The organism is Brucella daejeonensis, from assembly GCF_014199265.1.
In the GTDB taxonomy this organism is placed as follows: domain Bacteria; phylum Pseudomonadota; class Alphaproteobacteria; order Rhizobiales; family Rhizobiaceae; genus Brucella; species Brucella daejeonensis.
The window spans coordinates 227,775-342,331 of record NZ_JACIJG010000003.1 but is presented as its reverse complement, the minus strand read 5'-3'; the positions used below and the strand labels follow the sequence as shown (position 1 = coordinate 342,331).

Genomic DNA, 114,557 nt, shown 5'->3' with positions numbered 1-114,557 from the left:
GGCGCCACCGCACTCGGCCACCTCTTCCTGCAATGGAAGGAGACGCTCTCCTGGGTCGCTGCGGCGGTGCTGATCGTCTTCGGGCTACATTTCCTCGGTGTGTTCCGCATTGGTTTTCTCTACCGAGAAGCACGGATGCAATCGACGGCTAACCCGACGACACTCGCGGGCGCCTATCTCATGGGACTCGCTTTCGGGTTCGGCTGGACGCCCTGCGTCGGGCCGGCGCTGGCGGCAATCCTGATGGTCGCGAGCGGCATGGGAGACCTCTGGCGTGGAGGCCTGCTGCTCCTCGCCTACGGAATAGGGATGACGTTGCCATTCGTCGTCGCCGCCCTGTTTGCGCGTCCTTTTCTGGCTTTCGTTGGCCGGCACCGCGCGCTCATGGGGCATGTCGAAAAGCTGATGGGCCTGATGCTGATCATCTTCGGCATCCTGATCGCGACCAATTCTGTCAACCTGATCGCAGATGCGCTGATCCAGAACTTCGACTGGTCGGCGACGCTGAAGTGATCGAGAGGAGATACACACATGCACCCGGTACGACTGCTTTTCGCCTGCGCATTGCTTATCGTCGGCAGCCTCATCTTGGCGCCAGCATTCGCCGTGGAACTCGGCGACGACGGACTGCATAAACCGACCTGGTTGCGTGAGACATTCAAGGATTTGCGCGAAGACCTCGCCGAGGCCAATCGCGAGGGCAAGCGGCTCCTCCTGATCGTCGAACAGCGCGGATGCATCTATTGCACAAAGATGCATGAGGAGGTGTTTCCTGACCCGAAGATCGATCAACTCATCCGCGACAACTACTTCGTCGTACAGCTCAACCTCTTCGGTAACGTCGAGGTGACGGACTTCGACGGAACGGTCCTGCCGGAGAAGGAAATGGCCGTGCGCTGGGGCGTCATGTTCACCCCCACGCTCATCTTCCTGCCGGAGGAAGTAAAGCCGAATCAGACCGCGGCCGAAGCCGCAGTCGCCAAGATGCCGGGGGCTTTTGGAAAGGGAACCACGAGCGCGCTGCTCACATGGATTCGGGATCACTGCTACGCTTCCGGAGAGCACTTTCAGAAATTCCTTGCGCGACAAGTGAACCCATGACGTATAAAACATAATTAAAATCAATATATTATAAGGTTATTCAAAAATATCTATATATAGCTATTGTTATGGATCGCCGGTCGAACTAACTTGTGCGAGGAGAGAAGAGGGAGGAGAGGATGAAATGGCAGTTCTGCCTGGCATCAGCGGTTCTGGTATCCGCTGCCACGCCGGCCCTTAGCGAGACCGCGCCGTCAGGGGCCGTTTTTCACGAAGGCGCAATCGAGATGTCGCTGTCCGGGAAGCAGGGGGATCCGGCCGCAGGCCTGAAGGTTATGACCACGAATGCCCTCGGCAATTGCGTGGCCTGCCACCAGATCAGCCAGCTGCCGGAAGTGTCGTTCCAGGGCAACATCGCGCCACCGCTCGACGGTGTCGCCGATCGTTACTCGGAAGCGCAGCTGCGAGGGATCGTGGCCAATGCGAAGATGACCTTCGAGGGCAGTTTCATGCCGGCCTTCTACAAGACCGACGGCTATGTCCGGCCCGGCAATGGCTACACCGGCAAGGCGCCCAAAGGCCCCCTGCCACCAATCCTGAGTGCCCAACAGATTGAAGACGTGGTGGCGTATCTGCTGACGCTCAAAGAGTGAAGCAGATATACGTTCGAGAGGAGTGTGACATGAACTTTACCAGACGAAACGTTCTTTTGGCCGGCATCGGCGGGATCACGGCGCTGGCCCTGCCGCTGCCGGTCACGGCGGCGACCATCGAGGCCCTGACAAACGAGTTCACCGGTGGCGCAACTGCCGGCAGCGACGGCGTGACCCTGACCGCTCCGGAGATTGCCGAAAACGGCAATACCGTTCCCGTGTCGGTCGATGCACCTGGTGCGGTGGCGATTCTGCTGCTCGCCGAAGGCAACCCGGAACCCGCCGTTGCGACGTTCAAGTTCGGCCCGGCGGCCGGTAGCCAGTCGGTCGCAACCCGCATCCGCCTCGCCAAGACGCAGAACGTCATCGCCTATGCCAAGATGGCGGACGGCTCGATCAAGAAGGCGCAATCGACCGTGAAGGTCACCATCGGCGGCTGCGGCGGCTGATCGAATTAGGAGGAAAGGCAACATGGCATCGGATGCAAAACCGCGTGTGAAAGTGCCGAAATCGGCCAAGGCTGGCGAAATCGTGACCATCAAGGCGCTTATCAGCCACAAGATGGAATCCGGCCAGCGCAAGGACGCCGACGGCAAGATCATTCCACGTTCCATCATCAATCGCTTCACCTGCGACTTCAACGGCAACAATATCGTCGATGTCGCCATCGATCCGGCCGTTTCGACCAACCCGTACTTCGAGTTTGCCGCCAAGGTCGATGCCGCAGGTGAATTCAAGTTCACCTGGTACGACGACGACGGTTCCGTTTACGAAGAAAAGAAGTCGGTCGGGGTTGCCTGAGCTGCATGTTGATCTAGGGAGGAGAAAGACATGCCAAGTTTCAGCAAAGCGACACTTGCCGCCGTCCTGGGCCTTTGCCTTGCCGGTCCGGCCGGTGCGGACCCGGTCGAAGACACACTGGAGATCCAGACGGACGACGGGCCGGTCACTCTGGTGACCAGCGCACCGGCGCCCGCCCATCTCGAGGGCGCTTTCGATACGATCTGGTCGGGTTGGCATTTCCGCGAGGACGACACCCGAGCGATGGAAAAGGACGACTTCGACAATCCGGGCATGGTCTTCGCCGACCGCGGCCGGGACCTGTGGAACCAGTCGATGGGTGTGAAAGGCGAGTCCTGCGCCAGCTGTCACAACGGACCGGAAAGCATGAAGGGCCTGCGCGCCGTTCTGCCGCGCGTCGATGACAAGTCCGGCAAGTTGATGATCATGGAAGACTACATCAACCAGTGCGTAACCGAGCGCATGGGCATTGAGAAATGGGGCGTCACCTCGGGCAAGATGAAGGACATGCTGGCGCTCATCTCGTTGCAGTCGCGCGGTGTTATCCAGAACGTGGCGATTGACGGTCCGGCTGCCTCCTATTGGCAGAAGGGCAAGGAGATGTACTACACACGCTATGGTCAGCTCGAAATGTCGTGCGCGAGCTGTCATGAGGCCAATTACGGGAAGTATATCCGGGCCGACCACCTGAGCCAGGGACAGACGTCCGGCTTTCCCGTCTATCGCCTCAAGGATGCGGGCATCGTAACCTCGCAGCAGCGCTTCGTCGGTTGCGTCCGGGATACCCGGGCCGAGACCTTCAAGGCAGGCTCCGACGAGTTCAAGACGCTTGAGCTCTATGTCGCCTCGCGTGGCAACGGCCTCTCCATCGAGGGCATTGGCGTCAGACCCTGACGGCACGGACCGCCGCGCCATTGGGCGGCGGTCCCACACAAACATTCGTATTCAACACGGCAAGGCTCCGGCACGTTGGTTTCCGGACGGATTTTTGCTGCACATGTTTCCGAGGAACGGGCATGATCAACCGGCGTGAATTTCTACAGGCATCAGTGGCGGTCTCCGCCATATTCGGCCTCTCAGGTTTTGGAAACTGGTCGAGCCTCGCCGCTCAGCAGGCCATGACCCAGGACGACCTGCTCGCCTTTCAGGACTACGGCAATGTCACGCTGATCCATATCACCGACATTCACGCGCAAACGAAGCCGATCTGGTTCCGCGAACCCGAAATCAACATCGGAGTCGGCGAAGCGAAAGGCCGCCCGCCGCATCTCACCGGCAGGGATTTCATCGAGGCCTTCAAGATCAAGCCCGCGTCTGCCGAAGCCTACGCGTTGACCTGCGAGGATTTCGAGGCGCTCGGCAAGACCTACGGCAAGATGGGCGGCATGGACCGGGTGGCAACGGTCGTCAAGGCGATCCGCGCCGCCCGCCCGGAAGCCATCCTGCTCGACGGTGGCGACACCTGGCACGGTTCAATGACCTCCCTGCTGACCAAGGGCCAGGACATGGTGAACATCATGAACGCGCTGAAGGTCGACGCCATGACCAGCCACTGGGAATGGACCTACGGCACCGAACGGTTGAAGGAGATCGTCGACGCCCTGCCGTTCTCCTTCCTCGGCGCCAATATCTACGATTCCGAATGGAACGAGCCAGCCTTCGAGCCCTACACTTTCTTCGAGCGCGGCGGCGCCAAGATTGCCGTGATCGGCCAGGCATTCCCCTATATGCCGATCGCAAATCCGGGCTGGATGTTCCCGGAATACTCCTTCGGCATCCGCGAAGAGCGGATGCAGCAAATGGTCGATGAAGTCAGATCCAAGGGCGCAGATCTCGTCGTCTGCCTCTCGCACAACGGCTTTGACGTCGATCGCAAGATGGTGAGCCGCGTCAAAGGGATCGACGTGATCCTCACTGGCCACACGCATGACGCGGTTCCCGAACCGATAGTCATCGGCGAGACGATCCTGATCGCCTCGGGCTCGAACGGCAAATTCGTCAGTCGCGTCGACCTCGACGTGCGCGACGGACGCATGATGGGCTATCGCCACAAGCTCATTCCGGTCTTTTCCGATGTGATTGCACCCGATCCGGAGATGGCGGCACTGGTCGACGACGAGCGTGCCCCGCACAAGGAAAAGCTTGAGGAGAAGATTGGGACCACCGAGAGCCTTCTCTACCGCCGCGGCAATTTCAACGGAACCTGGGACAACCTGATCTGCGATGCCATCCGGTCCGAGCGGGATGCGGAGATCGCAATGTCTCCAGGCGTGCGCTGGGGCACGACACTGATGCCCGGCGACGCAATCACCCGAGAGGATATCCACAACGTCACCTCGATGACCTACGGCGCCTGCTACCGGACCGAGATGACCGGCGAGACGCTGAAGACCATCCTCGAAGACGTCGCCGACAACCTGTTCAACACCGACCCCTATTATCAACAGGGGGGCGACATGGTCCGCGTCGGCGGCATCGGCTTCACAATCGACATCGGCCAGCCGATCGGCCGCCGCATCTCCGACATGGTGCTCGTTGACAGCGGAAAGGCCATCGACGCCGGCAAGAGCTACACCGTCGCCGGCTGGGCATCCGTCAACCAGGGCACCGAGGGGCCGCAGATCTGGGACGTGATCGAGAGCCATGTCCGAAAGCTCGGGACGGTGAAGGTCACCCCCAGCTCATCCGTTAAAATTGCTGGAATCTAGTAGAATAAGGAGCGTTTGCCATGTCGGACCACCCCGCAAACGGCACATCTAGACGCAGCTTCCTGCGTAATACGGCCCTGACCGCCGCAGGGCTGGTCACAGGGGCCGGGGTCGCCCGTGCAGCCGAACCAGACCCGTTGATCACCGAAGTCCAGCCCTGGGCTTCAGCCTTTGGCGACCCTGTCGATGCGACACCTTACGGAATGCCGATCCAGTTCGAGAGCCATGTCGTACGCCGTAACGTCTCGTGGCTGACGGAGAGCCCCGTCTCCTCGATCAATTTCACGCCGATCCATGCCCTAGAGGGCACGATCACGCCGCAGGGCTGCGCCTTCGAGCGCCACCATTCCGGGGCGATTGAAATGTCGAAGACCGAATACCGTCTGATGATAGACGGTCTGGTCGACACGCCACTCGTCTTCACCTTCGAGGACCTGACCCGCTTTCCGCGCGCAACCGCAACGGCCTTTCTCGAATGTGCCGCCAATGGCGGGATGGAATGGGGCGGCGCCCAGCTTGAGGGCTGCCAGTTCACCCAGGGCATGATCCATAACATGGAATATGTCGGCGTGCCGCTACGCCTTCTTCTGGAAGAGGCGGGCGTCAAGCCCGAAGGAAAGTGGATCTACGCCGAAGGGCATGACGCCTCGTCGAATGGGCGTTCGATGCCGCTCGACAAGGCCATGGACGACGTGCTGGTCGCCTTCATCGCGAACGGTGAGGCGTTGCGCAAGGAGCACGGATATCCGGTTCGTCTCGTCGTTCCCGGCTGGGAAGGCAATATGTGGATCAAGTGGCTCCGGCGCATCGGCGTCTACGATCAGGCTGTGGAAAGCCGCGAGGAAACCTCGAAATACACCGACCTGATGCCCGATGGACGCGCCCGCAAGTGGACCTGGGTCATGGATGCGAAGTCCGTCATCACCTCGCCCTCGCCCCAGGCGCCGGTCAGGCACGGCAAGGGTCCGCTCGTCCTCACGGGACTTGCCTGGTCGGGTAACGGCAAGATCACCCGCGTCGATGTTTCACTCGACGGAGGCCGTAACTGGCAGGAGGCGCGGCTCACCGGTGATGTCAGGTCGAAGGCGCTCACCCGCTTCCATCTGGACATCGACTGGGACGGCTCGGAGATGTTCCTGCAGTCCCGCGCAACCGATGAGACCGGTTATGTCCAGCCCACGAAGGACGAGCTGCGCGCTATCCGCGGACTCAACAACGTCTACCACAACAATTCCATCCAGACCTGGTGGCTGAGAGCAAATGGAGAGGTCGAGAATGTCGAAATTGCATAGGCTTGTACTCTCCGCCCTGTTCACCCTCTCCCTCGGCGCAACCCCGACCCTCGCGGAAAAACTCGGCCTTGGCCATCGCGCGCTGCCGGAAGAAATCAACGCCTGGGACGTCACGGTGCTCCCGGACGGCAAGGGACTTCGTCCGGGCTCCGGAGATGTCACCACCGGTGAAGCTGTCTTCGGAGAGAAATGCGCGGCCTGCCACGGCGAATTTGCCGAGGGACTTGACTCCTGGCCGGTTCTGGCCGGCGGACAGGGTTCATTGAAGGATCGGCGCCCGGTCAAGACAATCGGCAGCTACTGGCCGCATCTCTCGACCGTCTGGGACTACGTGCACCGCTCCATGCCCTTCGGAAGTGCGCAGACCGTTTCGGTCGATGAAACTTACGCGATCACCGCCTTCCTCCTCTATTCGAACGGGCTGGTCGATGAGGATTTCGTGCTTTCGAAGGAGAATTTCAGCGAGGTTCAGTTGCCGAACAGTCAGGGTTTCTACGCGGACGATCGCTCTGAAGCGGAATACCCGCTCTTCAGAAAAGAACCCTGCATGAAGGACTGCCGGGGACCGGTCAAGGTCACCAAACGAGCCGTGGAACTGAAAGTGACGCCGACAGACCCGGACGGGAAGCCGGCCGGCACTCTGCCCGGCATCGCCGGTCCGCTGCCGGTGCAGCAGAAATCGGAAGTTGCCGCGCCGACGGTGGAGACCGACACGGCCGCCGCGCCGTCCGAGGTCAAGGCACCGGTCGAGACTGCATCCGCCGAGGACATGGATCACGATGACGGTGCGAAACACGAGCTCGTCAAGGCGGGAAAGACAGTCTTCAAGAAGTGCCAAGCCTGCCACAAGATCGGCGACGGCGCCAAGAATTCCGTCGGGCCGCATCTGAACGGCGTTATCGGGCGCGTCCCCGGCACCGTCGAGGGCTACAAGTATTCCAAGGCGTTTTCCAAGCTGCAGGCCACGGGAGAGGCCTGGGATGACGCGCGCCTCGCCGCTTTCCTCGAAAAGCCGAAAGCTTTCGCAGCCGGGACGAAGATGGCCTTTGCAGGCCTAAAGAAGGAAGACGAGCGTGCGGCATTGATCGCCTATCTGAAGAGCGCCGGCAAATGACCTATCTCCGGAGCATCCTCCCTCCCGATGCATCGCATCGCCGCGGTGTGGGAATGCCGCGGCGAAGACCTGCGACGATCTGAACCGGAACAGCCATGAGCCTTGCCCGCCGCCGCTTCATGATTTCGGTTGCCTGCGCAGGTGCCGCACTCGCGGCGCCGTCCGTTAACGGTCGGGCACGGGCAAAGGTCGTCGTTGTCGGTGGCGGCGCTGGTGGTGCCAGCGTCGCTCGCAAGATCGCGATCGACTCGTCTGGTCAGGTCGATGTCACACTCGTCGAACCGAACGCGCGACACACGACCTGCTACTTCTCGAACCTTTATCTTGGCGGCTTGCGCAGTTTCGAGAGCCTCCAGCATGGCTATGACGGACTGATGCGTGCCGGTGTCGGCGTCATCCCGGATTTCGCTGCTGCCATCGACCGAAGGAAGCGCCGTGTCGTGCTCGCAGGCGGCGAACACCTCCCCTATGATCGCCTGGTGGTGGCGCCAGGCATCGATTTCGTCGAGGACTCCGTTGAAGGCTGGACTCTTGAGGCGTCCGACCGGATGCCGCATGCCTACCGGGCCGGTCCGCAGACGCTTCTTCTGGCAAAGATGATCGCGTCCATGCCGCAGGGAGGCGTGTTCGCCATGGTCGCGCCATCCGAACCCTACCGCTGCCCGCCCGGCCCCTATGAGCGGGTCAGCATGATCGCGCATTACCTGAAGGGGAATAACCCCACGGCCAAGATCATCATCATCGATCCGAAGGAAACGTTCACGCTGCAGAAGCTCTTCGAGGACGCGTGGCTCAAATATTACGACGGCATGATCGAATGGATCGGTCCCGATTTCGGCAGCCGTAACCTTTTAGTTTCACCTGACGCGATGGAGATCTCCGTCGATGGCGAGGCAATCAAGGTCGATTGCTGCAATGTCATCCCTGACCAGAAGGCCGGCAGGATTGCCGCTCTCGCCGGACTGACGGACGATAGCGGTTGGGCGCCCGTCGATCCGTTCTCGATGCGCTCGCGCCTGGATAATAGCGTCTTCGTGCTCGGCGACAGCGCCCAGCAGGGCGACATGCCGAAATCGGCGACTTCCGCCCACTCGCAGGCGCAGGTCGTCGCAGCCTCGGTGGTCGGGGACCTGACCGACCGGGCAACACCGGAACCGGTCTATTTCAACGCCTGCTGGTCGGCGCTGGCGCCAGGTGACTCGGTGAAGGACGGCGGGACCTACAAGCCCGCCGCCGGAAAGATTGCCAGCATCCGGAAATATGTCTCGCAGGCCGATGAAGATCCGGCCACGCGAGCGGCGACCTACCAGGAGAGCATCGACTGGTATCATACCCTCACGGCCCAGATCTTCGGCTGATCCGAACCAATCGGGAGAAAGATTCGACATGCAAACCCGCCGCCGCTTCATTGCCTCGACCGCCGCCTTTGCGGCTAGCGCCGTGTTATTGCCGCGACAGGTTTTCGCCGCGACGACGCTGACCCTCGGCGACGTCCGGATCGACACGCTTTCCGACGGGAATCTCGTGCTGCCCGCCGATTTCATAACCGCCGGTATGCCACAGCCGGAAACGAACACGATCCTCTCCTCTTACGGCGTTGCCGGTAGCCAGATGACGCCGCCCTGCAACGTCACGCTTCTGCGCGATGGCACCAACACCGTTCTCTTTGATCTCGGCGCCGGTCCCGATTTTCAGCCGAGTGCGGGCAAGCTGTCCGCCGCCATGGACGCGCTCGGTGTGAGGGCTGACGATGTAACGCATGTGGTCTTTACCCATGGCCATCCCGACCATCTCTGGGGTCTGCTCGATGAATTCGACGAGCCGGTCTTCGCCAATGCCGAGCACATGATCGGCGCAACCGAGTTCGACTACTGGATGGACCCGGGCACCGTCGACACGATCGGCGATGCGCGCAAGACCTTCGCGGCTGGCGCCGCCCGTCGGCTCGGCGTCATCGCCGAAAGCGCGCGGCGCATAAATGACGGGGAAGAGGTTCTTCCCGGTGTTGCGGCACGGCTCACTCCCGGTCATACGCCGGGACATCTTTCCTTTGAAATTCGCTCCGGCTCGACAAGCGTCATGGTGGTCGGCGACGCGATCGGTAACCACCATGTGGCGTTTGAGAAGCCGGACTGGGCGACAGGTTCCGACCAGGAGCCGGAGCTTGCCGCTCGTACTCGCGTAAAGCTGATGGACGAGATCGCTACGTCTGCCATTCCCGTGATCGGCTACCATCTGCCGGACAACGGCATCGGCCATATCGAGAGGAAAGGCAATGCCTACCGCTTTGTACGGATACTTTAGGGTCTAAACAACCCGGCCTCAAGGCATCGAGGTTGCCTGACGGGGCCGGTCGATCAGCCAGTCGGTCACTATGGCACCGACCCACATGCAGAACAGCGCGAGCCAGGCGGTCGCGGCGAAGATCGACGTACCGCTGACACCGGCGCCGATCGCGCAACCGCCAGCGAGCATTGCCCCGAACCCCATCAGCATCGCACCGCTCAGCGACCGGCGCATCTGGCTCTCCCCATCGAAACCCTGGAACTTCAACTCACGCGAGATTGCTGCGGCGAGGAAAGCTCCTCCGAACGCGCCCGGCACCAGCCCGATATCGAAATCGAGTACCGGATCGCTGGTGAGGAAGAACATCAGGGTCGACGCGGAGGGACCGGAAAAGGTGATGGACGTCACATTCACCGGATCGAACGCCGCGGTCGAAAGCGACCAGGTCAGAACCCAGCCGACGGCCACGGAAAATCCCACACCGGAGGCGAAGAAGAGGATTTTCCAGCCGATCTTTTCCCTGACGGAGAGATAGAGCGCCAGCGCCGCGGTCACGAAGCCCAGTAACGGACCGGACCAGGCCGGCAAGTGAAGAAGCCCCAGCAGGTTGACGTTCTGGCCCGCCGGTGTCGTCCAGAGTCCCGCCAGCCACTGGCGTAGTGGAGCCAGCCAGCCACGAAGCGACATTTGCGCGCTGACAGCGAAAACCAGCCCGGCCACAACCGAGCGCAGATTACCGGTGGCCGCGAGCACGAGAAGGCGTCCGGAACAGCTCCGCGCCATCACCATGCCTGCCCCGAACATCAACCCACCGACGATGGCACCCGACCAGGAGCCGGTGATCGCCATCATCCGCGCATCGGTCGGACGGAAAAGGCCGGATTGCCCGGCCAGCCAGACCCAGATCAATGCAGTTGAGAAGGTGAGTAACCAAACGGCAAGCCTGCCGCTGAGGCGACCACGCGAGAACTCGACTGTCGCGGCCCTGAGACAGAAGGCGGACTTTTGCGCCGAGAAGCCGAAGATTCCACCCGTCACGAGACCGAAGAGCGCAGCCAGCCGCGGCTCGTCGAACTGGTCTAGCAGCGATGTCAAATCCATTCAGCCCCCTCGAACGTCCCTACCGCTGCAAATAACTGCGCGAGATTATACCTTCTATTCTCTCCGGGCATATCACCCCTATCGATCTGCGGCAGTGAGACGCAGACCGTTGTAAAGACTGCGTTTCATGATCTCTTGGCGACGGCAGAAACGGCGTCTGCGAAGGTTGTGTTGCAAAAATCTGCTTGGCATGGAGCCCGGCTTATCTTTGGACGCAACTATGCTGCGAGTTCCGCGAATTGCTGTTTGAGCGAGGGCGCTTTGGCTGTTGCAAAAATACCCTGCTGCTTGCGCATCATGTGAATGAGTTCGATGCCGGTAAACGTGATCCCGGCGGTGATCCTGTTCGATGATGTTATTCATGTATTTGCTGGAGCGGATGGTGATGGGCCTCGCGGCCTGGAGATCGCGGTTTCTGCAGAAATAGAACTCGACCGTATCGCCATGGCTGTCGATGGCGCGAATTCCTGCCACCTCTTGACAGCAACCGCGATATCGATAAATTCCAACTGGACTAGTGGAAAGACCAGTGGGTCAGTGGGAACAGTGTTGACCGTCGCACATAATCTTCTGCTCGATAAAAATACGGGCCTGGGGCGAAATCTGGAGCGGCGCACCATCAAGGATGTGATCGCCGACAAGATCGCAGCTCTTATTGCTTCCGGGGTGCTGGCGGTTGGTGATGAACTGCCGGGCGAGCGGGAACTATCCGCAGCTCTTTCGGTCAGCCGTCAGACAGTGCGCAGCGCCATACAGACGCTTGCCGCGCGTGGCGTGCTGGAAGTCTCGCATGGATCGCGTACACGCGTTGCCAAAGCTGATCTTTCCGGCATGGCGGTTGGCATAACATCGCGGCTCAATGTCGATCTTTACGATGTTCATGCGGTGCATACGGCGAGACTTCTGGTCGAGCAGCAGATTGTCGGTGATGCCGCCGAGCGTATCTCGGACGAAGCGCTGGACATATTGCGTCGTTCGCTCAAGGCGCAGGTCGATTGCCTGAACGATCCGGTCCGCTTTCTGATTTGCGACCGCGAGTTTCACGTCACCATCTATCGCGAATGCGGAAATCCGCTGCTCGCCGACATCGTCACCGATCTTTACACCTATATGCTGGAGCACCGCCGGCGCGCCGTTGCGCAGCCGGGCGCGATTGATGGCAGTTTTTCCGACCATCAGGCGATCTTGCAGGCGCTGGAAAAGCGCGACCGGAACGCAGCAATGGCGGCCTTCGCCGCGCATGAAGAGCGAATTTACGTTTCAACGAAGGACTTGCTTGCCAAGGTGCGTGACAAGCGCGGCTGAGGGAGTTGGATTCTGACAGCAACCGTGAACGGGAAGGGCAGAATTGCATGCATGTTTCGATTATCGGCGCGGCAGGGATGGTTGGCCGCAAGCTGTCCGAAGCAATCGCTCGTGACGGCGGCATTGACGGAAAGCCCGTCGGGCAACTGACGCTGGTGGATGTGATTGCTCCGACCCCACCAGAAGGCTTTACCGGCAAGGTCCATGCAAGTGCCGGGGATATTTCCGACCCCGCCGTCACACGTGCGCTGATTGCCGAGCGTCCGGACCTTATCTTTCATCTGGCGGCCATCGTTTCGGGCGAAGCGGAACTCGATTTCGACAAAGGCTATGCGATCAATCTCGACGGCACGCGCTATCTGCTGGAAGCGATCCGCAAGGAGAGCGAAAAAGCGCCATACAAGCCACGCGTTGTCTTCACATCATCCATTGCCGTATTCGGCGCGCCGTTCCCGGAAAAGATCGACGACGAGTTTTTCCTGACGCCCCGCACCAGCTATGGCGCGCAGAAAGCAATCGGCGAACTGCTGCTCGCGGATTATGCCCGCAAGGGTTTTCTGGATGGCATCGGCATTCGCCTGCCGACGGTCTGCATTCGTCCCGGCAAGCCAAACAAGGCGGCATCGGGTTTCTTCTCCAATATTCTCCGCGAACCTCTGGTCGGACAGGAAGCGATCCTGCCGGTCGATGAATCGGTGCGTCATTGGCATGTGAGCCCGCGCCGCGCGGTTGGCTTCCTGCTTCATGCTGCAACCATCGATCTGGCTACAGTCGGTCATCGCTGCATTCTCAATATGCCGGGCCTGTCGGCAACGGTCGGCGAGCAGATCGAAGCCCTGCGCCGCGTCGCTGGCGACAAAGCGGTGTCGCTCATCCGTCGTCAGTCCGATCCGTTGATCGAAGGCATCGTGTCCGGCTGGGCGCAGGATTTCGATGCGAGCCGCGCCATCGCGCTCGGATTTGTCGGCGACAAGTCCTTCGACGAGATTATCCGTATCCATATCGAGGACGAACTCGAGAAAGCCTGAACGGCATCGATATCGACGCGCGGTCACGCAGAAAAATAATGGGAGGTTTCGCATGGCGTCGGGCAATACGGCAACCGTGATCGGTCTTGGCTCGATGGGGTGGGGCGCTGCCCTGTCCCTGTTGCGCGCGGGTTTTCACGTCAAGGGCGTGGATATACGCGATGAAGTGCTGAAGCGGTTTACGGCGGAAGGCGGCGAAGCTTTTTCCTCGCCTGCCGATGCGGGCAAAAGCGATGTCGTCTTTGTCTTCGTGGTCAATTCCGATCAGGCCAGGGAAGTTCTTTTTGGTCCGAAAGGTGCGGTGCAGACTGCGGTGCCCGGCACGGTGTTTCTCCTGTGCGTAACGATGGCGCCGAGTGTCACGGTCGAGATCGCCGCCAAACTTGAGGCGGCGGGCATGGCGGTCATCGACGCGCCGGTTTCCGGCGGTTATCAAAAGGCGCTGAGCGGCGAAATGACGGTTATGGGATCGGGCGCGGATGCGGCTTTCGCCAAAGCCGCCCCCGCTCTTGATGCCGTTGCGGCCAAGGTGTTCCGGCTTGGCGAAGAACCGGGCCTTGGCTCGAAGGTCAAGATGATCAATCAGCTGCTGGCCGGCGTTCACATCGCCGCTGCCGCTGAAGCGCTGACGCTCGCCGCCAAGGTTGGTCTCGATTTGCAGACGGTGTTCGATGTCATCCGCGTTTCCGCAGGCTCGTCATGGATGTTTGAAAATCGCGGGCCTCATATCGTTGATGGTGATTATACGCCACGTTCTGCGGTCAATATTTTCGTCAAGGATATGGGTATCGTAACGGGCGAAGCGTCCGATGCCGGCGGCGCCACGCCACTCAGCGAAGCCGCGCTGGCCCTGTTCAGCCAGGCATCCGAGGCCGGTTTTGGCTTCGAAGATGATGCTGCCGTTGCCAAGATACTGGCCGCCCGCAGCGGTATTGTCCTGCCGGGCATGCCGGACGGAGAGAAATAACGATGGCTATCGTACTGGGCGCCATTGCCGATGACTTCACCGGAGCCACAGACCTTGCCGGATTATTGGCCCGCAGCGGTTACCCGGTTTCCTTGCGCTTTGGATTGCCGGACGAAACTGAAGCCTCGGATATCGAGGCGGCGGCGCCTTTCGAGATTATCGCGCTGAAATGCCGAACAGTTCCCGTTGACGAGGCCGTCACTCAGGTACGTGCAGCCTTCGCATGGCTGAAAGCAGCCGGTGCACAGCGGTTTTACTGGAAATATTGCTCGACTTTCGACAGCACCGCCGAAGGTAATATCGGGCCGGTCGCCGAAGCCTTAATGGCCGATATCGGCACATCGCAGACGATCTACTGCCCGGCTTTTCCCGAAAACGGCCGCAGCATTTTCATGGGGCATCTTTTCGTCGGTGAACAGCCGCTGGACGAAAGCCCGATGAAGGATCATCCGCTGACGCCGATGCGGGATTCCAGTCTGGTACGGTTGCTGCAACCGCAGGTCAAAGGCACTGTCGGGCTTGCCAATCGCCTCGTCGTGGCACGCGGCGTCGATGCCTTGAAGGCGCGGCTTGCGGAACTTGGCAGGCAAGGCGTGACGCATGTCGTTGTCGATGCGGTTGCGGATGAAGATCTGGGAACCATTGCCGAGGCAACGCTTGATCTGCCTTTGCTCACTGGCGGCAGCGCGCTTGCCATGCCCCTGCCGGGTCTTCTCGCCCGGACAGAACAATTGCAGCAAGGCGGGCAAGCGACGCAGACGCCTGTTGTCGGGGAAGGCCGGATCGTGCTCTCCGGCAGTTGTTCGGCCATGACGCTCAAACAGGTTGCGCATTATGCGGATAGAGCCGCGAGCTACCGTCTCGATCCGCTGGAACTGGCGGAGCATGGCGCAGGCGAGGCCGTCGCGTGGCTCCGGCAACGACCATTGGATGAGCCGAAGCTGATCTATGCCAGCGCTGAACCGGCATCGGTCCGTGCAGCTCAGGAAAAGCTCGGTGTGGAGCGCGCGGGCCGTATTGTGGAAGAGGCTCTGGCGGCCTTGGCGCGTGAGGCTTTCGGTCTTGGCATTCGTCGTTTCGTGGTGGCGGGCGGTGAAACATCCGGCGCAGTCGCACAGGCGCTCGGCATTTCTCGCGTGATGGTAGGGCAGGAGATCGCGCCCGGCGTTCCGTGGACTTTTGCCACCGTGGAAGGCGATACGGTCGCCCTTGCGCTCAAATCGGGCAATTTCGGCACCGAAACCTTCTTTGAAACGGCGCTGCGCAAGCTGGAGGTCGCATGAGCGAAGAAGCCAGACTCCGCGAAAGCATATGCCTTATGGCGAAATCCATGTTCGACCGGGGGCTGACGGGCGGCTCGTCGGGCAATATCTCGGCGAGGCTGTCGGATGGACGTCTGCTCGTGACCCCGACCGGCAGCTCTTTCGGGAATCTCGATCCGGCAAGGCTGTCGCTTTTCGATCGCGAGGGCAATTTTATCGGTGGCGACAAGCCGACCAAGGAAATGCCGTTGCATGCCGCTTTTTACGAAACGCGGGCAACCAGAACGGGCGCGGTCGTGCATCTGCATTCCTGCCATTCGGTCGCGTTGTCCATGCTGCCCGATGTGGACCCGGACAACATGCTGCCGCCGCTGACGGCCTATTCGATCATGAAACTCGGCAAAGTGAAGCTGCTGCCATATTTCATCCCCGGCGATCCCGCCATGGGCGATGCGATCCGCAGTCTGGCCGGCAAGCGAAGCGCCGTAATGCTGGCAAATCATGGGCCTGTCGTTGCCGCCAGGGATTTGGAAGCGGCGGTCTATGCGGTTGAAGAGCTTGAGGAAACGGCGAAGCTCGCCCTGCTCACAAGGGGCTTGAAACCGAACATGCTGACGGAGGCGCAAATTCGCCAGATCGTCGATAAATTTGATGTGGAGTGGGATTGATATGGCCAGTTTTTCAGCCAATCTCGGCTTTCTCTGGCAGGAGCTGTCGCTGCCCGATGCCATTCGCGCGGCAAAAGCCACCGGGTTCGATGCCGTGGAATGTCACTGGCCCTATAATTTCGATGCGGGCTTAGTTGCGGCCGCGCTGCGCGAAACCGGGCTGACGATGCTCGGCCTCAACACAAGCCGCGGCAATGTCGAAGCCGGTGATAACGGTTTGGCGGCAATTCCGGGACGGGAAGAAGAGGCGCAAGCGGCAATTCGACGGGCGGTTGATTATGCCGTCGCAATCGGGGCGCTGAATATCCATGTCATGGCAGGAAAGGCGGAAGGTGAGGCGGCGCATCGCACATTCGTCGCGAATCTCGCCTATGCCTGCGAACTGGCTGCTGCACATGGCCTGACGATCCTGATCGAGCCGCTCAACCATCGCGATGCACCGGGATATTTTCTGAAGTCATCGGGACAAGCTGTTGGGATCATTCAGGACGTGGCGGCAAGCAACCTGAAACTGATGTTCGATTGCTACCACATTCAGATCATGGAAGGCGATATCAGCAAAAGGCTGGAAGCGTTGCTGCTGCATATTGGACATATCCAGATTGCCGCCGTACCGGACCGGGCAGAACCCGATCATGGCGAGCTGGATTATCGACATATTGTCCGGCTGCTCGATGCGCTCGGCTATGAAAAGCCGCTCGGTGCCGAATATCGCCCGAAAACCACAACCGATGCCGGGCTGTCGTGGCTCTCCGGGTTGAAGGTTTTGTGATGATGGCAGCGGATCACGCAATCTCTTTCGTTAGAGCGTGTTTCGATCTGATTGAATCAGATCGGCGCTCTAACCTTTTGTTTTTACGCGCGTCTTATCCGAAAACCGTTTCACACTTTTCGGGACGCGCTCTAATGTTTCGCTATTGCGGCAAAACGAGATTGACTCACGGCCTTCGACCGGCCAACAATGGACCAGTGGTCCGTTCACCTTACCAGTTAAGGGAGGAGACGGTCCCGGCAGGGAATTAATGGCATAAGCAATGAGCGCGCCTGACTATCGGCTGCGCAGCATCGACTTAGTATTGAAATTCGATAATGCATGCAGGCCGAAGCATATCCGCCCTCCGGGTTATGAGGATCGACAGGATCTTGCTTCAACAGAAAATTCAGATTGAACTCGCTCTGAGGCCGGGGCCGCAATACGGAGGAATGCTGCGATGAGTGAGGCAACAGGTGCGAAGAGTGAGGCCATTGCGCTTGTCACCGGGGGCGGTACAGGTGTGGGGCGCGCTATCGCCAGGGCGCTGGGAGCACAAGGTTATCATGTCGTCATTTCCGGTCGTCGCATCGATGTGCTGGAAAAGGCGGCGTCCGATCTTGCGTCGCAAACCGGGGGAAGTTTTCACCCGATCGCAGCCGATGTGAGCGATCCGGTCGCCGTACGCAAACTGTTCGATGCGATTGTTGAAAAGTTCGGGCGGCTCGATCTTCTGGTTAACAATGCGGGCGTTCTCGTTCCCGGCGTGCCGCTTGAGGATGTCACATTCGAAGACTGGAGCGCTATTGTCGGCGCTAATCTGACCGGGGCATTTCTATGCACCCAGCAGGCTTTCCGGGTCATGAAAGCGCAAAACCCACGCGGCGGCCGCATCATCAATAACGGTTCCATTTCCGCGACCACACCGCGCCCCAATTCAGCGCCTTATACCGCGACGAAGCACGCCATTACCGGCCTGACCAAATCGACCGCGCTGGATGGGCGCAATTTCGATATTGCCTGCGGCCAGATCGATATCGGCAATGCCGCCAGCGATATGACGCAGAAGATATCAACCGGTGTCATTCAGGCCAACGGGACCATGGCGGCGGAGCCGACCATTGACCCGGCGCATGTCGCCAATGCGGTTGCCTATATGGCAAGCCTGCCGCTGGACGCCAATGTGCTGACCATGACCGTCATGGCAACGAAGATGCCTTATGTGGGTCGCGGATAACGATAAACGAACGACAATGAAAAGGCGCCGGAAGAGGAATCCGGCGCAGCAAATACCGAATAAGGAGAATATTGCGGGTACGCATCCCGGAAAGTGTAAAACGGATATCGGACAAGATGCGTGCCAAAAGCTAGATGCGAATGACGGAAGTGAGGAGCCGCCATTCACATCTTAAAAAACAGAATGCAGTCTGGGAGGAGATGCATGGCCAGTGTTCAATTCGCCGAAGTGAAAAAGTCTTTCGGCAATTTCCCCGTCATCAAAGGCGTCAATATCGATATTGAAGACGGCGAGTTCGTCATTCTCGTCGGCCCTTCGGGCTGCGGGAAATCGACCTTGCTGCGCATGCTGGCCGGACTGGAGAATATCTCCGGCGGCGAAGTCCGGATCGGCGGACGGCCGGTCAACAACCTGCCACCCAAGGAACGCGATATTGCCATGGTGTTCCAGAACTACGCGCTCTACCCGCATATGACGGTCGCCAAGAACATGGCCTTTTCGCTGATGCTGAATTCGGCACCGAAGGCGGAAATCGACAAGCGCGTGAATTATGCCGCGGGCATTCTGGGTCTGACCAATCTGCTCGACCGTTATCCGCGTCAGCTTTCAGGCGGTCAGCGCCAGCGCGTGGCCATGGGGCGCGCCATCGTTCGCGACCCGCAGGTTTTCCTGTTCGATGAGCCTTTGTCGAACCTCGACGCAAAACTGCGTGTTGCGATGCGCGCCGAGATCAAGGAACTGCATCACCGGTTGAAAACGACGACTGTCTACGTGACGCACGACCAGATCGAGGCCATGACCATGGCCGACAAGATCGTTGTCATGCATGACGGCATTGTGGAACAGGTCGGTTCGCCGCTGGATCTCTATGACAATCCCAACAATCTGTTTGTGGCGGGGTTTATCGGTTCTCCGGCCATGAATATGATCAAGGGCAAGCTCGATCCGCAAGATCCACAGGTGTTCGTGGCTTCCGACGGCACTAGGCTGCCGTTGTCGCGCAGCTATCCGCAGGCGGTGGGACGAGACCTCGTTTACGGTCTGCGCCCGGAATATATCCGGCTTGACGGCGCCGGTCTGGCCGCGCCGGTGGTCGTCATAGAACCGACAGGCTACGAAACGCAGATGGTGGTGAATTTCGGCGGTACGGAAGTCACCTGTGTTTTCCGCGAGCGCGTCGATGTGCGCCCCGGTGAGGTGATCAATATTTCGATTGATCCGGGCAATGTTCACCTCTTCGACGAAGAGAGTGGCGCACGTCTTATTGCATGAATTTACACAAGAGCATTTCCAGCAAAAGTGCATAGCGGTTTTGCGTCGGATAATGCGATAAAACAAAGACTTAGAGCGTTTCCGACGACTCCGTTTTAACCGGAACCGCTCTAGACACGCTGAAGGATGGGAGAACCCGAAGCATGTCTTTTCTGGGAAGTCGCATTCACCAGATAACCGCCTTCGCCTGCAGGGACAGCGAATGCGGCATAGCAAAGTCCCAATTTTAGAGGAGGAGCATTATGACTATCAGAAGAAGAACATTCCTTACAGGAACAGCTAGTCTCGTTGGCGCGACCGGTCTGTCGGGCCTCGGCATTCGTCCGTCTTTTGCAGCCGAACCGGAATATAAGCCGGAAGCTGGCGCCAGTCTGCGCGTGTTGCGCTGGACGCCTTTCGTGAAGGGCGATGAGGATAGCTGGCTCGCCAACACCAAGAAGTTCACCGAAGCCACCGGCGTCGAAGTCCGTATCGACAAGGAAAGCTGGGAAGATATTCGTCCAAAGGCTGCGGTTGCCGCCAATGTGGGCTCCGGCCCCGATATCGTGATGTGCTGGTTCGACGATGCCCACCAATATCCGGACAAGCTGGTCGATCTGACCGAGCTTGGCACCTATCTCGATGGAAAATATGGCGGCTTCTATGACGGCCTCAAGGGTTATGCGACCCGTGAGGGCAAATTCATCGCCATGCCGTTGACCGCCATCGGCAATGCGGTTGTCTATCGCGACAGCCATATGAAAGCGGCCGGTTTCAGCGAATTCCCGCAGGACACGAAAGGCTTCCTTGAGCTGTGCAAGGCCATGAAGGCCAAGGGAACGCCTGCCGGTTTCCCGCACGGCAAGGCTGTGGGCGACGGCAACAACTATGCGCATTGGCTGCTCTGGAGCCATGGCGCGCAGATGGTGGATGAAAGCGGCAAGGTGACGATCAACTCGCCGGAAACGATTGCCGCCATCAACTATGCCAAGGAGCTTTACAAGACCTTCATTCCGGGCACTGAAAGCTGGCTCGACATCAACAACAACCGTGCCTTCCTTGCCGGTCAGGTGTCGCTGACGGCCAATGGTGTTTCCATCTATTACGCGGCGAAGAACGATCCGAAGCTTGCCGAATTTGCCGCCGACATGCGCAGCACGAACTTCCCCATCGGTCCGGTTGGCAAAAGCGTCGAACTGCACCAGACCAGCTCGCTTTTGCTGTTCAAGCACACGAAATATCCGGAAGCAGCCAAGGCTTACATCAAGTTCATGATGGAAGCCGACCAGATGAACGCCTGGCTCGAAGGCTCCAGCGCCTATTGCTGCCAGCCACTCAAGGCGTTTGCGAATAATCCGGTCTGGACGGCAAATCCGATCCATGCGCCTTATGCCCGTGCGTCGGAAACCCTGCGTCCGAACGGCTATGCCGGTCCGCTCGGCTATGCTTCGGCAGCCGTCATGGCCGACTATGTTCTGGTCGACATGTTTGCCGCCGCGGTTACAGGCGCGTCCACGCCGGAAGAGGCTGTCGCAAGCGCTGAAAAACGCGCCAACCGATATTATCGCGTCTAGTCGCTAGTGGTCTTTTCGAATTTGACGTTTGAAACGGCATCTCATTCAGTCGGGATTCAAACGTCAAATTCAATCCACTAGGGCAGAGGCGCGAGGTCTGCCCTCGCGCTTCGTTTCTTTCTTGGTTCTGGAGATGTGTATCCATGACGATGACCAATTCTACCGGCACCGGATTATCCGGGGACCCCGGTGCGATAAAACGGCCTTTCATGTCTCGCCTGGCGAACAATCACAACATGCTGGGCTTTCTGTTCATGCTGCCCGCAGCGGTCTTTCTGATCTGCTTTCTGACCTATCCGCTCGGTCTCGGGGTCTGGCTGGGCTTTACCGACACCAAGATTGGTCGCGATGGCATTTTCATCGGCTTGGAAAATTATGAGTTCCTCTGGGATGACAGCGTCTTCTGGCTGTCGGTGTTCAATACGCTTCTCTACACGACCGTCGCTTCGGTGCTGAAGTTCGCTCTCGGCCTCTGGCTTGCGTTGCTGCTGAACGAGAACCTGCCGTGCAAATCGTTCTTCCGCGCCATCGTGCTCCTGCCGTGGGTCGTGCCGACCGTGCTTTCAGCGCTGGCATTCTGGTGGATTTATGATTCCCAGTTCTCGATCATTTCGTGGTCGCTGATCAAAATGGGCCTCATCGATCAACCCATCAACTTCCTCGGCGACCCCACCAATGCGCGGCTTTCCGTTATTGCGGCCAATGTCTGGCGCGGCATTCCCTTCGTGGCGATCTCGCTTCTCGCCGGTTTGCAGACCATTCCGGCCTCGCTTCAGGAAGCGGCCTCGCTTGACGGCGCTTCGAGCTGGCAGCGTTTCTGGCATGTGACATTGCCGATGCTGACACCGATCATTGCCGTTGTGATGACGTTCTCCGTGCTGTTCACCTTCACGGATTTCCAGCTGATCTACGTCCTGACCAAGGGCGGCCCGGTCAACGCAACCCATCTGATGGCGACCCTGTCTTTCCAGCGCGCCATTCCCGGCGGCCAATTGGGTGAGGGTGCTGCGATTGCGGTCGCGATGATCCCGTTCCTGCTTGCCGCCATCATGTTTTCTTTCTTCGGCTTGCAACGTCGCAAATGGCAGCAGGGCGGCAGCGACTGACAATGGAGATGACCATGAATTCCAAGGCACCTTCGAATGAAGCCGCTTTGAAGGACGATACGCAGGGCATGTCCTATCTCAATCGCCTGCCGCGGCGGGTAGTGACGATCTACATACCCATAGCGCTGTTCGTCTTCGTGCTGCTGTTTCCATTTTACTGGATGGCGATCACCTCCGTAAAACCGAACTCGCAGCTCACGGATTATGAGAATTTCAGTCCCTTCTGGGTTGTGGGGCCGACCCTGGCTCACATCAAATACCTGCTGTTCGAGACCTCTTATCCAGGCTGGCTGTGGAACACGATGCTGGTGGCGACGGCTTCCACATTCCTGTCGCTGATTGCTTCGGTTCTGGGGGCTTATGCGATTGAACGCATCCGGTTTACCGGCTCTCGCTCTGTTGGCCTGTTCATCTTTCTGGCCTATCTGGTGCCGCCTTCGATCCTGTTCATTCCGCTCGCGTTCATCGTTTTCAAGCTCGGCATCTATGATTCACGTCTGGCGCTGATCTTCACCTATCCCACCTTCCTCATTCCTTTCTGCACATGGCTGCTGATGGGATATTTCCGCTCCATTCCTTTCGAGCTGGAGGAAAGTGCGCTGGTAGATGGCGCCAATCGCTGGCAAATCCTGCTCAAGATCATCCTGCCGCTGGCCGTGCCGGGACTGATCTCGGCGGGTATTTTCGCCTTTACGCTTTCCTGGAACGAATTCATCTATGCGCTGACATTCATTCAGTCTTCGGAAAACAAGACCGTTCCGGTGGGCGTGCTGACCGAACTGGTGCGCGGCGATATTTTCGAGTGGGGCGCGCTGATGGCAGGGGCTTTGTTCGGCTCGCTGCCGGTGGTGATCCTGTATTCGTTCTTCGTTGACTACTACGTGTCGTCGATGACTGGCGCGGTGAAGGAATAGTGCCGGGGAAGAGCATAGCTGGCGCAAATATATGAAGTGAGCCTGTCAGGAAAGGAAGAGCAATGCCCACCAAGGCACAGTCAAAAGAGCACATCGGCTTCATCGGAATTGGTTTCATGGGCCACGGCATGGCCAAGAATATCGTCGAGAAGGGTTATCGCCTGACCTTCCTCGGGCGCAAGAAGCGCGAGCCAGCGGAGGATCTCAAGAAGCGCGGCGGCGTGGAAATGGCTACTGCTCAGGACGTCGCCGCCCAATCTTCGATCATCTTTCTGTGCGTGACGGATTCCCGGCAAGTGGAGGCCATCATCCGGGGACCCAATGGACTGAAAGCCGGTCTCAAGCCGGGATCGATTGTCGTTGACTGCTCGACCTCGGACCCGAACTCCACCGTGATGCTGGCGGCCGAGCTGGCCGAAATGGGCGTTGATTATGCCGATGCGCCGCTTGGCCGGACACCAAAGGAAGCCTGGGAAGGCACGCTGGATACGATGATCGGCGCCAGCGAAGCGACCTTTGCCCGGCTCAAGCCGGTGGTTGAGACATGGGCCGGACGCATCGTGCATATCGGCGAGACGGGCGATGGCCACCGGATGAAGTTGCTCAACAACTTTCTCTCCCTCGGCTATGCCGCTCTCTATGCTGAAGCTCTGGCACTGGCACAAAAGGTCGGCATCACGCCGCAGCGTTTCGACAGCGTTATCCGCGACGGCCGCATGGATTGCGGCTTCTACCAGACTTTCATGCGCTGGACGCTGGACGGCGACCGCGATGCGCACAAATTCACGATCGCCAATGCCGCCAAGGATATGCGTTACCTGGAATCGATGGCCGACTCTGTCGGGCTCGTCAATCCGGTTGGCAATGCGGCCAAGAACGCCTTTGCTGCGGCAATGGCCCAGGGCGGCGCAGAAGCATTCGTACCCATGCTGCCGATATTCATCGGCAAACAGAATGGCGTTGATCTGACCCCTTCCTCCCAGGGAGAGACCAACTGAAAAACCGGGTCGGCTTGCCGACCCTACCTCAAACAAAATTCGCGATACAACCGCTCTCAGTCCGACAAAACCAGCTCGGTGAGACGCGCGCCCAGTCTTCGGGCAGGGTCGGCCAAATCCAGGACTACGTTCATATGATTGCAGTCCGGCAATGACAACAATTCCGAGGCATGATCCTCAGCACAAAGCCGCACGTTGAAAGCTGCTGCCTGTTGATGAAAAGGTGACGTTTCCTGCTCCCCGAATGCAAGTATCCTTCGGGGACATGAAAGCTGTTGCGACAACAAGGGAGACCAGTCTGCCGCTTCTGATGATGTAACTTTGGCTTCGTTTCGTAGGAAGCTGTTCGGTATGTCTGAAAGATCATAGATACCACTCACCAGAAGGAGACCCTTTATGGCAGGCAGGGTTGGCGTCACCGTCTCTGCAGGGCCTCTTGCCGCCAGAAAAGAGGCGAGATGTGCGCCTGCCGAATGGCCGCTGACCGTCAATTTGTGCGGATCGGCGCCGAAATCGCCGGCATGATGCTGAAGCCAGAGGACTGAACGGCGCACCTGATCGACCAGCACATCGAGCCGCATGTCCGGCATCAGATCGTATTCGACGATTGCGGCAACTCCTCCGGCTTCCAGGACAGGAGTGGCCACGAAGCGGTAGTGTTCCTTCTCCCCGGAACGCCAATAGCCGCCGTGCACGAAGACGTGCAACGGCGCACCTGCCTGCAGGCCTTTCGGTAAAATGATGTCGAGAACCTCGCGGGCGCGTGAGCCATAGCGCATGTCCGCCAGTATGTCGGCTTTAGCTGAAAACGCCTGGCTACGGTTCACGAATTCGGCGGCTATGGCGTCGAAATCGGGCACGAAGTCGCGAATTCGGTAAAGGTCTGTCGATGTCATTTTCTCTTCCCCCAAGATCAGTAATCGACCGCGTAATATTTTGCTTCCATGAATTCAAGAATACCCGTTACGCCGCCTTCGCGGCCCAGACCGCTCTGCTTGACGCCGCCAAATGGTGCTGCCGGATCCGACATGAGTCCGCGATTGATGCCGAGCATACCAGTCTCCAGTCTCCTGCCGACCTGCAGGGCGTGTTTCAGGTCGCCGCTATAAATGTAGGCGGCGAGACCGTATTCCGTGTCATTCGCAAGACGGATAGCCTCATCATCACTTTCGAACTTATAGATGGGTGCAACCGGTCCGAAGATTTCCTCCCGGGCGATCGCTGCATCGCCTGGCATGTTCTCGAGAACGGTCGGAGGATAGAAATAGCCGTTTTCCGAGAGTGGTTTGCCGCCGGTCGTCGCTCGCGCACCCGCGGCGAGTGCATCGCAGACGAGCCGGTCTATCTTGCGGACAGCGTTCTGCGTGATCATCGGTCCACATTGCGTTTCGGGATCGTAACCGGGGCCGATCTTCAGCGCCGCCATCCGCGCGGTCAATCCCGTGACAAAGGCGTCGTGTATGCCAGACTGAACATAGAAACGGTTGGCGGCAGTACAGGCTTCCCCGGCATTGCGCATCTTGGCGACCATCGCCCCGTCGAGCGCCGCCTCAAGATCTGCGTCGTCGAAAACGATGAAGGGTGCATTTCCGCCGAGTTCCATCGAACAACTGACGATTGACTTGGCGGCTTCGCCCAAAAGGGTGCGACCAACGCCGGTGGAGCCGGTGAAGGAAAGTTTGCGTACGCGCGGATCGGCAAGCATGGCGTTCGTCACGTCACCCGGATTGGTCGTGGTCAGCACGTTGACAACGCCGGCTGGAACGCCTGCTTCCTCCCCGAGACGCGCCATGGCATAGGCGGTGAGTGGCGTCTCGGAAGCCGGTTTCAGGATCACCGTGCAGCCGGCAGCAAGAGCAGGTCCGATTTTGCGCGTTGCCATGGCGGCTGGGAAATTCCACGGCGTGATAAGAACCGCGATGCCGATCGGCTCGTGATCGACGAGAATGTTGTGGGAGCCCGATGGCGTGTGGCGATATTCGCCCGGAATGCGCGTGGCTTCTTCGGCGTACCAGCGGAAGAATTCGGCCGCATAGGCGACTTCTCCGCGTGCGTCGGGCAGGGCCTTGCCGTTTTCCAGTGCGATGAGCGTTGCAAGCTCCTCGGCGTGCTGTGTCATCAGTTGGAACCAGCGTTGCAGAATTTCCGCGCGCTGGCGAGCGGGAGTGGCGCGCCACCCGGCGGCGGCAGCATCGGCGGCATCGACGGCGCGGCAGGCGTCGCCGATAGAAGCATCGGCCACCTCCGCGAGTTGGTTACCGGTCGAGGGATCGATAACCGGTATGCCGGCGCCCTTGTGCCATGCCCCACCTATATAGAGGCCCTTGGAGTGGAGTGCGGGATCGGCGTAACCGGTAACTTTGGCATGAAACGTCATGTCTTCGTCCTTTTCAGATGAGGCTGGCGCGGTCGCCATCATGGGCCGCTGCTACGAGTTTACGCATCTCCTGAGCGTTCAGTGGGCGGGGATTGTTCTGGATAAGACGCGTAATGCCGGAGCTCTGCTCGGCTACCCAGTCAATTCGGTCTGAAGTCAGACCAAGATCGCACAATGTCGCGGGAATACCAATCCGCGCGAAAAGCGTGGCGAGGGCAGGGATGACATCTTGCGGACCAGCCAAACCGGCAGCGGCGGCAATCTGCGCCAGTTCCTGCCCGATAACCGGCTGGTTCCATGCCATCACATAGGGCATGAGACAGGCAACGCCGAGGCCATGCGCCGTATGAGTAAGCGCGCCGATGGGGTACTGGATAGCGTGGGCCGCAGCCGTACCGGCCACGCCGAAGGCCAGACCGGCAAGAGTTGCTCCGAGCATCACCTTTTCGCGGGCCGCCCGATCAGCACCGTCAGTGCAAGCTGCCTCAAGTCCCTGCCAGAGAAGACCTATGGCATTCAACGCGAAATGATCGGAAAGTGCATTCTTGCCGACAAAGACCCGTTGCTGTGCGATTCCGGGCAGAGGATCGCGCCGGATCGCGGTGAATGCCTCAATGGCGTGGGTCAGCGCATCCGCGCCAGCAATCGCTGTTAGTCCGGGGGGGCAGGAGAAAGTAAGCTCGGGATCGCAGATCGATACGTTCGGAATGAGATAAGGGCTGGAAATGCCAACCTTCAAGCTGCGTTCGGCGTCCGACAGCACGGCGACGGGTGTTACCTCCGAACCCGTGCCGGCTGTGGTGGGGATCGCGATCAGCGGCAGAACCGGTCCCGGTACGATATGCTCGCCGTAATAATCCTGCGGCCGGCCGCCATGCGCGAGAAGAAGCGCTAAGCATTTTGCCATGTCAAGGCAGGATCCACCGCCGATACCGATGATCAGGTCCGGCTGAAAATCCCGCGCATTTTCTGCGCTCGAAACAACCGACTCGACCGGAACGTCTGGCAGGGTCGAGCTATCCACCGTGACGACGATGTCAGATGCTTCCAACTGGCTGACCATGGCGCGCAGATCGGTATCTGCGGCGAGGCGCGCGTCGGTGACGATCAGCGCTCGTCGACCGAGCGGGGTTGCAACGCCCGCGAGCGCATGGCGCTGACCAGCCCCGAAGAGCAGTTCGCGCGGCGCCCGCAATGTGGCGAATAGGTTCATTTCTTGTCTCCTCCAGTCTTCAGAGGCCCTTAAGGGCGATAAGCTGTTCGAAAAGCGGTTGTGGCAGTGCGATTCCCTCCTTCACTGCTGCCGCGCGACGGGTGCGGGCACCATCGCCCGGTATGCTGACCGGCCGTGCGGCGGCGAGTGGGCGAGATAGCCGCAAGCTATCGAGATAAGCCGTCAACGCAGTGATGGTGCCTATGCCCGCTGCGGGGTCGACGAGAATGAGAAGGTCGCCCTTATTGGCCGGGTAACAATCGTCGAGTGTGCCATGCACGTCGGGTGAAAGCGCAGACCCGGCAAGGGTCGCGACTAGGAGCTCGATAGCCAGACCAAGCCCGTATCCCTTGGCATCGCCGAATGGCGCGATGGCTCCCGATTGCGCGGCCACCGGATTCTGCGTCGGATGGCCATTCGCATCCACCGCCCAGCCAGGCGGTATCGGCGCGCCGCGCAACGCGTAATTCCTGATCTTGCCCATGGAGACGACGCTTGTCGCAAGGTCCAGAACAAAGGGTTGGTCGCCAGCAGGAATGCCGATTGCGACCGGATTCGTGCCGAGCATGGCCTTGGTGCCGCCAAAAGGATGGACCAACGCCTCGCTCGTAGACATGGCGATCGCAACGAGCCCGTCGTGTGCGGCGGCCTGCACATAATAGGCGAGCATACCAATATGGTTGGCGTTGCGGACTGCCGCGATGGCGGCGCCCGTTTCCGGCAGGTTCTGTTTGAGCAGACGCATGGCGTTCATCAGCACGACCGGGCCGAGGCCGCGCTCGCCATTCACACTCAGAAACGCTTGGCGCAACCACGTCGCGGTTCCCTGGGCGTGCCCATCCGCGAGCCCTTTCTCCAGTCGCGAGAGCAAAAGGGGCAGCCGCTGTAGCCCATGTGAAGGCTGCCCGCGCAACTCAGCTTCCACCAGGAGATCGGCCTGAAGAACGGCAGCGTCCGGCGAAACATCCCGGCTTTCAAGGAGTGTCGTCGCCAGGCTGCGGAGTTGATCTGCCGCGATTTTCATTTTATATCCTATATAAGATCATATACGATATTGTATTTGACATATGGTATCGTATATGCAACAAACGGTTGCATGTCAATAAGCAGTCGGAGCATTTAAGTGGCATTCTCAGCGGAGCGAGAAGGTAGGGCAGCGGGCATTCGCCCGATCAGCGTCGTCGAAGGCGTCTATGATAACATCTATCACCGGCTAATGTCGCTGGACATCGCGCCTGGCGCACGTATTCCCATCGACATGCTGGCGCGCGATCTCGGTGTATCGCAAACGCCGATCCGTGAGGCGCTTAGCCGGCTTGAGCGCGAAGGTCTCGTTCGAAAGGAACATCTCGTTGGTTATAGCGCGGCGCCCCAGTGGACGCGCAAGCAGTTCGAGGACCTTTATGCCTTTCGCCTACTCCTGGAGCCGGAGGCTGCCCGATCTGCCGCAATCAACATGACGCCGGAGGCGCTGTCGGAGTTGGAGGCCTCCGCCGCCGACATGGGGCATGGCGAAGCACCGGTCGACCGCAACACCCGCTATTCCCGCTTTGCCCGCGCCGATGCACAGTTCCACGACGCCATTCTCAAGATAGCCGGTAATGAGATTATCCGCAGCACGCTGTCGAACCAGCATGTTCATCTGCATATCTTCCGGCTGATGTTTCATACGCGGGTCACGCAGGAAGCCCTGGAGGAGCATGAGAGCCTGCTTGCGGCGTTCCGCTCCGACGATCCGCAGGCAGCGTATGATGCCATGCGCGTTCACGTCGAGCGCTCGCGCGACCGTCTTTTGTCGGCTTTCGAATGAACGCGCTCGTTTCCGCCCAGATGACCGTGCCCTCGGCAAGCCCCGCCGCCGCTCTGTCTGCTGAAGGGCTTGGCAAGATCTATGGCCAGATTACCGTGCTGGCGGACGTTACACTCGACATTCGCCCTGGCGAGGTCCACGCGATCATCGGCGAGAACGGTGCCGGTAAGTCGACGCTTATGAAGCTCCTGTCCGGTTATGTGACTCCGAGCGCCGGTAGCCTCTCAATGGATGGAAAGCCGGTTTCCTTCCGCAATGCGGTGGAGGCGGAAAATGCTGGAATCGTGCTCGTCCATCAGGAAATCCTGTTGGCCGGCGACCTCACGGTCGCGGAAAACCTTTTTCTGGGCCGGGAAATTGGTCGCGGTTTGATGGTCAACGACCGGAGGATGAACGAGCGCGCCGCCGAATTGCTCGCAAAAGTGGGCTCGACGGCTCGCCCGCGTGACCATGTATGCGACCTGCCACTTGCGCAGCGCCAGCTCGTGCAGATCGCACGCGCGTTGCTCAACGAACGGAAGGTCGTCATCCTAGATGAGCCAACGGCAGTACTCGCGAACGACGAAGTGGCGGCATTACTCGATATCGTGCGTAGTCTGCGCTACCACAATGTTGCGGTGCTCTATATCTCGCACCGTCTCGATGAGGTTCAAGCGCTTGCCGATCGTATCACCGTGTTGCGCGACGGTCGGGTTATCGACACCTTGCCGGCGGCAGGCCTTGGGCAGCGCGAAATGGCAGAGCTGATGGTCGGTCGCGAACTGGACATGCTCTATCCGCATAAACGACCTGAGGCTACCGCTCCGCCTATCCTCACGGTCACGGACCTCACCGTCGACCACGACGCGGAAGCTGTCTCTTTTAATGTCCGCCCAGGCGAAGTTCTCGGTATCGGCGGCATGATCGGTGCCGGACGCACCGAGTTGGTCGAGGGGTTGATGGGCCTTCGCCCCTCCGAGGCAGCAAGTGTGCTGCTCAACGGCAAGGAAATCGCCAGCCGGTCGGTCCGCACACTGATGGATGCCGGACTCGTCTATTTAACCGAGGACCGAAAGAGCAAGGGTCTGATGCTGGAGGAGAAGCTCGGCCCCAATCTCACGCTCCAGGCGCTCGATGCCGTCAATCCGGGTTTTGTGCTCGACAAACGGGCAGAGTTTGACTGGCTTGAAAAAGCAGTGACGGATTATGACATCCGCGTGCGCTCGCTGCGTCTCGAGGCTGGCAAGCTTTCTGGCGGAAACCAGCAGAAACTTCTGCTTGCCAAGGTCATGCTGGCGGATCCGTTGGTGATCATCATCGATGAGCCGACGCGCGGCATCGACATTGGCAACAAGAGCCAGATCTACGATTTCATCGACATGATGGTGCGTGCCGGCAAGGCGTGCATCGTCATTTCGTCGGAGATGCCGGAACTGGTGGGGCTCGCCGATCGCGTCCTCGTGATGCGAGCCGGCAAGATTGTCGCCGAACTTCGCGGCGTAGAAATCAATGAGGAAAATATCGTCTACGCTGCCACGGTAGGCGGACGCGAAAACGTCGGGGAGGACGAACATGACAGCGACCGCAACAATCATACCCGTTGACGAAGGAAGCCGTATCCGCTGGGCAGACCTTGCGCCTTTCATCGCTCTTGCGGTGATCGTGCTGCTGGGAGCTCTGGTGAATTCCAATTTCGTTTCGTCGGCCAACCTGATTAACGTGATCACGCGGAGCGCCTTCATCGCGATTATCGCGGTCGGTGCCACTTTTGTTATCGCGTCCGGTGGCCTCGACCTTTCGGTCGGTTCCATGATGGCCTTTGTCACCGGCATCATGATCATGGCGATGAACTATCTCGCTCCAGCGTTCGGTATGTGGGCCATTCCCATGGGGGCAGGCATCGCCCTTGTCGTCGGTGCGCTGTGCGGCCTGTTTAACGGACTCATTGTGACGATCGGGAAAATAGAACCGTTCATCGTCACGCTCGGCACCATGGGTATCTTCCGTGCCTTTATTACTTTCATGACGGATGGTGGATCCCTGCCAATTGACCGGAGCCTGCGTGAAGCCTATCGCCCGGTCTATTTCGGTAGCTTGTTCGGTATTCCCTATCCGGTTCTGATTACCGTTGCCGTCGTGCTCGTCGGGGCATTCCTGCTCTACAAGACGAAATTCGGTCGACGCCTGACATCGGTCGGGTCGAGCGTAGAAGTCGCCCGCTTTTCCGGCGTGAATGTCGCTGGTGTACGCACTGGCGCTTACGTCATTCAGGGTATCTGCGTTGCTGTCGCAGCCATTTGCTACGTGCCGCGCCTTGGTGCAGCGACGCCCACGACCGGCCAGCTCTGGGAGCTGCAGGTTATTACCGCTGTCGTGATTGGCGGCACCCTTTTGCGCGGTGGGCGAGGGCGCATCGGCGGCACCGTGGCCGGGGCGCTCATTCTTGAAGTGATCGCCAACGTCATGGTTCTGTCGGACATGGTCTCGGAATACCTCGTTGCCGCCGTTCAAGGTGCCATCATCATCATTGCAATGCTCGCGCACCGCTTTACCGCCCATCGCTGAAAACAGCACAGACTTCAAAGGAGGAGAACATGAAGTCCGCTATACAGAAAGTCGGCTTGTTATGGACGATCACCGCATTGGGACTGGCCCTGCCATTTTGCAGCGCACAGGCCGAGGACAAGAAGGTGACGATCGCCGTCTCGATCCCTGCTGCGACACATGGATGGACGGGAGGGGTCGTCTACCATGCCGAACAGGCCGAAAAGGAAATCGAGGCCGCATTCCCCAACATTGATGTGGTTCTGTCCACCGCATCCTCAGCAACCGCGCAGGTTTCCGCGCTGGAGGACCTCTCGGCGAGCCGGAAACTCGACGCACTGGTTATTCTGCCTTTCACGTCTGAAGAACTGACGGCGCCGGTAGAGCAGATCAAGGAGAAGGGCACGTTCATTTCCGTCGTTGACCGTGGTCTTACGGACCCGGATGTCCAGGATCTCTATGTCGCCGGCGACAATATTGCGGTGGGAGCCAACACCGCGCATTGGCTCGTGGACAAGCTTGGCGGTGAGGGTGAGATCGTCGTTCTCCGGGGTATTCCCACCGTCATCGATGATGAACGCATCAAGGGCTTCTCGGATGTCATCGCCGAGTCCAACATTAAGATCCTCGACATCCAGTATGCCAATTGGAACCAGGATGAAGCCTTCAAGCTTATGCAAGACTACCTTGCGAAGTACCCGAAGATTGATGCTGTCTGGGCCAACGATGACGACATGCTGCTCGGTGTTCTGGAAGCAGTCGACAATGCGGGACGCAAAGACATCAAATATGCGCTGGGCGGCAATGGTATGAAGCAGGTTATCGAGATGGTGAAGGAGAAGAATGAACGCACACCGATCTCGACGCCCTATCCTCCGTCGATGATCAAGTCGGCAATTTACATGACGGCCGCGCAGTTCAACGGGCAGGCTCCCGTACGCGGCTCGTTCCTGCTTGGCGCGCCGCTGATCACGCCTGACAATGCCGACCAATTCTACTTCCCTGCCTCCCCATTCTAATTCGCAACGGTGCCCGGTTGGTCCAGGGCGCATTGACAACAGGAGATATGACATGAGTGGTAAGAAGATTCTCATGCTGACCGGCGAATTCACGGAGGAGTACGAGATTTTCGTGTTTCAGCAGGGGATGGAAGCGGTGGGCCATACGGTCCACGTCATCTGCCCGGACAAGAAGGCTGGAGACCGTATCAAGACGTCGTTGCACGATTTTGAAGGGGATCAAACCTATACGGAAAAACCCGGCCACTATGCCGACATCAATAAGACGTTTTCCGAAGTCCGCGTCGAGGACTACGACGCCGTTTATGCGGCTGGCGGACGCGGGCCGGAATACATCCGCACGGACAAGCGCATCCAGGATATGGTCCGCCATTTCCATGAAGCCGGCAAGCCAATCTTCACGATCTGCCATGGGGTTCAAATTCTAATGGCGGTGCCCGGTGTGCTGAAGGGTCGGAAGGTTGCCGGCCTTGGCGCTTGCGAGCCGGAGGTGGTGGCCGTTGGGGGAACATTCATCGATGTCAAACCAACAGAGGCATATGTCGATGGCAATATGGTATCAGCCAAGGGTTGGACTGGTCTTGCAGCGTTCATGCGTGAATGTCTCAATATACTTGGAACGAAGATTACACACAGCTAGGTGACCGTTTCATAAGAACGCAACCGGATGCGAATTGACGCGAGGTGGATGGAAGCGAGGAAATTGTCGTCGCGCTTGTCGTATCGGGTTGCTTCAGCCTGGAAGTATTTGAGTTTGTGATAGTGTCCCAGATCGCGGTGTGGCTGGCGGCTTTGGTCCGCTTAGTGTCTGTTCCAAAAGTCGCCATGCCGGCCTGCAAATGGCAATTTCCTGCGTTCCGGTGCTCATGTACCCAAAAGTACACTCCGCTCCGATACTCGAAAGTCATCATTTTCGCCACGGCCTGTCGTTTTTTGATTCAGACACTTAACTGTGGACGCCCTTATGTCGCCAGCCTGGCAAGGACATGGAATAACGAGCCGTTATCATTGGCAAATGGGTTTTTTCGGATCATATGGGTCACCTCAATGCCGGCAAGGGTGGCCGACACCGCATGAAACGCCTTGAAGCCCATCATTGGTTTTGTAGTCCGTTTTGATAAAGCGATGATCCTGCCCGTTCCGGTGAATTTCAGGATTGTGCTCATGCCTGTAAGCCAGCCAGATTGGCTCCGCTCTTGTCGATGACGACCTCCTGCGGAGCGCTGTTGGCTGCGTGGCCTTATTGAAAGACCAGTACGCGGCGGCTGGATTCCGGCGTTCGGACGGCATCAAATCAAGTGTTCGGCCATCGCGTTCGACCGCCCTGTACAAATACGTCCAATTGCCTCGAACCTTGAGATAGGTTTCGTCGACTGTGCACGTCAAAATCTCGTTACATCACCGTGCCGCCCAGTTGGCGCCGCGCTGGAATATCGTCTTCATTTCCGGCACCGCGAACTCCCTGGCCTGATGGCCGAGTGCCGAATAGAATACCCGGCCTTTGCCGTATTTACGCTTCCAGACGACCGGCATGACGACACCATCGATCCACCAGGCGTGATCGCCTGTAAAGCGCGTCGTCGCGAGCACCTCGTTGGAGGGGTCCACATGCATGTAATATTGCTCCGACGTGTAAGGAAAATCAGAAATGCCTTCCATCAGCGGATCGTCTGGGCGGGTGATGTTGACGGTGTAATCAATGACATTGCCGGGATGAGCGACCCATTGCCCGCCGATCATAAACTGATACTCGACACATTCGCGGAAACTGTCGCCCGCACCGCCGTGAAAACCAGCAATGCCCACGCCATTTTCTACGGCAGCGGTGAGGTTTTTGATCTCTTCTTTCTCGATCTTCGACATGGTAACGATGGGAACCACAAGGCTGAGGTCGTGGACCGAAGGGTCGGCAAAGGCTTCGGTGCTATGCTCGACATAGACCTTGAAACCGTCTTCTTCCAGCATGTCCTTTATAATGGTAGCGCATTCCTGCGGTTCGTGGCCGCTCCAGCCGCCCCAGACGATGAGTGCTTCACGCATTTATTTCCTCCTCAGGACTATTTGCCCAACTGGTTGTCGACCAGCGATGTTGCGAGGGGAGCCGGACGCTCGACCTCGGTCGTGATGGAAATGGTGGTGCCGGTATCAGAGGACCTTTGGAACGCCTCCATTACCTCCAATACATGCAACGCGAGATTACCATTGGCCCGATGCGGACGGTTTTCGCGAATGGCGTGGGCCATGTCTGCAACGCCGATGGATCGGTAATTGCCATCCGCATAGGGGGAAGAGAAAGGCTGCGGTTCAAACTGACCGCCCTTTTTCAGAAGCTCGACTTCCCCGCCGAAATGGTTGGGATCGGGAACGATCAACGTGCCTTCCGTGCCGTAAATTTCGAGCGGGACATGTTTGTGCCCCGCCACATCGAAACTCATGCCAACCTGCACTACGCCGCCGTTTCGAAACGCCAGAACCCCGAAGACATGGGTTGCGACATATACCGGTATTTTCTCGCCATTTTTCGGCTCGCTGGTAATCAGGCGCTCCTGACGCGGCGTGATTGCAAAACCAGCGACCTTTGCTACAGGCCCGAGCATATTGACGAGGTTGGTAATGTAATAGGGGCCCATGTCGAGCATCGGTCCGCCGCCGACCTCGTAATAAAAGGCGGGGTTGGGATGCCATCGCTCATGGCCCGGACACATGAAGGTCGCCGTGCCGCCGACTGGCTGGCCGAGGACGCCTTCATCAATCAGTCGCCGCGCGGTCTGGTGTCCGCCGCCCAGGAAGGTGTCGGGGGCTGACCCGATGCGCAGGCCCTTTGCCTCTGCCGCATCCGAAAGTCGCTTGCCCTCGGCGAAATTTATGCCGAGCGGCTTTTCGGAATAAGTGTGCTTTCCCGCCTCAAGCGCGCGCAGGCCGACTTCCACATGCGCCTTGGGAATCGTCAGATTAACGATGATTTCCACTGACGGATCGGAGAGAAGCGCGTCGACGGTTTTCGCCTCAAGGCCGAATTCATCCGCCCGTGCCTTCGCCGCCTCCTCGTTCATATCCGCCAATCCGCGAATATCGAGAATGGGAAACGATGCCATGGCCTTGAGATAGGCGCTGGAAATATTGCCGCAACCGATGATGCCTATACCGACCCTGTTCATGTGTTTCCTCCCGTAAATCAGAAATGTCGAAGCCCGTCTTCGCCCGTGCGGCTAGTGGTCTGATTCCGACATTTGCATCCCTCTGATACAGGCGTCGAGCAAATGTCGGAATCGAAAAGACCACTAGTAAGTTTATGTATCTAGTGGATTTTTCGAATTTGACGTTTGAAACAGCATCTCATTCAGTCGGGATCCAAACGTCAAATTCAATCCACTAGAGCGCCGGCCCTGTGGTGTTCCATGGCGATTCGTAAAGCTCGTAAAGCGCGACGGCCGCCGCTCCTTGTGCCCATAGTTCATCGCTCGCAATGTCAAAAACCAGTTCCGGGACGCCGGCCAGCGAAGGCGGCACGGCAACGTTATAACTGTCACGAATGCTGGCAATGAAAGGTTCGCCAAGTTCGAGGCTGGAGCCGGTGATGATGACCCGCGGCGGCGCAAACAGCGTGACTATATTGGCAAGCGCCAAGCCGAGCGCAGCGCCGGCGCGCAGGGCTGCTGCTATCAAATCGTTGTCCCCCGCCGCAATCAAAGCATGGGCATGCTGCATGCCGCGACCAAGCTGGACCGCTTCGGCAAAGCGCCCATCCGCCGGACGCGCACCCAGGATGGCGTTTTCGCCAGCCTGGCTTGCCAGTCGTACCGTACCCTCATTGGCGAGGCTGATGACGAGATCGCCGAGATTGTGACTGAGCCCTCCCGCGCCGCGGAAGAGCTGATTTTGGTGCAGTACGCCGAGGCCGAGCGTCTGTTCCAGTGAGATCAGAACCATGTCTTCCAGATCGCGTGCATGGCCGAACCAGTGATGGGCAAGCGTGATGGCGTGGGCATCGCTTTCGATTATAGTCGGTGAATTCAGCCGCGCCGTCATTTCCGTAGCGAAATTGACGTTGACCTCCTGAAGAATCGGGCTGCTCCGAATCCTGCCGATGCGATGTTCGATGACACCGGGCAGGCCGAGGCAGACCATGTCCACGTCTTCCAGCGACAGTCCGGCATCGACGACGCAGCGGCGCACCCCGTCCTCCACCAGATCGGCAATGACGCCGATCGGCTGGCGGTCGACACGGATCGGCAGGGAAAGCACTGAGAGCACATTGCCGCAAAAATCGGTGACGACGAATACCATGCGGTTCGCGGCGATCTTTGCGCCCACGACGCGCGCGGCGTCAGGGTTCAGTTGCAGCATCACACGCGGCCTGCCGCGCGCGCCTTCGGTGCGGATATCGCCAATATGGCGGGTCAGGATCAACCCGTCATCCAGCAGTGACGCCGTGATGGCCGAAACGGTAGTCGTGGAAAGCTGGGTTCGTTCGCTGATCTCGATCCGGGATATTGGTCCGTGCCGGCGAATGTTGTCGAGCACGCTGAGCCTGTTGATCGCGCGCATCAATTCGGGGTCTGCGGTTTTCATGGTGTCCTGCTGCGATCAATGCCTTTCGGTCCGATTTATATCGGGATGCGGATTAAATAACGGTGCCGGATAGGGGTATGTCAAGCGCCTGACGCAAAAAATCGGCAATCTGCCTTGACAACGGGCGGTGGCTGCTATGAATTAATCCGCATCGGGGAATAAATGAGGATATCCCCAGGGAGGATCACCATCATGACGATTTGGCACGCAGGCGCAAGCCTGAGCGGCAGGGTGGCAAGCTTTGCCGCAGCGACAAGTATTGCTCTCATGCTCGGCGGGGCAGGCGCATCGGCCGCAACGGTCGTAAAATGGATGCATGTGGAATTGGACCCTAAAGCCGTCGCTGTCTGGGAGGAGATCGCCAAGGATTACGAGAGCAAACATCCCGGCGTGGACGTGCAGCTACAGTTCCTGGAAAACGAAGCCTTCAAGGCGAAATTGCCGACCCTGCTGCAATCCAATGACGTGCCGGATTTCTTTTATAGCTGGGGCGGCGGCGTTCTTGAGGAGCAGTCCAGGACCGGAGCGTTGAAGGACCTGACCGAGATATTTGACGCGGATGGCGGCAAGCTTCGGAAGGCTTATAATGCCGCAGCAATCGACGGCCTGTCCTTTGAGGGTGAGGTGTGGGCTGTGCCTTATAAGGTCAGTCTCGTTAGCTTCTTTTATAACAAGGAGCTTTTTTCCAGGGCTGGCGTGAAGGCGGAAGACATCAAGACCTGGGATGATCTTGGCGGCGCGGTCAAGAAGATCAAGGAAGCGGGCATCGTACCGATCGCCGGTGGGGGCGGTGAAAAATGGCCGATCCATTTCTACTGGAGCTATCTCGTCATGCGCAATGGCGGGCAGGCCGTGTTCGATGCCGCCCGCAAGGGTGAGGGTGAGGGTTTTATGGATCCGGCTATCATCAAGGCGGGTGAGCAACTGGCTGAGTTCGGCAAACTCGACCCCTTCCAGCCCGGTTATCTCGGCTCCACATGGCCTCAAGCGCTCGGCGTCTTCGGAGACGGCAAGGCGGCGATGATCCTCGGTTTCGACAATACTGAAGCCAACCAGCGCAAGAATGCCGGCGATGGCAAGGGGCTTGCTGCAGACAATATTGGCCGTTTCGCTTTTCCCGTCGTTGAGGGAGGCGCGGGAAAAGCCACCGATACGCTGGGCGGCCTGAACGGCTGGGCGGTCACGAAAAACGCTTCCAGGGAAGCGATCGATTTTGCCATCTTCCTAACCAGCAAGGAAAGCGAGGAAAAGATGGCGGCTGCGGGCATGATCCTACCGGTCGCCGCGGGTGCCGATGGTGCGGTCAAGAACCCGCTTTTGGCGGATTCCGCTAAGCAACTTGCCAACTCCACCTGGCATCAGAACTTCTTCGACCAGACGCTGGGCGCTGCCGTCGGCCGTGTCGTCAACGACGTCTCCGTCGAGATTGTCTCAGGCCAGATGAGCGCGGAAGAGGGCGCCAAACAGATTCAAGAAGCTTTCGAACTGCGCTGACTTTGGATTGCGATGCGGCGTCGCGTTTCAGTGCGACGTCGCAAGAATATCAGTACAAAGGAAAGCGGATAGAGATGACGGATTTTTCCATGACTTCTGCATCCATGCCCGCGCGTGCCGCCGCGAAGGTGAAGCGCAAGCAAAGTTCGGTCGCGCATGACCGTATTTTAACCCTTCTGGTCTTCCTGCCGCCGGCGCTGCTGCTCTTTACCCTGTTCGTCATCCTGCCCATGGGTGAGGCTGCATGGTACAGTTTTTACCGCTGGAACGGTTATGGCACGCCGACGGATTTTGTAGGCTTGAGAAATTTCCAGGTTCTGTTCGGCAATGCCGCCTTTTCACAGGCCCTGATCAATAACGGTCTCATCATACTGATCTCGGTGCTGATCCAGATCCCGCTGGCAATCTGGCTTGCCATGATGCTGGCGCACCGCATTCCAGGAGTCGTCGCCTTCCGGCTGGTCTTCTTTTTGCCCTATGTGCTCGCGGATGTCGCAGCCGGTCTGATCTGGCGCTTCGTCTATGACGGGGATTACGGTTTATTCGCCGCCATTTCCAACTTCCTCGGTTTTGCCAATCCTTATGTGCTCGCCGACAGGGATGTCGCGATCTATGCCGTGCTCGGCGTTATCGTCTGGAAATATTTTGGTTTCCATATGATGCTGTTCATCGCCGGGCTTCAGTCCGTCGACAAGAACGTGCTGGAAGCGGCCGAAATCGACGGTGCCACTGGCTGGCAAAAATTTCGTCACGTCACCTTGCCGATGCTCGGTTCAACGGTGCGTCTGTCCGTCTTCTTCGCGGTCATCGGTTCGCTGCAACTCTTCGACATGATCATGCCGCTTACCGGTGGTGGTCCGTCCAATTCCACACAGACCATGGTCACCTTCCTCTATACCTACGGCGTCATGCGCATGCAGGTCGGGCTTGGCAGTGCGGTCGGCGTCGTTCTCTTTATCATCTGCGTAACGCTTGCCTTCGGTTACAAAAGGATTTTCATGCGCCATGACTGAACTGTCCAATTCCGTCCGCATGCCGCTGCAAACCAAGCTGTACCTTTATATTTCCCTAAGCCTTATCGCGGCCATCGTGCTCATCCCGTTGCTCACCACCGCACTTGGCGGTTTCAAGACGCTGGGAGACCTGCGCGTCAATCCGTTTGGCATTCCAGCCGAATGGCAATGGGCCAATTATGGTGACATCCTCTTCGGCCAACGTTACTGGCTGCAGATCTTCAATTCGCTTGTCATCGCTCTCCTGACGGTGTTCCTGACGCTGATCGTTTCGGCAATGGCTGCTTTCACCTTCGCGCATGTGAAATTCTTCGGTTCGTCCTTCCTGCTCAATTATTTCCTGCTTGGCCTTATGTTCCCGGCGGCCACCGCCATCCTGCCGCTGTTTATTCGCATTCGCGATCTAGGTTTGCTCGACACCTATTGGGGTGTGGTGCTTCCGCAGGTGGCTTTTGGGCTAGGCATGAGCATTCTTCTGTTCCGCAACTATTTCCGCAATCTGCCAGAAGAACTGTTTCAGGCGGCCTTTGTGGATGGTTGCGGTTATCTGCGCTTCTTCTGGCACATCTCCATGCCGCTCTCACGGCCTATCATTGCCACTGTCGGCATCGTTTCCTTCGTTGGAAGCTGGAACAGCTATATCCTGCCGCTCATCATGCTGAATTCGGAATCGAAATATCCCTGGCCGCTTGGCATCATGGTTTATCGCGGTGAATTCGGCACGGAATGGCAGCTCGTTCTCGCCTTCATCACGCTGACGATCCTACCGACCGTCATCGTCTTCTTCTTGGCACAGAAACACATTATCGCGGGCTTGACGGCCGGTGCCGTCAAATCGTGAGGTGAAAGGAGCAGATTATGGCCTCCGTAGAACTTAGAGATATCCGCAAGTCTTATACTGCGCTCAATGTCATTCACGGCATTTCGCTCGATATAAGGGATGGCGAATTCATCGCATTGGTTGGGCCTTCGGGCTGCGGCAAGTCAACGCTGCTGCGCATGATCGCCGGGCTGGAGGAAATCACCGGTGGTGATATTCTCATCGGCGACCAAGTGGTCAACAGCATGACCCCGCGCGAACGCAACATCGCCATGGTGTTCCAGTCCTATGCGCTTTATCCGCATATGACGGTGGCCGAGAATATGGGCTTCAACCTGAAGCTCGCTGGCCAGCCGAAAAAAGTCATCGAAGAGCGTGTAGCGGAAGCCGCCCGCATGCTCGATCTCGGCAAGCTTCTGGATCGCAAGCCTTCGCAGCTTTCCGGTGGCCAGCGCCAGCGCGTCGCCATGGGCCGCGCCGTTGTGCGCAACCCGGCTGTTTTTCTATTCGACGAGCCACTGTCCAATCTGGACGCCAAGTTGCGTGTGCAGATGCGCGGCGAGATCAAGGCACTGCACCAGAAGGTTGGCACGACGTCCATCTATGTCACCCACGACCAGATTGAGGCAATGACGCTGGCCGACAGGGTGGTCGTGCTCAATCAGGGCCGCATCGAACAGCAGGGTACGCCGCTCGAGCTTTATAAGACCCCGGCCAATCTCTTCGTTGCCACTTTCATCGGCTCACCCGCCATGAATCTCATCGAAGGCGTGGTCGATGGCGAGGGTGATCAGCCCGCCGCCCGGCTGAAGGACGGAACCACGATCCGTATCCGGGCCGACAGAAAGGTCAAACGCGGCCAACAGGTAACCATCGGTCTGCGGCCGGAACATATCGGCTCCACTACCGGTGGCGACATCTCGCTTTCTGGCAGGACGCTGCTTGTGGAACCAACAGGCGCGCATACGCATGTGGTTTTTGAACTGGCCGGCGATCCGGTAACCGCGGTGGTAGATGGAGAACAGCCGGTGAAGGTCGATAAGCCTTTTGCCGCCAGCGTCCATCATGAGCGGGTGCACGTCTTCGACAGGGCCAGCGGACTAGCATTGTAAGGCAGCGTGTGCTCCCATCAATAGAATGGCCGATCAAGGAGCCCGCGCAAATGGCGATCTCCATGGCGGGATATATGGTCGTCATATCGACCTGGTCAGATCGATAGCGGCGCGTTGTGAACCTTGCCCAGCTGTCGATCCATTCGTTCAGGCCCACGGAGTGGCTTCAGGTCGTGGCAACTGTTTGACATTTCGATGATAATGGCTACTATATCAAAAATTTTGATGTTAATACGATTGTATTTCGAGGTTGGGAGGCTGGATGCCTGGCAATTTTCTGTTGGTCGATCCGACGAAGGATGGAGCAGTCCTTCGCGGGTTGGCATCACAGGCGCGGATCGACATTTTGAGCCTCTTGATCCGCAACGGCCCAACCAACGTCAACGTGATCTCTGAAACGCTGGACCTGCCGCAGTCTTCGGTGTCTTCCAATATCAAGATTCTCGAAGAAACCGGCCTCATTCTGACTGAAACCCGCAAGGCCCGCAAAGGCATGCAGAAGATTTGCCGCGCCGCCTATGACGAGGTCATCATCACCTTCAAGAACGAGATCGGGACGGACCGCGACGACTATATCGAGGTCGCCATGCCGCTTGGGCTTTATTCCCATTGCGAGGCTACGGCACCGTGCGGAATCTGTTCGACGGAAGGCGTGATCGGGCTTCTCGACGTGCCGTCGTCATTCCTTGAGCCGGACCGCATGAAGACCGCTCTCCTGTGGTTTACAAGCGGATTTGTCGAGTATCAGTTTCCTAATAATATCAATCTAGTAGGGAAAAATTGCGAGGCGCTCGAAGTTTCGTTCGAGGTTAGTTCGGAAGTGCCGGGAACCAGCCCCGACTGGCCGTCTGACATTTCCGTCTCGATCAACGGTGTCGAACTTGGTGACTGGACCTCGCCCGGAGATTTCGGTGACAAGCGTGGCCTGTTTACGCCGAGTTGGTGGAAGCTCGCGGGCTCCCAATACGGCATGCTCAAAACCTGGCGCGTCAACGGCAAGGGTACCTATGTCGATGGCGTGAAAATCTCCAGCGTCACCCTTGCCGACCTGCAGCTCGAGGCCCACCGCTCCATTCGGCTGCGTATCGAGGTCAAACCCGACGCCCGTCATCCCGGCGGTATCAACATCTTCGGTCGGGGCTTCGGCAACTATGATCAGGACATCGTGCTCCGCCTGCATAACGAAGCCTGATATCGCCCCTGCTTCCTCCTTGCCTGATGGCGACCCGCTTGACGCGCGGATCGAAATTTGAGATGTATATCGAAAATACAGATCAATATCAAAAATCAAAATCTAATGGGAGGAAGGATGCGGGTCTCGGCCACGGTCCATCGCGATTTCAGAATCGCCACCATCGACGATCGGATCTATTCCGCGTTTATCGAGCATCTCGGACGCGCCATCTATTCGGGCATCTACGAACCCGGGCATCCGGAAGCTGACGATCTCGGTTTCCGCAAGGACGTGCTCGGGCTGGTCCGTGACCTCAAGGTTCCGGTCATTCGCTATCCGGGCGGCAATTTTGTCTCCGCCTATGACTGGAAGGACGGGATCGGACCCCGCGAAGACCGGCCCATGCGCCTCGACCTCGCCTGGCGCACCAAGGAAAGCAATCAGATCGGTGTGAACGAGTTTGCCCAGTGGTGCGAGCGTGCCGGCATTCAGTTGATGCTCGCCGCCAATCTTGGCACCGGCACCTTGCAGGATGCGCGGGAATACATCGAATATGTCAACCATCCCGGCGGCACCGCCTGGTCGGATCTACGCCGCTCCCACGGCTACGAGAAGCCGCATGGCGTGAAGATGTGGTGCCTCGGCAACGAGATGGACGGCCCTTGGCAAATCGGCCACCGGACGGCCCATGATTACGGCCGGATTGCCGATGAGACGGCCAAGGCCCTCAAGGGCTTCGATCCCACAATCGAGACGATTGCCTGCGGCTCGTCCAACGACGAGATGGCAACATACCCCGACTGGGAGCGGATCGTGCTCGAGGAGTGCTACGAGAACGTCAACTACGTCTCCCTGCACAAGTATTTCGGAAACCGCAGCCACGACACGCTCAATTTCCTGGCCAAGGTCGACGTGATGGGCCGCTACATCAAGACGGTTGGCGGCATCATCGATTACGTCAAGGCGAAGAAGAAGGCCAGGAACGACGTCTATATCTGCTTCGACGAATGGAATGTCTGGTACCACAAGCGCTACCAGGAAAAGGATGCGCTCAAAACCTGGGACTGGCCGGAAGCGCCATCGCTGCTTGAGGAAGACTACAATTTCGAGGACGCGCTTCTGGTTGCCGCCCTCATCAACGAGTTCATCCGTAATGCCGATCGCGTCAAGATCGCCTGTATCGCACAACTCATTAACGTGATCGCGCCCATCCGCGCCGAGCGCGGCGGACCCGCATGGCGGCAGTCGATCTACTGGCCGTATCAACTTGCGAGCCTTTACGGCCGAGGCGAAGCGCTACAGGTTGCTCTCGATTCCCCCACCTATGATACCCGCGTAGCCGACGATGTGACTTATATCGACATGTCGGTCACCCGTGAGGTGGAGACAGGGATCGTCACTGCCTTCATCGTCAACCGGCACCTCACCGATACCGCCGCGTTTTCGATGGATCTGTGCGGGTTCGACCCGACCCGGATCGTCATGCATCAGGTCATGGAAGGTCACGACCTCAGGGCGACAAACTCGGCCGCCGAGCCGAACCGCATTGCACCCGTTCAGGGAGAGGGCGCGGTCATCGAGGACGGAAAGCTCAAGGCACGCCTCGGTCCGCTCTCCTACCACGTCATCCGCGTGGAGGTGTGCTGACCGCAGGAGGATGGCGGTCGCACACTTTGAACCAAAACTGACGATTCACTAAGGGAGGAAACAATGAATGTTAGACAAATCTGGAAACTCGGTGCTGCAATGGCAGTCTTTGCAGGAACTGTGTCGCTGCCGGCCATGGCACAGGAACAGATCCGCATCATAGGCCACCGCTCGCCGTCCGTCGAATACTACGCCGGCGCCATGCAAAAGGCTCTGCCCGAAGGCCGTGTCAACGTCGAACTGATGCCTATCGACAAGGAAATGGAGTTGGCTTCCATCACGATGTCATCGAAATCCGATGCCGTCGACGTTCTCTATCTCACCGACTCCTCGCTCAAACGCTTTGCCGCCAATGGTTGGCTCGAACCGCTCGACGCGCTCTGGGAGAAATACAAGGAAGAGTACAAGCTCGACGATTTCCCGGAATCGATCATGGAAGCGGTCAGCTATAACGGGCACATCTACTCAATGCCCGTGCTGACCAATACCGAACTGTTCTTTTACCGCAAGGACCTGTTTGCGGAGAAGGGGATCGAGCCGCCGAAGACATTCGAGGAGTATCAGAAGGCTGCCGCCGAGTTTGATTCAGGCCGCATGGCTGGTACCATCATGTCGCTCAAGCCGGTCGACGCAGCTCTCAACGAGAGCCACTGGTATATGAATGCCTTGGGCGACGGCTGGTTCGACGAGAACTGGAAGCCGATCTTCAACAACGAAGCGGGCATCGCAGCGATCACCAAGCTCAAGGAGATGTCGGAATATGCGCCGCGTGGCTTCACCGCGCACGCGAACGACGAATCCACCATCAACTTGCAGCAGGGTCTCGCCGCCATGGGCCTTCAGTGGTTCACCCGCGCTGCCTCAATGGATGACCCCGCCAAGTCGCGCGTTGTCGATCAGATCGATTGGGTCGCGCCTCCCGGCGGCGGTGCCCGTCTGGCAAACGATGGCTTTGCGATCTCCGCCTTCTCGTCCAGGAACAAGGAAGAGATGTTCAAGATGATGGCCGAAGCCGCATCGGTGGAAAGCATGACCAAGGGCGCGGAATTCTCGATGCCGCCGCGTCGCTCGGTGCTCGCCAACGAGGAACTGGCCCGGAAGTATCGCTGGTATCCCGCTGCACGCGCTGCGTTGGAAAACGGAAAGCCGTTCCCGTCCATGCCGGACTTTAACGACGTCGGCGAGATCGTCACCCGTCACATCCTGCGCGCGGTGACAGGCGAAGTCGAGGTCAAGGCCGCTCTCGACCAGGCCGCAAAGGAGACGGAAGAACTCCTGGCCTCGCGTGGCTACTACGACAAATGATATGAAAACCTGTGGGCCTGTTGCCGACGCGGCAGGCCCACGATCTTTTCGTTTACACTGGAGTAATCCGCAATGGTCCGTTGGCAACGAGGCCTCTGGCTGTTCTGTCTGCCCAGCTTCGGGCTGCTGGCGATCGTTCTGCTGTGGCCGCTGTGCTACGCGATCTATCTCAGCTTCTTCGACTATTATCTGGGATCGGACGCACGTCAGTTCATCGGCATCGGAAACTATGTCTCCCTGCTCACCGAAGCGCGGCTGTGGAACTCCATCGGGACCACCGTGATCATCGCCTTCGGCTCCGTGGGGCTGGAATTCGCGCTCGGTCTCGCATTGGCCCTGGCGCTCTACCGGATCGATGTCGGCTCGAAGGTCTTCTCGGCACTCCTGTTCCTGCCACACATCGTGACCCCTGTGGTCGCGACCCTCTTTCTCAAATGGATACTCGCCTCCAATTGGGGGCTTGTCGATGCGACGATGATCAGCATCGGCCTCGAGCCGCCCGACTGGCTGGGAAGTCCCGTCTGGGCCAAGGTTAGCGTCATTCTGGCTGACGCCTGGATCTTCACCCCGCTGATCATGATGGTGCTCTATGCCGCGCTGCAGGGGCTTGACAATTCGCTGGTCGAAGCCGCCAAGATCGACGGTGCGAACAACTGGCGTGTCTTGCGGCACGTCATCATCCCGGCGCTGATCCCGGCGATCATCTTCACTATCTCGGTGCGCCTGATGGATGTGTTCCGCTTCTTCGACACGATCTACGTACTGACCGGTGGCGGTCCCGGAACGGCAACCGAGACGGTAACCATGTACACCTATCAGCTCGGTTTCCGTATGCTGGAAGTCGGCAAAGCATCCGCGCTGGGAGTGATCACCCTGATCATCGTCGCCGCGCTCCTGCTGACGATCAACCGCGTGCTGACCCGTATCTACCGAAAGGGAGACCAATGAGCGCGCAAGGCACGCCCCGCCGCCGCAACGAATATCTCCTCTTCGTCGCGCTGTGCATCTTCACCTTCGTCAACCTGATTCCGCTTCTGTGGGCGGTGCTGACGTCGTTCAAATATCCCGCGGATGCGTTCACCATTCCGCCGACATTGATCTTCGAACCGACGCTCGTGTATCACCGGGAAGTCTGGTTCGAGAACGACTTCGTCCGTTATCTGATGAATAGCCTGATCGTAGCGGCCGGCACCGTCCTGATCTCGGTTCCGTGCGGAAGCCTCGCAGCTTATGCGCTCTCGCGCATTCCGCGGAAAAATTCCGGGCCTATCCTGAGCCTGCTGTTTACCATTCGCATGTTCCCCCACATGCTGCTCGCCATCCCGTTCTTTGTGATGGGCACCTTCCTTGGCATGATCGATACCTACCCGATCCTCATCCTGGCTCTGGTGGCGATCAACCAGCCTTTCACGATCTGGCTGATGCACGGGTTCTTTCTCGAAATCCCACGCGATCTCGATGAGGCGGCAGCGATCGACGGCTGCACGTCGTGGCAGGCCTTCCGCATCGTCATCCTGCCGCTGGCACGGCCGGGCATAACCGTTGCCGCGCTGTTCAGCCTCCTGATGTCCTACAACGAATTCCTGTTCGCCCTGGTGCTGACCGGCGTGAAGACCAAGACGCTGCCTGTCGCCATCGCCTCCTTTGGCGGGGAGGACATCTCGCTATGGTCGATCTCGGCGGCCGGTGCGGTGGGCATCATGCTCCCCATCGTGATCATCATGCTGCTCCTGCAGCGCAACCTCGTTCGCGGCCTGACCGCTGGCGCCGTCAAGGGATAACCGTCTCCATGACTGACGCCGACCAGAACACAAGACCGGAGTAGAAAACCATGGCTCCACTGACGATCGAGAAGGCAACCAAGTCCTTCGGCAATCTCACAGTGCTTCACGGGATCGATGTCGATATTGCGGATGGCGAGTTCGTCGTTCTCGTCGGACCTTCCGGCTGCGGCAAGTCCACTCTTCTCCGCCTCATTGCGGGGCTGGAAGATCTGTCCAGCGGCCAGATCAAGATCGGCGACCGCGACGTGACCTATCTGCATCCGAAGGACCGTGACATCGCACTGGTCTTTCAGTCCTATGCGCTCTATCCGCACATGACGGTGGCGGAGAACATGGGCTTCTCGCTGCGTATGCGCGATGTACCGAAGGGTGAGCGGGACCAAAAGGTGGCCGATGCCGCGCAAATTCTCGACCTTGCCCCTCTGCTTGAACGCTACCCACGCCAGCTCTCCGGCGGTCAGCGCCAGCGCGTCGCGATGGGGCGCGCCATCGTGCGCGATCCACAAGTCTTCCTTTTCGACGAACCGTTGTCCAACCTCGATGCCAAGCTCAGGGTACAGATGCGCGCCGAAATTCGAGAACTGCACAAGAAACTTGCAGCCACCATCGTCTATGTGACGCACGACCAGATCGAGGCCATGACCATGGCCGACAAGATCGTGGTTATGCGCGGAGGTCACGTCGAGCAGATCGGTTCACCGCTCGATCTCTACGATACCCCGGCCAACGTGTTCGTCGCTGGCTTCATCGGTTCACCGTCGATGAACCTTCTGTCGGGGCGCCTCGATGGCGCAGGCATCTTCACCTCACAAAAGGGAGCAAAGATAAAGCTGGCGGAGCCGGTTGGCATCGACCGGGGGCGCGAGGTCGTCATGGGAATCAGGCCGGAGGACATTTCGATTGCCGAGGATGGTATCGAAGCCCGCGTCCGCATCGTCGAGCCAACGGGGGCGGAATTGTACGTCATCCTGGATGTCGCGGGGGAGCAAATGACGGCAGTCATCCATGGCCGACCGGATATTCGCGAGGCAGAGATGGTCCGCATCGCCATCCCTCAGGACAAACTGCACTTCTTCGACGAGAAATCCGGCGACCGCATTCAAGGCATTCCCTGAGCAGGGCAAGGATCAGGTCGCCGGAACGTACCGCGCCATCACTGCGGACGCAGTTATGGCGCGAGCACTGTGAACAGTTGTTTGAATGAAAGTGACGTCGGACTTGAAGCCATGCATGGATCGTATCCGTCGTTTGACGCGTCGATGATCCCGCTCCCCTTTATCGCTTCAGGACCGGGTAACCGTTCATATAGATCCAGTCCGATTGCCGCACCGGTTCGTGACAGGATTGACAATCTGTCGTGTAATCCGTCGATGTGGTTTTCCGGGGGTCAGTTGCTTCGAACCAGGACCAACCCCAACCGTCGCCCCAAAGTTTGTTGTCCGGGAATCGACCGATGCTGTCTTTCACCATCACGAACCAGCCAGCCAAAGCGCCAGCGCTGCTTACTGTTCCCGTTGTCATATCCTGAGTGGTCGTATGAAATACTTCTTTCACGAGAACGGTGCCATCGGGAAACTGTCCATCCTTGCGATATGCAGCCGTGGTTCCTGGCGATGCATAGACCACGTGCATCTCCTTTGAACCCGGACCGTCGTCTTTAGCCACTGCCCAGGTGCCCAACGCCTCGTAAGCAGTACGATAATCGGCAGGTACGTGCAGATTTCCCTTGTCATCAACGACGGTCGCGGTCTCTCCCTTGTACGGTGAACTTGTATCAAGCGCGTAAGCGGTGGCTGCGCCGATCAGGGACAACCCTGCCAAGGCGACAGCAAAGGCATTGACGATTCTCATCGCAAAATTTCCTTGTTGGTAAATCTGTACGCACGTTGACGATATTCAGTCGTCGAGCAGCGGATAGAATTGGGTCCAGACATCGTCTTTCTTTGCACTCGCCATATGGCAGAACGCACACTCGGATTTGGGCAGCAACTTGGCCGTCGGCGCCTTCGGCTCGTGGTGATTGAAGTTGTAGTAGCCCCAGCCCCCGGTGTCGGCATAGCGCTTGCTATCCTTAACCGTAACGTCGGCGCCGTTCAGCTTTCCTGGAAAAAAGCCTCGTCCCGAGGCTTCGATGCGTGAGCCATCCGGGTTTTCGGCTGGGAGTGTAAGTTGTAGTTCCTTGAAGAAGATCGTTCCCTCGGGGAACTCGCCCGTCTTCTTGTAGATATCGTATGAGCCCGGTTCGATATAGACATTATGAAATTCGGGGAAATTGGCCTCCCCGTCGTTGAGCGCATTGGGAGTAAGTGGAGAACCGACGAACACCCACTTGTTATAATTCTTGGGCAGGATCAGGTCTCCCGACTCGGTATACTCGGGAAGATAACGCTTCGTCGTCGATGCGCTGCCGTCATTGGATTCGGACTGCGCGGATACGACTGTTATGGCAATCACGCTGGAAACCGCTCCGGCGATCAATAGGGCAATACGCATGCCTTTTTCTCCATGCATTCGTCGATAAGATTAGCAACAATATTGTTGCATCGTGCAACGGAGTTTTCCAATGCACTGTATGTATAGTTTCCATAGCGCTGAGGAATGCTGCGGAGTTTCTCACTGACCAGCATAGGTCGAAGCGAGTTGTTAGAGTTATACGGCGGTGGGAGAGAACTGAAAAACAGTCATGCATCGCGGAATGCATGGAGACGACCCGTTGCAAAAAGAGAGAGAGCAAAAACATATGTGGAGTAGCTGCGGCAAAGACCGGCATGGCGGCTTTTGGAACAGCCTCTCAGGTTCTTTGGCTGAGTCGATGCTGCCGACACGAGCTTCAATGATTGGAGATGCTACCTTGGCAGGTTATCCGCTTCCACGACTTCGAGAGCTATGCCAAGCGATCGGATTTTCGCCCGATGCACTTCGGGCAGTTTGCTATCGGTTATGATCATGTCGATGTCCGCGAGGCGTCCGAATTCACAAAACGAAGAGCTGAAAAACTTGCTACTGTCCGCAAGCAGAACGACACGATCGGCGGCGCCCATGATCGTGCGTTTGATTTCTGCCAACTCGATCGTGGTGTCGGAAAGCATTTCCTCGTTGGCCGCATGGGTTCCGATAAATGCAACATCTGCCCTGAGGCGACTGAGAAGCTGCAAGGCGGTCACGCCTAAAATCGTTGCGGTGCCGTTGCGAACCGAACCGCCCGTAACCGTAATCCCGACTGAAGGGTTTTCTGACAGGATAGAACCGATATGAAGGTCGTTGGTGACGGCTCTAAAGGCAATGTTTCGTTTCTTCAAGGCAACGGCCATGGCGGTCGTCGTCGTTCCACTATCGATAATGATCGTCTGGCCCGGATAAACTAAATGGGCGGCATGTTCCCCGATAGCTTTCTTCTCATCATGTGCAATCGATGAAGCAATTTCCGAAGGCGGTTCGAGTGTCTTCAGAGCGTTCGGCTCCAGCGTTGCTCCGCCGTGCGTGCGCTGCAATATTCCCATCTCACACAGGTACTCGACATCGCGTCTTATGGTGGACAGCGACATTCCGAGAGAATTGGCCAGCTCGCGAAGCGATGCGGCTTTCTCCACTCGCAGTTGCTCGACGATAAGGGCGCGTCGCTTGGCTGGGAACATGAACTCTCAATCCTGAATGAGATGCTGTTTCAAACGTCAAATTCAATCCACTAGAGCATTTTGCAGTCAAAAGGAAACAAGTGGCTGCCAAATATGACGGAGATAAAGTCAGGGCGGTTCCAATGTCTACGTTGAACAGGTGGCGTTCTGGCGCGCTTGTCCGTCGGGGTCAATATCTGTCAAAATCGTTCAAATAGTATCATAAAATATCATTCATGGCTTGCGTGCACTTATTTTTTTGGTAGCTTTTGAACGGTTACGCGGCGTGCAGGAGCAGGGTAAATCGATTCTGGAAGCGCGTGGCGAAGTTGCCGGCGTGAGGGACACGGACATGAAGCATCGATGGCTGGTGATTGCGGACGATCTCACCGGCGCAGCCGATTGCGCGATGGGGTTCGCCCGATTTGGTCTGACGGCTGCTGTCGGTTGGGGAACAAACTGGGAAGAGAACCGCGATACACGACCGCCGGTATTTTCTTATGACGCTGATAGCCGGGCCCTTTCTGCGGTTGCTGCTGCTTTCCGGCATCGGCAGATATTGGCTCACCAACTCGATGATCACCGTCTTCTTTTCAAGAAGATCGATTCCACGCTTCGCGGACAGCCGGCCGCGGAGATGGCAGCGACGCTCGAGACGCTTTCAGCGCATGGACGCCGGGCCTTCGGTATTCTTGCTCCGGCATTTCCCTCGGTTGGCCGCTCCACGCTCAATGGAAGGATCGTCGTTTCGGGAAGGTCGCTCGAAGAGACGGAAATTTGGAAGCGCGATCACAGCTATCGGAATGCCGATCTGATCGATGTCCTGGCCTCAGCGGGCATAAAGGCGGAACTCGTCGGTATCGACGCGGTGCGCGCAGGCGGAAAAACGCTTGCGAGCGCGATGGAACAGGTCGCTCGGTCGGGGGCCGCGATTGCAGTCTGCGACGCCGAGATTGACGACGACCTTATGAATATCGCCGGGGCGAGCATCGTTCTCGATCCGGCGCCCTTCTTCATCGGCAGTGCAGGGCTTGCCTACGCGCTTGCGACGCTGGAAGACAGGACAGAAAGGCCTTCGCCACCACTTGAGCCCACCAGCAATGGAATGCTGCTGGTCGTCGGTTCAGTTGCCGCGGTTTCACGCGCGAGCGCGCGCAAGCTTGTTACCTCGCGATCCATTAGTCACATACCGGTAGAACCAGCGATTCTCCTGGCGGACAATCCGGCGGCGCGCTTGGCGCTCGGTCGAGACGTTGCCAATCGGCTCGCGGCGGGCGAGGATCTGCTGGTAGAGATCGTTGCGAACGACGACCCTGACAAGACGCTTGGCGCGGCGCTTGCTGCCGGTTTGGCCGAAGCACTTGCGCCGACCGCCAATTGCATGGGCGCCTTTGCTGCCACCGGAGGAGAAACAGCGGCAGCCCTGCTCTCGCGTTTCGGCGTCAACGGAATCTTGCTCGTCGATGAAATCGAGCCGGGTATCGCATTGGGATTAACACGCGGCAAAATTTCCATACCCATAGCCACAAAAGCTGGCGCCTTCGGCAACGAAGACAGCCTCGGTCATATTGCTTCTCGCCTCAAGTTCGTCAGTACGGAAGGACGGTTTTCATGACACGCCCCACCATCGCCATAACCATGGGCGATCCCGTCGGCATCGGCCCGGAAATTATCATGAAGGCACTAAACCAGCCTGTCATCCAGAAGATGTGCAACCCTCTCGTTATTGGAAATGCTGCCCGTCTTCGCCAAGTCGCAACGATTGTAGGCGTTGATCGCCCGGTGGCGTCGCTCGCATCGTCGAGTGAGGCCAACTTTCAGAGCGGTGCGGTTCAATGCATCGACCTGAAGACGGTCGGCGCGGATCTGCCGTTTGGCAGGGTTGCCCCGGAAGCGGGTGAAGCGGCATACCGCTATATCGAGAAGGCGGTCGAGATCGTTCAGGCGGGCGGTGCTCAGGCGATTTGCACGGCGCCGATTTCCAAGGAAGCGCTGCACGCCGCAGGTCATAAATATCCCGGCCATACGGAGCTTCTCGCGCATCTGACCGGGACGCCCGAGGTTTCGATGATGCTGGTCTCGCCGAAGCTGCGCGTTATTCACGTTACGACGCATATTGGCCTCATCGACGCAATTGCCAGGATCGAACCCGGCCTCGTCGAACGCGTGATCGCGCGGGGACATGACGTTCTGGTCAAAGCGGGAATTGCAAATCCGAAAATCGGCGTTTGTGCGATCAATCCACATGCAGGCGAAAACGGCCTGTTCGGCCATGGTGAAGAAGCTGCGAAGATCACCCCCGCCGTCGAGCGGTGCCAGGCCAAGGGTTGGGATGTTCGCGGACCGCTGCCTGCCGATACGCTGTTCTTTCTCGCGGGCCGCGGCGATTATGACATGGTCGTTGCGATGTATCATGATCAGGGCCATGGCCCGATCAAGGTCCTTGGTCTCGAAGCGGGCGTGAATATCACGGTCGGTCTGCCGGTCATACGAACCTCCGTCGACCATGGCACGGCTTTCGACATTGCGGGAAAAGGTATCGCTGACGAACGCAGTCTGGTAGAAGCCTTGCGTCAGGCAGTCGACCTCGCACCGAAGTTCGGAGAGGTCGGGACGGATTAAGGCTCTACTCGCTTTGGTACTTTGTGTTGGTACCTTCACCCGAACCGGGCCACTCCGTGTTGCTTGCGCGTCATGTGAACGAGTTCGATGCCGGAATAGGATTCAAGTTATCAGATCCGTTCGCCAGCGAAATGTGCAAGTTGTGCACCTGTCTCATAATAGAGTTCTTTCATGGAGCGCAATGTCGGCGTCTTGATACCGGTAAGGGGCAAAGGTAGTTCATCCTCGCCGATCGCTCCGAGAACCAGTTGAGCCAGCCTGCGCCCGAAAACCGTTCCCGGTGCAATTCCCCGGCCATTATAACCGGAGAAGCCGACAACATTTTCGGCAAAGCGGTGAAAGCGTGGATCGTCGAGCATTCCCGCATTCCTTTTTGCGTGCTGCGTCACAGGGGCTGGCCGCCCGATTACATATTGCCCGCATAGGGACGGCGTGTCGTGCTCTGCTGCACGTAGTTGATCATCGTTATGAAGTCGAAGACCGGTCGTCCTGTCGCCCTCTGCACTGCATGGGCATAGGGCGGCAGATCGCTGCATTCGAGCAGGATTGATTTGACATCTGGGTGATCGGCAACGAGTCGGCGTGCCACTTCGGTTACTTCCCGCTCGATTGCGTGGGAATCCAGCGTGCCGCGTTCTTCGAGTATGGCTTCACGGAATTCGGTCTCACCTTCCATGCCTGCGACAGCCAATGGAACGTGCTCACCGACATTGCAGGCAGCGAAGTGACGCGCTGTCAGCCGTGAGGCGTTGGCGGTGATCACGCCGACCCGGCCGCCGCATAGCGCGTGCATGAAAGGAATCTGCATCAGGCTGGAAAGGAAGACGGGAATATCAACCGCAGCCGCGACTTCTTCCTGGAAATAGGCCATGAACCCACAGGCACCGGTGATCGCCTTCACGCCCCGGTTCTGCAACTCGACGGCGGCCTCAACGAAAACTTCCTTCAGGGCCGGATCGCGCTGATTCAGCAAGCGGTCAATCGAAGCACCGCGTACTTCCTGAAATCGGACAGGATAATTATATGTGGTTGCGTTGCCAACATTGCCTGGCACACAAGGATAGGCCGCGTCGAGGATCAGAATGCCGATCTGCTCGCCGTACCAGGACTGTGTTTTGCGCGTGACCGTATAGACAGTCATCGTCGTTTTCTCCGATTTCCATGTCAGGGAGGATGCGTGGAGGGGCCTTTCTCCCCTCACGCCAGTTGTTTACTGGACGAGACGCGGTGCCCCGGTATTTTCCGCCGTGCCGTCAAGACCGTAAGATTTCAGGATCGCAACGATTGTCCCATCGGTATGCAGGTCGGCAATCGTGGCATCGAGCGCTGCGCCCAGTTCCTTGGCGGCCAATGCATAGGGGAAGCCGACCTGTGCTGCTTCCTTGGTCGCTTTCACCCGTTCGTCCTGCGTTGCGACATTGACTTTGATGTCGCCAAGCGCGCCTTTCTGTGCGGCCACGACGCCGGTGGAATAGCCGTCAACGGCGACATTGATGCGCCCGGACTTCAGGTCTTGTTGCAGGTTGACCGAGTTCGGATAGAGCTTCAGCGAACCGCCGAGCAGGGTCTTGAGGTCGGCAACCCAGAGATAACCCTGCACGGTGCCCACCTGCTTGCCTTCGAGGTCGGATACGTTCTTGTAGTCGTCTTTCGAATAAATGCCCATCTGGTCGGTATAGAGCGGTGCGGAGAGGTTCATCGCTTTCGCCCGTGCAGCCGTGCGATACCAGGCGCCGGTCGTGATATCGGCCTGGCCGGACAGCACATACTGGATGGCTGCGGCCGGATCGACGGCGATGGCCTTTACCTTCAGGCATTCGCGCTTGGCGAATTCTGCGGCGATATCGCCATCGATGCCTTTCGATACGCCATTTTCGTCCACATAGGAATGCGGAGCGTAAGTGGTCACCGCGACGGTCAGCGTACCGGCTTCAACTGTCTTGAACTGGTGTTTTGGCGTGCAATCCTGCGCCGCTGCCAGCGGAGCCGAGATCAGGAAACCGGCAATACCGGCAAGAAGAAACTGCGTGGTTGTGGTCGTTCTGGACATGCAGGCATCCTTTCAGTTGAACTTCAACGGTGAGCGTAAGTGCCCGCACGCTTCTCGATATGATTGACGAGCAAGGCGGCGGGAATGGAGATGCTGGCGTAAAGCACGCCGGCGGAAAACAGCGCCGGAAAATAGCGGAAAGTGGTCGAGCCGATCTCGTAGGCACGGCTCACCAGTTCGGGCAGCGCAATGGCGAAGCAGAGCGAGGTTCCCTGAAAGATCAGGATCGAGAAACCGAGCAGTGCTGGAATGGCGACACGTAACCCCTGAGGCACGAGAACGTAACGCAACTCGTCCAGGCGATTGAGGCCCAGTGCGACGGCTGCCTCCCGCTGGCCTTGAGGCACTGCCTGCAGGCTGGCACGGATGATTTCGCTCGTGTAAGCGCCGGTGTTCCAGGCAAGCGCTACGACAGCCGCGACATAGGAGCTAAGCGTCAGGCCGGTCGTCGGCAAACCGAAATAGATGAATTGCAGGAGCACAAGTGCTGGCGCCCCACGGCCGATCTCTACCAGAAAAAGACTGAGTCCCCTTACCGTCCGTCCTTTCGCCAGAACGCCGAGCGCGAGAAGAAGGCCGAAGGGAATGCCGATCAGAAGGCTGAAAACGGTCACCTGCAAGCTGATCGACAGCCCGGCAAGAAGGTCCGGCAACCAGGTGGAAATTTCAAGATAAGTCGGAAACATCAGCGCGCCACCCTTGCCTGGAGATAAGCGTCGGCAATGCGCGAGAGCCAGGCGATCGGCAGGCTCAGGAGCACATAAAGCAGGCCGACGATCGCGAAAACCTCAAGCCCTCTGAACGTCAGCTGCGAGATCTGATTGCCGTGGTAGACGAGTTCACCGACGCCGATGGTCGAGGCGACCGCCGTTTCCTTCATCAGCCCGATGAGATAGCTCGCAGTTGTCGGTAGTGCGACGCGGAAAGCCTGCGGCGCGACGACATCGCGAAAGACCGACCAACGACCGAGATCAAGGGCTGCTGCTGCCTCCCACTGGCCGTGATGGATGGAGGCAACGGCACCACGGTAGATCTCCGCCATGTTCGCTGCAGCAATCAGGCCGAGGCCTATCAGCGCGGCGTTGAAGGGGCCGATCGGCATGATGCTCATGCCGATGCCGAAAAAGATGATGAAGAGCCAGAGGATAGGCGGGATGGCGCGCACGATCTGGATAGTGAACATGGCGATATAACGAAGCGGCAGGAGCCGGCTTTGACGGGCTGCGAGCAGCGGGACGCCAAGTATGGCGCCGACGATGAACGCCCCGGCGGTCAGCCCGACCGTCCAGCCCAGTCCGCGCAGGAGAAGCATCAGGTCGTTTGCGCTCATCGATCATGCACCGCACGAAGAAAGCGCTTTGTCCGCTCTTGCTGCGGATTGCGCATGACCTCTCTGGAGGGGCCTTTTTCGATGATGTGGCCATCGGCCATGATCATGACCGTATCGGACACGTTTTCGGCAAAGCCCATTTCGTGGGTCACGACAATCATCGTCATGCCGCTTTCGGCAAGCTCGCGCATGACGGCGAGCACCTCGAGGCCAAGTTCCGGGTCGAGCGCCGAGGTCGGCTCATCGAACAGCATGATTTCGGGGTCGAGCGCAAGCGAGCGGGCAATGGCGATGCGCTGCTGCTGGCCGCCGGAACACCGGACCGGATATTGGGAAGCTTTGTCGGCAAGACCGACGCGTTTCAGGAGCTGCATGGAACGCTCGTCCGCTTCCTTGCTGCTGCGGCCCAATATGCGCTCCTGCGCCAGGCTGACATTGCGCAATACGGTCATGTGCGGGAACAGGTTGAAGGACTGGAAGACCATGCCAACGCGCCGGCGAAGACCGGAAAGCTCTGCCCGTGCAATCGGTCGCGCAGCGTCGATTGTCGTCTTGCCGATACTGATCGTGCCGCCATCCGGCGTTTCGAGATAATTGATGCATCGCAACAGCGTGCTCTTGCCCGAGCCGCTCGGACCGATGATCGCGAGTACCTCGCCCGAACGTACTTCGAGATCAATGCCATCGAGAACCGTGTGGGCTCCGTAGTGCTTGCGCAGGGATGAGAGACGAATGAGAAGTTTGTCAGGCGCGGTCATCATGACAGATGACCTCTTTGAAGTATGTTTTCGCCTGCGGTGCATTTCAAAATCAAGGATCGCTCCATCCATACCATTAGCATACCCGTGCGCCAACGACCGGCGCGCAAACGCACGACAGCACTTCATCAGATTGTAAGAATAGCTCATCAGAATTGGATCGAACGAACGATACAATTACGAGAAATTCGCCTTTAACACAGAAGTGGAGGTGAAAAACTTAATATTGATTCCAGCTAAAGCATGTAGAGAAATTAATCTCTCCCAAGCTCTATCGATTGCCAGCCATTATTAAAACCCCTGTTTTTATTGCAAAGCCTTGGAAACACATTGTTTCTTTGAACAACTTGTAGCGCCGTCTGCCACATCTCCAGCTTGATTGGGCAGATTTGTCTCATCATCAGTGTCGGAGGTCAAGCAATTTTTCTCCTATTGGCAACTTTTGTTTCCGATAAGAAACAATTTTTACTCATTGATCGGCGGCCGGTTGTCTCTGCCGGGTTGCCTCTGATACAGGTTTCAAACCTGACGATACGAGCCCGCCTTACCAACGACTGGCGGGTCGGGAGCCAAATTGAAAAGACTTGGAGATGGGCGAGATAATGCGAGGAAAAAAGCCGTCAAAGACAAAGTCCTTGCCAGACGCTGATCTGGAAAATGGGTCCCCGTCAGGCGGGCGTCAGGAACTCGGCCAGAAACTGCGCGATTTGCGGCTTGAGCGCGGCCTGACATTGCAGGACGTCAGCAAGGCTACGGATGTGGCGCGGTCGACGCTTTCGAAGATCGAGAATGGTGTCATGTCGCCCACTTTCGACATCCTCCAGAAGCTCGCTGCGGGTTTTGCACTCGATATTGGCGCTCTATTGAGTTCAACGCCTGTTCAACAGGGGGTAGGGCGCAGGAGTTTCACGAAAAACGGCTCCGGCCCCGCCCTGTCGGGCAAACATTACCTGCATCAGGCATTGGCGTCCGATATGTCCAGAAAGCGGATATTGCCCTTTCGAACGCGCGTGAAAGCCCGGAAACTCTCGGATTTCAAAACCCTGATTTCCCACGAAGGGGAAGTCTTTCTCTTCGTTGTCGGCGGAACGATCATGTTTCATTCTGATCTCTACGCGCCGCTCAGGATGGAGGCGGGCGACAGCATATATTTCGACAGCAAGATGGCCCATGCGATCATATCCGTATCCGACGAGGATGCCGATATCATCTGGGTGTGCGACAACATTCGCGGCATGGAAGAGGCCGATCTGGAATTGTATTAGATATTGATGCAGAGTTTCCACGCCAGCGCGTCAGTCGTCTGGCGCTCGGCACCATGACGTTTGGTATGCCGGAATCAGGGCTTGGCGTCATCGCATGGAACCCGCTGGTGTTGAGCACATTCCGCTCCGATGCTTGAAGATCACCATTTTCACAACGGCCTGCCGCTTCCTTATCCAGAACCTCAGGCGCGGCATCTGGAATGGAATGACCATCCCAATCTGACAGATCGACAATAGCTCTCTGAAACCTTGGCAATGCCCTCCTAGCTGTCGTCAGAAACGCTTACCCTATATTGGTAAGGCCAAATATTTTACGAAATGCGTATGCTATCCTCATTCGACCCTTCTTTGGGGTGATTTTAAGCAGGAATCATAAAGTGGCTTGACCAATTTTCCGTTTTGGCTCTATCAAACATGGTCTTATCACGGCACGGGGAGGAAAACCGGGGTGAAAGCATCGTCTGCGGAGAAGCTGCCTGATACGGCTCATGTGCTGTTGAAGCTGGAAAACGTTTCGAAAGAATTTCCAGGCGTAAAGGCCTTGTCGGCCGTCAGCTTCGATCTGAGGGCAGGCGAGGTTCATGCGGTTTGCGGCGAAAACGGTGCCGGAAAATCGACACTGATGAAAATCATCAGCGGCGTCTACCAGCCAAATTCTGGCAGAATGACCTTCAAGGGCGAACCGGTCCAATTTGCCTCGACGCTCCAGTCGGAAGCCGCCGGCATCGCGATCATCCACCAGGAGCTCAATCTCGTTCCCCACCTGACGGTGGCGGAGAATATCTATCTTGCCCGTGAGCCGCGTCGCGGCTTTCTGATCGATCGGAAGCGACTGCTGAACGACGCCAGGCGCTGTCTCGATCGGCTTGGGGTCAATATCGACCCGAATGTACAGGTACGCACCCTTTCCGTCGCGCAGTGCCAGATGGTTGAGATCGCCAAGGCCCTGTCGCTGAATGCGACGGTCCTGATCATGGATGAGCCGACCTCGTCGCTGACGGAACAGGAAGCACAGCTCCTGTTCAAGGTTATCCGCGATCTGAAAAGCCAGGGTACCGGGATTATCTATATCTCCCATCGCCTGGACGAGATGGCCGAGATCGTTGATCGCGTCACGGTCCTGCGCGACGGTCGGTATATTTCGACTGACGACTTCAATGATCTCACCATTGACGACATTGTCGCGCGCATGGTTGGCCGCTCACTCGAAGACAAGTTTCCCGAGCCTACGCGCCAACCCACCGATGAAGTCGTCTTCTCCGTAAGCGGCCTGACAAGGCGAGATGTCTTTACCAATGTCAGTTTTGATATTCGCCGAGGCGAAATCCTCGGCTTTGCAGGCTTGATGGGGGCCGGACGTACGGAAGTCGCACGTGCTGTTTTCGGTGCCGATCCGCTCGATTCCGGTACGATCGTCCTGGATGGCAATGCATTGAAAATTACCGATCCGCGTAGCGGAATCGATGCTGGCATCGCCTATCTCTCCGAAGATCGCAAGGCTCAGGGACTGGCGGTTAAAATGCCGGTCGACGCCAATCTCATGATGGCGCGGATGCAGGCGGTGAGCAGCCAATTTGGTGTCATCGATCGCAAGCGTCACCGCGATGCAAGTCAGCGCTATGTCGATCTTCTGAACATCAAAACCCCGAGCCTCGGTCAACCGGTCCGGCTTCTTTCAGGGGGAAATCAACAGAAGATCATCATCGGCAAGTGGCTGTTCCGCGAACCACGCGTCATGTTCTTCGATGAGCCGACGCGCGGGATCGATGTCGGCGCCAAATTTGCGATTTACCAGATCATGGATGAACTCGCCGCGCGAGGCATCGCTGTGGTGCTGATCAGTTCCGAACTGCCCGAAGTCCTCGGCATGTCCGATCGCATTGCCGTCTTTCAAGGCGGTCGCATCACCGCGATGCTGACAACGCGCGACACGAACCAGGAAGAAATAATGCATTACGCGTCTGGTAGCGGCCGACACGGAGAACAGGGATACGTAGCATGACCGATCTGAGCAGCGAAAAGCCAATAGGGCAGACACAAAACAGGCGCGGTTTGAGCGAGCGGCAAAAGGATGTCATCCAGAAATTCGCAGCCCTCGGCAGCCTGATCGTGTTGACTGCGATATTCGCGGCAACCAGCAGCGCATTCATGACGGTCGGCAACGGCATGACAATCGCCTTGCAGGTGACCTCGATTGCGCTGCTCGGGATTGGCGCTACCTACGTCATCATCACCGGAGGCATCGACCTGTCCGTCGGATCGGTTCTGGCGCTTGCCGGCGTCGTGGCGGCACTCGCAGTCAAGGAGTTGCAGCTTCCAATCTGGATCGGGATGCTGCTTGGGATATTGACGGGATCGCTTTGCGGCCTGATCAACGGTCTTGTGGTTACCAGGCTGAAGCTACCCCCTTTCATCGCAACGCTCGGCATGATGTTGATTGCGCGCGGCGTGGCTCTGCAAATCACCGGCGCGCGCGCCGTTTCCGGCCTCGGAGAGAACTTCGGGATCCTTGGCAATGGTTCCCTGTTCCGGTTTGAATCGATCGATGAGCAGGGTTTCCCGGTCGTCACATTCCCCGGCATCCCCTATCCTGTCGTGCTGATGATCGTCATCGCGATTGTGGCCGCGTTTGTACTGAACCGTACCGTATTTGGCCGGCATATCTATGCAATCGGCTCCAATGCCGACGCCGCGCGACTGTCGGGGGTTAACGTTACGCAGGTAACCGTTTTCACCTATTTGATCTCCGGAACGCTCGCGGGCCTGACTGGCTGTGTGCTGATGTCGCGTCTGGTTACGGCGCAGCCGAATGAAGGCGTGATGTACGAACTCGATGCAATCGCCAGTGCGGTCATTGGCGGCACGTCGTTGATCGGCGGTGTCGGCACGATCTCCGGCACCTTCATTGGCGCGTTTGTGATCGGCATCCTGCGCAATGGCCTGAACATGAATGGCGTCTCCGCCTTCACCCAGCAGATTATCATCGGCCTTGTCATTCTGGTCACCGTGTGGATCGACCAGTTGCGTAATCGCCGCTGATGCGAGCATGATCCCAAAAAGTGTGAAGCGGTTTTTTGGAAAAGATCATGCTTAAACAAAAAGTTAGAGCGGGTTGATAATTCAACTTAAAATATCCCGCTCCAGGAGGATGGGAAGGGACAGAACCTTCCCCGTTTTGAACCCGGATGGGTTCGGTAAAGTGGAGGAAAATATGGGTAAACTTCAAACCGCGCTTCTGGCGTCAGTCATGCTTTTGACCGGGGCGTCCGCGGCTTCAGCCGGTGAAATCGCCGTCATCGTCAAGACGGTGAACTCGACCTTCTGGCAAAATGTCCAGAAAGGCGCAGATGCCGCGATCGCCGATGTCAAGGACAAGCATACGATGACCTTCCAGGGGCCTGCCTCGGAATCGGCCATCGCCGATCAGGTCAACATGGTTGAAAATGCAGTCAACCGTAAGGTCGATGCGATTTTGCTTGCGCCTTCCGACCCCGACGCATTGGTGCCGGTCGTCAAGAAAGCCTGGGAAGCGCGTATCCCGGTTGTGATCATTGACAGCCAGCTCGCAAGCGGCGCTGACAAATATTACCAGTCCTTCCTTTCCACCGACAATAAGAAGGCTGGCGAACTTGCAGCCAAGGCCCTTATTGAAAAGGTTGGAACTTCGGGCAAGATCGCGGTCATGTCCTATGTTGCAGGCGCCGGATCGGAAATCGGCCGCGTCGGTGGCTTTACGGACTACATCAAAGCCAACTCCAAGCTGGAAATCGTCGGCCCTTATTATTCGCAGTCCCAGATGGCAACTGCCTTGAACCAGACGACCGACGTTCTCGCCGCCAACAGTGACCTGAAAGGCATTTTTGGCGCCAATGAACCAACGGCAATCGGCATGGGCCGCGCTATCAAACAGGCTGGCAAGGAAGGCAAGATCACCGCGATCGGCTTTGATGGCAATCAGGACCTGCAAGAGTTTGTAAAAGATGGCACGCTGACCGGAACGGTGGTTCAGGGTTCGTATCAGATGGGCGATATCGGCATTAAAACCCTGCTGAAAATTCTGAACAAGGAAAAGGTCGAAAAAACCGTCGATACCGGCGTTGTGGTCGTGACGAAGGACAATATCGACAAGCCGGAAGCCAAGAACGTCCTTTACTAAGACAAGTTGGCGCACGGGTGTGAAAACCCGTGCGTTTTTTCGACCATGATCGGGTTTCGGGATATCCATCCATGAAGGTTTCAGACAGGCGTAAACTGCCTAATCGCGACGTCTCTTTTTCACTGATGGGCCTAGGCTGCGCCCAGATGGGCAATCTTTACCGCCTCACCAGTTATCAGGAAGCATCTGGCGCCTTTGAGGCCGCCTGGGAAGCCGGTATCCGCTATTTTGATACCGCGCCGTTCTACGGCTATACGCGATCCGAGCGCCGTCTCGGCACGATGGTAACCGACCGGCCGCGTGATGATTACGTGCTTAGCACCAAGGTCGGCCGTATCATGGTGCCGGATAAGACCGTCGGCATGGAAGAGGATGCCTATATCGAACCATTGCCGTTCCGTCCGACCTATGACTATGGCTACGATGCGATCATGCGCTCCTTCGAAGCAAGCCGACAGCGGATCGGTATTTTCGCGCCGGACGTCCTGTATATCCATGATATTGGCCGCGCCACGCATGGCGCCCGTCACCAGCAATACTGGGAACAGTTGACCAAAGGTGGTGGCTTCAAGGCGCTTGCTGAACTGCGCGCCTGCGGTTTGGTCAAAGCCATAGGGCTTGGGGTCAATGAATGGCAGGCTATCGGCGATGCCATGGACGAATGCGATATCGACGTTTCGATGCTTGCCGGTCGCTATACATTGCTGGAGCATGACAGCCTGCCGCTTCTCGATCGGTGTCACCGTGAAGGCGTGGGAATCGTCATTGCGGGCGCTTTCAATTCAGGCCTTCTCGCGGGCAACCGCAAATTCAACTACGCCGAGGCTCCTGCCGATGTTCTCGAACGGGTCGGTGAAATCGAAGCGGCCTGCGATGCCGAAGGCGTTGCCATGCAAGCTGCCGCACTTGCATTCCCCGCATTGCACCCGGCCGTTGTTTCCGTCGTCTCCGGCGCCCGTAATGCCGAACAAATCAAGGCGAATGTTGACTGGTTCGAACAACAAATTCCGGCTTCGTTCTGGACACGGTTGAAAGACAAGGGCGTAATCTCGGCCGATGCGGCGGTTGATGGAGCCTAGGACGATACTCGTCGATGCACACCAGCATTTTTGGTACTCAGCGATCATAAGTGGCTTGCCCCCGAAGGGTGATCCGTTTGGAATGCTAGGTCCTGACCCTAGTGTGGTGAATCTGAAATTCGTATCACTTTGGAGCAGTGTTGCGAACGAATTTCAGATTCAAAGCCACACTAGCAAGATATTGAATCGAGTGTGGTTTACGGATTTGAAGTTCCTAAACGTAGATGCCAGGCAAATGATAGGAACTTCAAATCCACCACACTAGAGCGTGGTGACGATTTAAGGATTTAGGGTTCCCCCGATGCGAGAAGACGCTCTCCGCTTTCATGGGCTTCGTCCATCTCGCTTGTGCTATGATCTGGTTGCGATGAATGCAGACAGCGCCTAGTGCATGGAATGCCTAATGGCCAACACTGGTGTTGAAGCCGGTCCGTTCTGCGTTGGCCATATGGCTCTTCAGGTGCTGGCGGCTTGTAGCCCGGTGATGAGTGTGGACGCACCGTGTTGTAGTGCGCCCATGAGAACGACTCGCCTCGGCATTCCTAACCGCCCCAAGAACTGTCGTTCATAAGGGCGGCAGGTCTTTGATTGTCCTTCTGACGTCAGTTCATACCGAGCAGCCGTGGCAGGAACAATGTCACCTCCGGCACATAGCTCACGATACCGAGGAAGACGAGCGCGGTGAGCAGCCACGGCATGGCCGATTTCGTAACCTCCGTCAGGCCCAGTTTGGATATGGCCGAGCCGACATAGAGGTTGAGTCCCACCGGCGGCGTGCACAGGCCGATCTCCATGTTTACCACCAGCATTATGCCGAAATGGACCGGGTCGACACCGAGCTTGACGGCAACCGGATAAAGTATAGGCGCCATGATCAGCACGATGGCGGATGGCTCCATCACCATGCCGATGAACAGCAGGATGACATTCACCATCAGCAGGAAGCCGATCTTGCCGAAGCCGAGGCTGACGATCCAGTCGGACAGCGTTTGTGGAATCTGTTCCGATGTCAGGATGAAGGCGAACATCACGGCATTGGTGATGATGTAGAGCAGCATTGCAGACATGGCCGCAGAGCTCAGCAGCACTTTCGGCACCTGGCGCAGCGTGATGTCCTTGTAGACCCATACCGCAATGACGAACGCATAGACGGCGCTGACGGCTGCCGCTTCCGTTGGTGTGAATATGCCGCCATAGATACCGCCCATGATGATGACGATCAGCATCAGGCCCCAGACGCTTTCGCGAAAGGCGCGGCCTCGCTCGCCCCAGGTGGCGCGGTCCATGCGCGGATAACCGTTCTTCCATGCGCGGTAGATGGTGGTGGTTCCCAGCATGGAGGCGAGCATCAGGCCCGGAACGACGCCGGCCATGAAGAGTGTGCCGATTGACGCCGACATGACGGGCTGGCCTTCCGGTCCGGTCACGACCATGCCGGAGGTCGCTACGGCATACATCACCATGACGATGGACGGTGGGATGAGGATGCCGAGGCCACCGGCCGTCGCCACCGTGCCGACGCCAAACTGCGCCGGATAGCCCTGCCGGACCATGGCCGGGATCAGGATGGAGCCGACGGCCATGACGGTCGCGGGACTGGAACCGGAAATGGCGGCGAAAAGCGCGCAGGACAACACCGCCGCAAGGCCCATGCCGCCATACCAGTGCCCGACCATGGTGGACGCAAAGCGGATCATGCGCCGCGCCACACCGCCATGGGTCAGGAAGTTCCCGGCCAGGATGAAGAACGGAATCGCCATGATTTCGAATTTCTCGATGCCGGTGAAGAGCTTTAGCGCAATCGAATCCATCGGAATGGAGGTGAAGGCGAAAAGGAAGGCGAAGACGGTGAGGCCGAGCGCGATGGAAACCGGCATACCGGTGATGAGCAGCACCGCGAGGATTGCGAAAATGATGAGCGCGGTCATCCATGTGCTCCCTCTGCAAGATCGTCGGCCTCGTCTTCGAGACCGTCAACAGCACCGTGGTCGTGATGGGCGATGAAGCCCGTTGTGAGGAAGAGGTAAAGCGCCTGGATGAAGCGGAAGCACATCAGCGCGGAGCCGAGCGGTACGGCGAGATAGACGATCCACATGGGTATTTCGAGGTCGGGTGAGGTCTGGCCGCCGCGATGGACGTGATAGACAAAGTCCGTGCCGATCCAGGCGATGATCGCCGTGAAGATGATGCCGCCGGACATGGCAATGATGGTGACGATGCGCCGCGCATTGGCCTGGAGCTTTTCCACGAGAATGTCGACGCCGACATGGACGCCCACGCGTACACCGTATGCCGCACCGAACTTGGCCATCCAGACGAAGAGATAGATGCAGGCTTCCTGGGCCCAGGTCAGCTTGATCGCGTTAATGGCCTTGAAGGCCGAACGCGCCGCCGATTGCAACCAGGGCAGGTCGTTGGTCCTGCCGACGGCGACCATGTCGGCGGCAAAGCCGATGGAGAAACGGTGGACGACCGCAACGAAGATCAGCGCGACGGCCATGGCCATGAGCACGGAAATGAGGATTTCTTCAAAGCGGTCGAGGATACGCAGCAGCATGGCGAACCTCGCTTTCCTGAATAAAGGGGTGCGCGCGCAAGCGCGCACCCCGGCGATGGACAAATGGGCCGTGGGCCGGGTCAGTTCTTGCCGAGCGCGGCGCGGGCTTGCGCGATCAGGTCAGCGCCGACGCGGCTTGCCATTTCGTCCTGTACCGGGCGAAGGGCCTCGACCCATTCCTGACGCTCTTCGTCCGTCAGCTCGTAGAACTCGGTTGTGCCGGCAGCCTTCATTGCGGCAATTGCCCCTTCGTTCTCTTCCTTGGCGATGGAGTTTGCATATTCCGTCGCTTCGGCCATTGCCTTTTCAAGCTGCGTGCGGATTTCCGGCTGGAGCTGCTCCCAGAACGCCTTGTTCACGATCACCGCATAGCCGAGATAGCCATGGTTGGAGAGTGTGGCGTGCTTCTGCACTTCATGCATCTTCTGGGTATACATGTTGGACGGCGGGTTTTCCGTGCCGTCGACGACACCGGTCTGGAGAGCCTGATAGACTTCCGAGAAGGCCATGACCTGCGGAACGGCGCCAAGCGCCTGCATTTCGGCTTCCAGGATCTTCGAGGACTGAATGCGCATCTTCAGGCCAAGGAAATCATCCGGCGTGTGCAGCGGCGAGTTGGCCGACATGATCTTGAAGCCGTTATCCCAATAGGCAAGGCCCTTGATGCCCTTGTCTTCCAGCTTGGCGAGCAGCGACTTTCCAACATCGCCATCGGTGATCTTGCGCAGGTCGTCGTAGCTGCCCATCAGGTAAGGCAGGTCGAACAGTTCGAACTGCTGCACGCCGAGCGGACCAAATTTGGCGAGCGAAGGAGCGAGCATTTGCACGGCGCCGAGCTGAAGCGCTTCCAGCTCTTCCTTGTCCTTGTAAAGCTGCGAGTTGGGATAGACCTCAACCTTGACAGCGCCATCGGTATAGGTTTCCGCAAGCTCCTTGAACTTCTGCGCGCCCTTGCCCTTCGGCGTGTCCGGTGCGACCACGTGGCTGAACTTGATGATCAGCGGCTCGGCAAGCGCCGGCATGGCGGTCGAAAGGGCAATGATGGCGGCACCCGCGAGACGGGTAAAGTTGCGACGTGTTAACATAGATTGTCCTCCAAAATAGAGTCGCCCCTCCAGGCGAGTGCCATTTTATTGCCATCTTGCGCAGCCCGGCGCTATTGTGGGAAACCACAATGCGCGTGACTGGAGGATTGGGGGAAACGTTTCTGAACGAAAATGACAAAGACATTCTGGCCGAGTCTCGCACACGGAACCGCCCGGCCTGGAAAACCGGTTCGGACCCGTGGGATCAGGACAAGGCTTCGCCGCGCTGGCGGCGGCTGGATTTTCTCTCGCTCGTGCCGCTGGTTGCGATCGCGACGCTGGCACTCGGCGTTGCCGCGCTCGTCTGGATCGTCGATCGCGGGGAGGAGCAGCAGGCCCGCGTCAAGATTGCGACCGATGCGCTCTGGGTGGAACAGACCCTTCGCTTCCAGCTTTCCGTGCATGAGGATTTGCTCGTCCGCCTCGCGCTGGATCTGACGGATCCGGCCGTGCAACCCGCGCTGGACGCGCGCATAAAGCTCCATATTGCCACCAATCCGGAAGTGCAGTCCGTGGCTTGGTACGACGCTTCCGGCAAGGTCAGGCATGCTCTGCCCGGCAGCGGTGCGCAGCAGGACGCCACGCTGGTCAACCTCTTGCGCCAGCGCGCGTCCCGGGCAACGCGCCCCGTCTATGGCGATGTCGCGGAAGACGGAACCGTCTCCATCGGCCTGCCACTCACCGGCTCCGAGGGCGTCGTGTTGGCCACGATCTCAATTCCGATCCTGCTCGAACGGCACGTTCCCTGGTGGATCGCCGAACAATACGGCGTGCGCGTCATAAATTCGGCGGAGGAAACGGTGGCAGCGCGGCAGCGGCTGGAGCCGGCTGCTGGCAATCCGCACCATATCATCAGCTTCGATCCGCCCTTGCGCGGCACGCTCCTCCAGATCACGGCCTATGACACGCCGGGCGGCTTCCGCTCAGCGCTGCTCCTTGGCACGATCACTGCGCTTGCGGTCTTCGCGATCTTGGCGCTGCTCGTCCTTTTCATCAACGCCCGGCGTCGGCGCAATGCCGAACTGCGCTTGCGGGGTGAAACCGCCTTCCGCCGGTCAATGGAGGAAAGCCTGACCGTCGGCCTGCGCGCCAAGGACCACAATGGCCGTATCCTCTATGTCAATTCCGCCTTCTGCAATCTGGTTGGCTGGTCGGCGGAGGAGATCGTCGGGCGCATGCCGCCCATGCCCTACTGGGATCCCTCACGCGTCAAGGAGACCGTGGAGCGGCAAAAGCAGCTCCAGATCGGCGGCGTCTTTAGCCAGAGCTTCGAGACGCGGTTCCGTCACCGCGACGGGCGGGAGATCGATGTGCAGGTCTACGAGGCCCCGCTGATCGATGCGGGTGGCGTGCACCGCGGCTGGATGGGCTCGGTGATTGACATCACTGAAACGAAGAAGGCCGCGCGGCGGGCGCGGTTGCAGGACGAGGCTATGGCTCGGACAGGCCGGCTCGTGACACTCGGCGAAATGGCTTCAACGCTGGCGCATGAGCTGAACCAGCCGCTTTCGGCCATCGCCTCTTATGCTACCGGCATACTCAACCTCGTTGATCAGGGCAAGATGGATCCGGCCGTTCTGCGTGGTGCGACGGAAAAGCTCGCCCAGCAGGCGGCGCGCGCCGGCCTCGTCATCCAGCGCGTGCAGGACCTCGCCCGCAAGCGCGAACCGCGTTTTTCCAGAACGCATATCGAGGAGGTCATCGACGAAACCGTTTCGTTGCTGGCGGCCGATGCGCGCGAGCATCGCGTGCGGCTGTTGCCGGAGATTTCCCCTACACCTGCGGTCGCCGCCGACCGGATACTTCTGGAACAATTGCTGATCAACCTCATCCGCAATGGTATGGAGGCTATGGGCGACGGTCGCAGCGGCGACGACCTGCATATCCGCCTCTTTTCCAGGGATAACGACGCGATCGTCGAGATCATCGACAAGGGCGGAGGCATCAAGCCGGAGATCGAGGGACGGCTTTACGACGCTTTCGCCAGCACCAAGGCGCAGGGTCTCGGCATGGGGCTCAAGATATGCCGCTCGATCATCGAACTGCATGGCGGACAGCTCTCGTTCAGGCCGGCCGAAGGCGGCGGCACCGTCTTTAGTGCCGTCTTGCCGGCCATGAAGCAGGAAACAATGTCTCGCGGAGAAGGGCAAGCCGCATGACGGGAACCATTCACATCGTTGACGACGAGGAGGCGATCCGCGATGCGCTCGCCTTCCTGCTCGCCTCGCGAGGGCTTGCCACGCGCACCTGGCCGTCGGGCGAAGCGTTTCTTGCAGCCCACCCCATCGAAGACTGCGCCTGTGTCATCCTTGATGTGCGCATGGGCGGCATGTCCGGGCCGGAGGTGTTCGAGTGGCTGAAGGCGGCAGGCGGCGCGATGCCGGTCATCTTCCTCACCGGCCATGCGGACGTCCCGGTCGCCGTGCGCGCGCTGAAAGCCGGTGCCTTCGATTTCGTGGAAAAGCCGTTTAACGACAACCAGATCGTCGATCTGGCGCTCAGCGCCATTGCTGTCCATGCCGCAGACGTGGCAGATGCAGCCGTCCGCCGGGACCGGGAAACCCGCAAGGAGACCCTTTCGCAGCGTGAGCGCGAGGTGATGCAGCTCATGCTGACCGGTGCCCTTAACAAGCAGATCGCCGATACGCTCGGCATCGCCATGCGCACGGTCGAGGTTCATCGCGGGCGGGTGCTGGCGAAAATGGGTGTACGCAATGCCATCGAACTGGCGACCCTGATGGGGTCAGTTCCGGCAGAGGACGAAATGACGCGCTCTCATGAGCGATCCAGGTCTCCCGGAGGGAACTAACCGGCCAGATTGGCTCCACTCTTGTCGATAACAACCTTCTCGGGGCGCTGTTGCAAAAAAATGGTTAGGAGGGAGCTCAGCTTACCGCAGGACGCAATATTGCGGGCGCCGCTTTGAGGTCAAGGCCCGGCCAAACATCGGACCGCTACACGGGCGTGATTTTCATGTAGCGGATGCGACAGTTCTCCAGCGTGATAGTGAATCGACTGCAACCGCGGAAACCCGCATTGCCGATGTGGACAATCATGCAGGCCCCGCCCTTGTGGACATCAGCCAGCCGGAGCGTCAATCTTGCCCTGGCTCCAAAAAGTTCACGGTCTGACCATGTCTTGATCTCCTCCCGCCCCCGATAGATCAAGCCCCAGTCATCAACCTCGCCGTCCTTTGTAAACAAATTCAGGAACTTGTCGGCAGCGCCGCTATTCACTGCCGTTAATATCTTGTCGATAATTGTGGTCGGCTTCATTCGGGGGTATACTCCAAGAGCCATGACGGATGCATAAGTCCGTCCTCCAAAACGAGATCAACTGGGCACCTGAAGTGCGTTTCCTCGAGGGCCGGGAATTACGATCAAGACCGGTTATCACACCGATGGCCACAACTGCCTCGCTGTTCACTTGGCTCATCCCAGTAAAATTGAAATCTACGGGACAGGTGGCTTCGTCGCGACAGGCAATTCAGCAGAACAAATCATGCAGGAATGCCGGTTGAACGCCGACGTATCTTGCGGCATCCCGTTACTAGGGTCAGGACTTATTAATTTGGTGGAAATGGTGTGAGGCCATCCGTCTGGATACGAGGAGAAAAGGCGAAGGAAATGTGGTTCATTTTCGAGACTGTTCGACAAAGTAGCCAGGCGGATGGACCACATCCTTCGGACACCGAAATGACTGGTGACCTGCTGCGTCAAGCCGCTCAACCGGGGGAACCACCCCGTTTTTCGCGTCTTTCCTTGCAGTTCTTGTCATTTCAGGTGCCATTTTCATCAAATTAATAGGTCCTGATCCTAAAGCTCATTCGGAATTCATTGAGGATTTGCAATGGCCCCCGCCCATCTTTTCCAGTCCGCGCTCGCGCTCACCGATCTTGAGCAATTCTACCGCGAGGTCCGACAAACGAGCGAGGCGCTCCGCGAGCCTCTTTCCGACGCCGATGCGTAGCCCAGCTTCATCAATTTAACGACAAGGAGAAACCAGATGACCACGGATAAGATTGCTCGGAACATGGAAGTAATCGGCGCGGATGGCGTACATGTAGGCATCGTCGACAGTGTCGTCGACGGTCGCATTAGGCTTGCGAAACGCGACAGCGGCGAAGGCCAGCACAAGGGCCATGCGCATTTCATTCATCTCGGTCTGGTCGCTGATGTCGAGGGGCAAAAGGTTCGCCTTTCTGCGAATGCGGCCGTGGCAGTGACGTTCGAGGAAGAGCAGTCGGGAAAGCCGGTCTGACGAGCAAATCGGACAATCGAACTCGGGCGCGTACTCAACCCAATCGCCAGCGTCGAGGTTGGTGTCTTTAGAGCGCATTTCGATCTGATTGAATCAGATCGGCGCTCTAACTTTTGTTTTATCGCGCATCTTCTCCGAAAACCGTTTCACACTTTTCGGGATGCGCTCTAAACCGCGCGAACAGCAAGAGTGGAATTAGCCTGGGCGCCTGGTGATCAGATGATGACAACAATGGAGCATACGATGACGAATCCTTGGCCCGACATCCCCTTCCAGCCTTGGCGTGAGACCTGTGCTGCGGTGCACCTCTACACGCAGGTGATCGGCAAATACAGGCTCGCCCATACTCCCTGGATCAATCATTCCTGGCACGCTACCCTCTACATTAACGGACGTGGATTGACGACTTCGATCGTTCCCGACGGGCCGGGCGGCATAGAGATCGAACTTGATCTGCTCGACCACAAGGTAATTGGCACGGCAAGCGACGGTCGTTCTGCCAGCTTCGCTCTGGTCAATATGTCAGTTGCCGATTTCCATTCCCGTTTTGTCGACCTGATTATGAAAATCGGCGGTACACCGGAATTCCATGGCCAGCCGAACGAGATCGCCGACGGACTTCCGTTTCGTGACGATCACAAGGCGCGGCCTTACGATGCCGATGCGGTGACGCGTTTCTTCCAGGCCTGCGTGCAGGTCGATCGCGTATTCAAGCAGTTTCGCACGGGTTTTTTGGGCAAGGTCAGTCCGGTGCATCTGTTCTGGGGTAGCTTCGATCTTGCTGTGACCCGCTTTTCCGGTCGCGTGGCGCCGCTGCACCCAGGTGGCATTCCGGCTCTTCCCGACAACGTCACATGCGAGGCCTATTCACACGAGGTTTCCTCGGCCGGGTTCTGGCCAGGTGGCGGTGGCATCGATTTTCCCGCATTCTATTCATACGCCTATCCAGGCCCGGAAGGTTTCTCCGAAGCGGAGGTCGCGCCGTCGGCTGCCTATTTCGATGCCACACTGGGTGAATATATCTTGCCGTATGATGCCGTGCGAAAGGCAGACGACCCCGGCTCAACCTTGATGCAGTTTCTCCAGACAACCTATGATGCCGCCGCGCGCCTGGGTCAGTGGAACCGTGCTCAACTGGAATGTGAAAGCGGTGTGCCGCGTCGTCCACGCAGCCTTGACTGATCAGCGATAGCCAATTCCGGCGACGTAATTGAAGAGCATCTGCTCTTGCATCTCTTCTTGCTCGAGCAGGGACTTCAACGTGTCCCGGATATTCACAATGCCCGTGGGCACATCTCTTTCGTCGACTACGGGCATATTTTGCAGGCCTCGCTCACACATGATTTTCCACACATCGTGGAGGTCATCCTGAGGCCTGCATTTGACAATAGGCCTGATCATCAGTTGCGACGCCGGGAATGCCGTCGATGCCGATCTGGCAGTGTGCCGGACGATATTCGATTTGCTCAGAACACCTTGCATGCATCCATCCGTGCTGCACACCACGACAAGGCCGATGCCGGGCCTTGAGAGCACAAGAGCGGCGGCTTGTATGTCTTCATCGATATCGATCACCGCCAGGCGTGCTGATGTCAAAGCATGTATATTGTCAGCAAACATTCAGCCTGATGAACACCTATGACCGCATGGCGATCAGCTTCCGCATCGCGCCGCCTGCTCTGGGCGAATGGCGCGCGCTGACAGCGGTCCTGACCCTACGTCCATTAATACTCAAGCTCCGGTTCGCAACCGGGGCTTTTTTTCGGGGCAAAGACATCGATTTGCTTCGATGAATATGTGTTTTTTTATTTTTTGGATGGTTCGGCCATCTCGAATTCCTATGCGGATCGGCGATAGACGAGGTGCAGGGTTCAGGCCCCGGCAATTGTAACGATATTGGTGCCGATGCCGTCTTGTCTGGAAAATCATCCGGTTAAACGGCACCGAGCGTCACAGGCCGGGCAAGCGCAGCTTCTCCGAGGACGGAAAAATGGCACCGACAACGATCAAGAGCGGCGAATGGAAGAGGACCGTTTTGGAAATTGTCGGACTGTCGGCAATGTTCATCCTGGCCGCTGTCTTCGCCTTGCTTCCAACCGTGTTGAGCCTGTGGCGACATTACTGGACATCGTGACATCACGCGGGATGCGGCGGATTTTGCCCCTGAATGTCGATGTCGTGCAGCTCAATGCCCTCATAACGGGCGCATCGCGTCTGCGCGAACATCATCTTTGGCTCGGTCTGGATGTTTTGGGCGGTACGCTTCTGGACCGTGAGCGTTCCTTGCGGCGCCGATTGGCCGAACTGGCCGAGGCGGGGGCCTTGACCGAAGCCGCTCTGCTTCTTGCCGGGCAAGCGCCATTGGGCCTGTCACTGGTGAGCATCCGTCAGGGCGAGCGGGGCTGGATATGCCGGATGCGGCGCGAGCGGTTGCCAAGAAGAAACTTCGTCGGGCAACATGCCGATCTTGCGGCAGCCTTGATGATCGCCTGCCTTCAGAGCCTGTTCCAAAAGTCGCCATGAGCGGGTGCAGATGGCGATTATCTGCGTTCAGCCTCTCAGACATCGCCGGGGCCGACGGGTGCCCGAAATCCCGAGGCTTCACCGGAAACGAAGGAGAAAACACCGTGATTCAGACTGAAGCATTGAAATCCCGCCTTCACGGGGTCATCACCGCGCTTGTCACGCCGTTCAGGAACGGAAACGTCGATTTTCCGGCGCTCGATAATCTCATCGAATGGCAACTCAGCGAAGGTATCGACGGTTTCGTGGTGTGCGGCACAACGGGCGAAGCCCCGACATTGTGCAAAGAAGAGCGCATCGCCATCATCCGGCGCGCCGTCGAGGTCGTCGGCGGTCGGGTTCCGGTGATCGCCGGGACGGGCACCAATGACACGCGCTCGACCGTTGCGTTCACGGCGGAGGCCGCATCTCTCGGGATTGATGGCGTTCTCATTGTAACCCCCTATTACAACCGCCCGACACAGGAAGGAATTTTCCGGCATTTTGAGGCCGTGGCGGAAAATGTCGAAACGCCGATCATTATCTACAACGTGCCGTCTCGTACCGGGGGCGATCTCGGCTTGCCCACGCTGCGCCGCCTCGCCGGCCTGAGGGGCGTGGTCGGGCTGAAGGACGCGACAGGCGATCTTTCACGGCCATTGGGCGTGACAAATCTCCTCGGCGACGGGTTCCTGCAATTCTCCGGCCACGACGCGACGGCGCTCGGCTTTTGCCAGGCCGGGGGGCGGGGCACGATCTCCGTCATTTCCAATGTTGCTCCGGGGCTTTGTGCGCAGATGCACAAGGCCTGTTTCGAGGGCGATATTCGCCAGGCCCAGTCGATCGACCGCCAGCTTCGCCCATTGTTTGCAGCCCTTGAGAGGGAGACGAATCCCGGTCCGGCGAAATACGGGCTTCACCTTTTGCAGCGCGCCTCTCCAGAGGTTCGGCTTCCCCTTGTGGAGGTCATGCCGGAGACTGCATCGGCCCTGCGTGACGCATTTCAGGAAATCGCCGGAAAGGAAGCCGGCGACGATATAGCCATTCAGCCGGTCGTGTGACGAGCGCATTTGCCTTTCAGGGAACAAATAAAAATATCCTATATGAAGTCACCTATGGGGATGACGAAATATACTATGAAATTTCTATGTTTCTGAAAGTCTTGTCCAATCGAAAACATATGCGTTCATGGATATGTTTTCTTCTGCACGTCGCGGAATTTCAGGAAATGCTGTCGAACGTGTGATGGATAAAGGAGAATTCCCATGTTTGGACGTCTAGGCATGTATTATCCTCTGTACAGGGCATCGCTGGACCGGCAATCGCGGCCGGATGGAGATCTCGACAACGAACCCATTGCAATCGCGGTGCCCGAACCCGGTGAACTGGGTATGCTCCTGCGCATGTCGGGTGTGATTGCCGCGGTTTGCATCGGGGTCGCCCTTGTGGGGTAGAGCGCGGGTTAAGCCGAAAACATCTGCGGACAGGGAAAACGTGACATGAGAAAAGCAACCGATGAAATCTGGCTGCCTTGCCTGAACTATCGCTTTGCAGTCGGCCGTGACCGGCATGGTCACTGGGTGGTGTGCGATACGCAGGGAATGGTCGGCGGTGTCTTCAGGGACCGTGCCTCAGCCGTCAAATTCGCCGTCGATGAGAGCGAGGGTTATCCCGGACAGGTATTCTGTGTCCCGGACACCCAGCCGCTGGGCATAAACGCGATTTTCGGGCGGCGAAGACGATGGTCGAAGATCCTTGGGCGGGCAGTTCATGCCAGGACGCCGGGATATTGACGTTATCTATCCGCGCCCTGAAAGCCCGATGAGTTCCGCTCATCGGGCTTTGGCATTCATCCGGCCACTATTTCATGAGCCAAATATATATAAGATTTTTATTTTTTTGGGACGCCGCCTCTCTCGAACCTTTATGCGGTCTTGCGCCATAGTTCTGCCGGCCCTGCCATCCGCCCCCGCCAGGGCGCGGAGCGCAACAGAGGTAACAGGAAGTCCCGCCGATCGGCGGCTTCCGGAAAAACGAGGCGTATAATGGCACTTGAATATCTTCTCGGTGGCGCAGTGACTTTGTTTATCACCGCCTACCTTGTTTACGCACTTTTGCGGCCGGAACGCTTCTGAAGCGCCGAAAGTCCAGTCCGATGAAGCGGTTGGAACGGACCATCGGGCGATGGCTGGGCCATGTTCGAAAATCTCTCAATCCACGGTTCGACCTTTTGAAGACGGGGAAACCTCCCCGTGCGTCGGACACCATCCTCGGCATGACGCTGGCTATGCTTGCGGTCGTGCTGTTTGCCTGGCTCCTCTCCCGTCTTTTCGGGCTGGGCTGACGCGACCGGGCTCGTCATCAGAAACATCAAGCTGGAGTCACTTATGAGCCAGTCGAAATCCGCGAGCATATTTGACGCTCGCATCCTTGTTCCCGCGCTTGGGGGTGCATTCAGGAAACTTGATCCGCGCACGCTGGCCAGGAATCCGGTGATGTTCGTCGTCGCGACCGTTTCGGTCCTGACGACCATCCTGTTCCTGAAAGATGTCGTCACCGGTGCGGGCAGTCTCGGATTCTCGTTCCAGATCATCCTTTGGCTCTGGTTCACCATTCTGTTCGCCAATTTCGCCGAGGCGGTTGCCGAGGGGCGGGGCAAGGCGCAGGCAGATTCGCTTCGCCGCTCGCGTACCGAGACCCAGGCCAAGCTCCTGGCCAACGGCAACGGTGACGGCGTCAAGGTCGTTCCCGGCACGAGCCTGAAGGTCGGTGACGTTGTCCTGGTGGAAGCCGGAGACATCATCCCGTCGGATGGCGAGGTCATCGAAGGCATCGCATCGGTCAACGAGGCGGCAATTACCGGCGAATCCGCGCCGGTCATCCGCGAATCCGGTGGCGACCGTTCGGCCGTGACCGGCGGAACGCAGGTTCTTTCCGACTGGATCAAGGTGAAGATCACCGCCGCTGCCGGATCGACCTTCATCGATCGCATGATTTCGCTCGTCGAAGGGGCCGAGCGGCAGAAGACGCCGAACGAGATCGCGCTCAACGTCCTGCTTGCGGGGCTGACCCTGATTTTCGTGCTGGCCACCGCGACCATTCCGGCATTCGCGGCCTATGCCGGCGGGGCCATTCCGGTGATCGTTCTGGTGGCGCTGTTCGTCACGCTGATCCCGACCACCATCGGCGCGCTGGTTTCTGCCATCGGCATCGCGGGCATGGACCGGCTGGTGCGGTTCAACGTGCTGGCCATGTCTGGCCGTGCGGTCGAGGCCGCCGGTGACGTCGATACGCTGCTGCTCGACAAGACCGGCACGATCACGCTCGGCAACCGGCAGGCAACCGAATTTCGTCCCATCCAGGGGGTGAGCGAACAGGAACTGGCGGATGCGGCGCAACTGGCCTCGCTCGCCGACGAGACCCCGGAAGGACGTTCCATCGTCGTTCTCGCCAAGGAGAAATACGGTATCCGCGGCCGGGACATGCAGAGCCTGCACGCGACCTTCGTGCCGTTCACGGCCCAGAGCCGCATGAGCGGCGTCGACTTTGACGGGTCGTCGATCCGCAAGGGCGCGGTCGATGCGGTGCTCAAGCATATTGAACTTTCCTCCGCGTCCACGGGAACGCCCCGCGCCAGCGAACAGGTCAAGCGGGAACTGGAGGCGACCGCAAGCGATATCGCCAGGATCGGCGGCACGCCGCTTGCCGTCGTGAAGGATGGCCGGCTTCTGGGCGTTATCCATCTCAAGGATATCGTCAAGGGCGGCATCCGCGAGCGTTTCGCGGAACTGCGCCGCATGGGCATCCGCACGGTCATGATCACCGGCGACAATCCGATGACCGCCGCCGCCATCGCGGCCGAGGCAGGCGTGGACGACTTCCTCGCCGAAGCCACGCCGGAAAACAAGCTCTCCCTCATCCGGGAGGAGCAGGCGAAGGGCAAGCTGGTCGCCATGTGCGGCGACGGCACAAACGACGCTCCGGCGCTGGCACAGGCCGATGTCGGCGTTGCGATGAACACCGGCACGGTCGCCGCGCGCGAGGCGGGCAACATGGTCGATCTCGATTCCGATCCGACCAAGCTCATCGAGATCGTCGAGATCGGCAAGCAGCTCCTGATGACGCGCGGCGCGCTGACGACATTTTCGATTGCCAACGATGTCGCCAAATATTTCGCCATCGTGCCGGCGATGTTCGTCGCGCTTTATCCGCAGTTGAGCGCGCTCAACATCATGGGACTGGCGACGCCGCAAAGCGCGATCCTGTCGGCGATCATCTTCAATGCGCTCATCATCATCGCGCTCATTCCGCTGTCTCTCAAAGGCGTCGCCTACAAGGCAATCGGCGCGGACAGGCTTTTGAAGCGCAATTTGTTAATCTACGGGCTTGGCGGCCTGATCGTGCCCTTCATCGGCATCAAGGCGATCGACCTCGTCATCACCGCCATCGGTCTCGCCTGATCAAAGGAAACGATCCCATGACCATTTTCTGTCTGCTTCTCGGCCTTGCGGTCTTCGGGCTTCTGCTCGTCATGACCAGCGCCGTCGACCGGGCCTGACCGTCCAGCGATCTCGGAGACAATTCAATGTTATTGCAATCCATACTCTTCGTCGTCCTCGTCGTTGGAGGCACAGCCCTCATCTCGTGGCCGCTCGGCCGCTACATGAAATGGGCAATGGACCCGAACCAGGGCCAGGCCGGCGGCTTTACCGCGCTCTTCCGGTCCATCGGCGGTCCAGCCTGCGCGCAGGACCAGAACTGGAAGCGCTACATGGTCGCCATGCTGGCTTTCAACGTGATCATGTTCGTCGTCACCTACGGCATTCTGGCGCTCCAGCAGTATCTGCCGCTGAACCCGGATGGCAAGGAAGCCCTTGAGGGAAGCCTGATCTTCAACACGGCGGCCTCGTTCACGTCGAATACGAATCTCCAGCATTATTCGGGCGAAGTATCGCTGAGCTATCTTTCGCAGCTTGCCGGTCTGATGTGGCTCCAGTTCGTATCGGCGGCCACCGGCATAGCGGCGCTCGCGGCGCTTGCCCGGGGGCTGGCCGGTCGCCCGCTTGGCAACTTCTTCGTCGATGTGCAGCGGGCATCTTTCCTCGTGCTGCTTCCCGTCGCCTTCGTCGTCGCGGTTCTGCTCGTTCTCGGCGGCGCGCCGATGACCTTCGACGGCGCGGCGATCGCCACCACGCTGGAAGGCGTGCAGCAGACCATCGCCCGCGGTCCGGTGGCGGCTTTCGTCACGATCAAGCAACTGGGCACCAACGGCGGCGGCTTCTTCGGTCCCAACTCGACGCATCCGCTCGAAAATCCCAGCTTCTGGACCAATATCCTCGAAATGTTCGCCATCATCATCATTCCGATGGCCTGCGTATGGATGTTCGGCAGGATCATCGGCCGTCTGCGTCACGCAGGGGTGATCTTTGCGGTGATGCTGGCCTTCATCGCGATCAAGATCACGGGCGCTGTCTATTTCGAAGCCGCTCCCACCCAGGCATTTTCCAACCTGCCCATCGAACAGACCGTGGGGAACCTCGAAGGCAAGGAGATGCGTTTCGGTCCGTCCGGCGGTCCGCTCTGGTCGGTCCTGACCACTTCGACGTCCAACGGTTCGGTTGGCGCGATGCATGACAGCCTCAACCCCATGAGCGGCCTGATGCCGATGGTCGGCATGTGGCTCAACTCGACCTTCGGCGGGGTTGGCGTCGGCATGATCAACATGTTCCTCTACATCGTGGTCGGCGTCTTCATCGCGGGCATGATGATCGGCCGCACGCCCGAATATCTGGGCTGGCGCGTGGAATCGCGCGAGGTGAAGTTCGCGCTCTTCGCGCTGCTCGCCCACGGTCTTTTCATCCTTGGCGGCACGGCGATCTTCGCAGCGACATCGTGGGGCGCCGATACGCTCAACAATGTCGGCCCGCACGGCTTCAGCGAAATCCTCTATGAGTTCACCTCTTCCGCGGCGAATAACGGCTCCGGCTTCGAGGGGCTGGGAGATAATACCGTGCCATGGAACCTGTCCACCGGCATCGTGATGCTGCTGGCCCGGTTCATTCCGATCATCCTGCCGCTTGCCATCGTCGGTTCGCTGTCGGCCAAGCGCCGCAGCGCGGAATCGGGCGGCACGCTCAGCGTCGAGGGCGGCGTCTTCGCCACCATGCTGGCCGCCACCATCGTCGTCATAGGCGCGCTCACCTTCTTCCCTGCGGCAACGCTTGGGCCGATCGCCGAGCACCTCATGTTCATGAACTGATCCGGAGACCGGAATCATGCAATCACTACTAGCAAGCACCCGTATCGCAGCCGCGACAATGCTGATTTGCGTCGCCGGCTACGCGACCGCCGTCTGGGCCGTGGCCCAGACGATTACCCCGGACACCGCCAACGGCTCGCTGATCGTCGGTCAGGATGGCAGGATCGTCGGCAGCCGCCAGGTGGCGCAGGCCTTCACGCGGCCGGAATATTTCTGGCCCCGGCCATCGGCCGTCGATTATGACGGCGCTGGCGCTGGCGGCAGCAACTGGTCGCCGACGAGCAGCGAAGTTGCCGATCGCGGCCGGGAGATGGTAGAGCGTTACGGCGCGACACCGGAAAACCCGCTGCCTGCCGATCTTGCCGCAGCCTCGGGCGCCGGGCTTGACCCGCACATCTCGGAGGCGGCAGCCCTCTATCAGGCGGCGCGGGTCGCCGGGGCGCGGGGTCTGGACCGGAACAGGGTCGAAACCGTGATCCGCGACGCCGCTTTCTCGCCGGGCGGGTTTCTGACCGGGGAACGCGTCGTCAACGTCCTCGAACTCAATCTGGCGCTTGACAGGTTGTAAAAGTGGCGGCGGCAGTCCTTCGACTGCCGCAACCGCTGATGGGAGTTGAAGATGAGCCTCCAGGATCAGGCGGGCGATGTAAAGCGGCCTTCCCCCGACGCCTTGCTGGAAAAGGCGGAGCGGGAGACGCGCGGTCGTCTCAAGATCTTTCTCGGCGCGGCCCCCGGCGTCGGAAAGACCTATGAAATGCTGATTTCAGGACGCGCCCGGATGGCCGATGGCGATGACGTCGTGATCGGCGTGGTCGAGACGCACGGCCGCAAGGAGACGGAGGCCCTGGTCCACGATCTGGAAGTCATTCCGAGGGCGAGGATCGACTATAAGGGCCAGATTCTGGAAGAAATGGACCTCGATGCGGTGCTGGAACGCAAGCCGCAGCTTGTCCTGGTCGATGAACTGGCGCATTCCAACGCTCCCGGAAGCCGTCATCCGAAGCGCTATCTCGATGTCCTCGAACTTCTGGGCCGTGGTATCGACGTCTATACCACGCTCAATATTCAGCATGTCGAGAGCCTGAACGACGTGGTGGCGCAGATCACCCGTATCCGGGTTCGGGAAACCGTTCCCGATTCGATCATCGACAAGGCCGACGACGTCGAGATCATCGACGTCACGCCCGACGATCTCATCAAGCGCCTGCATGAGGGCAAGGTCTATCTTCCCAAGACCGCCAAACGGGCAATCCAGAACTATTTCTCGCCGGGCAATCTCACCGCTCTTCGCGAACTGGCGCTGCGCCGCACGGCGGAACGGGTCGACGAACAACTGCTGCGCCACATGCAGGCCCATGCCATCGAGGGGCCATGGCCGGCGGGCGACCGGGTGCTGGTCTGCGTCGATGACGATCCGCGCGGGCCTTCACTGGTCCGCTACGCCAAGCGGCAGGCCGACCGCCTGCGCGCGCCCTGGGCGGCGGTCTATGTCGAAGCGCCGCGATCCACCAATCTTTCCGAAGAGGCCAAGGACCGCATTGCGGCAACCCTGCGGCTGGCCGAACAGCTCGGCGGCGACGCCATAACGCTGCCGGGGCATCATGCCGCCCGCGAGCTCCTGCGCTATGCGGGCGAGAACAATTACAGCCATATCGTCGTTGGCAGGTCGCGCAAGACGCGCTGGCGGGAGTTTCTGGAAGGATCGATCTCCCATGACCTGATCCGGCATTCCGGCGACATCAGCGTCCACGTCATCTCGGGCAGGGAACGCGCCGACATGCCGCGCAAGGGCCTTGTGCAGGCGCGCTCCCGCCGTTTCCGCATCCAGCCTTATCTCTGGAGCGTCGGCTATGTCGGCGTGGCCCTTGCCTTCGGCATATTGCTCTCGCGGATGCTCGATGTCCGCAATATCGCGCTGGCTTTCCTGATGGCCGTGCTGGCCTCGGCTGCGACCGCCGGTCTTTTGCCGGCGCTCGTTGCATCGCTGGCCGGTGCGCTGGCCTTCAATTTCTTCTTTCTGGATCCGCTCTACACGTTCACCATCCGCGATCCCGAAAGCATGATCGCGTTCCTTTTCTTCATTGGCGCGGCCCTCATCACCAGCAATCTTGCGGCTCGCATGCACCGTCAGGCGGCGGCGGCCCGCCAGCGGGCGCGCACCACCGAGGAACTCTATCGCTTCGCCAGAAAGCTTGCCGGCGCCGGTACGCTGGACGATGTGCTTTGGGCGGCGGCGCATCAGATCGCCTCGATGCTCAAACTGCGCGTCGTCATTCTTCTTCCCGAGAATGGAACCGTGACCGTCCGGGCGGGTTATCCACCGGACGATACGCTGGTCGACGCCGATATCGCGGCCGCGCACTGGGCATGGGAGCACAATCACGCGGCCGGGCGCGGATCGGACACGCTACCGGGCGCCAAGCGCCTCTATCTGCCGCTGATCACCGGCAAGACGCCGGTCGGCGTCATTGGCCTCGACAGCGACAAGGACGGGCCGCTGCTCACGCTGGACCAGCAGAGGCTTCTCGACGCGCTGGTCGATCAGGCGGCTGTCGCCATCGAACGCATCCAGCTTGTCGCCGATGTGGACAAGGCCAAGCTCGCGGCAGAGGCCGACAAGCTGCGCTCGGCGCTGCTTGCCTCGATTTCCCACGACCTCAAGACGCCGCTTGCGGCGATCATGGGGGCAGCGGGAACGCTCCATGATTATTCGAACGGGATGCCTGAAAAGGATCGTGCGGAAATGCTGTCCACAATCGTCGACGAGGCGGAACGGCTGAACCGCTTCATCGCCAATCTCCTCGATATGTCGCGGCTCGAAACAGGCGGGATGACACCCAACGCCTCGCTGCAATATCTTGGCGATATCGTTGGTTCCGCGTTGCGCCGGGCGCAAAAGATAATGTCCCGCCACAAAACGGTCACCGACATTCCCGCCAACCTGCCGATGCTCAGGATCGATCCGGTCCTGTTCGAGCAGGTCCTGTTCAACCTGTTCGACAATGCGGCGAAATATGCGCCGCCCGGCACCACGATCCGCATCGGCGCGTGGCAGGATGAACAATGGGTGACGATCCAGGTCGTCGATGAAGGCCCGGGTATCCCGGCCACGGATCTCGAACGGATATTCGACAGTTTCCATCGCGTGCGCAAGCGTGACCTCGTCCTTGCCGGTACGGGGCTGGGGCTGTCGATCTGCCGGGGCTTCGTCGAAGCGATGGGCGGAACCGTCACCGCCGGCAACAGGGCCGATCGCAGCGGCGCCATCTTCACGATTCGTATGCCGGTATCGACCGATATGCCAAAACTGGAAGAAATGTGATGACCAATCCGACCGTCAGAATTCTTGTTGTCGACGACGAGCCGCCGATCCGGAAATTGCTGCGTATCGGCCTGACCGCCGAAGGCTATGCAATTCTGGAGGCGACCAACGCGCTGGACGCCATGCAGAAGGTCGGGAGCGAGCATCCCGACCTCATCCTCCTCGACCTCGGCCTGCCCGACATGCAGGGACATGACCTTCTGGCCAAATGGCGCGCCGAATTTCTTGAACTCCCGATCATCATCCTGTCGAGCCGCACGGACGAAGCGGGCATCGTCAAGGCGCTCGAACTGGGCGCCGACGACTATGTAACCAAGCCCTTCGGCACGAGGGAACTCGTCGCGCGCATTCGCGTCGCCCTTCGGCACAGGCTCCAGCAGCAGGGAGAGCGGCCGATCTTCCAGACCGGGGACCTGTCCGTCGATCTCGTCAAGAGGATCGTGAAAGTCGGTGAAAAGGAGGTGAAGCTTTCTCCGAAGGAGTACGACATCCTGCGGGTCCTGGTACAGCACGCAGGCAAGGTCATTACACATCAGCACCTGCTCAATCAGGTCTGGGGTGTCTCGGCCGACGTCCAGTATCTGCGCGTCTATGTCCGCCAGCTTCGCCAGAAGATCGAACGAAGCCCGGATGAACCGCAATATATCACAACCGAGACCGGGGTCGGCTACCGGTTGCGCGAAGTCGAATGAAGCCGACAGGAAAAACAGGTGGCCAAGGCGGCGACAAACGAATGGAAGCAGGCAAGTTCATGCAGATCTCTGAGGTCATGAAGTCGGACGATGTGCTCATCGACGTATCGATTTCCTCGAAACCCAAGCTCCTCAAATTCGTGGCGGAAACCGCTGCCGCCAGACTGGGTGTCGCTGCGGAGGAAATTCTGGGCGCGCTGCAGGGCCGCGAAGAGTTGGGATCGACCGGCATCGGTGCGGGCATTGCCATCCCCCATGCCCCGGTAAAAAGCATAAGCGCGCCGTTCATACTGCTGATACGGCTGGCCAAGCCGATCGATTTCGAAGCCGTGGACGAGGAGCCGGTCGATATCGTCTGCCCGATTCTGACGCCGCAGGGCGATCAGGGCCATTATCTGAAACTTCTCTCGCAAATCGCGCGCCAGCTTCGATTGCCCGATGCAATCAAGGCCATCAGAAGCGGCGCGGATCAGGAAACCATCTATAGGGCCTTTGTCGAATGTGACGGCTGAAAATGCCGGAGACGCAAGGCGTATCCTACGCTTGAGCCGTGGCGCGTTTCGGTTTCAGGCGCAGGATGAGCGGCACGAGGACGAGCGTCACCGCCGGGAACACCAGCCAGTTGATCGTCTCCCAACCCGAAGAGTGCAGCAGCGAACCGGCAAAGAACGAAGCGCAGGCCACGGTGCCGAAGACGATGAAATCGTTCGCGCCCTGCGCCTTGCCGCGTTCGGCGGGCGTATGGCAATCGGTCACCATGGCGGTGGCCCCGATGAAGCCGAAATTCCAGCCGATGCCGAGAAGGATGAGCGCGCCCCAGAAATGGCCGACATCGAAACCGCCAAGTGCCGTAATCGCGGCGAAGGCTATCAGCACGAGGCCCAGCGCGGTGATCTTTTCCTTGCCGAAACGGGTGATGAGCTTTCCGGTAAAGAAGCTTGGACCGAACATGGCCAGCACGTGCCACTGGATGCCCAACGCGGCGTTATCGACGGAATGGCCGTGCCCCACCATCGCGATGGGCGCCGCCGTCATCACGAATGTCATCAGCGCGTAGGAGCAGACGCCTGCGGCAACGGACAGGATGAAGCGGGGCGAGCGGAGGATTTCGGCGAGCGGGCGGCCTGTATCCACCGGCGCTCCGGCAACTTTTCTGACCTTCGGCGCCCGCAGCAGCATCAGGACGGGCAGGGCGAGCAGTCCGAGGATCGCAAGGCTGAGAAAGCTCCCGGCGAACATTGCATCGGGAATGGTGTCGCGCGTCCAGATAACGAGCTGCGGACCGACAATCGCCGCAACGAGACCGCCGACCATGACCCAGGAAATGGCCCGCGCCTTCATGTCGTCGGTCGCCGCATCGGTGGCCGCGAAACGGTAGCTCTGCACATAGGCCGCATATAGTCCGGCGGTCAGCGTGCCCAGACAGAAGATGACGAAGGAAGCGGCAAAAATGCCCATCGTCGTGATCACGCCGGAAAGTGTGCCGACAAGCGCACCCAGCATATAGGCGTTGCGCCGCCCGAACTGGCGCATCAAGAAGGCCGCGGGCAGGGTTCCCAGCGCAAGGCCGAGATTGAACAGGCTGACAGGGAGGGTCACAAGCGTCGGATCGGACGAGAGTTTCTGCCCGACAAGCCCGCCGAGCGAGACCACGATGGGCGGGCTTGAAGCGCCAAGCGCCTGCGCGATCGTCAGGACAATAATATTGCGTCGTGCGGCCGAAACATCGGTCATCGTCAACCCTTCCCTCTGGAAAATTGGGAAGGTTTTATCCGAAAGCGGACTTGTCGGCAAAATCATTATCAACGGCAGGCGAAAACTTTCGGTGCGGGGCGGGCGGCATGTCGTCCGGCTGTCATGGAGTGCTTCTAACACTATAGCTGCAAATTCGTCAGGTCGTGGCGAAAAGGGTGATTTTCGAGCACCGGAGCGGAGCATACTTGAACGTATGTGAGCACCGGAGCGCAGACAAATCGCTCTTTGCAGCCCGACATCACGAAGAATGCAACTGTAGTGTCAATTTGCAGTTCCACCGGTCGTTAGGAAGCCAGCAATGTCAGAGAATCTTTCCCAGCAAAGTCTGTTTAGGACCAGCCAGTTGGAAGAAGCGGATGCGGAACCGCGCAACCTGTCCGATAACCCCACCATGGGGGAAATCATCGGCCGTCGCTTTTCCCGTCGCGGCTTTCTGCGCGGCTCGCTTGCCGTTTCCGCCATCGCGGCGACGGTCAGCCCTGCGGCTCTGCTGAGCGCGGGCGAGGCACGCGCCGCCTCCGGCTCGGCCTTCAACTTCAAGGAAGTGGAAGCCGGTGTGGATGCCCGTCACCATGTCGCCGAAGGCTATGATGCCGACGTGCTTTTGCGCTGGGGCGACAAGCTTTTCGCCGATGCGCCGGAATTCGACCCGACCAGACAGTCCGCCGAAGCGCAGGCGCGCCAGTTCGGCTATAACAACGATTATGTCGGCTATATTCCGATCGACGGTTCGGCGGAGCACGGCCTTCTCGTGGTCAATCATGAGTACACCAACCCGCATCTGATGTTTCCCGGCCTCGTCAAGATCGTTGACGGCAAGGTCGAACAGGCGCCGCTGTCAAAAGAGCAGGTGGATATCGAAATGGCCGCGCATGGCGGCACGATTGTCGAAATCCGCAAGCAGAACGGCAAATGGCAGCCGGTTCGGGAAGGCGCAAACAATCGCCGCATCACCGCCAATACCGAAATGGCGCTGAGCGGTCCGGTCGCTGGTCATGATCGCGTCAGGACCAATGCCGATCCGTCGGGAACCAGGGTTTTCGGCACGGTCAACAATTGCGCGGGCGGCGTCACCCCGTGGGGCACCTACATCATGGCCGAGGAAAACATCCACGGCTATTTCATGGGCGAACTGCCGGAAGGCCACGCCGAAAAGGCCAATTACGAGCGCATGGGCATTCCCGAAGGCGCTTATGAATGGGGACGCTTCTACGACCGTTTCGATGTTTCAAAGGAGCCGAACGAACCGAACCGTTTCGGCTGGATCGTCGAGGTCGATGTGTCCGATCCGAACTCGGTTCCCAGAAAGCGGACCGCCCTTGGCCGTTTCAAGCATGAAGGTGCGGAATCCATCGTCAGCAAGGATGGGCGCGTCGTCTTCTATCTCGGCGACGACGAGCGTTTCGACTATGTCTACAAGTTCGTGACGGCGGGCAGGTTCAACCCGGATGACCGTGCGGCCAATATGGATCTGCTCGATGAAGGCACGCTTCATGTGGCGAAATTCCATGAGGACGGCAAGGTCGAATGGATGCCGCTGGTGTTCGGCCAGGGTCCGCTGAGCGAACAGAACGGCTTCAAAAGCCAGGCCGACGTGCTGATCGAAACGCGCCGTGCGGCCGATCTTCTCGGCGCCACCAAGATGGACCGCCCGGAGGACGTGCAGCCGAACCCGGTCAATGGCCGTGTCTATGTCATGCTGACCAACAATACCAAGCGCAAGGACGATCAGGCGGATGCCGCCAATCCGCGCGCCAGGAACGCCTTCGGCCACATCATCGAGATCGCGGAAGACGGCGAGGATTTTGCCGCCACCGCCGGCAAGTGGGAAGTGCTGCTGAAATGCGGCGATCCTTCGGTCGCGGAGGTCGGAGCAAGCTTCTCCACCGATACGACGCGCAATGGCTGGTTCGGTATGCCGGACAATGCCGCCGTGGACAGTGCGGGGCGCCTGTGGGTCGCAACCGACGGAAACAGCAACAAGGCGACGGGCCGCACCGACGGGCTTTGGGCCGTCGATACGCAAGGCGATGCGCGCGCGACGTCGAAACTGTTCTACCGCGTGCCGGTCGGAGCCGAAATGTGCGGCCCGCTATTCGCGCCGGATGACGAGACGGCTTTCGTCGCCGTGCAGCATCCGGGCGATGGCGGCGAGGATTGGGACGGTCATGGCCGCCCGTCCTATTACGAGGACCTGTCCACCCGCTGGCCGGATTTCAAGGACGATATGCCGGTCCGGCCCGCCGTGGTGGCGATCACCAAACAGGGCGGCGGCAAGATCGCTATTTAAGTGTTGCGCAAGGCCCCCGGCGAAATCCGGGGGCCTTCGCCAAAGCTTCATCGAGTTCAGCACCGCTGACAGGAAGTGGGCGAGTTCCTCAAGGCCGAATAGGTTCATTTAATGGAGTCGCAATGGAGCTGCGGAGAAATCCGCGGCTTTTTTTCTCTCTGTGCATGGCGAAAGCCCGACATGGAAGTTTTGCTCCGGCGCGGTTATGTTGCGGCAGCAAAGCGATGGAGAGACCATTGAAGATTTTCGTTTTCGGCAGTGTCAACGTCGATGTCAGCGCCAGAATGCCCGTCCTGCCGCGTCCGGGGCAGACCGTGAACGCCACCGGCTATGGCATAGGCCTGGGCGGCAAGGGGGCCAATCAGGCCGTTGCGGTCGCAAGACTTGGCGGGGAAATTCGCTTCGTCGGGGCCGTGGGCAATGACGCCTTCGGCGCGCTTGCGGTCAGGCAGATGCAGGAATTCGGCCTCGACACCGATGGCGTGCGCGTGATCGAGGGGGTGGATACCGGCATGGCGATCATTCAGGTCGAGGAAGCGGGACAGAATACGATTGCGGTCTGCGCCGGTGCCAATGCGCGCTGGTCGGCCGCCGATATCGATGTCTGTGCCGCCGACATTGCCAGGGCAAAGATCACGCTGTTGCAGCGCGAGGTTCCGCATGAAGCCAATCTGGCGGTGGCGAAAGCCGTGCGGGCGGCGGGCGGCACGGTTCTGCTCGATCCGGCGCCGGTGGGCGATGCAAGCCGCATGGCCGATCTCATCGCCGTGACCGACATCATTTCCCCCAACGAAACGGAAGCGGCCGAGATCACCGGCATCGAGCCGACCGATCTCGCTTCGGCGGAAGCCGCCGCGCGCATTCTTCTGGAGCGCGGCCCGAAGATCGTCGTCGTCAAGCTTGGCGGTCGCGGCGCGCTTCTGGTGACGGCGGACGAGGTGAAACACTTCGCGCCGTTCAAGGTGAAGGTGGTGGATACGGTCGCGGCGGGCGACAGTTTCAATGGCGGTTTCGCGACCGCATTTTCGCAGGGCCAGTCCCTGCACGATTGCGTGCGATACGGTTCGGCTGCCGGTGCGATCGCCGTCACGCGTGTCGGCGCGGGAAGCGCTGCGCCGACGGCGGCGGAAGTGGCGGCGCTGCTGCAAAGCCAGCCCTGAACCTGCCTTCGCAAATTATGGCAAAGTGACGATCAGGGGCGTTTTACGCCGGTTTCGCTCAATATGAGCGGAGAAAGGCACGAAAACACCACGTCAAACAAGGCAAAAAAGCCGCGAAAACAAGGCAATCGCGGCTTCTTTGTGGCCAAATCATGATTTAGAGCGTTGCAAGGCGCTCGGTCAGCAGATTGAAGAAGCCGTCCGCGTCCACATCCTTGATGAAGAATGCGTTCCTCGGGCGGTCGGTCACTTCCCACCAGTCGACGACCGTTTCGCCGATGGTCAGCTCCGAATTGATCTCGATTTCGACATTGCAGTGACGGCCGGAATAAAGTTCCGGCTTGAGGAGATAGGCGATGACGTTCGGATCGTGCAGCGGGCCGCCATCGGTGCCGTATTTGGCCTCGTCATAGCGCTCGAAGAATTCGAGCCATGCCGCGACCACCTCGCCGACATGGGTGCCGATGCCGCGAATGGCGGCGATGCGCTTTTCGGTCGTCAGCACCTTGTGCGTGACGTCGAGCGGCATCATGGTGATCTGAATGCCGGATTTGAAAACGACAGATGCGGCGTGCGGATCGACATAGATGTTGAATTCCGCCGAAGGCGTGATGTTGCCGCCCTCGAAATAGCCGCCGCCCATCAGCACGATTTCCTTGACGCGTCCGGCGATCTTCGGCTCGCGGATCAGCGCGGAAGCGATGTTGGTCAGCGGCCCGAGCGGGCAGAGCGTGACGGTGCCCGGCTCTTCCTTCATCAGCGTTTCGATGATGAAATCGACGCCGTGCTGCGGCTGGAGCGGCATGGTCGGGGCGGGCAGGTCATAACCGTCGAGGCCGGTCTTGCCATGGACGTTTTCAGCCGTCACGAGCGGGCGCACCAGAGGGCGAATGGAGCCTGCGAACACCTTTGTTTCCGGCTTTTTCGCCACTTCGCAGATCGTGCGCGCATTGATCTCGGTGCGCGCCAGCGGGCCGTTTCCGGCGACGGCGGTGATGCCGAGAATGTCGAGTTCGGGGCTTGCCAGCGCCAGAAGAATGGCGACTGCGTCGTCCTGTCCGGGATCGGTATCGATAATGATTTTACGGGCCATGATAGGTTCCTGATGAGGGAGGAGATTATGCGTTGCGCGCAGCACTGACCGTCTGGTCGACAAGCGCGTCGAAGGAGATTTTCGCCGGACGGCGCATATAGGTGACGATGTCGTCGGCAAGGAGCGGTTTCGACCAGCGGTCGGCAATAATGCCGCACCCGTTCTGGATGGCGATGACGCAGAGGATTTGCGCCGCGTTGCAATCCACGTCATGGCCGATGCCGCAGACGATTTCGAGCGTGCGGTCGAAATCGCCTTCGCCGAACCAGAGCGCGATCGCTTGCGCGGCTGCGTTCGGATAGACGTGAATCCAGTTATATTCGGCATATTCCGCGTCGCATTTCGCCCACGCGTCCTGCCAGTTGCCGGCGGAGCGGCAGGCCGCGAGCGCGAAGGCCAGCACCGCGCCATATTCGGTCTCGTCCGGGAAAAGCGCTGCGGTCGAGACGAGCAATTCGCGCGTGTCTTTCACAACGAAGGCGTGCGCCGCCATGACGGCATTGAAAACCTCGCCCAGAATACCGTTTCCGGCATGGGAGATTTCCGCATCCATCCATGCGAGGCGCGCAGCTTCGCGGGCGCGCCCCGGCACGACCATGCCGCAGATGACGCCGCGCATCTGCGCGCCGATCCACTCGTCGAACGGGTTGTCGCAGGTGCCGGTTTCGGGCGGGGTGAGGCCGCGCCGCATGTTCGAAAGCGCGATTGCCTCCGCCGACCAGCCAAGCGGGATCAGCGAGGTCCAGCGCTCGGCGATATCGGCGCCGGTCACGGCAGAACCCTTGTCGCCGAAGGCTTCCAGAAAGGCGATCTCGAAGGTGATGTCGTCATTATAGGTGTTGGGTTCGCGCACATAATCGCGGATCGGGCCGAAGACTTCGGCAATGTTTTCAGCCGTATAGCCTTCCAGCGCCGTGCCCGCCGCAGCGCCTGTGAGCTGCGCCAGCCAGCCGGCGGCGGTGCGGTCGCGGAAATCCTGCGATGCAAGGTCGTAGGCCACATCGTCAGGCCATTGAACCGCAGCGTCGAATTCTTCCCAGCACGAATAGCGCAGGGTCTTTTGCGACGGGTGGTTCGGGTCGGGCCGCGCCGCGCGCATCAGGATGCGCAGGCGCATGTCGATGCGGTAGAGCGTTTCGAAATCGCCGCGTTCCAGCGCCGCCAGCCCGTCGCGCAGAAGCGCCTCATAGGGCGCGAGGACGAAGCCCTTGTTTTCCAGCGATTGCAGCGCGCCAGCCATCAGGCATTCGGGCGCGGCCGATCCCGGCACATTGCTTTTCCAGAACAGGGCGACGAGATCGTCCTGCGCCTTCATGACGGCGCTTGCATCCCATGTCTGTTCTTCCGCCGTGCGCACCACGGGTTTGGTGTCGCGCAGCAGGTCGCGGGTCAGTTCCCAGGCTTTCATTTCATTCTCGTTTCATGAATTTTTGAGCTGGCGCGCCCGCTTCTGGCGGCGCGCGGCGTGGACCGTCAGCACGACGACCGGGACGAGATAGGGTATCATCTGCATCAGTTCGAAAGGCAGTCCAAGGCTCTGGAGCGTAATGGCAAGCGATTCCGCCGCCGCCAGAACGAGGCTTGCGACCAGCGTTCCCCAGGCGGTGCCTTGCCCCATCACTTCCGCTGCAATGGCGATGAAGCCGCGACCGGCGGTCATGTTCTGGCCGAACCATGTGACATAGCCGAGCGAGAGATATGCGCCTGCCGCGCCGCCGAAAAGGCCGGAGAGGACGAGCGCCATCATCTGCACGCGACCTGTCTGGATACCGGCGGCGCGCGCCGATTTCGGGTCCACGCCGGTGGCGCGCAGATGCAGGCCGAAGCGCGTGCGCATCATGAGAAGGCTCACCGCCGGAACCGCGAGAAGGGCGGCGAAGGACAAGACATGGATATTGCCGATGAAAGGCACGGCAAGGCTTGGCAGCGAGCCGCTCTTCAGCGCGCCCGACATGCCCTTGTCGCCGGTTGCGAGATAAAGCCCGAGCGTGGTCGCGGCCGCTGCGGCAATGTTGAGCGCGATGCCGGTCATGATGAGGTCGGTGCCGAGCCGGTTGACCGAAAACGACATCAGCCAGCCGAGAAGCGCGCCCGTCAAAAGCGCCGCCAGAAGGCCGACAGCCGGGCTTGCCGTTGCCGCACTTGCCAGAACGGCCATGAGCGCCGCCGACAGCATCATGCCTTCCATGCCGATATTGAGCACGCCCGCCCGGTCGGAGATCATGACGCCGAGCGCCGCCAGCAGCAAAGGCGTGGCCACGCGCAGGACCGTGCCGATAAAGGTCGGGTCGAGGATTTGTGCGATAACGGCGCTCATGCCTGCTCTCCTTCGCGGTTGCGCAGGTTTCGGATCAGCCGCAGCACGGTCGGATGATTGTGGATGACGCTTGCCGTCGCTCCCACCATGATCGCCGCCGTGACGACGCCCACCATTTCGGTCGGGATGTTCATGTTGCGGGCGAGAAGATCGCCGCCGACCTGCACGAAACCGAGGAAAAGCGCTGCCGGAACGAGCAGGAACGGGTTTTCGCGGGCGAGGATGGCGACCACCAGACCGGTCCAGCCATAGCCGGGCAGGTCGAGCCAGGCAAAACGGGCATGAAGGCCCAGCACTTCCAGTGCGCCCGCCATGCCTGCCACCAGCCCGCCGACGATCTGGGCGCGCATGATGATGCCTTTCAGCGGCAGGCCGAGATGATGGGCAAAGCCCGGGCTGGAGCCGGCGATACGGATATTGAGACCGGAACGGGTCCAGTAGAGCCAGATACCGCCCGCGAAACAGGCGAGAATGGCGATGATCGAGCCGCTGTTGAGGCGCGTGCCGGCGAGCAGGCGGTCGAGCTTGGCTTCCGGCGGAATCCTGAGCGACATCATCCCGCCCGCATTGGGATCGCGGATGACATAGTTCAGCACGAAAAGGCCGAGAAACAGGAAGGCATAGTTCAAAACGAGCGAGGTCACCATTTCCGATGCGCCGAAACGCAGGCGAAGCGCCGCCGGAATGGTGCAGGCGAAACTGCCTGCCGCCGCACCGCATAAAATGGCGACCGGCAGCGAGAACCAGCCGAGCGAGGGCAGCAGCACCGCACCCGCCACCGCGCCGAGTGCACCGAGGAAGAAGCCGCTTTCCGCGCCCAGATTGAACAGGCCGGAACGGAACATGATGGTGATGGCAAGGCCGGTCAGCATGATGGGCGTCGCCGCTTCCACCATATTGCCCATATGGCGGATGCTGCCGAAGGGGCCGAGAAAGAAGGTCTTCAGGATCGCAGCCGGATTGTCCTGCATCAGCGCCAGCGGCACCAGCAGAACGGCCATGATGACGCCGATCACCAGCACGGTCAGGAAGAATGGAATGAGATGGGAGATAAATCTGCGCATCAGGCGGCCACCCTGGTTCCGAGCATGTAGGGGCCGAGCGTGGCAGGCGTGATGTCAGGCCCGTTTTCCAGAACAGCGGTGATGCGTCCGTTGAAGAGAACGATAATGCGGTCGCTGAGGCGCAGCAATTCGTCGAGATCGGCGCTGACGAGCAGCACGGCGCAGCCGGTCTGCGCCGCTTCGTCGATGCGGCGGTGCAGGAAGGCGGCCGCCGATACGTCGATGCCGCGCGTGGGCTGATCGGCGATCAGGAATTTCGGATTGGTGGCAAGCTCGCGCGCGGCGATGAGTTTCTGCGCATTGCCGCCGGAAAGGGAATCGAGCCTTTCGGTGATGGCGCCAGCGCGCACCGAATATTGCCTGATCATCCCGCTGACGCGGGCCTTGATCGCGTTCCAGCGCAGGAATGGGCCGCGATCGGTTTCACGGTTGCCATCCGTTCCGGCAATGGCGTTCTCAGCCAGGGACAGGCCCGGCGCGCCGCCTTGCGAAAAGCGGTCGGCGGGCAGATAGGCAAGGCCTTTTTTGCGCCAGCTTGCGGTGTCGGCGCGCAGCATATCGACGCCGTTCAGGCCGATTGTGCCGCCGGTCGCCCCGGCAAGGCCGGAAAGCACGGAGACAAGGCCGCGCTGGCCGCTGCCGTCCACACCGGCGACGCCGACGATCTCGCCTGCGCCGATGACGAGGCTCACATCGCGGATACGGTCGGCGGGATCGGGCGCCTCGATGGTCACACCCTTCATTTCAAGAACGGTTTCCGTCGCGTTCTGCCTGTGGGCGCGCTGCGGAATATCGACGGCATGGCCCATCACCATCTGCATGATGGCATCGTCCGGCACGTCGGCGAGTTTTTCCGTGCCCGTTACCGCGCCCGCGCGCAGAACCGTGACGCTTTCGGCCAGTTCGCGCACTTCGTTGAGCTTATGCGAAATGAAGAGGATCGTGATGCCTTCATCGCGCAGTGCTTTCAGCCTGCGCATGAGTTCCTCGATTTCCGGCGGAGAAAGAACGGCGGTCGGCTCGTCGAGGATCAGGAGCCGCGTGCGGCGCGCCAGCGCCTTCAGGATTTCCACCTTCTGCTGGGCGGCGACGGAAAGCGCGCCCGTGATCGCGTCCGGGTCGGCGTGCAGATCGTAGTGCTGCATCAGGTCCTCGACCAGTTTGCGCGCCGCGCCGCGGTCGATCAGCCCTGCTTTCACCGGTTCATGACCGAGAATGATGTTTTCGATGACCGTCAGCGTCGGCACGAGCGAGAAATGCTGGTGCACCATGCCGATGCCGCTTTTGGCGGCGTCTTCAGGCGACCATGAGGTGATGTGTATGCCATCGACCACGATGTCGCCCGCCGTGGCGTTCTCGATGCCGAACAGGATTTTCATGAGCGTGGACTTGCCCGCGCCGTTCTCGCCGCAAATGGCGTGGATCGAACCGGCGCGGATCGAGAACGATACGTCGCGCAGCGCCTCGGTACCGTTCGGATAGACCTTGCCCACATGGCGGAAGGCGACGATGAAATCGCCGCCTTCATTGGTTTCGGTGCTGTTTTTCACGATCAGGGACGAACCTTGTTGCGGATCGCGTTGAGATCCTCGGTGCTCATGCCGAATGCGGTCGGAACCGTGATCTTGCCTTCGGAAATCTCGTCGGAAGCCTTCTTGATGGCATCCTTCATTTCCTGTGTGGCCATGGAAGCCATGTTGCCGTCCTGCACGATGCCGACAGCGCCTTCCTTGAGGCCGAGCGCTTCGGCCTTGCCGAAGGGCAGGTCGCCTGCCTTGAAGCGTTCATAGGCTTGCAGCAGGCTGACATCGACGTTTTTCAGGACCGAACTGACAACCTGCTTGGCGATGGCCGGATCGCTGTCCCTGAAGATCGCTTCCTGATCGGAATCGACGCCTAGAACATATTTGCCGGTTTCCTTGGCGGCGGAAAGCTGGCCGAGGCCGGTCTGCGAGGCAACCACGAAACCGAGCGCGACATCGGAGCGATATTGCGCAAGGCCAAGTTCCTTGCCCTTGGCCGCATCCATGAAGGAACCGGCATAGGAAACGGCGATCTTTGCATCCGGCTGGACGGCCTGCACACCGGCGATATAGCCGACGAGGAAGTCGTTGATGACGGGAATATCCATGCCGCCGAGGAAGCCGAGATTCTTGCCCGCATCACCGAGCTTGCCTTCCTTCAGCAGCGACGCCGCCAGCATACCGCCGAGATAGGAGCCTTCGTTCTGCTTGTACTGGATGGAATAGACGTTGTCGTAGCCGCCTTCTTCATAAGGCACACTTGCATCGTAGAGGACATATTTCTTGTCCGGATATTGCTGGGCGACCGAACCGACGGTTTCCGACATCTGGTAGGTGCCGCCGATGATCAGGTCCCAGTCCTGCTCGGAGGCATCGAGGAACACCGGTTCCCATTTGGTCGGATCGTCGCCGATTTCGAGAATCTTGGTCTCGACCTCGTCGCCATATTTGTCCTTGATCATCTTCATGCCGTTGGCGGCGCTGTCGAAGAACGACTTGTCGCCGAGCGCGCCGTTGATGATGAGCAGAATCTTGTCCTGAGCCTCAGCCGCCGTGGTGGCGACCGTGCCCATTGCCGTCGATGCGGCAAGGGCAAAGGCAAGATGGATTATTCCCCGTCTGGTGGATTTAAACACAACAGAACTCCAATATTATAAGGTTTTAAAGATGGATTTTCTGCTTTGGAAATTTGCCTCCGCCCGCAGAACCCCATTCCTTGCGGCGATCAAACGATGATGGCGTGTATGAGTCAATCGGCAAATCTTCCGCCTGCTGTGGACAAAGCGAACCCGCCCGCGCAATCGCGCCCGGCTTTTTACGAAAACGTTTACCTATCCCGCGCCCATGCTGTAGCCTGACGCATGATCGTGGCAGCTGGATATGAGGGATCGGACGCGCGTGAGGAAAACGGCAGCACTGGCATTTTTCGGAATTCTGGCCGCTGTGCCGGCGCGGGGCGAGGACAACTGGAAGGCGGTGGAGAAAATCAAGCCCTATGCCATTGCCGGAACGACCGGCCCGGCACTTTATGAATCCATCGGCGAACGGGGCCCAAAGATCGGCAACAAGGTCCGAGTCATCGCCCATACCGGCTATGTCCTGACCTGGGACAGGCAGTTCGACCGCTCCAACAATGCATGTACCATCGTTTCGGCCACGCCGAAGCTCAAGATCACCTATACCTTGCCGAAACCGTCACGCAAACTGGCCTCGCCGGTGAAGGAAAACTGGGCCGCCTTCTATGAAGGCATTAGCAGGCACGAGCGTGTGCATGGCGATTACGCCAAGGAGATGACGCGTGAAATCGTGCGCAGGACCGTCGGACTGTCGGTGCCCGACGATCCGAAATGCCAGAAGATCCGCAAGGTGCTGATCAAGGAAATCACCGATATGGTCAAGGTGCAGCGGGCACGCGGGCGCGCATTCGACCGGGTGGAAATGGGCGATGGCGGCAATGTGCAGCAGCTTATTCTCGCGCTGGTGAACGGCGGTTAACACTACAGTTGCATTCTTCGTGATGCCGGGCTGCAAAGAGCAATTTGTCTGTGTTCCGGTGCTCACGTACCTTCAAGTACGCTCCGCTCCGGTACTCGAAAATCACTCTTTTCACCACGGCCTGACGAATTTGCAACTGTAGTGTTAGACGCCAACCCATTGCGGCACTGGCATATTCCCTCAGGTGGGGGCGCGCCGGACCGGCTCCGCGTTTACGCGGCGGCCATATCGTTCCATCTCTCGTGGAGATTGCCGTAATGGCTGTGGAGCCGGGTGATCTGGCTTGCATGGCGTTCGTCCTCTTTCTGTCTTTTCAGGAAATCGGACGGCGGGATGGAAAACTGTTGCTGGAAGCTCCTGGCAAACTGGCCCGCATTCGAGAAGCCATATTTGACGGCAATTTCCTTTATGCGCAGGTTCTGGTCCGCCCTGTGCCGGACAAGTTCGCCATGCGCCAGTTGCAGCCGCTTCCGCCGGATCAGCCCGGCTGCACCGCCGTCCGCCTCCAGCAATCGGTATAGATGCGAGCGCGACATGGCGAACCGTTCCAATATGTGGTCGACGCCCAGTTTCGGATCGTGGATGTTCCGGTTGATGAAATCCAGCACCTGATTGCGGAGCTGGTCCGACGGAGCGCTGCGAATATTGTCGTGATCGTGTTTCACGGCCGATGCGATCAGGTTTATCAGGGTGTCGCCGCAGTCGACGCCTTCCTTGAATGAAAGTTCACCCGCCTCGCGATAGGAACTGCGAAACAGTTCCCCGATCAGCCTTCCAAGCGCGGTGCTGCCCCGGATGACGGTACCGCTGAGCAGGGATTTTCCGCAGATATATTCCAGCTCTTCCTTTTCAAGCATGAGCGAGATCGTCGCCGCCGAACCGCTGCATATCGCATCGACTTCCGCCATTGCCGAGGCGACATGAATATCACCGATGGAAAGACCAATTTCACGCCCCTGGAACAGCCCGGAGCAAACACCGCCAACAAAAAGCTGGATACAATAAAGATCGAAAGAACTCCGTTTGATGTGCTCCACAGTCCTTACACAGCGATGATTGCCAAACGTCGCACCCGCGATGATCCGGTCTCCCAGGGGAAAGGAATGGATCGTTCCGTCGATATGCTTTCGATGCTCGAATGGAAGCTCAAGAGCCTCGTATAACGGTGAAACCGCTTCCCGCCAGTATTCCGTGCGATCTTTTTCCGGCAGGTTCGTGTTCGTGACGTAGAAGCCTTTGAGAGGCGCATTCGAAGACAGGTCCATTTTCGCCCCCGGTTTCCATCCGCATCGTTCAGGCGGAAATATTGCTCGTATATATTGCGTATACATATTGCCGCTTAAAACGGTCGGGTGCAATGGGGAACCTGAATGCAACCGGAGGATACGCAATATTATCCGGGCAAAATGCGGGCAGCAGCAGCTTTCGTGCCCGCCAAAAAATGGACGCAAGGATAAGTTTCCGGATTCTGCGCTAACGACTCGCGACCCCGGCCCGGTTATTCTCAATCATCCAGTAAAGAAATCGCAAAACACAAGTCAGTGCGCTTCATAACGGAAGCACACAAGGAACGGCTCTGTCTTTTTACAGATCGGCGCGAGTGGGAAAGTATTGTTGGAGGGTATCGTGAATATGAATTTCAGATTGTCGAATATATCTGCGGAGCGTATGTCGACGCGGCGCATTCTCGTGGCCGGTGGCGCGGGATTTCTGGGTTCCCATCTTTGCGAACGCCTTCTGAACGAAGGAAACTTCGTCATCTGCGTCGACAATTTTTCGACCGGGCGGATGGAAAACCTGCGCAATCTTCTGCGTTACGACGCGTTCAGCTTCGTTCGGCACGATATAGTCCATCCGATCGATCTGCCGGTGGATGAAATCTACAATCTCGCCTGCCCTGCGTCGCCGCCCCATTATCAGGCCGACCCCGTTCACACGATGAAGACGAGCGTTCTCGGCTCGCTCAACCTCCTCGAACTTGCGGCCCATTATCAGGCGCGGATTTTTCAGGCTTCGACGTCGGAAATCTATGGCGACCCGCTAACCCATCCGCAGCCTGAAGCCTATTGGGGCAATGTCAATTCCTTCGGCCCGCGCTCCTGCTACGACGAGGGCAAGCGCTCCGCTGAAACGCTGTTCTATGATTTTCACCAGCAATACGGCGTCGATATCCGTATCGTGCGCATCTTCAACACCTACGGTCCGCGTATGCGGCCCGACGATGGCCGCGTCGTGTCGAATTTCATCGTGCAGGCGCTGAAGGGTGAAGATATCACCATTTATGGCGACGGCTCGCAGACCCGTTCCTTCTGCTATGTCGACGATCTGATCGAAGGCTTCAGCCGGCTGATGAACAGCCAGCCGGCCATCCGCAAGCCGGTCAATCTCGGAAATCCGGGCGAATTCACCGTGCGCGAGCTTGCCGAGATGATCATCGAGCTGACGGGGTCGTCGTCGCGGATCGTCTACCGCCCGCTGCCGACCGACGACCCGCGCCAGCGGCGCCCCGACATCATGCTTGCAAGGCGCGAGCTTGGCTGGGAACCCCAGGTCGCTCTCACGGAAGGGCTGAAGCAGACGATCGCCTATTTCGAGCGCCAGCTCGTCAGGCCGTCGAGCGAGCTTCTGGAGGTGGCGAGATGACTGGCCGCGGCGGATCGGTGCCCAACATACTGGTGACCGGCGGAGCCGGTTTCATCGGCAGTCATACGGCCAAGCTCCTCGCCGGGAGCGGTTTTTCGCCGGTCGTCTATGACAATCTGTCGACCGGGCACCGGGCTTCCGTGCGCTGGGGCGCCTTTGTCGAGGGCGATACGCTGTCGCAGGAACAGCTTGTCGCCGCCATCGAGGCTTTCGATCCGGCCGCCATCATCCATTTCGCGGCGTCGGCCTATGTGGGGGAATCCGTCGCGGACCCGGCAAAATATTACCGCAACAATGTTTGCGGCATACAGTCGGTTCTGGAAGCCAGCCGCCTGACCGGCGGCCGTCCGGTCATCTTTTCCTCCAGTTGCGCCACCTATGGCATTCCCGATGCCTTGCCGATCCGCGAAGGCGAGCCGCAACGGCCGATCAATCCCTATGGCCGCACCAAGCTGATCGCCGAACAGATGCTGGCCGATTATTCGGCGGCTTACGACATGCGCTATGCGGCGCTGCGTTATTTCAATGCCTGCGGCGCCGATCTGGACGGTGAACTCGGCGAGAAGCACGACCCCGAGACCCATCTGATCCCGCGCGCCATGCTGGCGGCAGCGGGCAGGGCGGATTGTCTGGAAGTATTCGGCGACGATTACGACACCCCCGACGGGACCTGCATTCGCGACTATATCCATGTTGCCGATCTGGCGCGGGCGCATGTGCTCGCGGTCGAGCATCTGCTCGCCGGTGGCGGCAATCTCGTTCTCAATCTCGGCACGGGACAGGGAACGTCCATCAGGGAGATCGTCGATGCGATAGGGCGGCTCACCGGACGGCCGGTGCCGGTCGAAATCAGGCCGCGCCGCGCGGGCGATCCGCCCGTTCTCTATGCCGATCCGGCGGAAGCCGCCGCAAGGCTCGGTTTTCGCACGCTCCATTCCGATCTCGAAACGATCATCCGCACTGCCGCTCCCTTCTTCGGTCTGGAGATACGGACATGAACGTTCCGAAGATTTCTTCAGGTGCAAATAGCGGCGGACCGCTGCTCGCTCCGCTGTTTACCGGCCGCAAGCGGGTCGAATATGTGGCGGGCATCGTGCTGTGGGCGGTGGCGATCGCCTATTTCTGGCAATGGTGGTTTATCAGCGCCGGGCACAATCATCTGGCGGGGGCCATCCTGGTCACCGCGCTTCTTGCCTGGATCACCCTCCTGCCGGTTTACTTCATCGTCGTGTTCTTTCACGCCGCGCGCCCGACGGGACCGCTGCGCATCCCCGCCGGAAGCCGGGTCGCGATGGTCGTTACCAAGGCCCCGTCGGAGCCGTTCGAGGTCGTGGCCGAAACCCTGTGCGCCATGCTCGCCCAGAATGTCCCGCATGATACGTGGCTGGCCGATGAAGACCCGTCGCCCGCGACGCTCGCCTGGTGCCGCGAACATGGCGTTTTCGTTTCCACGCGAAAGGGCCGGGCCGATTATCACAGGCAGACCTGGCCGCGCCGCACCCGGTGCAAGGAAGGCAATCTCGCTTTCTTCTACGACCATTACGGCTATGAGCGCTACGATTTCGTCTCGCAGCTCGATGCCGATCACGTTCCCGAGCCGGGCTATCTCTACAATATGCTCCGGCCTTTCGCCGACCCGGTCGTGGGCTATGTTTCCGCGCCCAGCATCTGCGACCGCAATGCGCGGGAAAGCTGGTCGGCGCGCGGACGTCTCTATGTCGAGGCGAGTATGCACGGCTCGCTACAGGCCGGTTACAATGGCGGCTTCGCGCCGGTCTGCATCGGTTCGCATTACGCCGTGCGCACGGCTGCGCTGAAGGAAATCGGCGGGCTTGGGCCGGAACTGGCCGAGGATCACTCCACGACCCTGTTCATGAATGCGCATGGCTGGCGCGGCGTTCATGCGCTCGATGCCATTGCCCATGGCGACGGCCCGCGCACATTCGCCGATCTGGTGACGCAGGAATTCCAGTGGTCGCGCAGTCTGGTGATGATCCTTCTGCAATATACGCCGAAGCTGATCGGACGGCTGCCGCTGCGCCTGAAAATCCAGTTCCTGTTCTCGCAGCTCTGGTATCCGCTCTATGCCTTCTTCCTGGCGATGACCTTCGTCCTGCCGATAGCCATCCTGCTCTACGGCGACAATTTCGTCAGCGTCACCTATCCGGATTTTCTCACGCACTTCCTGCCGCAGTCGCTGGTCATTCTGGTGCTGGCTTTCTGGTGGCGGTCGAGCGGGACGTTCCGTCCGATAGACGGCAGGATATTCAGCTGGGAGGCGATGCTGTTCCTGCTGGCGCGCTGGCCATGGGTTCTGGCGGGAACTTTCGCAGCCTTTCGCGACTGGCTTACCGGCTCCTTCGTCGATTTCCGCGTCACGCCGAAAGGCTCTTCCGAGGTCGATCCGGTGCCGTTCCGCGTGATCGCGCCCTATGCGCTGGTGTCCGGCCTTTCCCTCCTGCCGGTACTGTTTGTCGAGGGCGCGGACCAGACGCGGGGCTTCTTCGTCTTCGCCATCCTCAATGCATGTTTCTATCTGTTCCTCATGGCCATGATCATTATCCAGCACGCCCGCGAAAACCGCGTGCGGATGACCGGGCGCTTCTACCGCCCGGTGATGGCGTGCAGCTTCTCCGCGCTCGTGGCGATGACGGGTTTCACGACCATGGAACGCGGGCGGGACGGTATCGAGGCGCTGAGCTGGGGCACCCGCAGCTTCTCGCTGTTCGACGACCGTTTTTCGGTCGCCGGGGCCGGAATCGGGGGGCGCGACGTTCACATGACAATTTTCAACCCGCGCTGGCGCACCGATGCCGCCAGGGACGCGAACTAGCGAAAGGGGCGCGAGAACCATGAAGATCGCTGTCATTGGTACGGGATATGTGGGGCTGGTCAGCGGCGCGTGCTTTGCGGCATGGGGACACGAGGTCGTCTGCGTCGACAAGGATGCCCAGAAGATTCTCCGGCTGGAACGCGGTATCGTGCCGATATACGAGCCGGGGCTGGACGAGCTGGTCGAGCGCAATTTCGCCTTCGGCAGGCTCAGCTTCACTACCGCGCTCGCCGACGCGGTCAAGGGCGCGCAGATCGTCTTCATCGCCGTCGGCACGCCGGCCCGCGCCGGCCATGGCGATGCGGACCTTTCCTTCGTCTATATGGCGGCCCGCGAAATCGCGCCGCTGATCGATGACGATACCGTCGTGGTGATCAAGTCCACCGTCCCCGTCGGCACCGGCGACGTGGTGCAGAAGATCATCGGTACGGCTCGCGGCGCGGATGCGGCTCCAGAAGGGGTTTCGGGCGCGTTCTCGGTTGCTTCCAACCCGGAATTCCTGCGTGAGGGCGTCGCCATCCGGGATTTTGTCGAGCCGGACCGCGTCGTCATCGGCGTGGAGGACGATCATGCGCGCACCGTGCTTGTCGCGCTTTACGGCCCGCCGCTCGAAGCGCGGAAAACGCCGATGGTGATCACGAAGCGCCGCACGGCGGAACTCATCAAATATGCGGCCAATGCCTTTCTCGCCACCAAGATCACCTTCATCAACGAACTGGCGGATCTGTGCGAGGAAGTCGGCAGCGATGTCGCCGAACTGGCGCGCGGCATGGGACTGGACGGGCGCATTGGCACCGGTTTCCTGAATGCCGGGCCGGGCTATGGCGGTTCCTGTTTCCCGAAGGACACGATTGCCCTGCTGCGCACCGCGCAGGATCACGGCGTCGCCCTGCGTCTGGTGCAGGAGACCGTGACCGTCAACGAGGCGCGCAAGCGCCGCATGGCGCTCAAGGTCATGGATGCGCTCGGCGGCAGCGTGGACGGGCGGACGATTGCCGTTCTGGGCCTGACGTTCAAGCCGGACACGGACGATATGCGCGATGCGCCGTCCATTCCGCTGATCGAGACCCTGCAACGCTTCGGGGCCCGCATCCGCGCCTACGATCCGGCGGGCATGGACAATGCGCGCCGTCTTCTCACCGAGGTCGAGTTCCATGACGATCCATATGGCTGCGTGGCCAATGCCGATGCGGCTGTCGTCGTCACCGAGTGGGAAAGCATCCGCAAGCTCGATCTCTTCAGGATGAAACAGGCGATGCGCGAACCGGTGCTCATCGACCTGCGCAATGTTTTCCCGACGGTGTTCGCCGAAAAGCTCGGCTTTCGCATTTCGACGATCGGCCGTCCCGTTCAACTGCGGCAGGAAACAACAGCAACAAACATTCTGCCGCACGCGCGCACCCGCCAGTCGTCAGAACCGCTCGCGGGTGCGCGTAATCTCAAGGTGGTGGGAGGTTCAAATGAAACATTCGATTCGTGACGGCGGCCGGGCCATGTCCGCCCGCTACCGGCAGGCGGCGGCGCTTCTGGCTCTTGGCGCGACGCTTGCCGGTCCTGCCGTCGCGGCATCCATGCCGGAGGGTGAATTGCCCGGCGGCACCCGTGTGATGACGCCTGCGGAAATCTACACTCTGTATCGCGACAAGGACTGGCGCTGGTCCGACGGGGCCGGCCGGATGGAAAGCCGGGACCGTCGTTTCACCGCGCGCGTCGATGGCGAGAACGGCAGGGCATGGGCCGAGGGCCGCTGGAGGATCACCTGGTCGGGCCGGATGTGCCTCGATGCCAGTTGGCATCTGGATCAGGGCGTATTCCCGAACAAGACATGCTTCTCGCACAGGATCGGTGACGGAACGATCTACCAGAAAAGGGAGCCGGACGGCGTCTGGTATGTCTTCCGCCACGCGGGCGGGCGCAAATCCGATGAAGCGCGCAAGCTCGTGAGCATAGAAAAACCAACCGCGAAAACGGACGACCCGACTCTTGCCTCGCCCGTTACCCAATCGCCCACACAATAGAGGAGGCGGGGATGAAAACCTCATACAAAGTTACAGCGGCCATTCTCTGCGGAGTGCTGGTCTCAAGCGCCGTCTATGCGGCGAGCGGTGTTTCCGGAGCGACTGTCGACACACGCAACATCTTCCACGACAAGCGCCCCGTCATCACACCGCAATCGATCACGTTCGGGGCTTATGACCCGCACGGCGATTTCACCAACGATTCGAACTCCCGTATCGAACATCTGTTCCTTCCGTGGGAGGATGTGGATCTGACAAGCCTGTCGGCGGCCGATGCCTATGCGCGTGAACGGGGCCGGGAACTCCTGATTACCGTGGAACCCTGGTCCTGGGCGCGGGACTGGCGCGTCGCGCCCGAAGATCTGCTGAACGGTATCGTGCGCGGACGCTACGATTCCAACATGGCGGCGGTCTGCTCGGCGGCGTCGAAACTGAAAAGCCCCGTCACCATTCGCTGGGCGCAGGAAATGGACGACAAGACAGGCCAGTTCACCTGGTCCTACTGGTCGGCCAAAGGCTACGTCAATGCTTACCGACATGCCGTGAAACTGTGCCGGAAATCGTTGCCGAACGCCAAATATATGTGGTCGCCGAAGGGAGACGAGGGCCTTCAGGCCTATTATCCGGGCGATGAATATGTCGATGTCATCGGCCTGTCCGTCTTTGGCTACGAGCCTTACGACATGCTCGAACTGGGTCGGCCGTCGACGTTCGTCGAGCGGGCGAAACCGGGCTACGATCGGGTCGTGGGTTTCAACAAGCCGATCGTGATCGCCGAACTCGGCTATGAAGGCAGCGATGCTTATGTCCGGGCCTGGGCGCAGGAGACGAACAAGCCGCAGCCCGAATTCCCGGAACTGACCGCAACCGTCTATTTCAACGACCGCGAAGTCTATCCGTGGCCGAGAGGCGTCGGACGGCCCGACTGGCGGGTCGCCAACCACCCGCTGGATTGACGTGCCGGTCTTGGCCTGGAGCGCGTCTCAACCTTTGTTTTTAGTGCGGGCCGAAAAGCGTGAAACGGTTTTCGGCACGTACACCAACTCTAGACAGGAACATGACGATGTTTTCGATCCGTCTGAGAATTCTGGGAACCATGGGCGCGGCGCTGTCCGTGCTCCTTCTCGCCGGCGGCGCCGATGCGGCGCCGAAGCACAAGACCGTGGATGCAACCGCATTGAAGGCGGCTGCGGCTTCTCCGCTATCGGCTGAAGCGCTCGAAGCGCTTTATGCGGGCCGGACGTGGAAATGGAAGGATGGCGGCGGTTTCTTTTCCGCCGACAGGCACCGTTTCATCGCCTGGTCGCAAAAGGGCCGGGCGTGGTCCTACGGGCAGGGCCGCTGGTATGCCACGAACAGGGGCAAGCTCTGCCTGCAGGCCTATTGGCGCAACAAGATGAGCGACGGCGGCGATACGACCTGCTTCCTGCATCGCCAGAAAGACGGTGTGATCTATCAGAAGCGCTCGCTGGGCGGCGACTGGTACGTATTCCGCCACAGGGCGCTGCGTTCGACCGATGAAGCCGCCAAACTCATACGGGGCGACCTTGTCAGCAAGGGCTTTGAACGCATCAAGGCCAAAGCGAGATAAATCGTGGTGCGGGGGAGACCGGCCCGTCAGGTTCGCGCATCGTGATTGCGCAGATATGGCGGGCCGGTATCGTTTTGGAACCGCTTTTTGCCGGAAATGCTAATCCCTGATGAAGCAGCGGGACTTCTGGCCGAAACCGCTCGGCGTGCAGACATAGGGCGTGCCAGTGGCATATTGCGAGGCGGAAACCCGGACAACCTTCGCTGATGCAGGCTTGTTGAAGCGGGTCTGGTCGTTCGAACGGTATTTGGCGAGATAAACCAAAAGCGTTTGGCTTTTCGGCTTGTGTTTGTCCCTGGCTTCGGCACCTGCCGTCAGGCACAGTGCAGCAGTCAGTCCAAGCGCTGTTGCCACTACCAGTTTAAGGCTTCCGCGGCGCGCAGAAGATGAAAATATAGTGTTCATGCGATTGCCTCCGGTTGTTGATTACAACGCTTTACTACTGAAGGCGGTTTAATATTCCGGCCGAATTTTCCTGAAAATTTTCATCAAATCGGAACCAACCAGCACTGTCCGCAGCGTCCAATTTTGGAGGCAGTCCGGCATCCGCGCCAGTTGGTGTTTTCACCAGGGCCGGAACCCTGGTTTTGATTTTATTATCGTCAATGCTAATATTCATAGCAGAGACTTGGGGGTGCGGTCTCCGCTCCTCGACCTGTCTGCCAGCTTCAGGAGTTGCCGTGACGTCCCCCAGCGACAAGGCCGCGTATGATCTGAAATCGGAATTCGTGGAGCGACGCCAGTCGGCGCGGGTGCCGCTTGCGCCGCTTGGCGAAGATACGGGCAGTCAAAATCATCTCGTTCCGCTGGTCTTTTCCACGAGCGCGCTCGAACCCGACGCCCAGTTTTCCGCATGGCAACAGCATGTCGCGCCGCTTTACGACGTACGCCTGCCGGACGGTGTCAGCCCGAAAGATGGATTTGCCGTTTGCCAGAAGATCTGGAATTTGCAGGGGATGCTGCTCATAGAACAGACCGCGCCTCCGTTCAGTTATGAGCGCACGGCCGAAACGGTCCGTTTCAGCCCCATCGATCACTGGCAGATCGGTTTTCTGCGCAGCGGCCGGACATGGACCGCCGTCGATGGCCGTGTCGCCGACAACGAGCCGGGCATGATCAATATTCGCTCGCTCGGCTATCCATTCCGGGGAAGGGCGCTGGCGACGGAATCGGTGTCGCTGGTCATTCCCGTCGATCATTTTGCCGGTCTCGGCGGAATGCCGGAAGCCTGCAACAATGTGACCCTGACCGGTTATCGCGCCAAATTGCTGATCGATTTCGTCTCGGCACTCGAAACCGGATTGAACCGCATAACGAGCGAGGAACTGCCGGAGTTGCGCAATGCCCTGCGGCAGATCGTGTTCGACACGATTGCCCCGCTGGTGCGGGAGGGCGATGCGAGCGAACACGCGGCCTATCTGGGCCTGATGACCAGAGCCAGGCGGTTCATTCAGAAAAACCTCATGTCACGCGATCTGACGCCCGATGCGCTGAGCCGGGAACTGGCGATTTCACGTACGCATCTCTACCAGCTTTTCGAAGGCTCCGGCGGGGTGCTCAATTATATCCGCCAGAAACGCCTGCTGGCGGCGCGCGAAATGCTGGCCGATGCATCGGAGAACCGCAAGGTATCCGATGTCGCGCAGATGCTGGGGTTTGAAACGGCGGCCAATTTCACACGCGCCTTCAGCCAGTATTTCGGCTACAGCCCCAGCAATGTGCGCAAATCGCTGTTCCGAAACGACGGGGCCGGAGACGGTCCGGCCGATGCGGACGAATCCGTCGCTTTCGCGAGTTTGCTGCGTAGCCTGGCAATGTTCGACGGGTAGAACGCATCGCGCTTCGCCCGTGCGGCGATGCATCTTCAAGGCTTGAATGGAGCTTCCGGCGGCCGGGGAAGCGGGATCGGCTCGCGGAACGTGCGGTGCAACCGGCCCCAACCCGGTTCGTGCATATGGGCTTGCAATCCGGCTCTTGCCGCCAGGGCGCGTGCTTCCGCTTCTCCGAAGGCCAGTGCCTCATGCATGTCGGCGGTCAGAACCCTGCCGTCTTCCATGAGTATTTTTCCATCCACGATCACGGTGTCCACATCGCTGCCCAGCACCTGATGGATCAGCCGGTGGACGGGCATCCAGTTGGGCGTCAGATGCGGTTTGCGCATGTCGATGATGGCGATATCCGCTTTCTTGCCCTTTTCCAGCGAACCGATTTCGTGATCCATGCCGATGGCGCGCGCCGCGTCGATGGTGATCATCTCGAATATCTTGCCGGGCGGCAGGAGATAGCGGTCGTGGTTATGCAGGATATGCTGCGTCGATTGCGCGATGCGCGCGATCTGGAACATATCGAAATGGCGACTTGGGGCGGCGCCGTCCGAGGTGATCGCGACCGGCACGCCCCGCGCCATCATTTCCATGATGGGCGTCGAGCGTCCGGGAGGCGCGTGGGTGACATGCGTGCCGGTCTCGGCAAGGATATCGATCTCTTCATGCGAGATGCCCCAGCAATGCTGGAGGTGCACGTCGGGACCGAGAAGCGCATTTTCCCTGTCCTGCCATGCCATGCGAATCTGTCCGGCAAAGGCATCGGAATGAATGCGCACGCCCCATTTGCGGGCGGTTTCACGAATGCGCCGCGCCTGCATCCGGTCGTTTTCGGTCAGATTGACCGCAAAATCCGGCGTCGAGGCGTTGGACGGCTCGACCGAAGGCACGATGGTAAATGGCGTCAGAAACACCTTGATGCGTCCATCGGCGGTTCCGTTCAGGGCCTCGATGACGGCTTCTGCGCCTTCGATCATTTCCTCGAAGGAAACGTTTCTGGGCTCCGGCTTGCCGGTTTCCCAGCGCGTGACCGATTGCGGCCATGGCAGGCCCGCCGGGCCGACGCAGACGATCTCGCGCAGCCCCAGTTCCGAATAGGCGCGGGCATGATTGATCGCAAAAACCGGATCGTCGCTGCGCGGCATGGAGGTGATGATGCTCGCCGATGTGGTGACGCCCGCGCACAGTCTTTCCAGACCGGAGACGAGGCCGTCCGCATACCAGTAATCGCGCGTGACATAATGATAGTAAACCGGCGTCACGATGCGCATCCATAACGCATTGGTATCCGCGCCGATGCTGCGGATGAGCGCATGGCCTGCGTGCCCGTGGGCGTCGATCAGGCCGGGAACGATCATCTTGCCGGTGCAATCGACGACCTTCTTTCGCGCATGTCGGGGAGCCAGTTCTTCCGCCGAGCCGATCTCGACGATCCGGTCCTTTTCGATCGCCACGGCGCCGTCATCGATCATGCGTCTGGCCGGGTCCACGGTCACGACCGTTCCGTGAAGCAGCAGGAGTCCTTCCATTTCATTCCCCTCGGTTTCGGTCCGGCTGTCGTGCGCGTTTTGCGCGCAACGGCCCGGTCCATCCTGTCGATGTTTTAAACCATAATTGCCAACAATATCGTTGACAATAATATTGTGGATTACGATACTGCGGAAAAATCCGGATCAACGGACCTATCGTTATTCATGAAGGGAAGAGCATGACGCGTTTAAACAGGTTTCTCATTTCGGCGCTGACCGCCGCCGCGATTGTCGCTCCGGTTCTGGCGTCGCCGGCAAGTGCGGCTACCCTGCGCTGGGGCAGCCGGGCGGATATTTACTCGCTCGACCCGGATTCCGTTCCGTCCACGTCCAATCTGGCCTTCCTCAATCATATCTATGAAGGGCTGGTCCGTTATGGTCCCAATTTTGAAATCGAGCCTGCGCTTGCGACCGAATGGAAGCTGATCGACGACAGGCACTGGCGCTTCACGTTGCGCAAGGGCGTGAAATTCCACAACGGCGCGGACTTCACCGCCGACGACGTGGTTGCCTCGATGAACCGCGTGTCCGACCCGACATCGCCGCTGCGCGGCAATATTCCGCTTTATGTCGGTGTCCAGAAGGTCGACGATTTCACGGTCGATATCGAGGTTTCGGCGCCGACCGCGCTTTTCCTCAACGACATGACCAATATCTTCATGTTCAACGCGAAATGGCTCAAGGACAATAACGCCGAAAAGCCGACCGATATTGCGTCGAAGACCGAAAACTACGCCACCCACAACACCAACGGCACCGGCCCGTTCAAGCTGGACAGCCGCGTCCCGGATTCGAAGACGGTCCTGCTGGCCAACGACCAGTGGTGGGACAAGAAGCAGCACAATCTCGACCGCATCGAATATATTCCGATCGCTTCGGCCGCCACGCGTGTTGCCGCCCTTCTTTCCAATGAAATCGATCTGGTCGATTCCGCACCTATTCAGGATCTTCCGCGTCTGGAAGCCTCGCCGGGCATCAAGGTCAACAAGCGCACCGAACTGCGCACGGTTTTCATCGGCTTCAACGGCAAGGAAAAGCTCGAAGACGGGCGCCCGAATCCCTTCCTCGATGTGCGTGTGCGCCAGGCCGTCGAGGCCAGTATCGACCGCGACCTCATCGACAAGAAGGTCATGCGCGGTCTGGCGCGTCCGTCGGGTTCGCTGATCGCGCCTGAAATCGCAGGCTATGCCAAGTCGCTCGACACCTATCAGCCAGCCGATCCCAAGCTCGCGCAGAAACTGCTGGAGGAAGCCGGGCAAAAGGGCCTCGCCTTCACCTATCTGTGCATGAACGATGAAAGCATCAACGAGGAAGATATTTGCTCCGGCATTGCCAACATGCTCAAGCGCAGCGGCTTCAATCCCACCATTGATATGGGGCCGCGCGCCGTGCAACAGCCCAAGCGCACCAAGGGTCAGGCCGACATGTTCAACCTGAGCTGGGCCAACGAACCGACGCTCGATGCCTATTCGCTCTTGTCGCAGGTTCTCTCCACGCGCAGCGGTTCGACCGGCGTTTCCAACTATGGCGGCTGGTCCTATCCCGAACTCGACGATCTGGTGAAGAAGGCCGCGCAGGAAGCCGACACAGCCAAGCGTCTGGCTCTGGAAGAGCAGGCATTGAAGATTGCCAAGGACAAGGCGATCCTGATCCCGCTGCACCAGCAGCCGATCGCCTGGGGTATGTTGGACAAGGTCAAGAGCGTGGATTTCCGCGCCGACAACAAGCCACGCCACTGGCATACGATGATGGCCGAATAAGCCTGTAATTCCTTGCGATACAAAAGAGAGCGTTTCATTCCGGTGAAGCGCTCTTTTTTTGCGGCAGGGCTGCTATCCGGTCTGGAAACCGGAATAATGCCAGCTTTGGGAAATATTTGTCGACATATCCGACGCGCAAACGCATAAATATTGTCAACAATTACGTTGACAACTTTTTGCCGATCGACATACTGTCATGGTCAGAAAAGCAGGCCCAGGGGAAACAAGCCGAAAAGGCGGGCCAAGCGACAGGGAGAGAATCATAAACGATCCGACGCGATGCCACTTGCATATGGACAATGAGCACGCGGACAACCGAAATCTTCGCATCGGCGACGGTGCGGCGGTGCCTGAAAAACAGACCCCAAAAAGGGGCGCAAATTTCCAGAAGCGGAGCAAATCGATGTTAAAGAAACTGGGCCTCGCGGCCGCGCTGATAGCGGGGCTGGCAAGCCAGACCTTGCCGGGACAGGCCGAAACGCTGAAATGGGGTGCATCGCGCGATATCTATTCGCTCGATCCTTATTCCTATGGCGACAGCTACACGCTGTCATTCCTCAATCATGTCTATGAAGGGCTGGTGCGTTACGACGCCGAGCTGAAGATCGAGCCGGCGCTGGCCCAGTCCTGGGAAAATGTTTCCGGGACGGTCTGGCGTTTTCATCTGCGCAAGGGTGTGAAGTTTCACGACGGCGCGGATTTCACGGCCGATGACGTGCTCGCTTCGCTGAAGCGCGTCAGCGATCCGGTTTCGCCGCTGCGTGGCAACCTGCCCGCCTACAAATCGTCGAAGAAGGTGGACGATTATACGGTCGATATCGAGCTGAGCGGCCCTTATCCGCTGCTGCTCAACGATCTCACCAATATCCATATGTTCGACGCCGGATGGCTCAAGACCAACAATTCGGAAAAGCCGACCGACGTGGGGGCGAAAATCGAAGGTTACGCCACCTATCACACCAACGGCACGGGACCGTTCAAGCTGGAAAGCCGCGTCCCGGATTCCAAAACCGTTCTGGTGAAGAACCCGGACTGGTGGGACAAGGCATCGAACTCGAATATCGACCGTATCGAGTTCACGCCGATCACGTCCGCCGCCACGCGTGTGGCTGCGCTCCTGTCGGGTGAAGTCAATTTCACGGAAAATGCGCCGTCGCAGGATTTGCCCCGGCTGAAGGCCCAGCCGGAGCTGAACGTGATGGAGCGTACCGATCTGCGCACCGTCATGCTCGGTTTCAATCGCAAGCCCAAGCTTGCCAACGGAACCGAGAACAAGTTCAACGATCTGCGTGTGCGTCAGGCTTTTGCCCATGCGCTCGACCGCGACCTGATCCAGAAGCGCATCATGCGCGGCAAGTCGCGCACGGCGGGTGCGGTGGTCGCGCCGGAAATTCCGGGTTACGTGCCGGAACTCGACACGACGCTGAAATACGATCCCGAACTGTCGAAGAAGCTTCTGGCCGAGGCTGGCGCCAGCGACTTTCCGGTCACGCTGGTCTGCACCACCGACGCCTATGTGAACGAGGAAGAGCTTTGCCAGGGGCTGGTCAACATGCTGAGCCGCGCCGGTTTCAAACCGCAGCTCGATATCGCGCCGACGGCCGCACAGGCGCCGAAGCGCACCGGCGGCAAGGCGGATATTTACGTGATCGGCTGGGCGACGGAACCGATGCTCGACAGCTATTCGATCCT

107 protein-coding genes and 4 pseudogenes (2 of these 111 cut by a window edge) are annotated in these 114,557 nt (G+C 59.1%); 76 read left to right on the top strand and 35 right to left on the bottom strand.

Annotation, left to right across the window (positions count from 1 at the left end):
- The 11 genes from FHS76_RS05615 to FHS76_RS05565 form a co-directional block, all read left to right on the top strand.
- A protein-coding gene (locus tag FHS76_RS05615) for a cytochrome c biogenesis CcdA family protein (RefSeq protein ID WP_183649265.1) crosses the window boundary here: on the top strand, positions 1 to 513 show its 3' portion. It extends 225 nt beyond the left edge of the window; the window shows 513 of its 738 coding nt (coding positions 226-738); its start codon lies off the left edge, out of view; the stop codon is at positions 511 to 513.
- Between the two features lie 18 nt (positions 514 to 531).
- Positions 532 to 1,101, top strand: a complete 570-nt coding sequence (locus FHS76_RS05610) for a thioredoxin family protein (RefSeq protein ID WP_183649262.1) — start codon at positions 532 to 534, stop codon at positions 1,099 to 1,101.
- Between the two features lie 119 nt (positions 1,102 to 1,220).
- Positions 1,221 to 1,694, top strand: a complete 474-nt coding sequence (soxX, locus tag FHS76_RS05605; RefSeq protein ID WP_183649259.1) for a sulfur oxidation c-type cytochrome SoxX — start codon at positions 1,221 to 1,223, stop codon at positions 1,692 to 1,694.
- A 29-nt stretch (positions 1,695 to 1,723) separates the two neighbouring features.
- Positions 1,724 to 2,143, top strand: coding sequence for a thiosulfate oxidation carrier protein SoxY (soxY, locus tag FHS76_RS05600; protein WP_183649256.1), 420 nt, complete (start codon positions 1,724 to 1,726; stop codon positions 2,141 to 2,143).
- Positions 2,144 to 2,165: 22 nt separating this feature from the next.
- A complete protein-coding gene (gene soxZ / locus FHS76_RS05595; RefSeq protein WP_183649253.1) occupies positions 2,166 to 2,495 on the top strand; it encodes a thiosulfate oxidation carrier complex protein SoxZ in 330 nt (109 codons plus the stop codon).
- A gap of 30 nt (positions 2,496 to 2,525) precedes the next feature.
- Entirely contained in the window at positions 2,526 to 3,389 is an 864-nt protein-coding gene (gene soxA / locus FHS76_RS05590; protein WP_183649250.1) for a sulfur oxidation c-type cytochrome SoxA, read from the top strand.
- A 122-nt stretch (positions 3,390 to 3,511) separates the two neighbouring features.
- Complete coding sequence (gene soxB, locus FHS76_RS05585) at positions 3,512 to 5,203, top strand: thiosulfohydrolase SoxB (RefSeq protein ID WP_183649247.1); 1,692 nt, start codon at positions 3,512 to 3,514, stop codon at positions 5,201 to 5,203.
- Between the two features lie 20 nt (positions 5,204 to 5,223).
- Positions 5,224 to 6,495, top strand: a complete 1,272-nt coding sequence (gene soxC / locus FHS76_RS05580; RefSeq protein ID WP_183649244.1) for a sulfite dehydrogenase — start codon at positions 5,224 to 5,226, stop codon at positions 6,493 to 6,495.
- Complete coding sequence (locus tag FHS76_RS05575; protein WP_183649241.1) at positions 6,479 to 7,609, top strand: c-type cytochrome; 1,131 nt, start codon at positions 6,479 to 6,481, stop codon at positions 7,607 to 7,609. Before soxC ends, FHS76_RS05575 begins: the two co-directional genes overlap by 17 nt.
- A gap of 95 nt (positions 7,610 to 7,704) precedes the next feature.
- Positions 7,705 to 8,967, top strand: a complete 1,263-nt coding sequence (locus FHS76_RS05570; RefSeq protein WP_183649238.1) for an NAD(P)/FAD-dependent oxidoreductase — start codon at positions 7,705 to 7,707, stop codon at positions 8,965 to 8,967.
- A 28-nt stretch (positions 8,968 to 8,995) separates the two neighbouring features.
- Complete coding sequence (locus tag FHS76_RS05565; RefSeq protein ID WP_183649235.1) at positions 8,996 to 9,913, top strand: MBL fold metallo-hydrolase; 918 nt, start codon at positions 8,996 to 8,998, stop codon at positions 9,911 to 9,913.
- Between the two features lie 18 nt (positions 9,914 to 9,931).
- Here FHS76_RS05565 and FHS76_RS05560 read toward each other — a convergent pair whose 3' ends face one another.
- Entirely contained in the window at positions 9,932 to 10,996 is a 1,065-nt protein-coding gene (locus FHS76_RS05560) for a YeeE/YedE family protein (RefSeq protein ID WP_183649233.1), read from the bottom strand.
- A 218-nt stretch (positions 10,997 to 11,214) separates the two neighbouring features.
- Positions 11,215 to 11,458, bottom strand: a pseudogene (locus FHS76_RS22510) (hypothetical protein); the annotation flags it as partial.
- A gap of 87 nt (positions 11,459 to 11,545) precedes the next feature.
- Between FHS76_RS22510 and FHS76_RS05555 the strand changes: the two are divergent.
- From FHS76_RS05555 to FHS76_RS05500, 12 genes are all read left to right on the top strand, one after another.
- A complete protein-coding gene (locus FHS76_RS05555; protein ID WP_235992574.1) occupies positions 11,546 to 12,301 on the top strand; it encodes a FadR/GntR family transcriptional regulator in 756 nt (251 codons plus the stop codon).
- 47 nt (positions 12,302 to 12,348) lie between these two features.
- Positions 12,349 to 13,329 (top strand): D-erythronate dehydrogenase, encoded by a 981-nt coding sequence (denD, locus tag FHS76_RS05550; protein ID WP_183649230.1) that lies wholly within the window; start codon positions 12,349 to 12,351, stop codon positions 13,327 to 13,329.
- Positions 13,330 to 13,381: 52 nt separating this feature from the next.
- Positions 13,382 to 14,296 carry an L-threonate dehydrogenase gene (gene ltnD, locus FHS76_RS05545; protein ID WP_183649227.1) on the top strand — a complete coding sequence of 305 codons (915 nt, stop codon included), beginning with the start codon at positions 13,382 to 13,384 and terminating at the stop codon, positions 14,294 to 14,296.
- 2 nt (positions 14,297 to 14,298) lie between these two features.
- On the top strand, positions 14,299 to 15,579 hold the full coding sequence (gene otnK, locus FHS76_RS05540) for a 3-oxo-tetronate kinase (RefSeq protein WP_183649224.1): 1,281 nt from the start codon (positions 14,299 to 14,301) through the stop codon (positions 15,577 to 15,579).
- Positions 15,576 to 16,226, top strand: a complete 651-nt coding sequence (otnC, locus tag FHS76_RS05535) for a 3-oxo-tetronate 4-phosphate decarboxylase (RefSeq protein WP_183649221.1) — start codon at positions 15,576 to 15,578, stop codon at positions 16,224 to 16,226. Before otnK ends, otnC begins: the two co-directional genes overlap by 4 nt.
- Before the next feature lies 1 nt (position 16,227).
- On the top strand, positions 16,228 to 16,998 hold the full coding sequence (locus FHS76_RS05530; protein WP_183649218.1) for a hydroxypyruvate isomerase family protein: 771 nt from the start codon (positions 16,228 to 16,230) through the stop codon (positions 16,996 to 16,998).
- Positions 16,999 to 17,437: 439 nt separating this feature from the next.
- On the top strand, positions 17,438 to 18,214 hold the full coding sequence (locus FHS76_RS05525) for an SDR family oxidoreductase (protein WP_183649216.1): 777 nt from the start codon (positions 17,438 to 17,440) through the stop codon (positions 18,212 to 18,214).
- 204 nt (positions 18,215 to 18,418) lie between these two features.
- A complete protein-coding gene (locus FHS76_RS05520) occupies positions 18,419 to 19,486 on the top strand; it encodes an ABC transporter ATP-binding protein (protein WP_183649213.1) in 1,068 nt (355 codons plus the stop codon).
- A 242-nt stretch (positions 19,487 to 19,728) separates the two neighbouring features.
- Positions 19,729 to 21,039: an ABC transporter substrate-binding protein gene (locus FHS76_RS05515; RefSeq protein WP_183649210.1), complete on the top strand. Its 1,311-nt coding sequence runs from the start codon at positions 19,729 to 19,731 to the stop codon at positions 21,037 to 21,039.
- A gap of 143 nt (positions 21,040 to 21,182) precedes the next feature.
- Positions 21,183 to 22,145 carry a carbohydrate ABC transporter permease gene (locus FHS76_RS05510; protein WP_374828568.1) on the top strand — a complete coding sequence of 321 codons (963 nt, stop codon included), beginning with the start codon at positions 21,183 to 21,185 and terminating at the stop codon, positions 22,143 to 22,145.
- Positions 22,146 to 22,153: 8 nt separating this feature from the next.
- Positions 22,154 to 23,059 (top strand): carbohydrate ABC transporter permease, encoded by a 906-nt coding sequence (locus FHS76_RS05505; protein ID WP_183649207.1) that lies wholly within the window; start codon positions 22,154 to 22,156, stop codon positions 23,057 to 23,059.
- Between the two features lie 62 nt (positions 23,060 to 23,121).
- Positions 23,122 to 24,057 carry an NAD(P)-dependent oxidoreductase gene (locus FHS76_RS05500; protein WP_183649204.1) on the top strand — a complete coding sequence of 312 codons (936 nt, stop codon included), beginning with the start codon at positions 23,122 to 23,124 and terminating at the stop codon, positions 24,055 to 24,057.
- Positions 24,058 to 24,113: 56 nt separating this feature from the next.
- Here the strand turns inward: FHS76_RS05500 and FHS76_RS05495 are convergent, their stop codons facing one another.
- From FHS76_RS05495 to FHS76_RS05480, 4 genes are read right to left on the bottom strand one after another with little or no spacing between them, the layout of a single operon-like run.
- Positions 24,114 to 24,953, bottom strand: a complete 840-nt coding sequence (locus FHS76_RS05495) for an alpha/beta hydrolase (RefSeq protein WP_183649201.1) — start codon at positions 24,951 to 24,953, stop codon at positions 24,114 to 24,116.
- A 17-nt stretch (positions 24,954 to 24,970) separates the two neighbouring features.
- Entirely contained in the window at positions 24,971 to 26,434 is a 1,464-nt protein-coding gene (locus FHS76_RS05490) for an NAD-dependent succinate-semialdehyde dehydrogenase (protein ID WP_183649198.1), read from the bottom strand.
- Positions 26,435 to 26,447: 13 nt separating this feature from the next.
- Positions 26,448 to 27,647 (bottom strand): iron-containing alcohol dehydrogenase, encoded by a 1,200-nt coding sequence (locus tag FHS76_RS05485; RefSeq protein WP_183649195.1) that lies wholly within the window; start codon positions 27,645 to 27,647, stop codon positions 26,448 to 26,450.
- A 19-nt stretch (positions 27,648 to 27,666) separates the two neighbouring features.
- Complete coding sequence (locus FHS76_RS05480) at positions 27,667 to 28,671, bottom strand: Ldh family oxidoreductase (protein WP_183649193.1); 1,005 nt, start codon at positions 28,669 to 28,671, stop codon at positions 27,667 to 27,669.
- A 99-nt stretch (positions 28,672 to 28,770) separates the two neighbouring features.
- Here FHS76_RS05480 and FHS76_RS05475 point away from each other — a divergent pair, with 99 nt between their 5' ends.
- The 5 genes from FHS76_RS05475 to FHS76_RS05455 are packed head-to-tail and all read left to right on the top strand — an operon-like array spanning position 28,771 to position 33,639.
- Complete coding sequence (locus FHS76_RS05475) at positions 28,771 to 29,457, top strand: GntR family transcriptional regulator (RefSeq protein WP_183649190.1); 687 nt, start codon at positions 28,771 to 28,773, stop codon at positions 29,455 to 29,457.
- Positions 29,454 to 31,040: a sugar ABC transporter ATP-binding protein gene (locus tag FHS76_RS05470; RefSeq protein ID WP_183649187.1), complete on the top strand. Its 1,587-nt coding sequence runs from the start codon at positions 29,454 to 29,456 to the stop codon at positions 31,038 to 31,040. The genes FHS76_RS05475 and FHS76_RS05470 overlap by 4 nt, the downstream gene beginning before the upstream one ends.
- On the top strand, positions 31,009 to 32,001 hold the full coding sequence (locus FHS76_RS05465; RefSeq protein WP_183649184.1) for an ABC transporter permease: 993 nt from the start codon (positions 31,009 to 31,011) through the stop codon (positions 31,999 to 32,001). The genes FHS76_RS05470 and FHS76_RS05465 overlap by 32 nt, the downstream gene beginning before the upstream one ends.
- Before the next feature lie 29 nt (positions 32,002 to 32,030).
- A complete protein-coding gene (locus tag FHS76_RS05460) occupies positions 32,031 to 32,999 on the top strand; it encodes a substrate-binding domain-containing protein (RefSeq protein WP_183649181.1) in 969 nt (322 codons plus the stop codon).
- Between the two features lie 52 nt (positions 33,000 to 33,051).
- A complete protein-coding gene (locus FHS76_RS05455) occupies positions 33,052 to 33,639 on the top strand; it encodes a DJ-1/PfpI family protein (RefSeq protein WP_183649178.1) in 588 nt (195 codons plus the stop codon).
- 322 nt (positions 33,640 to 33,961) lie between these two features.
- Here FHS76_RS05455 and FHS76_RS05450 read toward each other — a convergent pair.
- From FHS76_RS05450 to FHS76_RS05435, 4 genes and pseudogenes are all read right to left on the bottom strand, one after another.
- Positions 33,962 to 34,373, bottom strand: a pseudogene (locus FHS76_RS05450) (DDE-type integrase/transposase/recombinase); the annotation flags it as partial.
- A 24-nt stretch (positions 34,374 to 34,397) separates the two neighbouring features.
- Positions 34,398 to 35,039: a ThuA domain-containing protein gene (locus FHS76_RS05445; protein WP_183649173.1), complete on the bottom strand. Its 642-nt coding sequence runs from the start codon at positions 35,037 to 35,039 to the stop codon at positions 34,398 to 34,400.
- A 17-nt stretch (positions 35,040 to 35,056) separates the two neighbouring features.
- A complete protein-coding gene (locus FHS76_RS05440; RefSeq protein WP_183649170.1) occupies positions 35,057 to 36,157 on the bottom strand; it encodes a Gfo/Idh/MocA family protein in 1,101 nt (366 codons plus the stop codon).
- A gap of 214 nt (positions 36,158 to 36,371) precedes the next feature.
- The gene (locus FHS76_RS05435; RefSeq protein ID WP_183649167.1) at positions 36,372 to 37,571 is read right to left on the bottom strand and encodes an ROK family transcriptional regulator; all 1,200 of its coding nucleotides are present in this window, start codon (positions 37,569 to 37,571) and stop codon (positions 36,372 to 36,374) included.
- 192 nt (positions 37,572 to 37,763) lie between these two features.
- Between FHS76_RS05435 and FHS76_RS05430 the strand changes: the two genes are divergently transcribed.
- From FHS76_RS05430 to FHS76_RS05385, 10 genes are all read left to right on the top strand, one after another.
- Positions 37,764 to 39,065 (top strand): ABC transporter substrate-binding protein, encoded by a 1,302-nt coding sequence (locus FHS76_RS05430; RefSeq protein ID WP_183649164.1) that lies wholly within the window; start codon positions 37,764 to 37,766, stop codon positions 39,063 to 39,065.
- A gap of 74 nt (positions 39,066 to 39,139) precedes the next feature.
- Positions 39,140 to 40,078, top strand: coding sequence for a carbohydrate ABC transporter permease (locus FHS76_RS05425; RefSeq protein ID WP_183649161.1), 939 nt, complete (start codon positions 39,140 to 39,142; stop codon positions 40,076 to 40,078).
- Positions 40,071 to 40,919: a carbohydrate ABC transporter permease gene (locus FHS76_RS05420; protein WP_183649158.1), complete on the top strand. Its 849-nt coding sequence runs from the start codon at positions 40,071 to 40,073 to the stop codon at positions 40,917 to 40,919. Before FHS76_RS05425 ends, FHS76_RS05420 begins: the two co-directional genes overlap by 8 nt.
- 17 nt (positions 40,920 to 40,936) lie before the next feature.
- Positions 40,937 to 42,010 carry an ABC transporter ATP-binding protein gene (locus tag FHS76_RS05415; protein ID WP_183649155.1) on the top strand — a complete coding sequence of 358 codons (1,074 nt, stop codon included), beginning with the start codon at positions 40,937 to 40,939 and terminating at the stop codon, positions 42,008 to 42,010.
- A gap of 262 nt (positions 42,011 to 42,272) precedes the next feature.
- The gene (locus FHS76_RS05410) at positions 42,273 to 43,202 is read left to right on the top strand and encodes an ArsR/SmtB family transcription factor (RefSeq protein ID WP_183649152.1); all 930 of its coding nucleotides are present in this window, start codon (positions 42,273 to 42,275) and stop codon (positions 43,200 to 43,202) included.
- A 117-nt stretch (positions 43,203 to 43,319) separates the two neighbouring features.
- Positions 43,320 to 44,831 carry an arabinosylfuranosidase ArfA gene (gene arfA, locus FHS76_RS05405; RefSeq protein WP_183649149.1) on the top strand — a complete coding sequence of 504 codons (1,512 nt, stop codon included), beginning with the start codon at positions 43,320 to 43,322 and terminating at the stop codon, positions 44,829 to 44,831.
- A gap of 63 nt (positions 44,832 to 44,894) precedes the next feature.
- The gene (locus FHS76_RS05400) at positions 44,895 to 46,136 is read left to right on the top strand and encodes an extracellular solute-binding protein (protein ID WP_183649146.1); all 1,242 of its coding nucleotides are present in this window, start codon (positions 44,895 to 44,897) and stop codon (positions 46,134 to 46,136) included.
- A gap of 72 nt (positions 46,137 to 46,208) precedes the next feature.
- On the top strand, positions 46,209 to 47,084 hold the full coding sequence (locus FHS76_RS05395; protein ID WP_183649143.1) for a carbohydrate ABC transporter permease: 876 nt from the start codon (positions 46,209 to 46,211) through the stop codon (positions 47,082 to 47,084).
- A complete protein-coding gene (locus FHS76_RS05390) occupies positions 47,081 to 47,917 on the top strand; it encodes a carbohydrate ABC transporter permease (RefSeq protein WP_183649140.1) in 837 nt (278 codons plus the stop codon). Before FHS76_RS05395 ends, FHS76_RS05390 begins: the two co-directional genes overlap by 4 nt.
- A 50-nt stretch (positions 47,918 to 47,967) precedes the next feature.
- Entirely contained in the window at positions 47,968 to 49,035 is a 1,068-nt protein-coding gene (locus FHS76_RS05385; RefSeq protein ID WP_183649137.1) for an ABC transporter ATP-binding protein, read from the top strand.
- A 160-nt stretch (positions 49,036 to 49,195) separates the two neighbouring features.
- On the opposite strand, the gene FHS76_RS05380 is transcribed toward FHS76_RS05385, so the two are convergent.
- The 3 genes from FHS76_RS05380 to FHS76_RS05370 all read right to left on the bottom strand — a co-directional run bounded on the left by FHS76_RS05380 (position 49,196) and on the right by FHS76_RS05370 (position 51,555).
- Complete coding sequence (locus tag FHS76_RS05380; RefSeq protein ID WP_183649134.1) at positions 49,196 to 49,771, bottom strand: cytochrome P460 family protein; 576 nt, start codon at positions 49,769 to 49,771, stop codon at positions 49,196 to 49,198.
- A gap of 45 nt (positions 49,772 to 49,816) precedes the next feature.
- On the bottom strand, positions 49,817 to 50,413 hold the full coding sequence (locus FHS76_RS05375) for a cytochrome P460 family protein (protein WP_183649131.1): 597 nt from the start codon (positions 50,411 to 50,413) through the stop codon (positions 49,817 to 49,819).
- 353 nt (positions 50,414 to 50,766) lie between these two features.
- Entirely contained in the window at positions 50,767 to 51,555 is a 789-nt protein-coding gene (locus FHS76_RS05370) for a DeoR/GlpR family DNA-binding transcription regulator (protein ID WP_183649129.1), read from the bottom strand.
- 331 nt (positions 51,556 to 51,886) lie between these two features.
- On the opposite strand from FHS76_RS05370, the gene FHS76_RS05365 reads away from it, so the two are divergent.
- Positions 51,887 to 53,149, top strand: coding sequence for a four-carbon acid sugar kinase family protein (locus FHS76_RS05365; RefSeq protein ID WP_183649127.1), 1,263 nt, complete (start codon positions 51,887 to 51,889; stop codon positions 53,147 to 53,149).
- Positions 53,146 to 54,156: a 4-hydroxythreonine-4-phosphate dehydrogenase PdxA gene (gene pdxA / locus FHS76_RS05360; protein ID WP_183649124.1), complete on the top strand. Its 1,011-nt coding sequence runs from the start codon at positions 53,146 to 53,148 to the stop codon at positions 54,154 to 54,156. The genes FHS76_RS05365 and pdxA overlap by 4 nt, the downstream gene beginning before the upstream one ends.
- 110 nt (positions 54,157 to 54,266) lie before the next feature.
- Here pdxA and FHS76_RS05355 read toward each other — a convergent pair.
- The 6 genes and pseudogenes from FHS76_RS05355 to FHS76_RS05330 all read right to left on the bottom strand — a co-directional run.
- Positions 54,267 to 54,518, bottom strand: a pseudogene (locus FHS76_RS05355) (FAD-dependent oxidoreductase); the annotation flags it as partial.
- A 44-nt stretch (positions 54,519 to 54,562) separates the two neighbouring features.
- Complete coding sequence (locus tag FHS76_RS05350) at positions 54,563 to 55,297, bottom strand: aspartate/glutamate racemase family protein (RefSeq protein WP_183649120.1); 735 nt, start codon at positions 55,295 to 55,297, stop codon at positions 54,563 to 54,565.
- A gap of 69 nt (positions 55,298 to 55,366) precedes the next feature.
- Positions 55,367 to 56,206, bottom strand: coding sequence for a substrate-binding periplasmic protein (locus tag FHS76_RS05345; RefSeq protein ID WP_183649117.1), 840 nt, complete (start codon positions 56,204 to 56,206; stop codon positions 55,367 to 55,369).
- Positions 56,207 to 56,229: 23 nt separating this feature from the next.
- Positions 56,230 to 56,892 (bottom strand): amino acid ABC transporter permease, encoded by a 663-nt coding sequence (locus FHS76_RS05340; RefSeq protein WP_183649114.1) that lies wholly within the window; start codon positions 56,890 to 56,892, stop codon positions 56,230 to 56,232.
- Positions 56,892 to 57,536 carry an amino acid ABC transporter permease gene (locus tag FHS76_RS05335; RefSeq protein ID WP_183649112.1) on the bottom strand — a complete coding sequence of 215 codons (645 nt, stop codon included), beginning with the start codon at positions 57,534 to 57,536 and terminating at the stop codon, positions 56,892 to 56,894. The genes FHS76_RS05340 and FHS76_RS05335 overlap by 1 nt, the downstream gene beginning before the upstream one ends.
- Positions 57,533 to 58,297 carry an amino acid ABC transporter ATP-binding protein gene (locus FHS76_RS05330; protein WP_328700443.1) on the bottom strand — a complete coding sequence of 255 codons (765 nt, stop codon included), beginning with the start codon at positions 58,295 to 58,297 and terminating at the stop codon, positions 57,533 to 57,535. The genes FHS76_RS05335 and FHS76_RS05330 overlap by 4 nt, the downstream gene beginning before the upstream one ends.
- A gap of 632 nt (positions 58,298 to 58,929) precedes the next feature.
- Here FHS76_RS05330 and FHS76_RS05325 point away from each other — a divergent pair.
- The 5 genes from FHS76_RS05325 (at position 58,930) to FHS76_RS05305 (ending at position 64,794) form a co-directional block, all read left to right on the top strand.
- Entirely contained in the window at positions 58,930 to 59,559 is a 630-nt protein-coding gene (locus FHS76_RS05325) for a helix-turn-helix domain-containing protein (RefSeq protein ID WP_183649109.1), read from the top strand.
- 448 nt (positions 59,560 to 60,007) lie between these two features.
- Positions 60,008 to 61,561, top strand: coding sequence for a sugar ABC transporter ATP-binding protein (locus FHS76_RS05320; RefSeq protein WP_183649106.1), 1,554 nt, complete (start codon positions 60,008 to 60,010; stop codon positions 61,559 to 61,561).
- Positions 61,558 to 62,598 (top strand): ABC transporter permease, encoded by a 1,041-nt coding sequence (locus tag FHS76_RS05315; protein ID WP_183649104.1) that lies wholly within the window; start codon positions 61,558 to 61,560, stop codon positions 62,596 to 62,598. The genes FHS76_RS05320 and FHS76_RS05315 overlap by 4 nt, the downstream gene beginning before the upstream one ends.
- A gap of 172 nt (positions 62,599 to 62,770) precedes the next feature.
- Positions 62,771 to 63,715, top strand: a complete 945-nt coding sequence (locus FHS76_RS05310) for an ABC transporter substrate-binding protein (RefSeq protein WP_183649101.1) — start codon at positions 62,771 to 62,773, stop codon at positions 63,713 to 63,715.
- Between the two features lie 71 nt (positions 63,716 to 63,786).
- Positions 63,787 to 64,794: an aldo/keto reductase gene (locus tag FHS76_RS05305; protein ID WP_183649098.1), complete on the top strand. Its 1,008-nt coding sequence runs from the start codon at positions 63,787 to 63,789 to the stop codon at positions 64,792 to 64,794.
- A 384-nt stretch (positions 64,795 to 65,178) separates the two neighbouring features.
- Here FHS76_RS05305 and FHS76_RS05300 read toward each other — a convergent pair.
- The 4 genes and pseudogenes from FHS76_RS05300 to FHS76_RS05285 all read right to left on the bottom strand — a co-directional run.
- Positions 65,179 to 65,315: pseudogene (locus FHS76_RS05300) on the bottom strand (IS3 family transposase); the annotation flags it as partial.
- Between the two features lie 81 nt (positions 65,316 to 65,396).
- Positions 65,397 to 66,722 (bottom strand): TRAP transporter large permease, encoded by a 1,326-nt coding sequence (locus FHS76_RS05295; protein WP_183649095.1) that lies wholly within the window; start codon positions 66,720 to 66,722, stop codon positions 65,397 to 65,399.
- On the bottom strand, positions 66,719 to 67,351 hold the full coding sequence (locus FHS76_RS05290) for a TRAP transporter small permease (RefSeq protein ID WP_183649093.1): 633 nt from the start codon (positions 67,349 to 67,351) through the stop codon (positions 66,719 to 66,721). The genes FHS76_RS05295 and FHS76_RS05290 overlap by 4 nt, the downstream gene beginning before the upstream one ends.
- 80 nt (positions 67,352 to 67,431) lie before the next feature.
- Positions 67,432 to 68,436 (bottom strand): TRAP transporter substrate-binding protein, encoded by a 1,005-nt coding sequence (locus FHS76_RS05285; RefSeq protein ID WP_183649090.1) that lies wholly within the window; start codon positions 68,434 to 68,436, stop codon positions 67,432 to 67,434.
- Positions 68,437 to 68,525: 89 nt separating this feature from the next.
- Here FHS76_RS05285 and FHS76_RS05280 point away from each other — a divergent pair, with 89 nt between their 5' ends.
- Both FHS76_RS05280 and FHS76_RS05275 read left to right on the top strand, forming a co-directional pair.
- On the top strand, positions 68,526 to 70,595 hold the full coding sequence (locus FHS76_RS05280) for a PAS domain S-box protein (RefSeq protein WP_183649087.1): 2,070 nt from the start codon (positions 68,526 to 68,528) through the stop codon (positions 70,593 to 70,595).
- Complete coding sequence (locus FHS76_RS05275) at positions 70,592 to 71,245, top strand: response regulator transcription factor (protein ID WP_183649084.1); 654 nt, start codon at positions 70,592 to 70,594, stop codon at positions 71,243 to 71,245. Before FHS76_RS05280 ends, FHS76_RS05275 begins: the two co-directional genes overlap by 4 nt.
- A 145-nt stretch (positions 71,246 to 71,390) precedes the next feature.
- Here FHS76_RS05275 and FHS76_RS05270 read toward each other — a convergent pair whose 3' ends face one another.
- Positions 71,391 to 71,711, bottom strand: coding sequence for a Cif family virulence factor (locus FHS76_RS05270; RefSeq protein WP_183649079.1), 321 nt, complete (start codon positions 71,709 to 71,711; stop codon positions 71,391 to 71,393).
- 730 nt (positions 71,712 to 72,441) lie between these two features.
- Here FHS76_RS05270 and FHS76_RS05265 point away from each other — a divergent pair.
- Positions 72,442 to 72,696, top strand: coding sequence for a DUF2171 domain-containing protein (locus FHS76_RS05265; protein ID WP_183649076.1), 255 nt, complete (start codon positions 72,442 to 72,444; stop codon positions 72,694 to 72,696).
- 243 nt (positions 72,697 to 72,939) lie between these two features.
- Positions 72,940 to 73,878: a DUF5996 family protein gene (locus FHS76_RS05260; RefSeq protein ID WP_183649073.1), complete on the top strand. Its 939-nt coding sequence runs from the start codon at positions 72,940 to 72,942 to the stop codon at positions 73,876 to 73,878.
- Here FHS76_RS05260 and FHS76_RS05255 read toward each other — a convergent pair whose 3' ends face one another.
- Positions 73,879 to 74,316, bottom strand: coding sequence for a CBS domain-containing protein (locus FHS76_RS05255; RefSeq protein WP_183649071.1), 438 nt, complete (start codon positions 74,314 to 74,316; stop codon positions 73,879 to 73,881).
- An 8-nt stretch (positions 74,317 to 74,324) separates the two neighbouring features.
- On the opposite strand from FHS76_RS05255, the gene FHS76_RS05250 reads away from it, so the two are divergent.
- The 14 genes from FHS76_RS05250 to FHS76_RS05185 all read left to right on the top strand — a co-directional run bounded on the left by FHS76_RS05250 (position 74,325) and on the right by FHS76_RS05185 (position 85,983).
- Positions 74,325 to 74,489: a hypothetical protein gene (locus tag FHS76_RS05250; protein ID WP_183649068.1), complete on the top strand. Its 165-nt coding sequence runs from the start codon at positions 74,325 to 74,327 to the stop codon at positions 74,487 to 74,489.
- A 197-nt stretch (positions 74,490 to 74,686) separates the two neighbouring features.
- Positions 74,687 to 74,830, top strand: coding sequence for a hypothetical protein (locus FHS76_RS05245; RefSeq protein ID WP_183649065.1), 144 nt, complete (start codon positions 74,687 to 74,689; stop codon positions 74,828 to 74,830).
- An 11-nt stretch (positions 74,831 to 74,841) separates the two neighbouring features.
- A complete protein-coding gene (locus tag FHS76_RS05240; RefSeq protein WP_183649063.1) occupies positions 74,842 to 75,219 on the top strand; it encodes a hypothetical protein in 378 nt (125 codons plus the stop codon).
- A gap of 104 nt (positions 75,220 to 75,323) precedes the next feature.
- Entirely contained in the window at positions 75,324 to 76,259 is a 936-nt protein-coding gene (gene dapA, locus FHS76_RS05235) for a 4-hydroxy-tetrahydrodipicolinate synthase (RefSeq protein WP_328700442.1), read from the top strand.
- Positions 76,260 to 76,463: 204 nt separating this feature from the next.
- A complete protein-coding gene (locus FHS76_RS05230) occupies positions 76,464 to 76,652 on the top strand; it encodes a hypothetical protein (RefSeq protein WP_183649061.1) in 189 nt (62 codons plus the stop codon).
- Positions 76,653 to 76,697: 45 nt separating this feature from the next.
- A complete protein-coding gene (locus tag FHS76_RS05225; protein WP_183649059.1) occupies positions 76,698 to 76,991 on the top strand; it encodes a hypothetical protein in 294 nt (97 codons plus the stop codon).
- A 252-nt stretch (positions 76,992 to 77,243) separates the two neighbouring features.
- On the top strand, positions 77,244 to 77,333 hold the full coding sequence (gene kdpF, locus FHS76_RS22875) for a K(+)-transporting ATPase subunit F (RefSeq protein WP_183649057.1): 90 nt from the start codon (positions 77,244 to 77,246) through the stop codon (positions 77,331 to 77,333).
- Between the two features lie 20 nt (positions 77,334 to 77,353).
- The gene (locus FHS76_RS05215; protein WP_183649055.1) at positions 77,354 to 77,542 is read left to right on the top strand and encodes a hypothetical protein; all 189 of its coding nucleotides are present in this window, start codon (positions 77,354 to 77,356) and stop codon (positions 77,540 to 77,542) included.
- 43 nt (positions 77,543 to 77,585) lie between these two features.
- Positions 77,586 to 79,658, top strand: a complete 2,073-nt coding sequence (kdpB, locus tag FHS76_RS05210; protein WP_183649052.1) for a potassium-transporting ATPase subunit KdpB — start codon at positions 77,586 to 77,588, stop codon at positions 79,656 to 79,658.
- 125 nt (positions 79,659 to 79,783) lie between these two features.
- A complete protein-coding gene (gene kdpA, locus FHS76_RS05205) occupies positions 79,784 to 81,457 on the top strand; it encodes a potassium-transporting ATPase subunit KdpA (protein ID WP_183649049.1) in 1,674 nt (557 codons plus the stop codon).
- Positions 81,458 to 81,473: 16 nt separating this feature from the next.
- The gene (locus tag FHS76_RS05200) at positions 81,474 to 82,025 is read left to right on the top strand and encodes a potassium-transporting ATPase subunit C (protein ID WP_183649046.1); all 552 of its coding nucleotides are present in this window, start codon (positions 81,474 to 81,476) and stop codon (positions 82,023 to 82,025) included.
- A gap of 51 nt (positions 82,026 to 82,076) precedes the next feature.
- Positions 82,077 to 84,779 carry a sensor histidine kinase gene (locus FHS76_RS05195; RefSeq protein WP_183649043.1) on the top strand — a complete coding sequence of 901 codons (2,703 nt, stop codon included), beginning with the start codon at positions 82,077 to 82,079 and terminating at the stop codon, positions 84,777 to 84,779.
- Entirely contained in the window at positions 84,779 to 85,471 is a 693-nt protein-coding gene (locus tag FHS76_RS05190) for a response regulator transcription factor (RefSeq protein WP_183649040.1), read from the top strand. Before FHS76_RS05195 ends, FHS76_RS05190 begins: the two co-directional genes overlap by 1 nt.
- Before the next feature lie 59 nt (positions 85,472 to 85,530).
- Positions 85,531 to 85,983: a PTS sugar transporter subunit IIA gene (locus FHS76_RS05185; RefSeq protein WP_183649036.1), complete on the top strand. Its 453-nt coding sequence runs from the start codon at positions 85,531 to 85,533 to the stop codon at positions 85,981 to 85,983.
- A 25-nt stretch (positions 85,984 to 86,008) separates the two neighbouring features.
- Here FHS76_RS05185 and FHS76_RS05180 read toward each other — a convergent pair whose 3' ends face one another.
- Complete coding sequence (locus FHS76_RS05180) at positions 86,009 to 87,205, bottom strand: MFS transporter (protein WP_183649033.1); 1,197 nt, start codon at positions 87,203 to 87,205, stop codon at positions 86,009 to 86,011.
- A 319-nt stretch (positions 87,206 to 87,524) separates the two neighbouring features.
- Between FHS76_RS05180 and FHS76_RS05175 the strand changes: the two genes are divergently transcribed.
- Entirely contained in the window at positions 87,525 to 89,516 is a 1,992-nt protein-coding gene (locus FHS76_RS05175; protein ID WP_183649028.1) for a PhoX family protein, read from the top strand.
- A gap of 224 nt (positions 89,517 to 89,740) precedes the next feature.
- Positions 89,741 to 90,676, top strand: coding sequence for a ribokinase (gene rbsK, locus FHS76_RS05170; protein ID WP_183649025.1), 936 nt, complete (start codon positions 89,741 to 89,743; stop codon positions 90,674 to 90,676).
- Between the two features lie 157 nt (positions 90,677 to 90,833).
- Here rbsK and FHS76_RS05165 read toward each other — a convergent pair whose 3' ends face one another.
- Genes FHS76_RS05165 through FHS76_RS05140 form a run of 6 tightly spaced genes read right to left on the bottom strand, consistent with a single transcriptional unit; the run spans position 90,834 to position 97,809 of the window.
- Positions 90,834 to 91,769, bottom strand: a complete 936-nt coding sequence (locus tag FHS76_RS05165) for a nucleoside hydrolase (protein WP_183649022.1) — start codon at positions 91,767 to 91,769, stop codon at positions 90,834 to 90,836.
- A 25-nt stretch (positions 91,770 to 91,794) separates the two neighbouring features.
- Positions 91,795 to 93,177 carry an ADP-ribosylglycohydrolase family protein gene (locus FHS76_RS05160; protein WP_183649019.1) on the bottom strand — a complete coding sequence of 461 codons (1,383 nt, stop codon included), beginning with the start codon at positions 93,175 to 93,177 and terminating at the stop codon, positions 91,795 to 91,797.
- 12 nt (positions 93,178 to 93,189) lie between these two features.
- Complete coding sequence (locus FHS76_RS05155) at positions 93,190 to 94,086, bottom strand: ABC transporter permease (RefSeq protein ID WP_183649015.1); 897 nt, start codon at positions 94,084 to 94,086, stop codon at positions 93,190 to 93,192.
- Entirely contained in the window at positions 94,083 to 95,150 is a 1,068-nt protein-coding gene (locus FHS76_RS05150; protein WP_183649012.1) for an ABC transporter permease, read from the bottom strand. Before FHS76_RS05150 ends, FHS76_RS05155 begins: the two co-directional genes overlap by 4 nt.
- Complete coding sequence (locus FHS76_RS05145) at positions 95,150 to 96,700, bottom strand: ABC transporter ATP-binding protein (RefSeq protein WP_183649010.1); 1,551 nt, start codon at positions 96,698 to 96,700, stop codon at positions 95,150 to 95,152. The genes FHS76_RS05150 and FHS76_RS05145 overlap by 1 nt, the downstream gene beginning before the upstream one ends.
- A gap of 2 nt (positions 96,701 to 96,702) precedes the next feature.
- On the bottom strand, positions 96,703 to 97,809 hold the full coding sequence (locus FHS76_RS05140) for a BMP family ABC transporter substrate-binding protein (protein WP_183649007.1): 1,107 nt from the start codon (positions 97,807 to 97,809) through the stop codon (positions 96,703 to 96,705).
- 262 nt (positions 97,810 to 98,071) lie between these two features.
- On the opposite strand from FHS76_RS05140, the gene FHS76_RS05135 reads away from it, so the two are divergent.
- Positions 98,072 to 98,668, top strand: coding sequence for a DUF922 domain-containing Zn-dependent protease (locus tag FHS76_RS05135; RefSeq protein ID WP_328700440.1), 597 nt, complete (start codon positions 98,072 to 98,074; stop codon positions 98,666 to 98,668).
- Positions 98,669 to 98,880: 212 nt separating this feature from the next.
- Here FHS76_RS05135 and FHS76_RS05130 read toward each other — a convergent pair whose 3' ends face one another.
- Entirely contained in the window at positions 98,881 to 99,933 is a 1,053-nt protein-coding gene (locus tag FHS76_RS05130; protein WP_183649001.1) for a helix-turn-helix domain-containing protein, read from the bottom strand.
- A gap of 367 nt (positions 99,934 to 100,300) precedes the next feature.
- Between FHS76_RS05130 and FHS76_RS05125 the strand changes: the two genes are divergently transcribed.
- From FHS76_RS05125 to FHS76_RS05095, 7 genes are all read left to right on the top strand, one after another.
- Entirely contained in the window at positions 100,301 to 101,311 is a 1,011-nt protein-coding gene (locus FHS76_RS05125; RefSeq protein ID WP_183649322.1) for a UDP-glucuronic acid decarboxylase family protein, read from the top strand.
- Positions 101,308 to 102,309: a UDP-glucose 4-epimerase GalE gene (gene galE, locus FHS76_RS05120; RefSeq protein WP_183648998.1), complete on the top strand. Its 1,002-nt coding sequence runs from the start codon at positions 101,308 to 101,310 to the stop codon at positions 102,307 to 102,309. The genes FHS76_RS05125 and galE overlap by 4 nt, the downstream gene beginning before the upstream one ends.
- Positions 102,306 to 104,144, top strand: a complete 1,839-nt coding sequence (locus FHS76_RS05115) for a glycosyltransferase family 2 protein (RefSeq protein ID WP_183648995.1) — start codon at positions 102,306 to 102,308, stop codon at positions 104,142 to 104,144. The genes galE and FHS76_RS05115 overlap by 4 nt, the downstream gene beginning before the upstream one ends.
- 19 nt (positions 104,145 to 104,163) lie before the next feature.
- Positions 104,164 to 105,624: a UDP-glucose dehydrogenase family protein gene (locus FHS76_RS05110; protein ID WP_183648992.1), complete on the top strand. Its 1,461-nt coding sequence runs from the start codon at positions 104,164 to 104,166 to the stop codon at positions 105,622 to 105,624.
- Between the two features lie 13 nt (positions 105,625 to 105,637).
- Positions 105,638 to 106,162, top strand: a complete 525-nt coding sequence (locus tag FHS76_RS05105; RefSeq protein WP_374828571.1) for a DUF995 domain-containing protein — start codon at positions 105,638 to 105,640, stop codon at positions 106,160 to 106,162.
- A gap of 11 nt (positions 106,163 to 106,173) precedes the next feature.
- Positions 106,174 to 107,118, top strand: coding sequence for a glycoside hydrolase family 26 protein (locus tag FHS76_RS05100; protein ID WP_183648986.1), 945 nt, complete (start codon positions 106,174 to 106,176; stop codon positions 107,116 to 107,118).
- A 101-nt stretch (positions 107,119 to 107,219) separates the two neighbouring features.
- Positions 107,220 to 107,753: a DUF995 domain-containing protein gene (locus tag FHS76_RS05095; RefSeq protein WP_183648984.1), complete on the top strand. Its 534-nt coding sequence runs from the start codon at positions 107,220 to 107,222 to the stop codon at positions 107,751 to 107,753.
- A gap of 99 nt (positions 107,754 to 107,852) precedes the next feature.
- Here the strand turns inward: FHS76_RS05095 and FHS76_RS05090 are convergent, their stop codons facing one another.
- A complete protein-coding gene (locus FHS76_RS05090) occupies positions 107,853 to 108,158 on the bottom strand; it encodes a hypothetical protein (RefSeq protein WP_183649351.1) in 306 nt (101 codons plus the stop codon).
- A gap of 275 nt (positions 108,159 to 108,433) precedes the next feature.
- Between FHS76_RS05090 and FHS76_RS05085 the strand changes: the two genes are divergently transcribed.
- Complete coding sequence (locus FHS76_RS05085) at positions 108,434 to 109,582, top strand: helix-turn-helix domain-containing protein (RefSeq protein ID WP_183648982.1); 1,149 nt, start codon at positions 108,434 to 108,436, stop codon at positions 109,580 to 109,582.
- A gap of 35 nt (positions 109,583 to 109,617) precedes the next feature.
- On the opposite strand, the gene FHS76_RS05080 is transcribed toward FHS76_RS05085, so the two are convergent.
- A complete protein-coding gene (locus FHS76_RS05080) occupies positions 109,618 to 111,105 on the bottom strand; it encodes an amidohydrolase family protein (protein WP_183648980.1) in 1,488 nt (495 codons plus the stop codon).
- Between the two features lie 179 nt (positions 111,106 to 111,284).
- On the opposite strand from FHS76_RS05080, the gene FHS76_RS05075 reads away from it, so the two are divergent.
- Both FHS76_RS05075 and FHS76_RS05070 read left to right on the top strand, forming a co-directional pair.
- Complete coding sequence (locus tag FHS76_RS05075) at positions 111,285 to 112,865, top strand: ABC transporter substrate-binding protein (RefSeq protein WP_183648978.1); 1,581 nt, start codon at positions 111,285 to 111,287, stop codon at positions 112,863 to 112,865.
- Positions 112,866 to 113,268: 403 nt separating this feature from the next.
- Positions 113,269 to 114,557, top strand: the 5' portion of a protein-coding gene (locus FHS76_RS05070; RefSeq protein WP_183648976.1) for an ABC transporter substrate-binding protein. 283 nt of this gene lie beyond the right edge of the window; the window shows 1,289 of its 1,572 coding nt (coding positions 1-1,289); it begins with the start codon at positions 113,269 to 113,271; its stop codon lies off the right edge, out of view.

Bases quoted from the DNA above. Each gene is read 5' to 3' on its own strand.
- FHS76_RS05610 (WP_183649262.1), top strand. From the start codon at position 532: ATGCACCCGGTACGACTGCTTTTCGCCTGCGCATTGCTTATCGTCGGC.
- soxX (WP_183649259.1), top strand. From the start codon at position 1,221: ATGAAATGGCAGTTCTGCCTGGCATCAGCGGTTCTGGTATCCGCTGCC.
- soxY (WP_183649256.1), top strand. From the start codon at position 1,724: ATGAACTTTACCAGACGAAACGTTCTTTTGGCCGGCATCGGCGGGATC.
- soxZ (WP_183649253.1), top strand. From the start codon at position 2,166: ATGGCATCGGATGCAAAACCGCGTGTGAAAGTGCCGAAATCGGCCAAG.
- soxA (WP_183649250.1), top strand. From the start codon at position 2,526: ATGCCAAGTTTCAGCAAAGCGACACTTGCCGCCGTCCTGGGCCTTTGC.
- soxB (WP_183649247.1), top strand. From the start codon at position 3,512: ATGATCAACCGGCGTGAATTTCTACAGGCATCAGTGGCGGTCTCCGCC.
- soxC (WP_183649244.1), top strand. From the start codon at position 5,224: ATGTCGGACCACCCCGCAAACGGCACATCTAGACGCAGCTTCCTGCGT.
- FHS76_RS05575 (WP_183649241.1), top strand. From the start codon at position 6,479: ATGTCGAAATTGCATAGGCTTGTACTCTCCGCCCTGTTCACCCTCTCC.
- FHS76_RS05570 (WP_183649238.1), top strand. From the start codon at position 7,705: ATGAGCCTTGCCCGCCGCCGCTTCATGATTTCGGTTGCCTGCGCAGGT.
- FHS76_RS05565 (WP_183649235.1), top strand. From the start codon at position 8,996: ATGCAAACCCGCCGCCGCTTCATTGCCTCGACCGCCGCCTTTGCGGCT.
- FHS76_RS05560 (WP_183649233.1), bottom strand. From the start codon at position 10,996: ATGGATTTGACATCGCTGCTAGACCAGTTCGACGAGCCGCGGCTGGCT.
- denD (WP_183649230.1), top strand. From the start codon at position 12,349: ATGCATGTTTCGATTATCGGCGCGGCAGGGATGGTTGGCCGCAAGCTG.
- ltnD (WP_183649227.1), top strand. From the start codon at position 13,382: ATGGCGTCGGGCAATACGGCAACCGTGATCGGTCTTGGCTCGATGGGG.
- otnK (WP_183649224.1), top strand. From the start codon at position 14,299: ATGGCTATCGTACTGGGCGCCATTGCCGATGACTTCACCGGAGCCACA.
- otnC (WP_183649221.1), top strand. From the start codon at position 15,576: ATGAGCGAAGAAGCCAGACTCCGCGAAAGCATATGCCTTATGGCGAAA.
- FHS76_RS05530 (WP_183649218.1), top strand. From the start codon at position 16,228: ATGGCCAGTTTTTCAGCCAATCTCGGCTTTCTCTGGCAGGAGCTGTCG.
- FHS76_RS05525 (WP_183649216.1), top strand. From the start codon at position 17,438: ATGAGTGAGGCAACAGGTGCGAAGAGTGAGGCCATTGCGCTTGTCACC.
- FHS76_RS05520 (WP_183649213.1), top strand. From the start codon at position 18,419: ATGGCCAGTGTTCAATTCGCCGAAGTGAAAAAGTCTTTCGGCAATTTC.
- FHS76_RS05515 (WP_183649210.1), top strand. From the start codon at position 19,729: ATGACTATCAGAAGAAGAACATTCCTTACAGGAACAGCTAGTCTCGTT.
- FHS76_RS05510 (WP_374828568.1), top strand. From the start codon at position 21,183: ATGACGATGACCAATTCTACCGGCACCGGATTATCCGGGGACCCCGGT.
- FHS76_RS05505 (WP_183649207.1), top strand. From the start codon at position 22,154: ATGACCATGAATTCCAAGGCACCTTCGAATGAAGCCGCTTTGAAGGAC.
- FHS76_RS05500 (WP_183649204.1), top strand. From the start codon at position 23,122: ATGCCCACCAAGGCACAGTCAAAAGAGCACATCGGCTTCATCGGAATT.
- FHS76_RS05495 (WP_183649201.1), bottom strand. From the start codon at position 24,953: ATGACATCGACAGACCTTTACCGAATTCGCGACTTCGTGCCCGATTTC.
- FHS76_RS05490 (WP_183649198.1), bottom strand. From the start codon at position 26,434: ATGACGTTTCATGCCAAAGTTACCGGTTACGCCGATCCCGCACTCCAC.
- FHS76_RS05485 (WP_183649195.1), bottom strand. From the start codon at position 27,647: ATGAACCTATTCGCCACATTGCGGGCGCCGCGCGAACTGCTCTTCGGG.
- FHS76_RS05480 (WP_183649193.1), bottom strand. From the start codon at position 28,671: ATGAAAATCGCGGCAGATCAACTCCGCAGCCTGGCGACGACACTCCTT.
- FHS76_RS05470 (WP_183649187.1), top strand. From the start codon at position 29,454: ATGAACGCGCTCGTTTCCGCCCAGATGACCGTGCCCTCGGCAAGCCCC.
- FHS76_RS05465 (WP_183649184.1), top strand. From the start codon at position 31,009: ATGACAGCGACCGCAACAATCATACCCGTTGACGAAGGAAGCCGTATC.
- FHS76_RS05460 (WP_183649181.1), top strand. From the start codon at position 32,031: ATGAAGTCCGCTATACAGAAAGTCGGCTTGTTATGGACGATCACCGCA.
- FHS76_RS05455 (WP_183649178.1), top strand. From the start codon at position 33,052: ATGAGTGGTAAGAAGATTCTCATGCTGACCGGCGAATTCACGGAGGAG.
- FHS76_RS05445 (WP_183649173.1), bottom strand. From the start codon at position 35,039: ATGCGTGAAGCACTCATCGTCTGGGGCGGCTGGAGCGGCCACGAACCG.
- FHS76_RS05440 (WP_183649170.1), bottom strand. From the start codon at position 36,157: ATGAACAGGGTCGGTATAGGCATCATCGGTTGCGGCAATATTTCCAGC.
- FHS76_RS05435 (WP_183649167.1), bottom strand. From the start codon at position 37,571: ATGAAAACCGCAGACCCCGAATTGATGCGCGCGATCAACAGGCTCAGC.
- FHS76_RS05430 (WP_183649164.1), top strand. From the start codon at position 37,764: ATGACGATTTGGCACGCAGGCGCAAGCCTGAGCGGCAGGGTGGCAAGC.
- FHS76_RS05425 (WP_183649161.1), top strand. From the start codon at position 39,140: ATGACGGATTTTTCCATGACTTCTGCATCCATGCCCGCGCGTGCCGCC.
- FHS76_RS05420 (WP_183649158.1), top strand. From the start codon at position 40,071: ATGACTGAACTGTCCAATTCCGTCCGCATGCCGCTGCAAACCAAGCTG.
- FHS76_RS05415 (WP_183649155.1), top strand. From the start codon at position 40,937: ATGGCCTCCGTAGAACTTAGAGATATCCGCAAGTCTTATACTGCGCTC.
- FHS76_RS05410 (WP_183649152.1), top strand. From the start codon at position 42,273: ATGCCTGGCAATTTTCTGTTGGTCGATCCGACGAAGGATGGAGCAGTC.
- arfA (WP_183649149.1), top strand. From the start codon at position 43,320: ATGCGGGTCTCGGCCACGGTCCATCGCGATTTCAGAATCGCCACCATC.
- FHS76_RS05400 (WP_183649146.1), top strand. From the start codon at position 44,895: ATGAATGTTAGACAAATCTGGAAACTCGGTGCTGCAATGGCAGTCTTT.
- FHS76_RS05395 (WP_183649143.1), top strand. From the start codon at position 46,209: ATGGTCCGTTGGCAACGAGGCCTCTGGCTGTTCTGTCTGCCCAGCTTC.
- FHS76_RS05390 (WP_183649140.1), top strand. From the start codon at position 47,081: ATGAGCGCGCAAGGCACGCCCCGCCGCCGCAACGAATATCTCCTCTTC.
- FHS76_RS05385 (WP_183649137.1), top strand. From the start codon at position 47,968: ATGGCTCCACTGACGATCGAGAAGGCAACCAAGTCCTTCGGCAATCTC.
- FHS76_RS05380 (WP_183649134.1), bottom strand. From the start codon at position 49,771: ATGAGAATCGTCAATGCCTTTGCTGTCGCCTTGGCAGGGTTGTCCCTG.
- FHS76_RS05375 (WP_183649131.1), bottom strand. From the start codon at position 50,413: ATGCGTATTGCCCTATTGATCGCCGGAGCGGTTTCCAGCGTGATTGCC.
- FHS76_RS05370 (WP_183649129.1), bottom strand. From the start codon at position 51,555: ATGTTCCCAGCCAAGCGACGCGCCCTTATCGTCGAGCAACTGCGAGTG.
- FHS76_RS05365 (WP_183649127.1), top strand. From the start codon at position 51,887: ATGAAGCATCGATGGCTGGTGATTGCGGACGATCTCACCGGCGCAGCC.
- pdxA (WP_183649124.1), top strand. From the start codon at position 53,146: ATGACACGCCCCACCATCGCCATAACCATGGGCGATCCCGTCGGCATC.
- FHS76_RS05350 (WP_183649120.1), bottom strand. From the start codon at position 55,297: ATGACTGTCTATACGGTCACGCGCAAAACACAGTCCTGGTACGGCGAG.
- FHS76_RS05345 (WP_183649117.1), bottom strand. From the start codon at position 56,206: ATGTCCAGAACGACCACAACCACGCAGTTTCTTCTTGCCGGTATTGCC.
- FHS76_RS05340 (WP_183649114.1), bottom strand. From the start codon at position 56,892: ATGTTTCCGACTTATCTTGAAATTTCCACCTGGTTGCCGGACCTTCTT.
- FHS76_RS05335 (WP_183649112.1), bottom strand. From the start codon at position 57,536: ATGAGCGCAAACGACCTGATGCTTCTCCTGCGCGGACTGGGCTGGACG.
- FHS76_RS05330 (WP_328700443.1), bottom strand. From the start codon at position 58,297: ATGATGACCGCGCCTGACAAACTTCTCATTCGTCTCTCATCCCTGCGC.
- FHS76_RS05315 (WP_183649104.1), top strand. From the start codon at position 61,558: ATGACCGATCTGAGCAGCGAAAAGCCAATAGGGCAGACACAAAACAGG.
- FHS76_RS05310 (WP_183649101.1), top strand. From the start codon at position 62,771: ATGGGTAAACTTCAAACCGCGCTTCTGGCGTCAGTCATGCTTTTGACC.
- FHS76_RS05305 (WP_183649098.1), top strand. From the start codon at position 63,787: ATGAAGGTTTCAGACAGGCGTAAACTGCCTAATCGCGACGTCTCTTTT.
- FHS76_RS05295 (WP_183649095.1), bottom strand. From the start codon at position 66,722: ATGACCGCGCTCATCATTTTCGCAATCCTCGCGGTGCTGCTCATCACC.
- FHS76_RS05290 (WP_183649093.1), bottom strand. From the start codon at position 67,351: ATGCTGCTGCGTATCCTCGACCGCTTTGAAGAAATCCTCATTTCCGTG.
- FHS76_RS05285 (WP_183649090.1), bottom strand. From the start codon at position 68,436: ATGTTAACACGTCGCAACTTTACCCGTCTCGCGGGTGCCGCCATCATT.
- FHS76_RS05280 (WP_183649087.1), top strand. From the start codon at position 68,526: ATGCGCGTGACTGGAGGATTGGGGGAAACGTTTCTGAACGAAAATGAC.
- FHS76_RS05275 (WP_183649084.1), top strand. From the start codon at position 70,592: ATGACGGGAACCATTCACATCGTTGACGACGAGGAGGCGATCCGCGAT.
- FHS76_RS05270 (WP_183649079.1), bottom strand. From the start codon at position 71,711: ATGAAGCCGACCACAATTATCGACAAGATATTAACGGCAGTGAATAGC.
- FHS76_RS05265 (WP_183649076.1), top strand. From the start codon at position 72,442: ATGACCACGGATAAGATTGCTCGGAACATGGAAGTAATCGGCGCGGAT.
- FHS76_RS05260 (WP_183649073.1), top strand. From the start codon at position 72,940: ATGACGAATCCTTGGCCCGACATCCCCTTCCAGCCTTGGCGTGAGACC.
- FHS76_RS05255 (WP_183649071.1), bottom strand. From the start codon at position 74,316: ATGTTTGCTGACAATATACATGCTTTGACATCAGCACGCCTGGCGGTG.
- FHS76_RS05250 (WP_183649068.1), top strand. From the start codon at position 74,325: ATGAACACCTATGACCGCATGGCGATCAGCTTCCGCATCGCGCCGCCT.
- FHS76_RS05245 (WP_183649065.1), top strand. From the start codon at position 74,687: ATGGCACCGACAACGATCAAGAGCGGCGAATGGAAGAGGACCGTTTTG.
- FHS76_RS05240 (WP_183649063.1), top strand. From the start codon at position 74,842: ATGCGGCGGATTTTGCCCCTGAATGTCGATGTCGTGCAGCTCAATGCC.
- FHS76_RS05230 (WP_183649061.1), top strand. From the start codon at position 76,464: ATGTTTGGACGTCTAGGCATGTATTATCCTCTGTACAGGGCATCGCTG.
- FHS76_RS05225 (WP_183649059.1), top strand. From the start codon at position 76,698: ATGAGAAAAGCAACCGATGAAATCTGGCTGCCTTGCCTGAACTATCGC.
- kdpF (WP_183649057.1), top strand. From the start codon at position 77,244: ATGGCACTTGAATATCTTCTCGGTGGCGCAGTGACTTTGTTTATCACC.
- FHS76_RS05215 (WP_183649055.1), top strand. From the start codon at position 77,354: ATGAAGCGGTTGGAACGGACCATCGGGCGATGGCTGGGCCATGTTCGA.
- kdpB (WP_183649052.1), top strand. From the start codon at position 77,586: ATGAGCCAGTCGAAATCCGCGAGCATATTTGACGCTCGCATCCTTGTT.
- kdpA (WP_183649049.1), top strand. From the start codon at position 79,784: ATGTTATTGCAATCCATACTCTTCGTCGTCCTCGTCGTTGGAGGCACA.
- FHS76_RS05200 (WP_183649046.1), top strand. From the start codon at position 81,474: ATGCAATCACTACTAGCAAGCACCCGTATCGCAGCCGCGACAATGCTG.
- FHS76_RS05195 (WP_183649043.1), top strand. From the start codon at position 82,077: ATGAGCCTCCAGGATCAGGCGGGCGATGTAAAGCGGCCTTCCCCCGAC.
- FHS76_RS05190 (WP_183649040.1), top strand. From the start codon at position 84,779: ATGACCAATCCGACCGTCAGAATTCTTGTTGTCGACGACGAGCCGCCG.
- FHS76_RS05185 (WP_183649036.1), top strand. From the start codon at position 85,531: ATGCAGATCTCTGAGGTCATGAAGTCGGACGATGTGCTCATCGACGTA.
- FHS76_RS05180 (WP_183649033.1), bottom strand. From the start codon at position 87,205: ATGACCGATGTTTCGGCCGCACGACGCAATATTATTGTCCTGACGATC.
- FHS76_RS05175 (WP_183649028.1), top strand. From the start codon at position 87,525: ATGTCAGAGAATCTTTCCCAGCAAAGTCTGTTTAGGACCAGCCAGTTG.
- rbsK (WP_183649025.1), top strand. From the start codon at position 89,741: ATGGAGAGACCATTGAAGATTTTCGTTTTCGGCAGTGTCAACGTCGAT.
- FHS76_RS05165 (WP_183649022.1), bottom strand. From the start codon at position 91,769: ATGGCCCGTAAAATCATTATCGATACCGATCCCGGACAGGACGACGCA.
- FHS76_RS05160 (WP_183649019.1), bottom strand. From the start codon at position 93,177: ATGAAAGCCTGGGAACTGACCCGCGACCTGCTGCGCGACACCAAACCC.
- FHS76_RS05155 (WP_183649015.1), bottom strand. From the start codon at position 94,086: ATGAGCGCCGTTATCGCACAAATCCTCGACCCGACCTTTATCGGCACG.
- FHS76_RS05150 (WP_183649012.1), bottom strand. From the start codon at position 95,150: ATGCGCAGATTTATCTCCCATCTCATTCCATTCTTCCTGACCGTGCTG.
- FHS76_RS05130 (WP_183649001.1), bottom strand. From the start codon at position 99,933: ATGGACCTGTCTTCGAATGCGCCTCTCAAAGGCTTCTACGTCACGAAC.
- FHS76_RS05125 (WP_183649322.1), top strand. From the start codon at position 100,301: ATGAATTTCAGATTGTCGAATATATCTGCGGAGCGTATGTCGACGCGG.
- galE (WP_183648998.1), top strand. From the start codon at position 101,308: ATGACTGGCCGCGGCGGATCGGTGCCCAACATACTGGTGACCGGCGGA.
- FHS76_RS05115 (WP_183648995.1), top strand. From the start codon at position 102,306: ATGAACGTTCCGAAGATTTCTTCAGGTGCAAATAGCGGCGGACCGCTG.
- FHS76_RS05110 (WP_183648992.1), top strand. From the start codon at position 104,164: ATGAAGATCGCTGTCATTGGTACGGGATATGTGGGGCTGGTCAGCGGC.
- FHS76_RS05105 (WP_374828571.1), top strand. From the start codon at position 105,638: ATGTCCGCCCGCTACCGGCAGGCGGCGGCGCTTCTGGCTCTTGGCGCG.
- FHS76_RS05100 (WP_183648986.1), top strand. From the start codon at position 106,174: ATGAAAACCTCATACAAAGTTACAGCGGCCATTCTCTGCGGAGTGCTG.
- FHS76_RS05095 (WP_183648984.1), top strand. From the start codon at position 107,220: ATGACGATGTTTTCGATCCGTCTGAGAATTCTGGGAACCATGGGCGCG.
- FHS76_RS05090 (WP_183649351.1), bottom strand. From the start codon at position 108,158: ATGAACACTATATTTTCATCTTCTGCGCGCCGCGGAAGCCTTAAACTG.
- FHS76_RS05080 (WP_183648980.1), bottom strand. From the start codon at position 111,105: ATGGAAGGACTCCTGCTGCTTCACGGAACGGTCGTGACCGTGGACCCG.
- FHS76_RS05075 (WP_183648978.1), top strand. From the start codon at position 111,285: ATGACGCGTTTAAACAGGTTTCTCATTTCGGCGCTGACCGCCGCCGCG.